This is a genomic window from Streptosporangium vulgare, from assembly GCF_042428775.1.
Taxonomy (GTDB): Bacteria; Actinomycetota; Actinomycetes; order Streptosporangiales; family Streptosporangiaceae; genus Streptosporangium; species Streptosporangium vulgare.
Genome location: NZ_JBHMBS010000020.1, coordinates 1 through 115,343, shown reverse-complemented (window position 1 = coordinate 115,343; position 115,343 = coordinate 1). Strand labels below are relative to the sequence as shown.

Below are 115,343 nucleotides of genomic sequence, written 5' to 3'. Positions count from 1 at the left end.
CACGTCCTGGAGGACGAGGGGTTCCTCTTCACCCGGTACGTCCGGCGGCCCGGGGAGTCCGTGAGTCCCTGAGTTCCCGACTCCCTGAGCTCCTGGATCCCTGGATCCCTGGATCCCTGGATCCCTGAGAGCGTGGCTTCCCGACCTCCGGTTCCCCCGGCCCCGACGTTCCCCGGCACCTGGTTTCCCGTCCCCGGGACTCCGGGTGCCCTGTGGCACCGGGAACTCTCGGCACAAAAAGAGGCGGCACAGGGCGGCACGGGGGCGGCACAGGATTCGGAAAACTCCGGTGTCCGCGAGGCTGGGACAACGTTCGTATGGACATTCTCGCAAAGAAACGATATATCTCGAATATGCCTCGAACATCCCCCTCCGGTGATGAACTACGCGCCTCGATCGAGGCCCGCCGGCACCTCGGGCCGGAATACGAAGACTCCCTCGTCGAGGGTTTCCTGGAGAAGGTGGACCAGGAGATCGACAAGCGGGTGGACGACCGGCTCGCCGCCCGCGCGGGCAAGGAGAGTCCCGCGGTCCGTCCGTCCCTGGACGCCGGGCAGCGACTGGCCCTGGCGATCATCTCCCTCGGGCTCGGCGTGCCGGGGACGGTCGCGACGTCCTTCTCCGGCCTGGACGACTCGCTCCTCGGGTTCGTCCTGGTGCTCATGTGGGTCGGGATCATCGGCGTGAACGTGTCGTTCACCCTCGGGCGGCGCCGCCAGGGCTGACCTCCACCACCCGCTCTCGCTCCCGCTCCCGCGCCTGGCAGGCGCCCCGGGAGGTTTCCCGGCACGGTCGAATCCCGTCACCCGTGCCGGGTATTTTTTGATCTTTGTCACAAAGATCGAGAGATGTCTGTGATGTTGATGCCACTCCTGGTTTACTCCTCGTTCATGGACAGGAAATCCGGAGTCGTGCCACGGGGGCGTGGCGCGCATGACATCCAGGAGGCCGGTGCACGGTGGTCGACGTCAACACCGAGGCCCTCAAGGCCGCGACCCAGAACTTGATCAGCACCCTCCGTCCCATCGCGGAGCAGGTCGACACCCTGGCCGGGGGCACCCATCTCGATCCGCTCCAGTGGGGCGTCATCGGCGCGGTCACGGTGGCCAACAACTACACGCCGGCCCGCGAGTACCAGTCCAAGCAGGCCGCCGACTTCGTCAAATGCCTCGACGGCATCAACGCGGGACTGCTCAGCGTGGTGCTCCACTACCGGGAGGCCGAGCTGGCGACCGCCACGCGCGTACAGGACGCGCAGAAGATGGCCGACCTCCCAGGCAAGATCGCCCTGGACAGGTCCGACCTCGAAACGGCGACGAAGGGCAAGGACTTGGGGCCCACGGACTAGGCGGAGGGGAGGCCCCATGGCGGGCGAAGAGGCTTTCACCGGTGCCCTCGCCGAGGGCGCCGTCATCGGCGGGATGAAGGTCCTGGGCACGTACGGCCCCGCGTGGGCCGCCAGCCTGGCGAAGATCCAGCTGGCCGGAACGCTGGCGAGACCCGCGGCGGGCGCGGCGGCCGTATGGCTGCTCGCCCAGCCGTGGGGCGACGAGGCGATCACCAAGGTCTTCAACGACTGGCGCACGATCAACCTGAAGATCATGCACCTGCGGACCAGGGAGTGGGACGACGAACTCAAGGCGGTCCAGGCCGCCTGGCCGGAGGGCGCGGACCGCAAGGCCTTCGACACGTTCATGGGCGTGGTCTACCAGGAGGTCCAGCAACTGGAGACGGCCGCGCTGCAGATGGCCAACGCGGTGCAGAGCGCCCAGTCGGACATCTCCAAGATCGTCAACAACGCCGGGGTGGTCGTCGACAGCCTCCTGGGCATCATCATCGCCTCGGAGATCGCCGAGCTGATCGGCAAGCGCCTGATGGTCTCGCCCAACCCGGCGACCATCGCGGTGGGTACCGCGATGGTGGCGGCGGCCCAGGCCACCCAGGCGTCGTCAGGGCTGCTGCTGATGGGCACCGCGGTCAACACGATCGTCGGCGCGACGGCGGCCATCATCTTCAGCATGGGCAACCTGACCGCGCTGATGAGCGCGGACAACCAGTTCCCCATGCCGCAGGCCAACCTCGACAGCGACGGCACGGACGGCAAGACGGACTTCGACGACATCACACGCAGGAGCGCGACCAAATCACCGGGTGAGGGCTGGTCCTACACCTGATCGCGCACGTGGGGCGGGGGCCGGAGCGCCCCCGCCCCACGTCCTGTACGGCCGCCTCAGCTCTCACACCTGCCGCGCATCCCCGTAGGCCGCGACAGGTCCCGTAATGGCCGCACGTCTCGTACAGCCACGTCAGACCTGTACCTGCCGCGCGGCTCGCACGGCCGCGTCAGCTCTCACAGTGGCCGCGCGGCTCGTGCGACCGCATCAGCTCTGGCCCGTCTCTCGCACGGCCGCGTCAGCTCTCGTACTTGTCGCGCAGCTCCCGCAGGCTCCGCAGCGCCTCGGAGACCTGCGGGTCAGCGGCGACGCCGGCTCCCGGGGCGAGGGTGGGCATCCGTCCCTGCAGTGCCTCGCTGAACCCCGTCATGCCGCCGAGCAGGGGCGCCAGCACCTCGTTCATCCGGGCGGCGGCCACCTTCGAGGCCTCCCCGACGGCCTCCATGATCGCCTCTCCCAGCGCCTCCGAGCCCAGCCTCATGGCCCTGGGGTTGATGTCGACGCCCAGCAGGGCCCCGCCGGGGGCGACCTCCACCTTCACCAGCCCGTCGGCCGCCTCGCCGTGGGCCCGCATCCCGGCGAGCTCCTCGTGCATCCCCTCGTACCGCGCCGAGAGTTTGTCGAACCCCTCCGCCAGCCGGTCCACCTCAGGGTCGCCCGTCCGCCCGAAGCGGCCGTCAGCCGTGGTCATCCGATCCTCCCGTGAACAACTCAAGATCAAAGAACGCCACCTGCACTCTATTACTCCATCGCACGACAACACGGGCATACAGCCCTCATCACTCCGCATGACGGCGTACGACGGCAGACCCCGCGTACCGCCTTCCCCTGATGACGGCGAGGCTCTCGCCGAGCGCCGGTCAGGCGTGCGCGGCCGACCAGCCGAGGTGGGGGGCCGCGTGGGCGAGGAGGCCCGGCAGCGCGGGGTGGAGGCCGGCCGGCAGCTCCCCCTCACCGAACCAGGTGAGGTTCCCGATGCGGTCCGGCTCCGACGGCGTGACCTCCCGCGGGTCGACCAGCACCGCGAACTGGACGGACACCCAGTGCGTCAGCAGCTCGCCCGAGGTCCGCCTCACGTTGGCCACTCCCACCTGGACCAGGTCCAGGACGGTGGCGCCGAACTCCTCCCGGACCTCGCGCCGGACGCACTCCTCGAAGTCCTCGCCGAACCCGAGCTCGCCCGCCCCGGAGTCCCACACCTCGCGGCTGTCCCGCGCCCCGGGGCCGCGCAGGTGCAGAAGGACGCGGCCCTCGCCGTCGTGGCAGACGAAGCTGCAGCTGACCCCGATGTGGGAACGGCCTGCCGGGCGGGGGTCGACGGGGGCCGGATCATCGTGGGCGCGGTCGCGGTCGTTCAAGGAGGGCCGTCCTGGGTGAGGGGAGGCGCGGGCGTCCGCCCGCCGGTCGGGATCAACCGTAGACCAGCCCGGAGCCGGACCGTCGCGACGGAAGCGGGTGGGTCCGCCCCGGAGCCGCCACGGCGGCGGGACCGGGCACTCAACGGGACGGACCGCACAATCACCTGCCGTACCCACCGGCGTCCAGGCGCTGGCGCGCCACCCGGACCGCGGCATTTTGGCCGATCCGCGACGTGCGGGACGGCCGGGCAGATGATTTCACCCCTCAACGGGAAGGTGAATCACCCTCCACATCTTTAAAGACGCCAAAACGGTCACCAAAGGATGCTTCGCCCATCAAGATTTTTCCGGGCCCGTCATCCGGGCTCACCCATCCGGGCGCGTCATCCAGGTGCCCCGCCCCGCATACCACCCGGGTCACCATCCAGGTCACCACCCGAGCGCACCATCTGGGCGTACCCTCCGGGCGTCCCGGCCGGGCGTCCCGGTGCCGGACGCCCGGGACTCGTCCCGCCGCCCGCTTCGGCGACAACATAGGCTGGTGGAATGGACAAGGTGGTAAAGAGCGACGCCGAGTGGCGCGTCCAGCTCTCTCCGGAGGAGTTCCGCGTGCTCCGCCAGGCGGGGACCGAGCGCCCCTTCACCGGAGAGTACGTCGACACCAAGACAGTGGGCGTCTACAGCTGCCGGGCCTGCGGCACCGAACTGTTCCGGTCCGACACCAAATTCGACAGCCATTGCGGCTGGCCCAGCTTCTACGAGCCGTCGAAGTCCGAGGCGGTGACGCTGATCGAGGACCGCTCGATGGGCATGACCCGCGTCGAGGTCAGGTGCGCGACCTGCGACTCCCACCTCGGCCACGTGTTCCACGGCGAGGGCTACGGGACGCCCACCGACGACCGCTACTGCATCAACTCCGTCTCGCTGAGGCTGGAGCCCGTCGAGTAAGCTACCGGCTCACATGCCGAGGCCCCGCCGGACCGTCCTCCGGCGGGGCCTTCACGCGCTCGGACAGTCACATCGCTCCGTCCGGAAGGTTAGCCTTCCGCCAGGAGGGGCAAAGCGAGATGACGCGTAGCACTCGGACATCTCCGTAGCGTGTTCCTCTAAGGAGTCCCCGTGCATCTCCGCCATAAATGGGAGATCATCGAGACCATCGGCCGGGTGGTCACCCAACGCTGCTCGGTCTGCGGCAGGACCAGGGTCCGGGTGGTCTCGGCGGTGCGCGATGCCGTCCGTCGCGCCCCCGAAGGCGACTACCGCGGGCTCGGATAGGTGAGGCGGCAGTCGGAGTCGTCGGGGCCGAGGACGTTGGCCAGGACCGGGTTGCCGTTCTCCCCGAACTCGGCCTGGACGAAGACCACGGGGCTGGGCATGCCGAGCTCTCCGACGAGATAGTCGACACCCGCCTCGCAGAGCTTGATCGCCTGCTTCGAGTTGTCCGCCGTCTCCGGCAGGTCCGTATATATCCGCAGATAGCCGCCGACCATGCGGATGTCCTTGACCCGCTTGGTCACCTTGCGGCTCTCGAAGTAGGCGACCGCCTTCTTGTCGGTGTGCTTGGAGGGTCCCGACGCCTCGGTCTCCCTGGCCTTCTGGCGCTTCCTCTCGGCCTTGGCGCGCTTCTCGGCCGTCTCCTCGCTCTTCTCGCCCTTCCCGTCCACCTCGGCGGCGACCACCGTGCCGGCCGCGGGGGCCCCGGACGGCACCAGGGCGGCCACCCCGCCGGGAACCGGCGCCCGAGCCGCCTCGCCCGCGGGGGCCGCCTCGCCGGAGAACCATCCGCTCACCGCGAGGGCCCCCACCGCGAAGGCGACGACGGCCACCGAGACCTCGAGAACGTGCGAACGGGACTTCTTCCTTCGGCGCCCCCGAGCACGCCGCCTGGACCGTGCCAGACCTTCGCCCCTTTGCACCCATGGCCTCACATAGACAGGTGATTTTCCCTGAGTATGACAAAGCAAAGGGGCGACAAAGAGACCTTCGCGGGATTATTTTTCCGCCGGGCCGTCACCGGAGTCACATTCTTCACCTCGCGAAACTCCCGGCACTCCCGGAGCCCCCGGAACCCGTGCGGCCCGCCTGGCCCACAGCCTCCGCGAGCGAGGTTCGGCACCTCACGGGCCTCACGGGCCTCACGGGGGATCGGGAAACCGCGCCTCCGCCGCCGGGCCGCACCGGACCCCGGAAGCGACCCCAGAGGCGGAAACGAAGGCGGAGGCGGAGGAACGCGCGAAGACTACGGCAGCGCCGCGATCAGCTCGCTCGGGTGCTTGCGGACCCCCGTGTAGAAGGGGGTCTCCTCACGGGTGTGCCGCCGGGCCTCGGCGCCACGCAGGACCCGCATCAGGTCGACGATGCGGTGCAGCTCGTCGGCCTCGAACGCCAGCATCCACTCGTAGTCGTTCAGCGAGAAGCAGGCGACGGTGTTGGCCCGCACGTCGGGGTAGTCGCGGGCCATCCTGCCGTGCTCGGCGAGCATCCGGCGGCGGTCGGCGTCGTCCAGCAGGTACCACTCCAGGGAGCGCACGAACGGGTAGACGCTCACGTACGCCCGCGGCTCCTCCTCGGCCAGGAAGGCGGGGATGTGCGACTTGTTGAACTCGGCGGGGCGGTGCAGCGCCATCGCCGACCAGACCGGCTCGGCCAGCTGCCCCAGGCCGGTGCGGCGGAAGCGCGAGTAGGTCTCCTGCAGGTCCTCGGCCGTCGGGGCGTGCCACCAGAACATGAAGTCGGCGTCGGCGCGGAAGCCCGCCACGTCGTACAGGCCGCGGGTGACCACGTCCTTCTGCCCCATCTGGGCCATGAGCTCCTCGACCTCGGCGGCCATGCCCTCGCGGTGTCCGGGGCAGCGCTCCTTCATCCCGAAGACCGACCACATCGTGTAGCGGATCACCTGGTTCAGGTCGCGGGCCTTGGGCCGCGGGTTTCCATCCGTCATCGTCACCCCTTTGTCAACGAATCGGTGCTGTCCTGCCATTCTCCCGTGGGATCCAGGTGGTCGAGAATCCGGGCCGCCGCGGTGCGGGCGGTGGCGACGCAGGCGGGGATGCCGAGGCCGTCGTAGGCGGCGCCGCACAGGGCCAGGCCCGGCTGCTCGGCCGTGGCGGCCCGGACGCGGGCCACCCGGTCGAGGTGGCCCACCTCGTACTGCGGCAGGGAACCTCCCCAGCGGGTCAACCGCGAGTCGCGGGGCAGCCCGCGCACGCCCATGACCTCGACCATCTCGGCCATCGCGAGCGCGACCAGCTCCGCGTCGTCACGCTGGAGCACGGCCTCCTCGCCGATCCTGCCGATCGAGCAGCGCAGCAGGACCAGGTTGGGGTCGCTCTCCGCCAGGTGCGGCCACTTGACCGAGCTGAACGTGGCGGCCTTGATCGGGCGCCCGTCGACGGCCGGGACCAGGTAGCCGCTGCCGGTCGGCGGCCTGGGGAACGCCTCGCGCGGATAGGCGAGGGTGACGATGGCCATGCTGGCGTACTCGATCCGGGCCAGCTCGGCGGCGGCCCGGGGCACCTCCTCGGCGAGCAGGCGGCTCGCCGCGGGGGCCGGGACGGCGACGATCACCGCGTCGGCCTCGACGGTCTCCGGAGCGGGGACGGGGCCGGTGACCAGCAGCCAGCCGTTCTCGGTCCTGCGCAGCTCCCTGACCGTGACACCGGTCCTGATCTCGGCTCCCGAGGCGGCGGCGACGGCCTCGGGGAGGCTGCCCATCCCCCGGCTCAGGGTGGTGAAGACGGGGCCGGCGTCCTTGGGGGCGTCGGCGGCGATCTCCCTGGCCGCGGTGAGCAGCGACCGCTCGGACCTGGCCGCGATGGCGATCCTCGGCATGGTCGCGTCCAGCGAGAGCCGATCGGCCCTGCCCGCGTAGACGCCGCCGAGCAGCGGCTCGACGAGCCGGTCGACCACCTCCTCGCCCATCCTGGCCCGGATGTACGCCGCCACCGACACGTCGTTGGTGACGCGCGTGGCCGGGAGGACGTGGTCGAGCGGCACCCGGGCCAGGCCCGCGGGGCTCAGGACGCCCGACCTGGCCAGCGCGAGGACGTCGGAGGGGACGCCCATGACGTGCCCCTCCGGCATGGGCCGCAGCACGCCCCTGCTCAGGATGGCCGCCTTGGTGGTGCCGGGCAGCCTCAGCTCCTCGCCCAGCCCTGCCAGCCTGGCCAGTTCCTTGCCCTCGGGCCGCCGGGCGAGCATCGCCTCGGCCCCCGCGTCCATCGCGACGCCCGCCACCTCGGTGGCGTGGAGCTTTCCGCCGATCCGCGGGGCGCCGTCGAGGACGGTCACCCTGAGGTGCTCGCCACGCCCCCGCAGGTGCCACGCGGCGGCCAGCCCGGCGATCCCGCCGCCGACGACCACCACATGCCTCCGCTTGCCTTCCATGACCCCAGACCGTACCGGTCCCTCCCACCGCCCCCGCATCCCGCCCGGCACCCCTGGCGCCCCCGTGACCCGACGGCGCGCAGAACGTGACGCCATCGTGACTGCCCCTCGCCGAACTCCTCCCCCGCACCCGCCGTCATGATGTTCATGAGCAGATTCCGGTACGGCCCGCGCCTGGCGGTCCCCCTGGTGGGCCTGGCGCTTTTGGTGTCCGCCTGTGGAGGCGGCGAGTTACAGAGCACGTCCGGCGGCGCGGCACCCGCCGCCGACTTCGACGCCGGCGGCTCCGGCGTGCGGGCTCCCGAGGCGGATCCGGCCGCCCGGGAAGCCGCGAACAAGGACGCCGCGCCCTCTGCGTCCCCGGTGTCCCCGGCGTCCCCGGCCGACTCCCGGAACACCGCCCAGGTGCGGGTGGTCCCGGAGGACCGGGCTATCGTCTACACCGCGGAGATGACCGTCAGGGCCAAGGACGTCACCGCCGCGGCGGACCGGGCCCGGCAGATCGTCACCACCGCGGGCGGCTACCTCGCCAGGGAGAGGTCGGACGCCCACTCCGACGGCGAGGGCTCCGCGACCCTGGTCTTCAAGATCCCCCCGGGCGGCTACCCCGGGACGCTCGACCGCCTGGGCAGGGAGCTGGGCACGCGCGAGTCTCTGCAGCAGAACACCAAGGACGTCACCGAGCAGGTGGCCGACGTGGAGAGCCGGCTGAAGTCGGCCAAGGCCGCGCTCGACTCGCTGCGCACGCTGCTGAAGCGGGCCAACACCATCGGCGAGGTGCTCGACGTGGAGCGGGAGGTCTCCAACCGCGAGAGCGAGCTGGAGTCCCTGCAGGCCAGGCAGCGGACCCTCGCCTCGCAGACGAGCATGGCGACGCTGACGCTGAACCTGGTCGGCCCGGCGACGGTGGTGCAGAAGGAGGACGACGAGCCGGCCGGCTTCTTCGGCGGCCTGGAAACGGGGTGGAGCGCCTTCGTCTCCGCCGTCAAGATCGGGCTGACGCTCCTGGGCGTACTGCTCCCCTGGCTGGTCCTGATCGGCCTGGTCTGGCTGGTGCTGGCCCTCCTGCTCCGCCTGCGCCGCGGGGGGCGGGGCGACAGGCCGCTCGCTCCCCCGCCCGCCGACCCGGATCCCGCGCCGGTCGAGGAGGAGGAAGAGGACGAGGGGCCCGTTCCCATGGGCCCGCGAAGGGGCGACACCCCCGGGTGAGCGCCCCGGGTGAACGGGCCCCGGTGGGCGGACGGTCAGCGGGCCGAGACCTCGTGGACGAAGTCGGTGAGGCGGGCCAGCTGGTCGGGGTCGGTGCCGGGCAGCACCCCGTGCCCCAGGTTGAACACGTGGCCCTCGATCTTGGCGGCGCGGGCGAGGATGTCGCCCGCGCGGCGCTCGACGACCTCCCACGGGGCGAGCAGGATCGCCGGGTCGAGGTTGCCCTGCAGCGCCTTGCCGGGCCCGACCCTCAGGGCCGCCTCGTCGAGCGGGACCCGCCAGTCGACGCCCACCACGTCGGCCCCCGCCTCGCCGAGCAGGCCGAGCAGCTCGCCGGTGCCGACGCCGAAGTGGATGCGCGGGGCGCCGAGACCGGCCAGGCCCGCGAAGATCCGGCTGGTGTAGGGGAGGACGAACTCGCGGTAGTCGTCGGGCGAGACCGCCCCCACCCAGGAGTCGAAGAGCTGGACCGCGGAGGCCCCGGCGGCGAGCTGCACGCGCAGGAAGCCCAGGGTGATCTCGGTCAGCCGGTCCATGAGGGCGTGCCACAGCTCGGGCTCGCCGTACATCATGGCCTTGGTGTGGTCGTGGTTCTTGGAGGGGCCGCCCTCGATGAGGTAGGACGCCAGCGTGAACGGCGCCCCCGCGAAACCGATCAGGGGGGTCGCGCCCAGTTCGCCCGTGAGCGCCCGGACGGCCTCGGTGACGTAGGAGACGTCGTCGGGCTCGATCGGGCGCAGCGCCTTGACCGCCTCGGCGTCCCTGATCGGCGCGGCCACCACCGGCCCGACGCCGGGCTTGATGTCGAGGTCGACGCCGATCGCCTTGAGCGGCACGACGATGTCGCTGAAGAGGATGGCCGCGTCCACGCCGTAGCGGCGGACCGGCTGCATCGTGATCTCCACGACCAGCTCGGGGGTGGCGCAGGCCGTGAGCATCGGCACCCCCTCGCGGAGCGCCCGGTACTCGGGCAGCGAGCGACCGGCCTGGCGCATGAACCACACCGGGGTGTGGGAGACGGGCCGGCGGCGGCAGGCGCGCAGGAAAGCGGAGTCGGCGGGCTCGGAAGTCACCCCACCAGGGTGCCATGTCGAGGGACCGGTCGGCCCACCAAGGCCACCGACCGGCGATACCGATACGAAATCACCGGCTATTCAATGAGATCCCGCCTCACACCACCCAGACACCGCCAAGCGATGACAATGATCGCGTCTTACCGGTTTTGAGAGCTTCGTCCATGGAAATCCGATGTTGTTACGCGGCAAGTGTGATCGCGCGGAGCGGAGCGATCATGTTTCCGGGTACAGTTCCTCCCATCGGCGATCCTGGCCCGGCCCCCGGCTGGTCCAAATGTTCGCCAAGTCACCGCGCGGCATCGATTCCCGCACCACTTTGGGGACACGCCGAGCACGCTGCGCGGAAATGTCGGCGCGACGTGCCAACGTCGGACCACGACCCGACGAAAGGCCCGTGCGATGTCCACCATGTGGAGTTCACCCGAACATCGCGGTGAGCACCGTGCCTCCTGCGCCCGCGGGCGGGTTCCCGAACCACGATCCCACCCCGGCGATCACGGCCCGGGCGGCCACCGGGAACGGCCCGGTGCCCGACGGATCCTCGCCGGGCACGGCCACGCGCTCTTTCCGGGAGTTCCCGTCGGCGGGGTCACCCCCGCCCTCCGCAGGCCGGCATCGGCTTGATCGGTTCCCATGGCTCCTACACACACCCCAGTGGTCCCCATGCGCTCAGTTTCGACCTACGCTTCCGATATGACCATCGGTGACGCGCCCGCCCCCGCCGCCTTCAGGCGCGCGGTGGCGAGCCTGCGCCCGGCGGAGGTCAGGCCGGAGATCGAGCTGGAGGACATCCCGGCCCCGCAGCGCCTGGCCCCCTACTCGGCCGCGATCGGCGCCTCGGTGTACCGCGACGACGACGAGCTCGCGGTCGGCCGCCTCATCGTGCTCTTCGACCCCGACGGCCAGCGCGGCTGGGACGGCCAGTTCCGGCTCGTCGCCTACGTGCGGGCCGACATGGAACCGGAGATCACCGAGGACCCGCTGCTCGGCCCCGTCGCGTGGAGCTGGCTCACCGAGTCGCTCGACGCGCACGACGCCGGATACGCCGCCGCCGGGGGCACCGTCACCCGGGCGGTCTCCGAGGGCTTCGGCAACAAGGCCGACGACCCGGTGACCACCGAGCTGGAGCTGCGCGCCTCCTGGTCCCCGCTGCAGGAGGACCTCTCCGGCCATGTCGCCGCCTGGTGCGACCTGATGTGCCTCGCCGCGGGCATACCACCCCTGCCACCCGACGTGGCGGCGCTGCCGCCGCGCCGTCGCGAAGATCCGGAGCCCTTCAGAACGTGACCGATGAGACGACCGTAGTCCCGCTGCTGGAACCTCGTGAGGGAATCCCACCCGTCGTCGAGGACCCGGCCGCTCTCGCGCGCGTGGTGCGCGCCTTCGCCGAGGGCACCGGCCCCGTCGCCGTCGACGCCGAGCGCGCCTCCGGCTACCGCTACAGCGGCCGCGCCTACCTGGTCCAGCTGCGCCGCGCCGGCGCGGGCAGCGCCCTGATCGACCCCATCCGCTGCCCCGACCTGTCGGGGCTCGACGCGGCGCTGGCCGACGCGGAGATCGTGCTGCACGCGGCCTCCCAGGACCTGCCCTGCCTGGCGGAGGTGGGCTTCCACCCGCGCGAGCTGTTCGACACCGAGCTGGCCGGCCGGCTGCTCGGCTACGAGCGGGTCGGGCTCGGCCTGATGGTGGAGAACGTCCTCGGGTTCAGGCTGGAGAAGGGTCACTCGGCCGCCGACTGGTCCACCCGCCCGCTGCCGGAAGACTGGCTGCGCTACGCCGCGCTCGACGTCGAGGTCCTGATCGAGCTCCGCGACATCCTGTACGAGGAGCTGGCCTCCAGCGGCAAGCTCGCCTGGGCGCGGGAGGAGTTCGCCGCCGTGCTCGCGCACAAGGCCCCCGCCCCGCGCTCCGACCCGTGGCGGCGCACCTCGGGGATCCACAAGGTCCGCTCGCTGCGCGGGCTCGCGGTGGTGCGGGAGCTGTGGACGCTCCGTGACGGGCTCGCCCGCGAGTCCGACGTCGCCCCCGGCCGGGTCCTGCCCGACTCGGCGATCGTGACGGCCGCCCTGGAGCTGCCCCGCACCACCAAGGCGCTCACCGACATCCCGCCGTTCACCGGCCGCAGCGCCCGGCGGCACCTGCGCGACTGGCTGGCCGCGATCGGCACCGCCCGCTCGCTGCCCGAATCGGAGCTGCCGCAGCCCAGCACCCCCGGCGACGGGCCGCCGCCGGCCAACCGGTGGATGGACCGCGACCCGGTGGCCGCCCGCCGCCTCGCCGCCGCCAGGGCCGTGGTGGCCGCGCTCGCCGACGAGCACCACATGCCCGCGGAGAACCTGATCCAGCCCGACGCGGTACGCCGGCTGACCTGGGAACCGCCCCCGGTCATCGACGACGAGGCCGTGGTCGCCCGGCTGCGCGAGCTGGGCGCCCGCGAGTGGCAGATCGGGCTGACCGCCCACCCGATCGCGAAGGCGCTGCTCCGCCTGGAGATCAAGGGGCAGGCGTGAGGCCCCCGCCCTTTACAAAGTAGATCATCGATCGTCCTCCGGGACCCGAGCGGGCACAGTCCGCCCGGGTCCGGCCTCCGCCCCATGGAACGTTCCAGCTCAGTTCCGGCAGGCCCCCGAGAGGGCCCGCGACGGGAGACGTCCCGCCTCGTCCTCCTCCTCCGCGGACAGCCCCGGCCGCACGTAGGGAATCGCGCACCACACCGTCCGGCCCAGCCCCTGGCCGTGCTCGCGGGTCCCCCAGCGCCCGCCGGAGAGCCTGTCGACGATGAGCAGGCCACGCCCGCGCCCGCCCCCGGGAGGCTGGTCTCTCGGGATGTGCGGGACGCGGGAGGCGGAGCCGGGATCGGAGACCTCGACGTGGACGGAGTCGGGGGTGGCGGTCAGCGTCAGGCCGATCAGGTCGTCCACCAGCCCGCGGTCGGCGTGCTCCACGGCGTTCGCCAGCAGTTCCGAGACCACCTGGACGACGTCCGTCAGCAGGACGTGGTCCGGGCCGAGGGCCTCGCGTGTCTCGCGGCGCGCCTGCCCGACCGATTCGTAGGCGCTGTCCAGAAATACCTCCGCGAGCTTTCCCGTTTCCATGCCCGAAGCCCTCCACCTGGTCTCACGAATCTCCGCCGTCACATCCACCCCCGCGGGGTCCCCCCAAAGGACGACTACCCTTCGTGTCCGGCTCGACACGCGACAGGCGCGCGCTTCCGATCGCCTTCCGCGCCCGGGCTCCCCGGGGGCCGTACGGCACGCGACGACGGCAGGGCGACGTTCCCCGACGGGCGGCGCGAGGCCGTCAAGCGCCGGGGGGCGACTCCCCCGAACCCCGCGCGAGGAGTTCCACCGGCACCGTCACGCGGCGGACCGGGCGGCCGGGGTCGGCGATGCGGGCCAGGAGCATGTCGATCGCGGTGCCGCCGATCGTCGTGGCGTCCTGGGCGACCACGGTCAGGTCGGGACGCAGGCTGGTGGCGAGCTCGGAGTCGTCGAACCCGACGATGGCGACGCGCTCCGGGCCGTCCCGGAGACAGCGCAGCACCTCGACGCCGGTGGTGGCGTTCCCCGTGACGACGGCGGTCGCCGGTGACGGTCCCGACAGGGCCGTGCGGACCGCCGCGGCGATCCGGTCCGGCTCGATCCTGCCGGGGTGGACCATCCCCTCGTCGCGGTCCAGGACCTGATCACCGGCGAGAAGCCGACCTCGGAGTTCACGGCCTACCTGGACGACCAGTGGGCGAAGGCGACGCAGTAGCGCCATGACACACACGCGACACGGGGTGCGCGGCGGGGATCCTCCCGCGGCGCACCACCCGCCCTCCCCCAGCGGCCCGAGGCTCGCGGTCGCCCCCGTCCGCGGTCGGCCGCCGCGCGGCCGGCGCCGGGTGAGCGGCAGGATCACCACCTTCGCCCTGTTCGCCCTTCCCGGCCTGCTGGCGTACCTGCTGTTCGTCCTGGTGCCGATCGGCATGACGGCGTACTACAGCCTGACCAACCGCAACCCGTTCAACCCGCCGACCAGGTGGGTGGGGCTGCGCAACTACACCGAGCTGCTGGGCGACGCCGAGTTCCTCAGGGCGCTGGCGAACACCGTCGTGGTGACCGTCATCGTGATGGTGCCGGCCAACGCGGGCGGCCTGCTGATCGCGCAGCTGCTCGACCGGCCCACCCGGCTCTACGTCGCGCTGCGTGGGGTGTTCTTCACCCCCGTGGTGCTGAGCTCGGTGGTGGTCAGCGTCATCTGGCAGGTCGTCCTCACCGACGACGGCCTGCTCAACTCCGCGCTGCGCGGCCTGGGCGTCGAGGACCCGCCCGGCTGGCTGTCCGACCCGGGCATCGCGCTCTACACGATCGCGTGGGTCATCACCTGGCAGATGCTCGGCTTCTGCGTCGTGGTCTACCTCGCCGGGCTGCAGGGCGTGCCGCGCGAGCTGCAGGAGGCGGCGGCCATCGACAGGTGCGGCCCGCTGGCCAGGTTCCGCAACGTCACCTGGCCGATGCTCGCCCCCGCGCTCACCATCAACACGGTGATGCTGCTGATCACCGGCTTCAAGGCGTACGACCAGATCCAGGTCATCACCAACGGCGGCCCCGGCACCGGGACCACGACCACCATGGCCTTCCAGGTGGTGCGGACCTCCTTCAACGGCAACCGCGTCGGCTACGGCTCGGCGATGGCCGCGGTGATGCTCGTGCTGGTCGCGTGCGTCTCGGTGCTCGTGCTCCGCGTGCTGCAACGACGTGAGGTGACCCGATGAACGACGGCCGCGCCCCCTGGCTGCGCCCGGTGATCGCCCTGTTCGGCGGCGCGGTGTTCTTCATGCCGCTCTACCTGGTGCTGGTCAACGTCTTCAAGCACGGCGCGGACATCGTGCCCGACCCGGCGGGCCCGCCCTCGCCGCCGACCACGGACAACATCGCCGCCGTCCTGTCACGCCCGGACAACCTCTTCGTGTACGGCCTGGTCAACAGCGTCGCGGTGACGGCGATCTCGATCACGATCCTCGCGGTGCTGTCGGCGATGCTCGGCCACTACATCGCCCGTTCCCGGCACCTGCTGGCCAAGGTGGTGATGGTCACGCCGCTGTGCGGCCCGCTCATCCCCTCGCCGGTCATCCTCGCCCCGATCACCATGGTGCTGCGGGCGCTGGACCTCGCTCGCCACCCGGCTGGTCGGCGCGAGCCCGGTGGGCGGCCCCACCGCCTCGGGCGCGGCGGCGACGACGGTCTTCGACCTGCCGCCCGGCCAGACCGTCCGCGTCGTGACGGCCGTCGCGGGCGGCGGCCAGAACCCGGCGGACCCGGCACCGGCCGCCCGCGCGCTGGCGGACGGCCAGAGCGGCGGCTCTCTCGACACGCTCTACGACGCGCATGTGGAGTGGTGGAAGCAGTACTGGCTCAAGTCGTACGTCGACCTCAACGACGACGTGCTGGAGAGGTTCTACTACGGGTCGCTGTACCTGATCGGCTCCTCCAGCCGCGCGGGCAAGACGGCCCCCGGCCTCTACGGCGTCTGGGCCACCACCGACTCGCCCCAGTTCAGCGGTGACATGCACCTGAACTACAACTGGATGGCCAACTTCTACGGCGTCTACTCCAGCAACAGGACCGACCTCGCCCTGCCGTACTACGACCTCGTGCAGGCCTACCTGCCCGAGGCGAGGCGGCGGGCGCAGCAGGACCTGAGGCGGGTCAAGCCGGACTACGTCGATGCCCGGTTCCCCTGCGGCGGCGTGCCCGGCGGGGTGCTCTTCCCCGTGGGCATCGCGCCCTTCGGCGCGACCGCCGACGACAACTACCACCAGCAGGTGGTCAACTCGCTGTTCACCGTCTCGCAGTACATCGCCTACTACGACTACACCAGGGACCGGACCTTCCTCACGTCGAAGGCGTACCCCTTCATGAAGGAGGTCGCCGCCTTCTTCCAGCACTACCTGGAGTACGACGCCGGAGCGCAGCGCTACAACCTCTACGGCGAGCCGCACGAGGGCACCTGGGGACGCAACTCCAGCGCCGACCTCGGGCTGCTGCGGAACCTGCTGTCGACGCTGATCGACGCGAGCGTGGAACTCAACGTCGACGCTGGCGACCGAGCCACCTGGACGACCATCCTGCAACGCCTGGCGCCGATCCCGACCACGACCCACAACGGCAGGAAGGTCTACGCCCTCGCCGACCCGGGCACGCTCAGCGACGGCCGCGCCATCCGGCCGGGCGACAACACCGTCAACCTGGAGTTCGTCCATCCCGGCGAGGCGCTCGGGATCAACTCCCCGGCGACCGGCAGACCGCGATCGACACGCTCGACAGAGCGACGGCGGCGTCATGCGGGTCTTCCCCGTGTGGCCGTCGAACAGGAACGCGAGCTTCGTCAAGCTGCGGGAGAAGGACGCCCTGGTCGTCTCCGGCGCGTTCTCCGGCGGGCGCGTGACCTACGTCGACATCACCAGCGAGGCGGGCCGCCAGGTACGCCTGCAGCACCCCTGGCCCGGCCAGACGATCGTGGTCAACCGGGTCGGCGGCGGCACGGTGGCCCACACCGTCAGCGGCAACGTGATCACCTTCCCGACCCAGGCGGGCGCGACGTACACCATCGCGGCCCCGTGACCTCCGCCTTCCCGGGTCGCAGGGCCTGAGCGGCGGCAGCGCGTGACGGGGAGGTCCCCGGTCCCGCCCCCACCCCTGAGCCGGGGCGCGGGACCTGACGCGGGATCTCCCCGTCACGCGGACGGTCACGCGGACGGTCACGCGGACGGTCACGCGGACGGCGGAACGCTCAGCAGGTCGCGAGCATGCCCTGCAGGGCGCTCTTCTCCGAGCTCTGCAGCGTCAGCTTCCAGTAGTACTTCACCTGGATCCACGCCCTGGCGTAGGTGCAGTCGAAGCTTCCCAGCGGCGGCTGCCACGTCGAGGGGTCCTGGTCGCCCTTGGCCTGGTTGACGTTGTCGGTGACCGCCCACAGCTCGGGGCCGCCCAGGTCGTTGGCGTAGGACTGGCGCTGCGCGCTGGTCCAGGCGTAGGCGCCCGAGCGCCACGCCTCGGCGAGCGGCACCATGTGGTCGATGTCGACGTCGCTCGCGGCGGTCCAGGTGGCGCCGTCGAACGGGGAGTACCAGCGGCCGGAGGTGGCCGCGCAGCTGGAGTCGACGACCACTCCCGTACCGTCCCTCTTGAGCACCGTCTCGCGGGTGTTGCAGGCGCCGCTGATGGTGATCCAGTGGTTGAACAGCGACCGGCTGTAGGAGGACTGGTTGCTCTCCGGGGCGACGGTGAGCGTCGCCAGCCTGCTGGCGGCGGTGGCCGCCGAGGGAATGTTGGGCGGGGTCGCCGAGGCACTTCCCGTTGTCAGGGAAACGGCGAGGAGAATCGCCGTGAGGGCAGCGGAAACAACGGTGACGACTCGTTTCACGAGTGGCCCCTTCTGTCGCTCCACCTCGGCCAGTCGGGGGGTCTGGGCACGGCGAGAGGACGACAGACGGAACGTCTCAACTCATGACAAATGCGGAAATGTCATGGTTTGACGACGAGTCAGGACGCGCTTGGTCGGATAGTGCCTTGGTTCGCGATCGGGCGCGTTTGATCTGCGACGACATGACGCGCGGAAACGCGCGGACCTCCCTTTTCCCCGCGAACGCGTCGTGAAGATTGAGTAAACGCCGGAACCCTCGCGAGGCTCAGCCGTCCGAAAGGACCGCCTCGAGGTCGTCGGCCCCGGCCAGCGACTCGGCCAGCCGTTCCCGCTCCGCCGCGTCCAGGGGGATGGCGCGGACGCGGGCCAGCAGCTCGCCCGCCCGCTCGCGGTCGGAGAGCGCCAGGGCCATCTCGGCGCGGTAGACGAGCGCTTCGACGAGGTCCGCGTCCGGCGCGTCCCCGGCTCGCGCCAGCGCGCCGTCGAGGATCTTGGCGGCCTGCCGGTGATCGCCGCGGGAGTCGCCCATGACGACGGCGTTGCGCACCGCCGTGGCGAGCCTGCCGGTCGGGGGTTCCTCCTGGATCGCGTCCTTGGACGAGGGGAAGATCCGAATCCAGTTCCCTCCCGGATCGACGATCGTGAACCCGGCGAGGTTGTCGGCGTTCTTCCGTTTCCTGGGCCTGGTCATCCGGGGGATCCCGGAGATCAGCAGCTTGCCGTACGCGGATCGCATGCCCTCGGCGAAGGCGCTGAAGAGAGCTCCGGTATCGGGGACGGTGATGATGCAGGTGCCGTAGGAGTCTTCCGGGTTGAAGCCCGGCATGGCGAAGAAGTGCAGATGGATGTCCTCCCGCCGTACAACGAGGTACGGGTTCGGGCGAACCTGGTGATAGGTCCTGGTGAAACCCAGTGCGGTGTAGAACTCCTCGATCTCGTCGATCGATCGGCAGGGCAGTGCCGGCACGGTCGTCTCGTTGGCCATCTCGCTCCTCCGGATATGCAGTAGTCAAATTTTACTACTCACCGAGCCGAGTGTAGCGGCGGCCAAGGGAGAGCGCCTCCCGGATTGTCGCGCCCCCGCGGACACCCGCGTTCGTCCACGCCCGCCGGGAAGCGGAGGCTCCGGCACGACCTCCCTCAGGACGTGCGCGCGTCCCGCTCCAGGCGTTCGATCAGCCCGCGGGTCCACTCGGCGCCGCTGCCGGAGAAGTGCGTCCAGAGTCGCATGATCTCGGCGGTCGGCTCCCAGTCCCGGGAGTCGGCCTCGTCGGACGACCAGTGGCGGGCGACCTCCGCCCGCCAGCCGTCGAGTGCCGCCAGCCGCTCCTTCAGCAGCGCGACCACCTCTTCCCTGGGCAGGCAGTCGAGGAAACCCACCCCGGCCGTCAGCTCGTCGATCTTCTGGTCGTGCCTGGCCAGGGCCGTGCGCAACATGCCCAGGAACTCCGCGTCGCCTTCGTCGGTGAGCTCGTACTCCACGCGCGGCGGCCCGCCCGCGGCGCTCGGCGCCAGCTCGTGGGCGCGCAGCAGGCCCTGCTTGGCCATCTGCCTGAGCGCGTGGTAGATCGAGCCGGGCTTGGCCGTGGACCACTCGTGCGCGCCCCAGCTCTCCAGGTCGCCGCGCACCTGGTAACCGTGCGCCCGGCCGCGCCCACGGACGGCTCCGAGCACCAGCAGCCGGATGGCCGACACCCTGCCCCCATCTCCGAACGAATGGTGACCGGAGTTTACCGGCCTCCGCTCCGCCGGAAGGTCTCACGCCGCCGAAGGGTCCCGTGTCACCGGAAGATCTCGCACCGCCGGGAAGCCGACCGGGAAGCCGACCGGGAAGCCGACTGGGAGAACGAACCGGGAAACCGAGAGGCGCGCTCCCCTCGGACCGGCAACCGCGAGGCTCTCACACCACCTCCGCGGCACCCTCCAGCTCATTCCCGCTTTCCCCTGGTGCTTGCAGCAGGCGGGACGGCTGCCGTACCGTGGAAAGGAAAGCGCTTTCCAATTGGAGGTCGGAGAAGAATGTCCCCCCAAAGCATCGGCGTCGTGATGAACGGTGTCACGGGCCGCATGGGCTACCGCCAGCACCTGGTCCGATCGGTCCTGGCCATCAACGAGCAGGGCGGCGTGACGCTGGCGGACGGCGGGAGGGTCCTGCTCAGGCCGGTGCTGGTGGGCCGGAGCGCGGAGAAGCTGGAGAGGCTGGCGGGCGAGCACGGGATCGCGGACTGGACCACCGACCTCGACACCGCCCTCGCGGACGACGCCAACCTGATCTACTTCGACGCCCAGGTCACCCAGGCCCGGGTGAAGGCCGTGCTCGCGGCGATCGAGGCGGGCAAGCACATCTACGCGGAGAAGCCGACCGCCGAGACGCACGGGGACGCGCTGGCGCTCGCCGAGGCCGCGGCCGCGAGAGGTGTGAAGAACGGCGTCGTGCAGGACAAGCTCTTCCTGCCGGGGCTGCTCAAGCTCAAGCGCCTGATCGACGGCGGCTTCTTCGGCCGGATCCTGTCGGTGCGCGGCGAGTTCGGCTACTGGGTGTTCGAGGGCGACTGGCAGGACGCCCAGCGCCCGTCGTGGAACTACCGCACCGAGGACGGCGGCGGCATCGTCCTCGACATGTTCCCGCACTGGGCGTACGTGCTGGAGAACCTGTTCGGCCGGGTCACCTCGGTCTACGCCCAGGCCGTCACCCACATCCCCGAGCGGGTGGACGAGCGGGGCGAGAGCTACCGGGCCACCGCCGACGACGCCGCCTACGGGGTGTTCGAGCTGGAGGGCGGGATCGTCGCGCAGATCAACTCCTCCTGGAGCGTCAGGGTGAACCGCGACGAGCTGGTGGAGTTCCAGGTGGACGGCACGCACGGCAGCGCCGTCGCGGGCCTGCGCAACTGCCGGATCCAGCACCGCGCCACCACTCCCAAGCCGGTCTGGAACCCCGACCTGCCCGCCACCGCCCGCTTCAGGGACGGCTGGCAGGAGGTGCCCGACAACGCGGAGTTCGACAACGGCTTCAAGATCCAGTGGGAGCTCTTCGTCCGCCACGTGGTCGAGGACGCTCCCTTCCCCTACGACTTCGCCTCGGGCGCGCGCGGCGTCCGTCTCGCCGAGCTGGGCCTGCGCTCCTCCGCCGAGGGCCGCCGCCTGCCGGTGGAGCCCTGATGACCGTCCTGAGGATCGCGCTGCCCGGCGGGGAGCACACCCTGCGCGAGCCGGTCGCCTGGACCAGGCCCGCGGGCCCGGCCACGAGCCGCGTCGTCTACGCCGCCGCCCACGTGGTCGCCGACCCGCTCGGCGACAACACCCCCGGCTCCCCCGCCGCCGTCGACTGGGACGCCACCCTGCGCTTCAGGAACCACCTGTGGTCGTACGGGCTGCGGGTCGCCGACGCGATGGACACCGCCCAGCGCAACATGGGTCTCGACTGGTCGGCCACCCGCGAGCTGATCCGGCGCAGCGCCACCGAGGCGAAGGCGTTCGGCGACCCGGCGGAGCTGGTGGCCTGCGGCGCGGGCACCGACCAGGCCCCGCACGCCCGGACCCTGGACGAGGTCGTGGCGGCCTACACCGAGCAGATCGAGACCGTGCGGGACGCGGGCGCCGGGGTCATCGTGATGGCGAGCCGCCAGCTCGCCGCGATCGCGCGGGGCCCGGAGGACTACCACCGGGTCTACGGCGAGCTGTTCTCCCGGATCGACCGCCCGGTGATCCTGCACTGGCTGGGCGAGATGTTCGACCCGAACCTGGCGGGCTACTGGGGCTCGCGGGACGTGCCCGAGGCCACCGCGTCGTTCCTGTCCCTGATCCGCGACCACGCGGCGAAGGTGGACGGGGTCAAGGTCTCGCTGCTGGACGCCGAGCACGAGATCGGGCTGCGCGCGGCGCTACCGGAGGGCGTGCGGCTCTACACCGGCGACGACTTCAACTACCCCTCGCTGATCAGGTCGGGCAGCCACGCCCTCCTGGGCATCTTCGACGCGATCGCCCCCGCGGCCGCGGCGGCCCTGGAGGCGCTCGACGCGGGCGACCTCGGGCGGTACGACGAGATCATGGAGCCCACGGTCCCGCTCTCACGGAAGATCTTCGAGGCCCCGACGTACAACTACAAGACGGGCATCGTCTTCCTGGCGTGGCTCAACGGCCACCAGGACGCCTTCAGCATGGTCAACGGCGCCCAGGCGGCCCGTTCCCTGCCCCACCTGGCCGAGGTGTTCCGCCTGGCCGACCGGGCCGGGCTGCTGGCCGACCCCGAGCTGGCGGTCTCCCGGATGCGCTCCCTGCTGGCGGTGAACGGCCTGTGAGCGTGCCCGCGAGCCGTTTCTCGCTGAACCAGTGGACCACGAAGCGGTGGTCGGTGGCCGAGGCCGTCGACGGGTGCGTGCGGCACGGCGTCGAGGCCATCGGCCTGTGGCGGCAGGACGTCGCCGCGCAGGGGCTGGAGCGGACCGTGAAGCTCGTCGCGGACGCCGGGCTGCGGGTGTCGTCGCTGTGCCGGGGCGGCTTCCTCACCTCCGGCGGCCCCGAGGCCCTGGACGACAACCGCAGGGCGATCGACGAGGCCGCGACGCTGGGCGCCGCCTGCCTGGTCATGGTGGTCGGCGGCCTGCCCGGCGTGGTGCCCGGCGAGCCGCTGGGCACGATCTCCCGCGACCTGCCCGCCGCGCGGGAGCGGGTCACCGAGGCGCTGGCCGTGCTGGCCCCGTACGCGGGCGAGCGCGGGGTGCGGCTCGCCCTCGAACCGCTGCACCCGATGTACTGCGCCGACCGGGCCGTGCTGTCCACCCTCGGCCAGGCGCTCGACCTGGCCGAGGCGCACCCCGCCGAGCAGGTGGGCGTCGTCGTCGACACCTTCCACGTCTGGTGGGACCCGCGGGTGCTGGAGGAGATCGCCAGGGCCTCGGGCCGGATCGCGAGCTACCAGGTGTGCGACTTCCTGTCGCCGCTCCCCGCCGACGTGCTGCTCGGCCGGGGGGTGATGGGCGACGGGGTGATCGACTTCGCGCCGCTGACCCGGGCGGTGGCCGAGGCGGGCTACACGGGGGACGTCGAAGTGGAGATCTTCAACGCGGACGTGTGGGCCGCCGACCCCGACGAGATCCTGTCCAGGGTGAAGGCCGCCTTCGGCGAGTTCGTCGGCGGTTGACCGCGGTCCCCCGCGACGGCGTTCCGGGGCGGGGGACCGTTCCAACGGGCGGGAAAACACGTCCGCCGGGCCCGGATTACCGCTTCACGTTGGAGTGACGTGGCAGGTACTCGTACGGTAGGGGTATGACGACCGCAGAAAGCGAAGCCAGCCCCGCCGTACAGCGGCCGCCGGAACATGTGATGGCCGTACTGGAAGCGATCAGGGAGTGGGAGGCGGCCAACCCCGACTCGGCCCCCTCCGGCCAGGGGGAGGCGATCCTCTGGGCCCTGGGCAAGCGGGAGCAGGCGCCGATCAGCGGCCGCCCCACCAACGGGTCACCGCCCACCCTCGCCGACGCCCGCGCCGAGATCGACGCCGCCGAGCGGGTTCCGCGCGAGGGCCGGGTCGTTCCGGCCGACGGGGTCATCAGCACCCTGAACTGGTTGATCGGCGTCAAGGACGGGCTGCCCATCCCCGGCCGCCGGTCCTCGGACGGCTGGGGACACCTGGTCGGCGGGCGCGGCGTGATCCTGCGCACCGAGGCCGAGATCGCCAGGATCGCCGAACTGGCCGGCGAGGGCCGGTCCAGCGCGTCGGGCGAGTGGGAGAAGGAATGGTGCTCGGGCACCATCGCCGTGTGCGAGTGGGTTCTCGGCACTCGCCGGAAGTCCCCGGTCCGTAACACGCCCCGCCCCATCCACGGGCCGACCGGCCTCAACCTCGGCATGGAGGAGAGTGCGGCCGAGGACGTCTCCCGGCAGCTCGGCCGGGGCCGCCAGCACTCCCCCGGCTACGGCGACGGGGTCATCAGGACGATTCGCTGGCTGCGCGGGCAGATCATCGCCCCGCCGGTCAGCGAGCAGGGAAACCCCGTTCCCGGCATGCGCTGACCCCCTTCCCGCCACTCACTCCCTCCTCGGCCCCGCCTTCCCCTACGACCCGCTACGACACGAGCGGCCCGGACACCTCACGAGGCGTCCGGGCCGCTCGTCGTGACGGGCCTCGCCCCGGCCGTCCTCCCCTGACGACGGACGCGGCGAATCATGACGACGGACGCGACGGACGACGGACCGGGCTCCCGTGACGACGGGCCGGGCCTTCGTGACGACGGACGCGACGGACGACGGACCGGGCCTTCGTGACGAAGGCGAGGCGTGTCATCCCAGGCCGCGGGTGCTCTCCCGGAGGATCACCTCTCCGGTCACGATCTCGGTCCTGGACTCCCCGGACGGGTCGAGGGCCAGCTCCAGCGCGCGGACGCCCATGTCGGCGAGCGGCAGCCGTACGGTGGACAGCGAGGGCACCAGGTCCCGCAGGGTGAAGATGTCGTCGAAGCCGGCCACGGAGACGTCCTCGGGAACCCGGATGCCCCGGTCCCTGAAGGAGGCCAGGGCGCCCACCGCCATCACGTCGTTGACGGCGAAGACGCACGTGACCCCGGAGACCTGGGTGGCCGCCGCGTAGCCGCCCTCCCGGTCGAAGGAGCCGTGCAGGACTCGCGGCGCGGGCAGCCCGAGCTCCTCCAGCGCGGCGCCGAACCCCTCCACCCGGTCCCTGGGCGCGATCAGCCAGTCGGGCCCGGCGAGGATCGCGAAGTTGCGGTGCCCCAGCCCGGCGAGGGCACGGGCCAGCTCCGCGGCGCCCAGGCGGTTGTCCGGTACCACCGTGTCGACGCCGAGCAGGTTCTGGCCCACGCAGGCGACCCGGCCCCCGGACTCCCGGTACTGGTCGAGCTCCGTCCGCAGCCGCCGGGTCATCTCCGGGTCGGTGACCCGGGAGCCGACGAGCAGCACGGCGCGGACCCGCTGGGCGTTGAGCGTCGAGACGTAGGCGATCTCCCGCTGGGGGTCGCGGTGGGTGGTACCGATCATGACCATGAGCCCCTGGCTCTCGGCGACCCGCATGGCCCCGTCGGCGATCGCGGCGAAGTAGGGGTCGGTGAGGTCGTGGACGACCAGGCCGATCACGTTGCTCGCCCCTCTGGCGAGGGTCTGGGCGGCCACGTTGGTGCGGTACCCCAGCTCGGCGGCGGCCAGTTCCACCTTGGCCCGCAGGGAGGCGCCCACCTGCCGGGTGCTGCCGTTGAGCACCCGCGACGCCGTGGCGAGCGAGACGCCCGCCTGCCGGGCGACATCCTCAAGCGTGACCACCGACAACCTCCCGGAAAGCGTTTTCCAAAATCTGCCAGAGTTACCCCCGCCCCCGCGTCCACGACACGGCCCGCGAGGTGGGGCCGTAAGCCCGCACACCCTTGGGGACAACTTACCCACCTGTCGCCCGCCCGGCCGCGCCAAGCGTTGTTACTGACGAGTAGCATGGTGGGGAAGCCATCCAGCAACGAGGAGCGAACCCCGTGCCTTCGTCTCGTGACGTCGTATTCGTCGACGGTGTGCGCACACCATTCGGCAGGTCGGGCCCCAAGGGCCTGTACGCCGAGACGCGCGCCGACGACCTGGTGATCCGCGTCATCCGCGAGCTGATCCGGCGTAACCCGAATCTGCCTCCCGAGCGCGTCGACGAGGTGGCCATCGCGGCCACCACGCAGATCGGCGACCAGGGCCTCACCCTGGGCCGCTCCGCCGCGATCCTGGCCGGACTGCCCAAGACCGTGCCCGGCTACTCGATCGACCGCATGTGCGCGGGCGCGATGACCGCGGTGACCTCGGTCGCCGGCGGCATCGCCTTCGGCGCCTACGACGTCGCCATCGCCGGCGGCGTCGAGCACATGGGCCGCCACCCCATGGGCGAGGGCGTCGACCCCAACCCCCGCTTCCTGGCCGAGCAGCTCGTGGACGGCTCCGCCCTCGTCATGGGCATGACCGCCGAGAACCTCCACGACCGCTACCCCTCGATCACGAAGGACCGCGCGGACGCCTTCGCCCTCGCCTCCCAGGAGAAGGTCGCCAAGGCGTACGCCGACGGCAGGATCCAGCCGGACCTGGTCCCGACGGCGATCAGGTCCACGGAGAAGGGCTGGGGCCTGGCCACCGCCGACGAGGCGCCCCGGCCGGGCACCACGCTGGAGGGCCTCGCCGGGCTGAAGACCCCGTTCCGCCCGCACGGCCGGGTCACCGCGGGCAACGCCTCCGGCATCAACGACGGCGCCACCGGCTGCGTCCTGGCCGCCGCCGACGTCGCGGAGGAGCTCGGCCTCACGCCGAAGATGCGCCTGGTCTCGTACGCCTTCGCGGGCGTGGACCCCGAGGTGATGGGCGTCGGGCCGATCCCGTCCACCGAGCGGGCGCTGCGCCTGGCCGGGCTCTCCATCTCCGACCTGGGGCTGTTCGAGATCAACGAGGCGTTCGCCGTGCAGGTGCTGGCGTTCCTGGAGCACTTCGGCATCGCCGACGACGACCCCAGGGTGAACCCCTACGGGGGCGCCATCGCCTTCGGCCACCCGCTGGCCTCCTCCGGGGTGCGCCTGATGACGCAGCTCGCCCGCGAGTTCGGCGAGCGTCCCGACGTCCGCTACGGCGTGACCACGATGTGCGTGGGCCTGGGCATGGGCGGAACGGTCATCTGGGAGAACCTCGGCTGGGAGGGCGAGAAGTGACGGACATCAAGACGGGCACAACGACGGGCACCACGATGAGCACCACGACTGGCGGCGCGGACATCACCGGGCTCTTCGCGGACGAGGTCGTCACCCGGGCGGCCGTCCGCGACGTGGAGCTGCCGTTCGGGGCGGGCGTCATGGCCCTGATCACGCTGGACAACGGCTTCGACCACACCAAGCCGTCGACGTTCGGTCCCGGCGGGCTGACCTCGCTGGGCGAGGCCCTGGACGCGGTCGCCGGGCGCGGCGACCTGGCGGCGGTGGGCGTCGTCGGCAAGCCGTTCGTCTTCGCCGTCGGCGCCGACCTCAAGGGCGCCGCGCTGGTCTCCGAGCGGGAGCAGGCGCTGCGGATCGGCAAGCTGGGGCACGACGTGTTCCGCCGCCTCGGCGAGCTGGACGTGCCGTCGTTCGCGTTCGTCAACGGCGCGGCGATGGGCGGCGGCCTGGAGGTCGCGCTGCACTGCACGTACCGGACCATCTCCTCCGGCGTGCCCGCCGTGGCGCTGCCCGAGTGCTTCCTCGGTCTGGTCCCCGGCTGGGGCGGCACCCAGCTGCTGCCCCGCCTGATCGGCCCGGCCGCGGCCGTCAAGCTGATCGTCGAGAACCCTCTCTCGCAGAACCGCATGATCAAGGGCAGGGAGGCGTTCGCGCTCGGTGTCGCCGACGCGATGTTCGAGCCCGCCGACTTCCTGGAGGAGTCACTGCGCTGGGCCGCCCAGGTGCTGCGCGGTGAGGTGACGGTCTCCCGTGCCGACCACACCGGGGACGACTGGGCCAAGACGGTCGCCGACGCGCGCTTCCTGCTCGACATGAGGCTGCACGGCGCCTCCCCGGCCCCCTACCGGGCGCTGGAGCTGGTCGAGCTGGCCCGCACCGCCTCGCGCGACGAGGGCTTCGACGCCGAGGACCAGGCCCTGGCCGACCTCCTCATGGGCGACGAGCTCCGCGCCGGCCTGTACTCCTTCGACCTGGTACAGCGGCGGGCCAAGAAGCCCGCGGGCGCCCCCGACAAGGCGCTGGCCCGCAAGGTCACCAAGGTCGGCGTCGTCGGCGCGGGCCTGATGGCCTCGCAGATGGCGCTGCTGTTCGCCCGCCGCCTGGAGGTCCCGGTCGTGCTGACCGACCTGGACCAGGACCGGCTGGACAAGGGTGTCGGCTACGTCCACGCCGAGGTGGACAAGCTGCTCGGCAAGGGGCGCGTCTCCGCCGACCAGGCCAACCGGCTCAAGGCCCTGGTGACCGGCTCGCTGACCAAGGACGCGTTCGCCGACGCCGACTTCGTCATCGAGGCCGTGTTCGAGGACATGAAGGTCAAGCGGAAGGTGTTCGCCGAGGTGGAGGAGGTCGTCTCCGCCGAGTGCGTGCTGGCCACGAACACCTCCTCGCTGTCGCTGACCGAGATGGCCTCGGGGCTGCGCCACCCGGAGCGCGTGGTGGGCTTCCACTTCTTCAATCCGGTCGCGGTGATGCCGCTGCTGGAGATCGTCCGGGGGGCGCGGACCGACGACGCGACGCTCGCCACGGCCTTCTCCGTCGGGCGGTCGCTGAAGAAGTCGTCGGTGCTGGTCAAGGACGCGCCCGCGTTCGTGGTCAACCGCCTGCTGACGCGCTTCATGGGCGAGGTCATCGGCGCCGTCGACGAGGGCACCCCGCTGGAGGTCGCCGACCACGCGCTGGACGGGCTCGGCCTGCCGATGACCCCGTTCGCGCTGCTGCAGCTGGTCGGCCCCGCCGTGGCGCTGCACGTCGCCGAGACGATGCACGAGGCCTTCCCGGCCCGCTACGGGGTGTCGGAGAACCTCGCCCGGCTGGTCGCGGCGGGCAAGCCCGGCGTCTACGCGCCGGACTTCTCGCTGGACCCCGAGGCGGTGGCCCTCTTCACCGGCGGCACCTCCCCGTCGACGGCGGAGGAGGTGCGGCTGCGGGCGCTGCGGGCGCTGGCGGAGGAGATCCGCCTCATGCTCCAGGAGGGCGTGGTCTCCGCTCCCCAGGACATCGACCTGTGCATGATCCTCGGCGCGGGCTGGCCGTTCCACCTGGGCGGCGTCACGCCGTACCTCGACCGGGCGGGCATCGCCGAGCCGCGGTTCCTGCCGCCGGGCGTGGCCTCGGTCCCCGCCTGACGATCCGTCCCCCGCACGGCTCCCCCCTGTCCCCGTACGGCTCCCGCCACCCTCGTGCGGCTCCCCCGCCCTCCCACGGCGGGGGAGCCGCACGGCTCACCGGGAGTGCTCCGACAGCCTGCTGTGCCGGTAGCCGTACCCGAAGTAGATGAGGATCCCCAGCAGCATCCACGTCACGAACCTGAGCCAGGTCTCCACCGGGAGGTTGAGCATCAGGTAGAGGCAGGCGAGCACCGACAGGATCGGCACCAGCGGCACCAGCGGGGTGTGGAAGGAACGCGGCAGGTCGGGGCGGGTGCGGCGGAGGATGACCACCGCGATCGAGACCACCACGAACGCGAAGAGCGTGCCGATGTTGACCAGCTCGGCGATGGTGGACAGCGGCACCAGCCCGGCCAGGGCCGCGACGACGACACCCATCATGATGGTGATGAGGTACGGGGTCCGGTACTTGGGATGCACCTTGGCCAGCCCGCGCGGCAGCAGGTTGTCGCGGCACATGGCGAACATCACCCGCGACATGCCCATCATGAGGATCATCACGACCGTCGTCAGGCCCGCCAGGGCTCCGACGCTGATCAGCGACGCGGCCCAGGTCTGGCCGACCGCCTTGAACGCGTCGGCCAGCGGCGCCGCCTCGCTGAGCCGACCGTAGTGCTGCATGCCCACGACGACGAGGGAGACCGCGACGTAGAGCACGGTGCAGATGCCGAGCGAGGCCAGGATGCCGATGGGCAGGTCCCGCTGCGGGTTGCGCGTCTCCTCGGCCGCGGTGGCGACCACGTCGAAGCCGATGTAGGCGAAGAACACGATGGCCGCGGCGCTGAAGATGCCCAGCACCCCGAACGCGACCGGGGTGATCCCGAACAGCACCTGGATCAGCGGCGCGGACAGCCCCTCCACCGCGGGGGTCGGCTTCGACGGCGGGACGAACGGGGAGTAGTTGGCGGCCCTGACGAAGAACAGCCCGGCCACGACGACCAGCAGGACGACCGCGAGCTTGATCGTGACGATGACCAGGTTGAACCGGGACGACAGCTTGATCCCGATGACCAGGACCGCGGTGAGGACGAGCACGATCAGCGCGGCGGGCAGGTTGAACGCCGCCCCCTCCCCGGCGATCGCGCCGGGCAGTGTTATCCCCAGGGACGCCAGCAGCGAGGTCAGGTATCCCGACCAGCCGACCGCGACGACCGCGGCGCCGAGCATCATCTCCAGCATCAGGTCCCAGCCGATGATCCAGGCGGGGAACTCGCCGAGGGTGGCGAAGGCGAAGGTGTAGGCCGACCCCGCCGCCGGGACGGTGGAGGCGAACTCGGCGTAGCAGAGCGCCGCCAGCGCGCAGACGACGCCCGCGACCACGAAGGACAGGGCGACCGCGGGCCCGGCCATCTCCCTGGCGACCCGGCCGGTGAGCACGAAGATGCCGGTGCCGATGACGACGCCGATGCCGAAGACGGTGAGGTCCAGCGCGCTGAGATCCTTGCGCAGCCGGTGTTCCGGCGCCTCGGTATCCGAGATCGACTGTTCCACCGACTTGACGCGCAGGACACTCATGGCCTCTCCTCGACCGCCGGCACTGTGTCTCAGGTCACATGCCCAGCGGACAGGCCGCCGAACGGCGAACTCGGGGTTGTTTGGGGGGAGGTCCCCGATGCCGCCCGGCGCTCACGGCCGCGATCCTGGGGTCATGCTCCTGGACATGCTGCAGTCGTCATCTCCGTACCTGGTCGGCTCGATACTCCTCGCGGTGCTGACGTTCGCCGGATCACTGGTCCCCGGTGTCGCGGCGGTCCTCGTGGCGGGGGCGGCGCCGGCGGATCCCCGGGGCGTCGCGGTGGTGGCGCTCGCCGGGTGCGCGGGGTGCGTCCTGTACGCGACCGGCGGCTGGCTCGTCGGCCGCCGGTACGGATCGCGGCTGCGGCGCGGCGGGGCCGGGCGCCGGATCGGCGAGCGGCGCTGGTCGCGGGCCGAGCGGCTGGCCACGGCGACGGGGGCGGGGAGCGGCACGGCCCTGGCGGCGGCCTTCTTCCTGCCCGTGGTCGGCTCGCTCACCCCGATCGTCGCCGGGGCCCGAAGGGTGCCGTACACACGTTTCATCCGCTGGGCCCTGGCGGGCGGCGCGGCCTGGGTGAGCGTCTACCTGTCACTGGGTGCCCTCGCGGGCGACGCCCTGCGCCAGAACCGGCACCTGCTGGTACCGATCCTCGTGTGCGTGGCCGTCGTGGTCGCGGCCCTCCTCGTGATCCACCACCGCGCCCGCCCGTCCCGGGAGGGGACGGGCGCAACGGGCGACATGAACGACACGAGCGACACGAGCGACACGAGCGGCATGAGCGCCCCGGCGGGTTCCGGCGACGCGAGCGGAAAGATCCTCGGGTAACCGGGCCAGGGACCGCTCCCAGGCGGCCGGGGGCGCCGTCAGCGGGTCGGGTCGTTCTCCAGGACCGGGGAGCGCTTGGCGATCGCCTCGGTGATCTGGCGGGCGATGTCCTGCGAGGTCAGGCCGATCTCGCCAAGGATCTTCGGGCGCTTGGCGTGGTCGAGGAAGCGCTGCGGGATGCCGTAGGTGCGGACCGGGACGTCCACGTCGGCGTCGCGCAGCATGCGGGCCACCGCGTCGCCGACCGCGCCCACCCGGCCGTTGTCCTCGACCACCACGACCAGCTTGTGGGCGCGGGCGGCCGGAACCAGGGCCTCGTCCAGGGGCTTGACCCAGCGCGGGTCCACCACCGTGGCGGAGATGCCCTGGGCGTCGAGCAGGCCTGCGGCCTCCAGGCACAGCTCGGCCATCGGCCCGACGGCCACGAGCAGCACGTCGGGGTCGCCCGCGCGCAGCACGTCCATCTCGCCGAGGCGCCCGACCGCCTCGATCTCGGTGGCCACCGCTCCCTTGGGGTAGCGCACGACGGTCGGGCCGTCGTCGATCTCCACGGCCTCGGCGAGCAGCTCGCGCAGGCGGGGCTCGTCGCGGGGGACGGCGACCGACAGGCCGGGGACGACCTGCAGGATCGACAGGTCCCACATGCCGTTGTGGCTGGCGCCGTCGTCGCCGGTGACGCCCGCCCGGTCGAGCACGACCGTGACGGGGAGCCGGTGCAGGGCGACGTCCATCAGGAGCTGGTCGAAGGCCCGGTTGAGGAAGGTGGCGTAGACGGCCACCACCGGGTGCAGGCCGCCGAGCGCCAGACCGGCGGCGCTGGTCAGGGCGTGCTGCTCGGCGATGCCGACGTCGTAGAGGCGGTCGGGGTAGGCCTCGGAGAACGGGATCAGGCCGGTGGGGCCGAGCATCGCGGCGGTGATCGCCACGATGTCGCGCCGCTCGGCGCCCAGGCGCACCATCTCCTGGCCGAAGACGTTGGTCCAGCCGTGCGGCTTCGGCTTCTCCTCACCGGTCAGCGGGTCGAAGACGCCCGGCGAGTGGAAGCAGTCCTCGTCGTGGTTCTCCGCCGGGGAGTAGCCGAAGCCCTTCTTGGTGAGGACGTGCACGATGACCGGGCGGCGGAAGTCGCGGGCCCTGCGCAGCGCGGCCTCCACGGCCTGCTCGTCGTGGCCGTCGACCAGCCCGATGTACTTCAGGCCGAGGTCTTCGAACATGACCTGCGGGGCGAGGACGTCCTTGAGCCCCTTCTTCACCCCGTGCAGGGCGTCGTAGACGGGGGCGCCGACCACCGGGACCCTGGTCAGGTTGCCCTTGACGAAGTCGAGCACGTCCTCGTAGCGCTGGTTCGTGCGCAGGGAGGCCAGGTGGGAGGCGAGCCCGCCGATGGTCGGCGAGTAGGAGCGGCCGTTGTCGTTGACCACGATGATCAGCGGCAGGTCCTTGCGCGCCGCGATGTTGTTGAGCGCCTCCCAGGCCATGCCGCCGGTGAGCGCCCCGTCCCCGATCACCGCGACGACCGTGCGGTCGGCCTCGCCCTTCAGCCGGTACGCCTTGGCCAGGCCGTCGGCGTACGACAGCGCGGTCGAGGCGTGGGAGTTCTCGATGATGTCGTGCTCGGACTCGGTCTGGCTCGGGTAGCCCGACAGGCCACCCTCCTGGCGGAGCGTGTCGAACTGCCCGGCCCGGCCGGTGAGCATCTTGTGGACGTAGGCCTGGTGACCGGTGTCCCACAGGATGCGGTCGTACGGCGAGTCGAAGACCCGGTGCATCGCGATCGTCAACTCGACGACTCCGAGGTTGGGGCCGAGGTGGCCGCCGCTGCGTGCGGTGGAGGCGATCAGGAGGTCCCTGATCTCGGTGGCGAGGACCGGTAGCTCGTCCACCGCCAAGCGCTTGAGGTCCTCTGGCCCCTTGACCGACTCCAGAAGATTTCCAGGCTGCCCGGTCCGCTCGCTCACGGAATCATCCTCTCTGTCCAGTCAACGTCACGACGAGTCTAGTTGCGATGGGAGACGCAACCTCCGAGAGCGGGGATTCTGCACGTTTTATCCACACTTGCAATAACCTTTGCCCCACCATGAAAACTCTCCCCTTTAGGCAACTGTCGTCTCTTGTTGCCGCCTCGTTGACGTTTGCCCTGGTGACGGGCCTGGGCCCGGCCAGCGCGTCCGCCTCACGGACCAACGCGCCCTCCGCCTCGCAGCAGGTCGCGCCGGTCACCGGGACGGCGTCGGACACGACCGCCTCCACCGCCTCCGCCTCCGCCAAGGAGCAGGCGCCCCCGCGCGGCCGGGCCGCCGCGACGGCCAGCCCCCTCTACCGCACCGGCACCCTGCCCACCATGCGCTGCCAGGCCGGACAGATCCGCGCGGGGAGCGCGGCCTCCTACCGTGTCTTCGTCACCAAGCTCATCCGCTGCCTGAACCTGGCCTGGAAGACCCAGTTCAGGAAGACCAACCTGGGGTTCTCCCATCCCAAGCTGCGTTTCTCCACCACCAAGGTGAACACCCCCTGCGGCCGGTGGCCCAGCAGCGCCGGGGGGCTGTACTGCTCCAGCAACCGCACCATCTACATCGCCGTCACGCGCGAGGTCCTGAAGAACGCCCAGCCGGCCAACCACGCCCAGTTCATCGCCCACGAGTACGGCCACCACGTGCAGCGCCTCGCGGGCATCATGGACTACTACGGCCGCAGCATCTGGCGGGCCTCCTCGTCCACCAAGCTGGCCTTCTCCCGCCGCCTCGAACTGCAGGCCGACTGCCTGGCCTCCGCCTTCCTGCGCCAGGCCGCCGACGACCTGCCGGTCGAGCAGGCGCAGTGGGAGGCGATGGTCAGCTGGGTGAGCGCCAACGGGCACAAGAACTGGCCCAAGAACGACCACGGCAAGGGCCGCAGCCAGGCCTACTGGATGGAGCGCGGTTTCAACGCGGGCTCCCCCTCCGGCTGCAACACCTGGACTGCCCCCACCGGTCGCGTCGCCTGAGTCTCCCGAGCCGTCCGAGTCGCCTGACCTGTCATCCGATCTCCGGCACGCCTCGCGACGCCTGACTCCCGGTGCGAAACCGCGACATGCGGCCCTCCTTTCCAAGGGGGGCCGCATATCCGCTTTATTCCCCCTTTAACCTCCCCTAGGGTTGAGAATCATGCGCATCCCCCTTATCGCACTGCTCTCCGGCGTGCTCGTAAGCACGCTGCTCGCCGGTACGGCGGGCGCCGCGGTCACCACCGGCCCCCTCGCGCCGGTGCCCACGGGCAAAGCCGCCCTGACCGCCAACCCGATCTACAAGACGGGCAAGCTCGAACCGGATGCCTGTCCTGAGCAGCCGGTCTACAACGACGACCTGGAGAGCGCCGAGGCCTATCTCAGCTTCGCGCTGGACTGCCTGAACGAGGGCTGGAAGTACCAGTTCTCCAAGGCGAAACTGCCGTTCTCCAAGCCCACGTTCGTGGTCACCTCGCGCCTCGGCGTCCCGACCGGCTGCGGCAAGTTCCCCAAGGGCGCCCAGGCGGTCTACTGCTCGCTGAACAAGAAGATCACCTTCTACCTCAGCAAGGGGATCCTCTCCCAGGCGACCGAGCTGTTCCTGCTGCAGACCCTGGCCCACGAGTACGGCCACCACGTCCAGCAGCTCTCCGGGATCCTGCCCACGGTGTTCAAGCGGAAGTACAAGAACGACAGGGCGTACCTGGCCGACCTGCGCAGGGTCGAGCTCCAGGCCGAGTGCCTGAGCGGCGCCTTCATCGGCAGCATCTGGCGCTCCCTCGGCCGCCGCGAGTCGGACTTCAGGTACGTCCTGAGCGCCGCCTACAGCACGGCGACCCACGGCACGGCCAAGAACATCGCCTACTGGGTGACCCGCGGCTTCAAGCAGGAGACCCCCGGCTCCTGCGACACCTTCTCCGCCCCCAAGTCCAGGGTCGCCTGACCCCCTGATCCTTCGACCTTTCGCCCCCCCTGATCTCCTGATCTCCTGATCTATGCGACCACCCGCCGCCGTCCCCCGGACGCGCGACGGGTGGTCGTTCTTTTCCACCCGGTACAAGCCCTGTCCTCCGGAGGGTGCGATTCTCACCCCCCTCGCCCGCCCGGCCCGACGATCTCCCCAGGAAACGTGACCACGAGTGGCGACGAGTCCGTGACACCCAGTAACCTGGCCGCACCGCCTGAAACCCTCCCCGTGAGCGCCCTCCTCGCCACGGCGCCAGGTTCGGTCCCCCCGCTGGTCGACGGCAAGGAGAGAAGAAAGACATGAACACCACGGACACTCGCCTGCGCGTCCTGGAAACGGACGTCGCCAAGCTCCACCTGGAGAACGAGGGGAGCAGGGTGATCAACGCCGGGATCTTCGAGGTCCTCACCGGCCTGCGAACGGAGATGTCCGCGTTCCGAACGGAGATGTCCGCGTTCCGGACGGACATGGACAAGTTCCGGACGGACATGGACGACCTCCGGACGGACATGGGCAAGCTCCGGACCGGACAGGACGAGCTGCGCGCCGAGATGCGAACCGGGCACGCCGAGCTCCGCGAGGAGCTCTCCGTGGTCAAGCGCTCCGTCGGCAACCTGGAGCTCTCCATGAAGCGCGTCGAAGGTGACGTCGCCGAACTCAAGGCCGGCCACATCGAGCTGCGCAACCTGGTCGCCGGTCTCGTGAAGTAACCCCGCACCACCGTCGGCACCCACGGGCCCTGGGTGCCGACAGCGCGACATCACGCAGACCGGCACAGTGCCATTTCCGTTTCGCCCTCGCCTCGGAACCAGGCACCACTCACCCTAACTCAATGGGCAACAGAACACATGAATTTACGGTCTCAGAATTTCACCTTTTCGACTTCCGTTGAATCCACACCCCATGCACCCAGGAAGAAAAACTCCAAGGGGATTTCCGTGTTCGGCCAGGGACCGAACTCTTCGGTAATCGAAAGCAGCTTGTGAATCACCGTCGCGAAACACCTAGGGCCTACTCGCAAAAAATTATCAGAATTTTCGATCAGAATCGCGTAAGGACCTCGCCCTTCATTGGGAATGTTCATGTAGTAATCCTGGAATCCCCACCAGTTGCCGCCGGTCGGATGTGGCCATCCGAGCCGAGCGCCTATGTCATCCAGCAACTCGGCCACGGAAGCGTCTTCCGTCAATCGAACGGTCGAGACCTCGAACCCCAAACCACTCAGGAGCTCGCCCAATCGAGACTGGTTCGACTGTTCAACCAGGTAGGGACGCCCTCCGCCCACCCAAGAAGCCTCCGCCAAAACCCTTAGGTAACTCATGTTCCCGGCCTCTAATCAGCACTCGGGGTATCCGCCCCTGATCTGGACGAACTTTCCCCCGTTGTCATCGTAATGCTTGGAGAAGTATGCCTCTCCGCCCGCACCGAACACCAGGCGACCGTCGTAGTCATCCCTAGACTTTCCGGCCTCCACCGGCCACACATCGGATTCCACATAATAGAACGGATTCCCTGGCTTTTCGGGAAGCCCGCCGCCGGAGTAGATTCCGCCGATTCCCTTCTTCTTCAACTTCCTGTTCCCGCCTTGCTGGACACCGGGAGGCGGCTCTCCAAATTCATCCATGTGAGCCATCACATTCCCGACTTGATCCCGCCAACTCTTGTCACGAAATGGCAGATCATCGCCCGGGCCGTCGTTATGAACGAGAATCGCCTGATCGCCTGCGACCACATGGTAGGTGTGCAGGTCGTCGACCGTCAGGTTGTGGACGCGTTGGACGGCGGTCCACTTCTTGATCGCGGTGATCTGGACGTGGGTGCCGGCTGAGGTGCGCAGCCACATGCCCGGCTTGAGGTCGCCGGCGTTCACCCATTCGCGCAGCGACGGGATCCAGAACGGGTGCTCGTCCGTGGCGGTGATCACGTCGATGGCGTCACCGCGGGAGCCGTCGAGGTCGACGGTGACGCGGACCAGGTTCTTGACGCCGTCTCCGGTGATCAGGGTGGTGACGGGCCTGGCCTCGGTGACGCCCGAGTCGACGTCGGTGGCCGCGACGTGGTCGCCGACTCTGACGTCCTCGATGGCCCTGGTGGAGCCGTCGGCCATCAGGACCTGGGTGCCGGGCACGAAGCTGTTGGGCTTGCGCCCGCGGTCACACGAGCCTCCCACTCCGGGAAGGTCCACGGGCAGGTCGGGGGCGACCTCGTCGATGAGGTCGTCGACGAGGTCGTCGACGGTGTTCTCGACGAGATCCTCGACGGCGTCCTTCACACAGGCCCTGAAGCTGCCGCAGAACTCGATGCCCAGGTCGACCGGCTCGGCGGTGCCGACGTCACCGGCGTCACCACCTATCTCGGTGGCGATCTCGTTCTTCTGCTGCTGCCTCGCCTTGGTCGACTTGCCCTTGGACTTAGCCTTCTTGGCGGTCTTCTTGACGGTCTTGGCGACCTTCTTGGCGGCCTTCTTGACCGTTTTCTTGGTGGACTTCGCGGTCTTCTTGGCGACCTTCTTCGCCGCCTTCTTGACGGCCTGCTTGGTCACCCGCTTGCCGACCTGTTTGCGGGCCTGCTTGATGCCCTTCTTGACGGCCTGCTTGACGCCCTTCTTGATCCCCTGCTTGGCCGCCTTCTTGGCTCCCTGTTTCGCGGCCTTCTTGGCGCCCTGCTTGGTCGCTTTCTTCGCGGCCTGCTTGGCGGCCTTCTTCGCGGCCTGTTTCGCGGCCTGCTTGGCGAATCTCTTCGCCGCCTCGGCGGCGAGCCGCTTGGCGGCCTCCGCCGCGAGCCGTTTGGCGGCCTCGGCGGCGATCCGCTGTGCGATCTGCCGGGCGATGATCTGCGCCGCGATCCGCGCGGCGTGGAACAGCAGTGGGATGCAGAACGGGCAGTTCCCGGTCGGGTCGTCGAGCGACATCGGGTCGCCCATGGCGTAGGTGTAGCGGTTGAGGTTGATCGACGGGTACGGGCTCAGCGCCACGTCGTCACGCGAGGCGAACCCTCCGGTGCCGGGCACGTACCAGCGGGCGTGCATGTTCACCTTGCCGGTGGCCGGGTCGGTGTACTCCCCCTGGTAGCCCAGCCTGGAGGCCGTCCCGGTCCTGGCCGTCACCTCGCCGTACGGGTCGTAGGCGGTGGAGTCGACCAGCGCGGTGCCGGAGAAGGTGCCCACCAGGTCACCGTGCTGGTCGGTCATCACCCCGACGGCGGCGGCGGTCCCCTCCTTGAGTCCGAGCAGGTCACCGGACGGGTCCCTGCCATACCTGGCCTGGACGGCGCCCGCCCCGTCGGTCACCGCGACGACGTCGTTCTCCAGCCCCGAGTAGGCGAAGTTCTCCGTCGAGCCCCCCTGGGTACGGGAGGCCAGGCGGCCGAGGCCGTCGTAGGCGTAGGTGGCGTCCCCGTCGGCGACCAGCCGGTCGAAGGCGTCGAACGTCAGGTTCCTGGTGACCCCGCCGGTGGTCTCGGTGGCCAGCGTGCCGCGCGGCGTGTAGGTGTAGTCCGTCCCGCCGCCTGAGGTCACCCGGTTGCGCTGGTCGTAGACGAAGGTCTCGCTCCCGGCTCGGGTACGGTTGCCCGAGGCGTCCCACTCGTAGGTGGTGACGTTCCCGTTCGGCGCCTTCCACGAGGTCATCCGCCCGGCGTGGTCGTAGCCGTAGGTGTTGGCACCGGCGCCGGCGGTGCCGGTCGTCGTCTTGGAGACGAGGCTGTCGTCCTTGTTCCAGCCGTAGGTGATCTTCGCGATCTCGGTGTCGGCGGCGTTCTTGAGCGAGTGGCTGGTGATGCGGTCCATGGCGTCGTAGCCGAACGCCTGCGTCGTCCTCGGTGTCGCCGAGGTCAGCGAGGTCAGCCGGTCGGCGTCGTCGTAGCCGTAGGTGAAGGAGCGCCCCGTCACGGGTTCGCCCGCCGTTTTCAGCCGGTCGTCGGTGTCCCAGCCGAAGGTCGCCGTCCCGGACGGGTCCACCCGCTGGGTCACGTTGCCCATGTCGTCGTAGGCGAAGGCGGCCACCTGGGCGGTTCCCTTGGAGACCTTGGTCAGCAGTCCCCTGTCGTCGTACTCCAGGTTGTAGTCGCCGATGGCGGTGTCCCGCCCGGCCAGGTCGTAGCCGTAGGCACGCACCGGGGTGGCGGCCTGCGCGCCCGTGCCGGTTTCCTTGGTGAGCCGCCCGAGGTGGTCGTACTCCCTGTCGACGCGGACTCCGCCGGGCTGCACGACGGCGGTGGTGTTGCCGGCCGCGTCGTAGGCGGTGGTCCACGTCCGGTCGGCCGCCGCCGGGTGCGCCTGCGTGACGGGCTCGATCACCGACTCCGGCAGGCCGAGGCTGTTGTAGGCCGTCCAGACGGTGTTGCCCCGCCCGTCGGTGCTCCGGGTCATCTCGCCGTTCGCGTCGTACCCGAAGGTGGTCGTGATCGAGTCGGTGGCCGTGACCGGTTCCACCAGCTCGACCATCGCGCCGGTCGGGTCGTACGAGCGCCGCACGACCCGGCCTTCGCCCGAGGTCTCGGTGACCGGGTTGCCCGCCACGTCGTACTCCGTGCCGAACGTGCGCTGCACCGCTCCGGAGTCGTTGAGGTCCTTGACCGCGGTCTCCCTGCCGGCCAGGTCGTACTCGGTGACGGAGGCGTTGCCGAGGGGGTCGGTGACCTTGACGGTACGGCCGGCCAGGTCGTACTCGTACCTGGTCACGTCGTCCAGGGGGTCGGTCTCGGCGGTGACCTCTCCGGCGGGGTTGACCTCGTACCTGACGACTCGCCCGCCGGGTGAGGTCTCCTTGACCTTGTTGCCGGACTCGTCGTACTCCATCCGGGTGATCAACGTCTTCAGCGTCGGCTTGCGCTCCACGATCGTCGCGGTGACCTGGCGGCCAAGGCCGTCGTAGGTCGCCTGCGTCCGCGCGCCCAGGGGGTTGACGCTCGCCAGCAGCTCACCCGCGGTGTCGTATTCGTAGGTCCACTGGCCGCCCGGCTGGCCGTTCGGCCCCGGTTCGGTCACGCGCACCCGGTTGTCCAGCGCGTCGTACTCGGTGCTCCACACCGATCCGCGGGCGTCGGTGTACTTGGTGACCCTGCCCGCGGCGTCGTAGGCGTAGCTCGTCTTCGGGGTCAGCGTGCTGCCGCCGGGCGGGGTGTAGGTCGCGCCCGTCACCGAGGTGGTGCGGCCCAGCCGATCGAAGGCCTTCGTGGTGGTCCGGCCCTCGGCGTCGACCGAGTGCGTCCTGCGGCCCGCGCCGTCGTAGCCGTACCTGAGGGTCGGGCGGGCGTCGGTCACCGTCCCGGCCTTCTCCACCTTGACCTGCGGCGCCTTGACCTCGATCAGCTGCTCGGCCGTGTCGTAGCGGTAGGCGGTGGTGAAGTCGGCGGCGTTCGCGCCCGGCACGTTGCCCCGCGGCTCGGTCATCGCGACGACCAGGCCGCGGTCGTCGACCGTCCAGGTGGTGACGATGTCCTGGGCGCCGTTCTCCACCGTCCTGCGCGTCAGCAGGTCGTCGGCGTTGTAGGCGGACTCGATCACTTCCGAGCGGGTCGTCCCGGCGGCGGTCGAGGTCTCCTTGACCACGTTGTCGTTGGCGTCGTAGACGTAGGCCGTTTTGCGGGCCAGGCCGTGGGGGTCGAACGTCTCGGAGGTGAGGCGGTCGGCGGCGTCGTAGACGTAGACGGTCTCCTCGGCCCCGTCCCCGGTGCGCTGCCTGGTGAGGTTCCCGGCCTCGTCGTAGGTGTTGTCCTCCAGGATCACGTCCCTGGTCACGGTCTCGTCGTTCAGCCTGACGTCGTCGGCGACGATCTGGGCCGGGGAGTCGTCGGGGAAGTAGGTGCGCGACAGCTTGCGGCCCATCACGTCGGTCCTGGTGGCCAGGCGGCCCTCGGGGTCGTAGGTGAAGGACTCCAGGACCAGGTCCCTGGGTGTCTGCGGGTTGACCGGGCTGCCCCGCCAGTTCTTCAGGGTGCGCGAGGCCAGCTCGCCCCGTACGGTGTAGGCGTAGCTCAGGACGTTGCCCAGTTCGTCGGTCGTGCCGGTACGCGCGCCGGTGTGGTCCCAGGCGTGCCGGATCACCCCGCCCTCGGCGCCGGTGATCGTTTCCACCCGGCCGTACGTGTCGTAGGTGTAGGCGACCTTGCGCTCGGGGTCGCCCCCGGTGAGGTCGACGACGGTCTCGCTCAGCTTGAGGCCGTCGGCGTCGTACGCCGAGCGTGTCTCGGTGGTGTGCGTGACACCGGTGACCTCGTTCTTGACCCCTGCCCCGGTGTGGGTCACGAGGCGGCCCGCGCCGTCGTAGGCGAACCTGGTCGTGATGCCGTCGGGGTGGGCCTGCGACACCTCCTTCCTCGACGTGACCCGGCCGAGCTCGTCGTGGCCGTACGTCGTCACCAGGTTCGACGGGTCCTTCTCCTCGGCCAGGTCGCCGGAGACGGTGTAGCGGTAGGTGGTCTCGTTGCCCTTGGCGTCCTTCTCCGACTCCAGCAGCCCAGCGGGGGTCAGGCCGCCGCCCACGGCGGCTTCGGTGCCGTCGGTGTAGGCGTACGTCGAGGACCGGCCGTTGGGGAAGTCAGGGGTCGGCGGGGTCGTCTCCTTGAGCAGGTCGCCGAAGGCGTCGAACTCCCAGCGGGTCGCGTAGGTGTCGTCGGTCTCCGACGCCGACCTTCCGTCGCGCGAGACGACGAGCTGGTCGTTGCGGGCGTCGAACTCGTTGGAAGCGTTCAGGTAGTAGGAGTTGTACTCCGTCGTGCACGGGAAGGGGCCGCTCCAGTCGCTGCCGCACTGCGCCTCGAAGATCCGGTTGCCCCGTTTGTCGTGCGCGAAGTAGGAGAGCTCTCCGTTGCGGTTGGTCTCCATGTACGGGAAGCCGCCCTCGTCGTACTCGGTGACGCTCTTCTTGCCGAGTTGGTCGGTCTCGGAGACCAGGCGGTAGCCGCGCAGCGCGTCGTGCTCGTAGAGGAGTTTGCCGTCGTGCGGGTCGGTGACCGTGACCACCGACATGCCGGTCTCCGGGTTGAAGACCGGCACACCGACCTTCCAGGTGCCTCCGTGCTGGTCGGTGTGCGTCTTGATCCGCTCCGTCGCGGCGTCGTAGACGTTCTCGGCCCACACCCGGCCCGACGGCAGAGTGATCTTGGCGAGCTTGTACGGCACCGCGGTGCGGGCGGCGGTGTAGTGCGCGGCGACCTGCGCGGCGGAGAGCGGCGTGTCGTAGAGGGCGAACTCGTCGATCTGGCCGTTGAAGGGGAGCCTGACGAAGTCGTCAGGCTGCGAGGACGTCGCCGGCCAGTTGTCCAGGATGAACCCGTTACCCACGACGGCCTGCGGCAGCCAGCTGTTGTCCGCCTTGCGGGCGAGGGTCCCGACCTGCTGGCCGTCGAGGTAGAGCGTCTGGGTCTGACCGGTCGCCGACAGGACCACGTGGTGCCACTGGTTGTTGTTGACCGGGGCGGCGGAGGTGATGGGCGAGATGACCCCGGCGGCGCCGCGGCCGGTGCGGAACTGGCCCCGGAGCTTGCCGTCGATACCCACGTAGATCGCGGGCACGCTCTCGCCGAACCAGTCGCCCATGGTGTCGTTGAGGGACAGGACGATGCCATGGGAGGTGGTCTTGAACCATGCCTCGACCGCCAGGTCGGAGCCCAGCCTGGGGACGACGTGCTCGGGAAGCCTCACCTCGCTGACGTTCTCCTCCGCCGAGGAGAAGGTGGCCGTGCCGTTGCCCGACCCGGTGAGCGCCCCGATCTGGCCGAGGGTCACCCCCTGGTAGTCGGCACCGCCGGCGGCCCATCCCAGGCCGGCCGCCGTGGTGGTCGGCGTTCCCTCGCACTCTTCGGGGTAGAACTCGCAGAAGGGATCGGGCGGGCCCGTCGGCTCGGGTCTCGGAACGGTCGGGGGTTCACCGAACCGCCAGTACCCGGCGGGGTCGGCGTCCTGGATCACGCTCTGGTACTGCGAGCCGGAACCGTAGGTGTACGAGGTGCAGTTGGGCGCCGCTACCGGCGAGCACGCCTTGACGAGCTTGCCCGCCTCGTACTGGTAGGTCCAGGTGAGCGAGACACCACCGACGGGGTCGGTGGAGACGGAGGTGACCTGGGCGCCGGTCCAGGTGAACGTGAGCGACCTGCCGCCGTCCGCGACGACCCTGGCGAGCCTGCCGTCGCCGCCGTAGGTGAGGTTCTGAGCCCGGCCCCTGCTGTCGCTGACCCTGGTCAACCGGCCTGTCGCGTCGAACGCGTAGGAGGTGGAGGACTTGTCCATCAGCCGCCAGCCTCCGCCGGGGACCTCCGCGAGCGTGGCGTGCATGCCGGGAGGCGGCTGGAAGGTCCCGTCACCGCTGGGGGCGAACCGGAGCCTGCGCCCGTCCGGGTAGGTGACCAGCAGGGCGGTGCCCGCCTCGAACGCCTCGGTTCTGATCCCCATGTCGAACCGGGTCGACCATCCGGCGCCGAACATGCCGGTGGTGCGGGGGTCCTGGCTGTTGTAGGAGCGCGTCACGTTGAGCTGGGGGCCGGCGGTCTTGACCGACGCGTCCACGAAGGCCGTCGTGTAGTTCCCGGCCAGCTGGTGGAACTCCTGGCCGTTCGCTCCCCGCGCGGTGAGCTGGGAGGTGATGCCGTGCTGACGGACCCCGGTGGTGAAGGTCAGCTGCTGCGAACTCTTCTGCGTGTCATTGGAGGTGTCGGTGGCGCTGAACGACCAGACATAGTTCTTCCCCCACGCGAGCCGGCCCGCGGGCACCCGGATGGTGTTGACCCCGGCGGGCTGGAGCCCCGACGACCAGCACCAGTCCTCCTCCTCGACCGGAGGAATCGGGAAGGGGAACTCCCCCGGCTCCTCCTCGAAGGTCCGGCAGACGTCGAAGGTGTAGCGCAGCGGGGTGTCCCCTCCGTCGGAGGAGATGGCGTGGGCCACGAGCAGCGGGGTCAGCGAGGAGACGGAAGCCCCGTCGTCGGGGAACATGTCCACGATCTCGGGGGAGATCGTCCCCGCACTGGTGTCGCAGACTCCCATGTCCATCCACCGGGAGTCGTCCGGTGCCGTACCCCGCAACGGCTGGACGGCGAACCAGTCGTGACCGTTGTAGGAGACGGTGTCGCCCGTGGCGTAGGTCAGGAAACTCGACCAGGCGGAGTACAGGCAGTCTGCGGCCAGCAGGGACGCGACGGCCTTCCGCGAGGCCTCCGCCGGTTTCCTCGACATGCCCGTCTGCTTCTCCGGTCCGCGCTCCGCCGTCCGCCGGTGGAGGGGGCGCGAGTCCGGGCGCAGGGCCCTCTTGGGCCATTTGGGCTTCACGACGGGACCGGCCGGCCTGTCCGCCTTCGCCATGGTCGCGCTCGCGTCCGTGAGGGTGGGGCGACCCTGGGCCGACCCCGTCATCTGCACCGGGGTGACCGGCTGCACCGGGGGTGCCGGTTCCGCCCTGGCGGGTTCCGCCGTCAACTGGACCAGTCCGGGGACGGCGAGGAACAGTGTCGCCATCACCGCCCAGCGCAGCAGGCGAACGTTTCCGAGCAGCCAAGCAGAACGGCCCATGTGCCGTCATCCTCCGACCCGTCGACAATCAGGGAGCCCTGTTCGGGCGCGCGAGACCGCCAGGCGAGGATGCCTTACAGGAAGTTCCCAGCCCGCTCACAAATGATCGTCAGGAATGTAACCCGCTCCCCCCATAAGCCACAAGTGCTGCTTGAGCTGCCAAAAACCCCTAATAGGCATAATCCACCACAAGTCACCAAATTTCATGATTAAAAGCACATGGCCGAATGTGGTCAGGAGCAGATACCTGCGAGGAGTTTGGGATCGGATACCGGGAACCGCGCGGGATCAGGAGCCCGCGCGGGCGAGGACTTCGAGAGGGTCGGCGAGGACCTGGGAGAAGGCCAGTTCGGCGGCGCCGACGAGGGTGGCGTCATCGCCGAGGGCCGAGGTGCGCAGGCGCAGGTGCTCGCGGCACGGGGGCAGGGCGTCGAGGGCGAGGCGGCTGCGGACCTGCGCGGCGGAGCCGAGATAGATCTCCCTGAGCGTGCCCCCGAAGACGACCATCTCGGGGTTGAACAGGTTGACGAGGTTGGAGACACCCAGGCCGAGCCAGTCGCCGACGCGGCTCAGGGCCGCCTGCGCGACGACGTCTCCCCGGTCGGCGGCGTCGACCGCGGCGCGGACGGCGTCCCTGCCGACCCGGGAGCCGAAGCGGCCCGCGGCCTCCAGGAAGGCGCGCTCCCCGACCTCCGCCTCCAGGCAGCCGTGCGAGCCGCACCCGCAGAGCCGCCCCTTGTCGGGGTTGACGATCATGTGCCCGACCTCGCCGCCGAAGCCCAGGTGGCCGCCGAGCAACTGGCCGTTGACGATCACTCCCCCGCCGATGCCGACGTCGCCGTGGAGGTAGACGAGGTCGCGGCAGCCGACGCCGACACCCCGGGTCTGCTCGGCGAGGGCGGCGAGGTTGGCGTCGTTGCCGACGGTGATCGGCAGCCCGAAGGCCAGCCGCCGGCCCATCTCGTCGGCGAACGGCACGTCGTCCACGGTGACCATGTTGGGGCCGAACCTGACGACGCCGTCGCCGCGCCCCACCCCTCCGGAGAAGGCCGCCGCCACTCCGACGCACACCGTGTCGGGGCGGGTCCTGCGGTGCATCTGCCGGACGAAGGCGGCGAGCGGGCCGACGATCTCCTCCAGGGAGAAGTCCCCGCGCCGCCGTACCGTCTCGCGGCGGTCGAGGATGGTGCCGCCCAGGCCGACGCGGGCGGCGACCAGCCGGTCGACGCCCACGTCGAGGGCGAACACGTAGACCCGCGCCGACTCCGGGCGGACGACCAGGGACGGACGCCCCGCCCTGCCCGTCTCCCTGGGGAGTTCCTCCCTGACCAGCCCCGCGGCGGTCAGGTCGGCGGTGAGGGCCATGATGGTGCTGCGGTTGAGGCCCATCCGGTTGGTGAGTTCCGCACGCGAGGTGGGGCCGCTCAGGTGGACGTGCCGAAGCAGGGCCCCGAGGTTGTGACGCCTGATCTCCTCCTGGGAGGGGCCTGCCCGCATGACGTGATGTTCCTTCGGTGAATCGGAGTCGCTGATCACCTTAGACCAGTGGCGGCCGCCCGCTTGCGGGACAGCGCGTCCACCATGGCGGCCAGCAACAGGACCGATCCGGTCACCATGAACTTCACCCCGGAGCTGTAGCCCATCAGGCCCATGCCGTTCTCGATGACCGCGACCACGGCACCGCCGAGGATGGCGTCCAGCACCCGGCCCTTGCCGCCGAACAGGCTGGTGCCGCCGATGACGGCGGCGCCGACCGCGTACAGCAGCACGTTGCTGCCGCCGGTGTTGGGGTCGACCGAGCTGGCCCGCGAGGCGGCGATGATGCCGCCGACGGCCGCCATGGAGGAACAGATCACGAAGGCGCTGATCTTCATCCGGTCGACGTTGATGCCCGCCCGGCGCGCGGCCTCGGCGTTGCCGCCGACCGCGTACAGGTGGCGTCCGTACGCCGTACGGCGGAGCACGAACGTCAGGATCAGCAGCAGCACCACGATGATGGGCACCACGAGCGGCACGCCCGCCAGGGAGACGACCGCGACGTTGCGGCTGCGCTCGATGTTGAGGAAGTAGACGGCGAGGCCGCCGAGCAGCGCGAGCGCGCCGACCCTGACCGCGATCAGCGAGATCGGGTCGGAGGTGAGGCCCCGGGAGGCGCGCTTGCGGGAACGCGTCAGCTGGAGCCCGGCGTAGGCGGCGACGCCCACGGCCAGCAGGATCCAGCCCAGCGTGGGCGGGAGGTTCTTGTTGGCGATCGACAGGATGGTCTCGTCGCGGATGGCGATGATGGTGCCGCCCTTGACGAGCAGCAGGACCAGGCCCTGGAAGGCGAGGAAGGCCGCGAGCGTCACCACGAACGACGGGATCCCGAGTTTCGCGACGATGGAGCCGATCGCGGTGCCGATCACCACGCCGGTGAGGATCGCCGCGCCCACCGCCACGTACCAGGGCAGCCCCTGGCTGCTGAGCATGATCGCGAGCACCGCGGCGCAGACACCGCTGGCGAAGCCCGCCGACAGGTCGATCTCGCCGAGGAGCAGCACGAAGACCAGGCCCATGGCGATCACGGTGACCGCGGCGCCCTGGGTGAACAGGTTGGCGAAGTTGCCCGAGGTGAGGAAGGAGGGCCGCAGGATGGCGAAGATCGTGCAGAGCACCACGAGCCCGAACACCGCGGGCAGCGCGCCCATGTCGCCGCCGCGTACCCTCTCGGCGTAGCCGCGGACGTTGGTCCTGATCGAGGGTGCCTCGTGTACGGTCTTCGGCGAAATCGTGGCGGTCATACGGTGACTCCGTTGGTGAGGCCGAGGTCCCCGCTGCGGCCAGAGGTGATCAGTTCGACGACCTGCGCGTGGGTGACGTCCGAGGTCTTGACCTGGGCCGCCATCCGGCCGAGGTAGAGGGTGGCGATCCGGTCGGACACCGCGAAGACGTCGTTCATGTTGTGCGAGATCAGGACGACGGCCAGGCCCTGGTCGGCGAGGCGCCGGACCAGTTCCAGCACCTGCGCCGTCTGGGCGACGCCGAGGGCGGCGGTCGGCTCGTCGAGGATGACGACCTTGCTGTTCCACAGCACGGCCTTGGCGATGGCCACCGTCTGGCGCTGGCCGCCGGAGAGGCTGGCGACGAGCTGGCGGATGGACTTGACGGTCCTGACCGACAGGCTCTCCAGGGTCCTGGCCGCCATCTCCTCCATCGTGTCCTCGTCGAGGACGATGCCGCGCTTGTGCTCGCGGCCGAGGAACATGTTCTGGACGATGTCGAGGTTGTCGCAGAGCGCGAGGTCCTGGTAGACGATCTCGATGCCCAGGTCGGCCGCGTCGCGCGGGCTGCCGATCTGGACGGGCTTGCCGTCGAAGAAGTACTCGCCGGAGTCGATCGAGTGGATGCCTCCGACGCACTTGACGAGGGTGGACTTGCCTGCGCCGTTGTCGCCGACCAGCGCGGTCACCTCTCCGGCGTACGCGGAGAGGGAGACGTCGTGCAGGACCTGTACGGGACCGAAACTCTTGTCGATCCCGCGGAGTTCCAGTGCGGGGGTCATGGGGTTGTGCTCCCTGTGTTCATTTCGCGCGGCGAAGCTCGCGCGGCTGGGGCGCCTGCGGGCGGCGTCCCGCCCCGCGCGCCGGGAGACGTCCACCTGCCGCGTCTCCCGGCGCACAGGATGAGGTGTGCCGCGATCGAGCGCGAGGCGCGGCCGGTGCCGGGGGACGACCGGCCGCGCCTCCACGCCCTACTGGATTCCGGCCTCGGTGCACTTGGCGGCGAACTCGCCGGTGCACAGCTCGTCCTTGGTCACGAAGCCGTCGGCGACGACGTCCTTGACGCTGTCGAAGAAGATCGGCTGCGGGTCGAGCAGGACGGCGGGCACGTCGGCGCCGCTCTCGGTGTCCTTGACGCTCCCGGTCGCCGCGGGCTTCTCGCCCTTGGCCAGGCCGATGGCGAGCTCGGCGGCCGCGTCGGCCTCCTTCTTGATCGCCTTGTAGACCGTCATGCACTGGTCGCCAGCGAGGATGTTCTGCAGGCCCTGCACGGTGGCGTCCTGGCCGGTGACCGGGACCTTGCCGTTCAGGTTGTTCTTCTTCAGGACCGAGATGGCGGCGTTGCCGAGACCGTCGTTGGCGGCCAGGACGCCGGCGATCTTCGGCTGCTCGGTGAGCATCTGCTCGAAGATCGTGCCCGCCTGGGCGTTGTCCCAGTCGGGGACGGACTGGTCCGGGCCCTTGACGTAGTCGCCGGAGTCGTACTTGGCCTTGAGCACGCCGTCGTAGCCGTTCTTGAACAGCGTGGCGTTGTTGTCGGTCGGCGAGCCGTTGAGCTCGGCGACGATCGGCTTCTCGGCCTTCTTGTCGGTCAGGCACTTCACCAGGCCCTCACCCTGCAGGGTGCCGACCTTGGTGTTGTCGAAGCTGACGTAGTACTGGGCGCCGCCGTTGAGGGTGAGGCGGTCGTAGTCGATGGTGGCGACGCCCTGCCCCTTGGCCTTGTCGAGCACGGCCTTGCCGGTGCCGCTGTCAAGGTTGACGATCATCAGGACCGTGGCGCCGTTGGTGATCATCTGGTCGGCGATGGTCTGGAACTGGGTCTTGTCGCCCTGGGCGTTCTGGATGTCGTAGGCGACACCCGCGGCCTTGAACGCCTCCTCCAGGTACTTGCGGTCCGCGGTCTCCCAGCGGGCGGAGGACTTGCTGTCGGGAAGGATGACGCCGACCTTGCCCGCGGCGGCCGCCGTGCTCTCAGCGGGGGAGGCACCGCTCTGGGCGCTGGTGTCGGGGCTGTCGCTCCCGCAAGCGGTGAGGCCGAGGGTCATCGCCGCGGCGGCGGCGGTAAGGCTGAGGATCCCCTTGCGCATGGTGCACGGGTCCTTTCTTCGAAAATGGGGGGTACGGACGTGCGGCATGCCGAATTCGCGGGTACGGCTGTGCCGGGTCTCGGCTCACCGTTCCGTTGAATGTTGTTTGCGGCAACGTATTCCGCCGTTGGCCTGGAGCGCCAGACCCTCCAGAGGTAAAGTTTGTTGTGGCCGGTAACAATCCAGAAACGCGCCCTTAACCGCTCCGGGTCCCGGTGGCCCTTTCCCCTCCCGATTCCCCTGCCGTTACCGGGATCGCGGCTCTGAGCTGCCCTTTTCCAGAAACGGCACGGCCCTCTCCCCTTCCGCCGCGGCCCCCGCCCGGCGGCGCCCCCGGAAATCCCCGGGGCCTTCGGATGTCGAGGACGCGCGAAAGCCCCCGGAAAGCACGGAACCGCCCGGCGGGATGGTGTCCCGCCGGGCGGTTCTCGTCCGGGGTGTGCCCCCGTGCGGGCGGGGCTTACGTGCGGCCCCGCCCCCCTGCTCAGCTCTTGGCGAGCAGGGAGCGCAGGACGTACTGCATGATGCCCCCGTGCCGGTAGTAGTCGGCCTCTCCGGGGGTGTCGATGCGCACGACCGCCTGGAACTCCTTGCCGTCGGCCCTGACCGTCACGGTCTGCGGGACGCCGCCCTCGTTGAGGGCCACGACGCCGACGACGTCGAAGGTCTCCTCGCCGGTCAGGCCCAGCGACTGCGCCGTCTCGCCCTCGGGGAACTGCAGCGGCAGCACGCCCATGCCGATGAGGTTGGAGCGGTGGATGCGCTCGTAGGACTCGGCGATGACGGCGCGGACGCCGAGCAGCGCGGTGCCCTTGGCCGCCCAGTCGCGCGAGGAGCCCGAGCCGTACTCCTTGCCGGCCAGGACCACGAGCGGGACGCCCGCGGCCTGGTAGTTGGCCGAGGCGTCGTAGATGAAGGACTGCGGCCCGCCGTCGAGGGTGAAGTCGCGGGTGTAGCCGCCCTCCACGCCGTCGAGCAGCAGGTTCCTCAGCCGGATGTTGGCGAAGGTGCCGCGGATCATGACCTCGTGGTTGCCCCGGCGCGAGCCGTAGGAGTTGAAGTCCTTGACCCCGACGCCGTTCTCCTTGAGGTAGTCGGCGGCGGGGGTGCCGACCTTGATCGCGCCTGCCGGGGAGATGTGGTCGGTGGTGACCGAGTCGCCCAGCTTCGCGAGCACGCGGGCCCCGGAGATGTCGGTCACCGGCTCCGGCTCGGGCGGCATGCCCTCGAAGTAGGGGGCCTTGCGGACGTAGGTCGAGTCCGGGTCCCACTCGAAGGTGTTGCCGGTCGGGATCGGCAGCGAGCGCCAGGTCTCGTCGCCCTTGAACACGTCGGCGTAGTCGTGCAGGAACATCTCCTGGTCGATCGAGGAGGCGACGACCGCCGCGATCTCCTCGGGCGCCGGCCAGATGTCGGCGAGGAACACCGGCTCGCCGTCCGAGCCCGTCCCCAGCGGCTCGTTGTTCAGGTCGAGGTCCATGGTGCCCGCGAGGGCGTAGGCGACGACCAGCGGCGGCGAGGCCAGGTAGTTCATCTTGACGTCGGGGTTGATCCGGCCCTCGAAGTTGCGGTTGCCCGACAGCACGGCGGTGACCGCGAGGTCGTTCTCCTGGATGGCGGCGGAGATCTCCTCCTGCAGCGGGCCCGAGTTGCCGATGCAGGTGGTGCAGCCGTAGCCGACCAGGTTGAAGCCGATCTTGTCGAGGTACGGCTGCAGGCCGGAGCGCTCGAAGTAGCCGGTGACGACCTGCGAGCCGGGGGCGAGGGAGGTCTTCACCCACGGCTTGCGGGTCAGGCCCTTCTCGACCGCGTTCCTGGCGAGCAGCGCGGCGCCCATCATGACGTACGGGTTGGAGGTGTTGGTGCAGCTGGTGATCGCGGCGATGGTGACCACGCCGTGGTCGATCTCGAAGTCGGTGCCGTCGGCCAGCGTGACCCGCACGCGCCTGTGCGGGCGCTCGCCGTCGAGGTCGGCCGGGTGCGGCTTGTCGCCGTTGTCGTCGTGGGAGACCGCCGGGGAGTCGGAGGCCGGGAACGACTCGCCGGACGCCTCGTCGAGCGGGCCCTGCTCGCTCGACACGTAGTCCTTGACCGCCGCGCGCCAGGCGCTCTTGGCGTCCGACAGCGCGATGCGGTCCTGGGGACGCTTGGGGCCGGCGATCGACGGGACGACCGTCGACAGGTCCAGCTCGATGTACTCGGAGAAGACCGGCTCCTCGGCCTCGGGGTCGAGCCACATGCCCTGGGCCTTGGCGTAGGCCTCGACCAGGGCGACCTGCTCGGCGGAGCGGCCGGTCAGCGTGAGGTAGTCGATCGTCTGGCCGTCGATCGGGAAGATCGCGCAGGTGGAGCCGAACTCGGGGCTCATGTTGCCGATCGTGGCCCGGTTGGCCAGCGGCACGCTGGAGACGCCGTCGCCGTAGAACTCCACGAACTTGCCGACGACGCCGTGCTTGCGGAGCATCTCGGTGATCGTGAGCACCAGGTCGGTGGCGGTGGCCCCGGCGGGGAGCTTGCCGGTCAGCTTGAAGCCGACCACGCGCGGGATGAGCATGGAGATCGGCTGGCCGAGCATCGCGGCCTCGGCCTCGATGCCGCCGACGCCCCAGCCCAGGACGCCGATGCCGTTCTCCATCGTGGTGTGGGAGTCGGTGCCGACGCAGGTGTCCGGATACGCCTTGCCGTCGCGGACCATCACGACGCGGGCCAGGTGCTCGATGTTGACCTGGTGCACGATGCCGGTGCCCGGCGGGACGACCTTGAACTCGTCGAAGGCGGTCTGGCCCCAGCGCAGGAACTGGTAGCGCTCGCGGTTGCGCTCGTACTCCCGGTCGACGTTGCGCTGGAAGGAGTCGGCGCCGCCGAAGAAGTCGACGATGACCGAGTGGTCGATGACCATCTCGGCCGGGGCGAGCGGGTTGATCCTGGCCGGGTCGCCGCCGAGGTCGCGGACGGCCTCGCGCATGGTCGCCAGGTCGACGACGCACGGGACGCCGGTGAAGTCCTGCATGATCACGCGGGCCGGCGTGAACTGGATCTCCACGTTCGGGGCCGCCTTCGGGTCCCACTGGCCGATCGCGCGGATGTGGTCGGCGGTGATGTTCGCGCCGTCCTCCGTGCGGAGCAGGTTCTCCAGAAGGATCTTCAGGCTGTACGGGAGACGCCCCGACCCCTCCACGGCGTCCAGCCGGTAGATCTCGTACCCCGCGTCACCGACGCGGAGCGTGTCACGACTGCCGAAGCTGTTCGCGGACACGGTTCGCCTCCCTCATCACCTGATGTCTGGCGCGCCGGCACATAGGGCGCGTTTGAATCCTGCCGCACCGCCCGAGCGCCCCCGACCGTTAGGTATGCCTAACTAGCAGGTCACTCACAGGTTGCAGCGGATGTCTCGATATCAAGATATCCCTCCGGGTATCTCGACATCAAATTACTCCCCAGTATGATCACTGCGGAGCGAGGCGGAGGTACAGCAGCCCGAGAACGACGACGGAAAGTACCGGGGCGAGAAACTTCTGCTCGAAGGCGCGGCCCGTCTTGATGCCGATCTTCCACGGCAGCAGCCACTTCTGCCGCATCGGCCAGAGCACCGGGCAGCCCTTCTCGGTGCAGCAGTCACCCACGACGTGGGTGAGGCACCCGATCGCGACCGCGAGCCCCAGCCAGGCGTATCCCACGTTGTCGCTGCGGAACACCACGAACAGCCCGGCCGTCATGCCGATGTTGAGCATCGCCGAGGCGAACTTCTTGCCCGGGATGCCGATGCCGATCGCCCGCAGCGCCAGGCCGATGAGCAGGATCACCAGGATGTCGCGGCCGATCGGGTAGGTGTTGGCCAGGTAGTGCGCGCCGAAGCCCGTCGCGATCGCGAACACCAGCGAGTGGGTGGCGTTGCGGTGGCCTCCGGCGAGCCAGGAGACCGCCTTGCTCAGCCCCCAGGTGACCGGCCCGAACGTCTGCGCGATCGTCGCGCTCGGATGGTCGAGGTCCGGCAGCATCGCGGCACCGGCGCAGATGATGGCCCCGGCGACGAACTCGGCCGGGTTGAGCGCGTTGACCATGACACCGGTCTCGATGAACCTGGACGTCTCGGTCAGCAGGGGCAGCGCGGCCAGCGCGGGCGCCACCCCCAGCCACGCGATCGCCCCCGTCAGCGCATGCGTATGCCCCATCATCGGTCAAAAACCCCCATCAAGATCACCTCGGGAGACTGTACGTCAAAGCCTCCTCCAGATGGAGGACCGTGCCATTTCACGCCGTCGGCGTGTCGCGCGGGCGAGCCGCCTCCCGCGCCTGCGTGCTGATCGTTTCCGGCCGAATCCAGGGTCGCCCGAGGGCGACGACGGTCCGCTTCGATCTCCCCGTCCCTTCACGAGAGGTGACTGCCATCCGAATCTTCCTACGAATGGGGAACGGATGGAACGGGTGAATGGTGCCGGGAACGGCGGCCTGGAGGCGTCTTGACGCGGTGATCGCCCTCACGGGGCGGGACCGGAGCGGGGCTGGGGCGAGACGTCCTCCGGGGGTCTTCACCGGAGGGCCGCACGCGAGCCCGGGAGGGTCGCGATCAAGAAGGGACGTGCGGAAACGACAGACGGGACCGTTCCGCGCCGAAAGCACCCCCCAGCCCTTCCGGCGCGGAACGAATCCCGTCTACGTCCTTTGTAACGTGCAGGTCTCAGTACTTGTTCCAGAATCCGGCAAGAATTACGTGATCTGCCTCACTTCTACGTGGAGCGACGGCTGATTACTCTCGGTGAGAGTAGTCGAAAAGGGTGTAAAGGGCGGCAAAACCAAGCCTCTGCGACCCCTGCCAGGCCAGTCCGCCCCCGGAGACTCCGGCACGGACCCCGCGGCCCCCGCAGACCCCGCCGCCCCCGCAGACCCCGGCCCGGAGGATCGGCGGTACGCGAGCCAGATGGGCGGGGCGATCGGACCGGTCGACGAGGCGGCCGGACCGGGCTAGCCGGCCGGGCGAGGGTACCTCGGCGCCGCCAACGGTCATATGCCTCAGATCGCACAGAACCACTATTTCGTGACATGAGGTTGCCGACAGAATGTTCTCGATATATCTTTGAAGCATCGAGAGCGATCAAAAGACGATCGCAGCATGGAGGTACGACATGACACCGTCCAACGCGATGGGAGCCCCCTGGTCCGGATTCGGATCCCCCGAGGTGAGGCGCGAGATGAAGCGCGCGGCCAGGGAGGCATGGCGGCAGATGGCCGCAGGATGGCATGAGGGCGGCCCCGAGCACGGCCCCCGCGCGCCACACCACACGCACCACGAGCACCACGAGGGCGGGCCTCGCGAGCACCGGCACCGCGGCCACCGCGGCCCCTTCCCCTTCGGCGGGTTCCCCTGGGACATGGGCCGGGGCGGCAGGGGGGGCAGAGGCCCGTTCGGCGGGGGCCCCTTCGGCGGCCCGCCGTTCGGGAAGGGGCGCAAGGCGAAGCGCGGCGACGTCCGCGCGGCGATCCTCGCCCTGCTCACCGAGTCCTCACACAACGGCTACCAGATCATCCAGGAGATCGAGCGGCGCAGCGAGGGCGGCTGGAAGCCCAGCCCGGGAGCGGTCTACCCGGCCCTGCAGCAGCTCACCGACGAGGGCCTGGTCCTGGCCGAGGAGAACGAGGGCCGCAAGACCTTCGGCCTCACCGACGCCGGGCGCGCCTACGTGGCCGAGCACTCCGACGAGGTTCGCGCCCCGTGGGAGGAGATGACGCCCGACGTCGACGACAACACCTGGGAGCTGATGGACATCGCCCGCCAGTCGGGCTTCGCCATGCTCCAGATCCTGCAGACCGGCAGCGACACGCAGATCCGGCAGGCCAAGCAGACCCTGGTCGAGACGCGCCGCAAGCTCTACCAGATCTTGGCCGACGGCGACACCGGCGAGGAGTGACCCGACCATGACCCCCCGAGACGACCTCCGTATCGGAGACGCCGAGCGTGACGTGGCGATGGAGTCCCTGCGCGAGCACTACGTGCAGGGCCGCCTGACCCGCGAGGAGCTCGACGAGCGCCTCGAACTGATCCTGTCCGCGCGGACCGGCGGCGAACTGGCCCGGGTGAGCGCGGACCTGCCCGGCCCGAGCGCTCCCCGGCCGGAGGAGTCCGAGGACACCTGGGGTCCCTGGGGCGCGGGGGCTCCCTGGGGCGCGGGGAGAGGACCGTGGGGGCCGGGCGGAGGGCCCTGGGGGCCGGGCCACCGGCACCACGCGCACGCCCACCCCTGGGGCCCCCACCGTCCCAAGGGCCACCGGGGCTGGAAGCACCACCACATGGGGCACCGCGGCGGGCCGCCGTTCTTCCCCCTGATCATCCCGGTGATGGTGGCCGGGGTGCTGATCGGCGGGTTCGGGGTGCTCAAGTTCGTCTTCCTCGCCTGGCTGGTGATGGCGGTGCTGAGCACGCTGCGCCGAGGACGGGGGCACTCCAGGACGCGCTCCCGCCGGGTCGGCCCCCCGGCCGCGCCCTGACCCGCCTCTGATCCGCTCCTGACCGGTGCCCCGCTCTGGTGACCCACTTCTGACCGGCTTCGGGCGAACGGGGGCATGCTCCCGCCCGAAGCCGGTCGGAAACCGGAAGCCGGCGGCCCGTCACCGCCCGGAAGGGCGATCGGCCGCGCCGGCCGGTCGGGCGAGAGACTCCCGGAGCCTCCGCATCTCCCCCGCGATCCCGTCCAGCGTCCAGTGCGCGTTCAGGCCGCTCGGATTGGGCAGCACCCACACCGCCGCGCCGCCGATCTCGCTCTCCTGCGGCCCGATCACGGCCTTGGGCACGCCGAACGCCTGCCGGTAGGCGGTCACCCCCGCCACCGCCAGCACCCTCGGCCGGACCTCGGCGACCAGCGCCGCCAGGCGCTCCCCGCCCGCGCGGAACTCCTCGGCGGACAGTTCCGCCGCCTGCGCGGTGGGCCGCGGCACCACGTTGGTGATGCCCAGCCCGTACGAGGGAAGCAGGTCCTGCTCGGCGGGCGAGAGCAGCCGGGGGGTGAAGCCCGAGCGGTGCAGCGCGGGCCAGAAGCGGTTGCCGGGGCGGGCGAAGTGGTGGCCGGTGGCCGCGGAGTACAGGCCGGGGTTGATCCCGCAGAACAGCACGTCCAGCGAGGGGCCGAGCACGTCCTCGATCGTCCCCTCCCCCGCCGCCTCGAACTCGGCGCGGCTCGGCCGCGGCGGGACCCGCGCTCCGGAGGTCACGCGCCTCGCGGGCGGGGCGCTTTCCTGTCCCCTGGGCGGCGCAGATCTCTGGGGCGGCGCAGGTCTCTTGGGCGGCACGAGGCGAACCTAGCCCATCTCCTCCAGCTTTCTCCCCTTGGTCTCCCGCACCTTGAACATCACGAAGACGAAGGAGAGCGCGGCGAAGGCGGCGTACCCCACGTACGCGCCGGCCAGGTTCCACTCGCTCAGCGACGGGAACGAGACGGTGATCAGCCAGTTGGCCACCCACTGGGCGGCGGCGGCCACCGAGAGCGCGGCGGCCCTGACGCGGTTGGGGAACATCTCGCCCAGCAGCACCCAGACGATCACACCCCACGAGAGCGCGAAGAACAGCACGAAGACGTGCGCGGCGATCAGGGCGACCGTGCCCTGGGCCTCGGGCAGCTTGACGGCCTCGCCGCTCGGGACACCCGCGCTGAAGGCCCACGCGGCCACGGCGAGCGCGGCGGTCATGCCCGCGGAGCCGGTGAGCAGCAGCGGCCTGCGGCCGATCCTGTCGATCAGCGCGATGGCGACGAACGTGCCGACGATGTTGATGATCGAGGTGGAGAAGCTGATGAGCAGCGAGTCCGACTGGTTGATGCCGACCGACTGCCACAGCGACGCCGAGTAGTAGAAGATCACGTTGATGCCGACGAACTGCTGGAAGACGGAGAGCAGGATGCCGATCCAGACGATCGGCATCAGCCCGAACCGGGAACCGCGCAGGTCGCGCAGGCGGGGCCGGCGCTCGCTGCGCAGCGAGGTCTCGATCTCCGCCACCCGGGCGTCCAGGTCGGTTCCCTCCCCCTCGACCTCCGACAGCACCCTGCGTGCCGCGTCCGTTCTCCCGACCGCGATGAGGAAGCGCGGCGACTCGGGGATGACCGTCGCGAAGACCAGATAGAGCAGGGCGGGGATCAGGCAGGCGCCGAGCATCCACTGCCAGGCCTGCAGCCCGAGCAGCTCGTTGTTGACGTCGCCCCCGGCCCGCTCCGCGATCGCGTAGTTGACCAGCTGGGAGACCGCGATGCCCAGCACGATCGCGAGCTGCTGGAAGGACCCCAGGCGCCCCCGGTAGGCGGGCGGCGCGACCTCCGCGATGTAGGCGGGGCCGATCACCGAGGCCATGCCGATGCCCACGCCGGCGAGCACCCGCCAGAAGGCCAGGTCCCAGAGCGCGAAGGGCAGCGCCTGACCGATGGAACTGACCGCGAACAGGATCGCGGCCACCTGCATCGCCCTGGTGCGCCCCCAGCGGTCGGCCAGTCCTCCGGCGATCCAGGCGCCCAGCGCCGAGCCCAGCAGCGCGATCGCCACGACGAAGCCGGTCTGGACCGGGCCGACGTCGAAGTTCTTCTCGATCCCGGTGACGGCGCCGTTGATGACGGCGCTGTCGTACCCGAAGAGGAAGCCGCCTATCGCCGCCGCGGCGGTGATGAAGACGACGTGCCCGATGTTCTCACCCGAAGTGCCCGTGGGAGCGATTCTGGCCATGAAGGTTCTTTCCCGTGGGGGAAGGTTTGAGACATGGCTCCCGGACTTTCGGGGACAGCCGCATACCGGCCGTCCCCACCTGGGCCGTTCCCACCTGAGTCGTTCCCGTCGGCACTGTTTCCGTCGGGGCTGTTTCCATCGGCGACCTGCCCGTGAGAGGCACGGCCGGAGACCAGGGGCGGGAACTACAACCGGGGATCGACCGGCTCGGACTCCAGCGCCAGGACGGCGAAGACCGCCTCGTGCACCCTCCACAGCGGTGCCCCCTCGGCCAGCCGGGAGAGCGCCTCAAGACCCAGCGCGTGCTCGCGCAGGGCGAGCGAGCGCTTGCGGCCCAGGAACCGGCGGCGCAGCACGTCCAGGCTCTCGGTGTAGTCGGGGCCGTAGATGATCCGCAGGTACTCCCGCCCGCGTACCTTGACCCCGGGCTGCACCCGGCTCCGCCCGTCCGGCGGGTCCAGCGGCTTGACGACCATGCCCTCACCGCCCTCCGCGGTCAGCGCCGACCACCAGGCCGTGGCCGCCTCCGTCGACTCCGGTGAGGCCGGATCGGCGAACACGTGCCGGGTGGGCGCGATCAGCGGGTCGTCGAGCCGGGACAGCAGGTCCAGGTGCCAGGAGTGCGGCTCCTGGACCGCCGTCGCCCGGCCCTCGCAGGCGAGGATCTGGAACGGTGCCACGCGAAGGCCGTCAAGTCCGGATACAGGCCAGCAGTAACGTGCATATGCCTCCCTGAACCGGGCAGCGTTGGTGGAGCGGCGTCGGGTGCGGTCCAACAGATCGCCCACATCCAAACCGCGCCCGGCCGCCGCTTCCAGCACGGTGACCGCCTCGGGCAGCACCGTGCGCGCCGCGGCGCCCACCGACGCGTACTGGCCCCGGATCAGTCCCTCGGCCTTGGCCGACCAGGGCAGCAGCTCGCAGTCGAGGACGATCCAGTCCGACCCCAGCTCCTCCATCAGCGGCGCGCACACCCGCCTGAGCCTGTCGACCAGCTCGGTGGTGTCGGCGAAGAACGGCCTTCCGGTGCGGGTGTAGACCGCCCCGGCGCTGCCGTCGGTGATCCCGAACCGCGCCGCCGCCACCTCCGGGCCGGCGGCCAGCACGGCCACCGCCCGCGAGCCCATGTGCTTCTCCTCGCACACCACCCGGGTCACCCCGGCCGCCGCGAACTCGGCGAACGCCTCGGCCGGGTGCTCCAGGTAGCCGTCGAGAGGGGAGGTCTCCGGCGGGGCCATCGTCGGCGGGAGGTAGACCAGCCAGCGCGGGTCGACCGCGAACCGGCTCATGATCTCCAGGGCCGCGGCCGAGTTCTCCTCGCGGATCTTGATGTGGCCGCCGCCGTGGCGCACCTCGATGTGGCGGGTACCCCGCACGTCGTCGACGGAGAGCAGGCCGGGGTCGCGGTGACCGGGGGCGGTCAGCGGCCTGACCGACTCGTACCAGACGCGCTCGGCGGGCACCGAGACGATCTCCCGCTCCGGGTAGCGCAGCGCGGTGAGCCGCCCGCCGAAGACCACCCCGGTGTCCAGGCAGATCGTGTTGTTGATCCACTCGGTCTCGGGGACCGGGGTGTGGCCGTAGACGACCATGGCCCGGCCCCGGTACTCGTGCGCCCAGGGGTAGCGCACCGGCAGGCCGTACTCGTCGGTCTCGCCGGTGGTGTCGCCGTACAGCGCGAAGGAGCGGACCCTGCCGGAGGCGCGGCCGTGGTAGTCCTCCTTGAGCCCGGCGTGGGCGACGACGAGCCTGCCCCCGTCGAGCTGGTAGTGGCTGATCAGCCCGTCCATGAAGGCCAGCGACTCGCGCCTGAACTCCTCCGGCTCGGCGGCCAGCTGGTCCAGGGACTCCTGGAGGCCGTGGGCCACCCTGACCTTGCGGCCGTTGAGCGCGCGGGCCAGCTTCTGCTCGTGGTTGCCCGACACGCACAACGCGGTCCCGGCCGCGACCATGCCCATGACCAGCCGGAGCACGCCCGGCGAGTCGGGCCCCCGGTCCACCAGGTCGCCGACGAACACCGCCGTCCTGCCCTCGGGGTGGACCGCCCCCGCGCCACCGGGATCGACCTCCCAGCCGAGGTCGCGCAGCAGCGTCTCCAGCTCGGCGCGGCAGCCGTGCACGTCGCCCACGATGTCGAACGGGCCGGTCAGCTCGCGCCTGTCGGTCCACGCCTTCTCGGTGACGACCGTGGCGGCCTCGATCTCCTCGGCCCCGCGCAGCACGTGGACCCGGCGGAAGCCGTCGCGGGAGATCCGGCCCATGGAACGGCGCAGCTCCTTGCGCTGCCTGATGACCACGCGCGCCCCGAAGTCCCGGTCGGGCCTGGACTCGTTGCGCGCGACCGCCAGCTCCTCCGGGACGTCCAGGACGATCGCGTCGACCAGCACGTCGTGCGACTTCGCGAGCGCGATCAGCTGCTTGCGCGCCTCCCACTGCACGTTCGTGGCGTCCACGACCGTGAGCAGCCCGCGCCGCAGGCGGGTGCCGACGATGTAGTGGAGCACGTCGAAGGCGTCGGGGGTGGCGGCCTGGTCGTTCTCGTCGTCGGCGACCAGACCCCGGCAGAAGTCGGAGGAGATCACCTGGGTCGGCGCGAAGTGCCTGGCGGCGAAGGTCGACTTGCCGCTGCCGGACACTCCGACGAGCACGACCAGCGACATCTCCGGTACGGCGATCTCAGTCATCTCCACCTCCCGCGTTTCCCGCGTTCCCTACGTTTCCCGCGCCTTCCGCGCCTCCCGCGCCCGCGGGCACTTCCGTACTTCCGGGACCGTCTTCGGTGCTCCCGGGACCGTCCTCCGTGCTTCCGGGATCGCCTGGCGCGGCCGGGAGGTCTTGCGCGCCCGGAAGGTCCTGCGTGCTCGCGAGGTCTTCGGCGACCGGGAGGTCTCTCGCGTCCGCGAGGCCGAACAGGGCCATCTGGGTGGGCGCGCCGACCTCGGGGTCGTCGTCGCCGACCGGCAGGAACTCGACGCGGTAGCCGTACTCGCCGCACACCTTCGCCGCCCACGCGCGGAACTCGGCGCGGGTCCACTCGAAGCGGTGGTCGGGGTGACGCATACCGCTCAGGAACTCGTAGCGGACGTTGTGCTCGGCGTTGGGGGTCGTGACGATCACGTGTCCCGGCCGGGCGGTCCCGAAGACCACCCGCTCCAGCGCGTCCAGGCGCGGCGGGTCGACGTGCTCGACGACCTCCATCAGCACCGCGGCGTCGTACCCCGCGAACCTGACGTCGGTGTAGGTCAGCGCGCCCTGGAACAGCTCCAGCCGCTCCCGCCTGCGCTCCGGCATCCGGTCGAGCTTCAGGCGCCTGGCCGCGAGCGCGAGCGCCTGGGAGGACACGTCCACCCCCGCCACCCTGCTGAAGCGCGGCCGTTCGAGCAGCGCTCCGACCAGACGGCCGGAACCGCACCCGAGGTCGATGACGGTGCTCACCCCGAGCCTCTCCAGCGTGGCGAGCACGGCCTCCAGGCGAAGGGTGTTCAGCGGCCGCCTGGCGGCACCCGCCGCCCCGGCCCGCGCCTCCCCCTCGGGAGGAACCGCACCGGCCGGGAGGACCTCGTCCGGCGCGCCGGTCCCGTCGGCCTCGCCCGGCGGAGCGAGGGCGGCGGGCGCTCCCGGGGAGGGACCGGTTCCCGGCACGGCGGAGCGTCCCGCCGCGAGACTCTCCGCGACGGGCCCCTCCGTGACAGCACTCCGCCCGGCGGAACCCTCCGCGACAGGGCCTCCCTCGGCGGAAGCCCCTGCACTCCCCGCACTCCCCGCACTTCCCGCACTTCCCGCGACGGGGCTCGGTCCGGTCGGATCCTCCCCAGCGGTTGGGTCCTCCCCGGTGGAGCCGTCCCCGGCGGGATCGGCCGAGAGGTCCTCCTCGACGGGGGGTTCGAGGTCCTCCTCCACGTCGTCGCCGATCTCGGCGAGGCGGGCGAAGGCGGTACGGGTGAGGGCCCAGCGACGACCGAGGTAGCGGCGGGTGATCAGCCCCCGGTCGGGGTGGGCGGCCAGCCACGACTCGCCCGCCCTGATCAGCTTGTCCACCTCGTCGGGGGCCACCCAGTAGTGCTTGGCGTCGTCGAGCACCGGAAGCAGCACGTAGAGCTGGTTGAGCGCGTCGGCCAGGCGGACCTCCCCGCGCAGCACCAGCCGCACGTAACGGGAGTCTCCCCACTCGGGGAACTCCTCGTCCAGCGGCAGGGCGGTCGCCTCGACCCGCCAGCCCAGCGGTTCGAACAGCCGGTGCGCGAGCTCGGGACCGCCCTTGCACGGCAGCACGGGCAGGGTGATCTCCAGCGGCATCGGCCCCGCGGCCAGCTCGGGACGGCTGTCACAGCGCCCGGTGCGCGCCGTGCGGAACACGTCGGCCAGTGCCACGGCCAGCAGCGACGACGCGGCGTAGGGCCGGTCGTTGACGTACTGGCCCAGCGTGTAGTCGGGTGTGGACCGGTCGCGTGAACGCACCAGGCGGACCGGGTCGACGTCGAGCATCAGCGCGGCCGTGCAGCGCTCCTCACTCGCCTCGGGGTAGAGGACACGTGCCACGCCGTACGACTGCCCGAACTCCTGGACCCGGTCGGGATGCTTGTGCAGCAGGAATCCGAGGTCCGTGGCGGGGCGTACGGTGGTGGAGATCGTCAGCAACACCCGGTTCAGTGTGCCGCACCCATGCCGGGACGGCCATCGGTTAACGCCCCGTACCCCCATGACACGGCCATCGACCGACGGTTCCGGATCCACCTGACATGGCTCCCGTTGGACGACATGCCCCGATCCGCGGGCGCCCGCGTCAGGACCGCGAGCCGCCCGCCCGGGCGGCTCGCGGCCAAGGAGCCGAGGACCCGGGGACCCGAGGACCCGAGGAGCCTCAGACCGAAAAGCCGCGGAGCCAGGGGCTGGAAGCCGGGTGCCTGGAGGCCGAGCCGCCGAAAGCGAGAACCGGGGGCGAGCCGATCCGTGACCGGCTCGCCCGTGAACGGCGCGCGCCCGCCCGAACCGGTTCACCGGCTCGGGCGGCGACATGGTCACACGACCACGCGACCACGCGGCGACGGGAAGGCCCGCCCGCCCGTGCGCGGTGACGCGCGGGCCCGCGACCTACACGTGGGACAGGATCTCGTCCGAGATGAGTTCCAGGTGCTCGAGGTCGTCCAGGTCCAGCACCTGCAGGTAGACCCGCTCGACGCCCAGCTCGGCGAACCGGCCGATCTTCTCGGCCACCTCGGCGGGGGTACCGGCCAGGCCCGTCGCACGCAGCGCGGCGAGGTCCTGCCCGGTCGCCTCGGCCCGCCGCGCGATCTCCGCGTCGTCGGAACCGACGCAGACGGTCTGCGCGACGGAGAAAACGACCTGCTCCCTGCCCTCCGCCTCGCACGCCTTCCTGACCCGGTCGAAGGCCTCCGAGGTGTCCTGCAGGGTACGGAACGGCACGTTGTACTCGTCGGCGAACCGGGCGACCAGGCGCGGGGTGCGTGTGGCGCCGGTGCCGCCGATGATGATCGGCGGCTTCGGGCTCTGCACGGGCTTCGGCAGCGCGGGCGATTCGGCCAGCCGGTAGTGGGCCCCTTCGAACGAGAACGTCTCACCCTTGGGCGTGGTCCAGAGCCCGACCAGTATCTCCAGCTGCTCCTCGAACCGGCCGAACCGCTCACCGATCGGCGGGAACGGGATGCCGTACGCGGTGTGCTCGGCGTCGTACCAGCCGGTGCCCAGACCCAGTTCCACCCGGCCGCCGCTCATCTGGTCGACCTGGGCCACGCTGATCGCCAGCGGGCCCGGCAGCCGGAAGGTGACCGGCGTGACCATGGTGCCGAGACGGATCGTGGAGGTGTCCCTGGCCAGGCCCGCCAGGGTCGTCCAGGCGTCGGTGGAGCCGGGGCCCGGGTCGCCGGTTCCGAGCCGCATGTAGTGGTCGGAACGGAAGAAGGCGTCGAACCCCAGCCGCTCCGCGGCCAGCGCGACCGTCAGCAACTCGTCGTATGTGGCACCCTGCTGCGGTTCAGTGAAGATCCTCAACTTCATGAGAACCATTATCCGGGCACTCCGGACGGCATCCGCAGAAAGCCCGCGCCGTGGCGGGAACGCTTGCTAACGTTCTGGCCTCTGACGCAACGGGTAGCGGATCGACCACTCAAAGCGATCACCCTTTGGTCATCGAGGAGGGGATCACATGCCTGTGGTGACCGATCGCCCCGACACCCGCCGGGTCCGGGAGCCCGGCACGCCGCCCCGGCCTCTCGTGGTGCTCGCCTCGATCGTGCTCGCCGCGGGCACCGGGGCCGCGATCTGGCTGCTGCCCTCCAGGGCGCAGGGCGAGTGGGCCGCCCTCGGCGAACGGGCCGGGTCCGGGGCGACGCCCTCGGAAACGCCCTCGGTGCCGGCGGCCGAGCCCTCGCCCCCACCGGCCGTCGTCCGCCCCTCGGGTTTCGTGGCGTTCGTGGACGCGGTCCGCGAGCCGCGCTTCAACCTTTCCAGGGAGGCGAGGAGGAGCCACGTGCGCTGGTTCACGCTGGGCCACCTCACCGCCGGGCAGAAGGGCTGCGTCCCCAAGTGGGGCGGGCTCCAGGAGCAGGGGGGCAACCCGGTCGCCAACCGGCTCGCCCCCCTGCGCGCCGCGGGCGGGGACGCGGGCCTCGCCTTCGGCGGACCGGCGGGGCGCGAGCTCGCCGCGGTCTGCCCCGACCTCGCCAGGCTCACCGCCGCCTACCGCCGGGCGATCGGCGCCTTCACCGCCACGTACATCGACTTCGAGGTCCACGACCCGGCGGGCGGCGCCACCGTGCTGCGGCGGGCCAGGGCGATCGCGGCCCTGCAGCGCGAGGCCGCCGACGAGGGCCGTTCCCTCACGGTGAGCTTCACCCTCCCGGTCACCGGGGCCGGCCTGTCCCGCGCCGACCAGGAGATGCTCCGGGCCACCCGGGCGGCGGGCGCCGAGATCGCCGCCGTCAACCTCCTGGCGCCCGTCGACACCGCCTTGGGCACCGGGAGCCGCCTGCGCCCGATCGCCTCGGCCGTCCGCGCCGCGCACCCGCAGATAGCCCGTTCCCTGGGCGAGAGCGCCGCCTGGCACCGGATCGCCCTCACGCCCGTGCTGGCCGGACCCGGCGACCTCACGCGGCTGGAGGCCCGCAGGCTCGTCGCCTTCACCAGCCGCAACCACCTGGCGTGGCTCTCCACCAGAGGGGCGCCCCTCTCTCCCGGCATCACCCGGTTCCTCACCGGCGCGACGCGCTAGGCAGTCCTCGGCACGCCCGGGAAAGCGGACCGAGGAAGCGGAGTCGGGAAGCGGTCCCGGGAAAGCGGCGCAGGGAAGGCGCAGGAAAGCGGCCCGGGAAATCCGGACGCGCGCCGGACAGGCACTGGACAAGCGCCTCCCTTGGGGTTATGAATGGGTTATAACCCTCTTGTAACCCCACAGGGGAGACTCAATGCCGAAGATCAACGTTTATCTGCCCGACGAGCTGGCCGAGGCGGTGAAGAAGGCGGGCGTGCCGGTCTCCGCCGTGTGCCAGCGAGCCCTGGAACAGGCCGTCCGGCGGGTGACCGCCATCCGCGAGACGGCGCTCGGGACTTCCGACCTCGACGACCTGACCACGCGCCTCACCCACTTCACCCCTCGGGCCCGGGAGGTGATCAAGCTGTCGGTGGAACAGGCGCGCGCCCTGGGGGCGGCCGAGGTCGGCACCGAGCACCTGCTGGGTGGCATGCTCAGCGAGGGAGGCAACCTAGCGCTCCAGGTTCTCGGCGCCCTGGAGATCGACCCCGAGGAGGTGCGGCGGCGCCTGGACCGGCTCAGCCTCGACGCCCCGGCCTCGACCGGCACCGACGAGGCGGAGCTCGCCTTCGGGGCGCCCGCGGCGACGGTCCTGGAGATGACCGTCACCGAGGCCACCTCGCTCGGCCACAACTACGTCGGCTGCGAGCACCTGCTCCTCGGGCTGGTCGCCGAACCGGACGGCGCGGCCGGGCGCATCCTGCGGGAGCTGGGCGCCGAGCACCGGCTGACCCGCCACGCGGTCTCGGCCGCGCTCGCCGGATACGTCCATCTGCGCGCGCAGACCCGGGCCGCCGCCCCGCCCCCGGCCTCAGCCCCGGCGGCCCTGCCCGCCGACGCGGCGAGCGCCCTGTCGGCGGCCGTACGCGAGGAACTGCGCCCCGTCCTGCTCAGGCTCGAACGGCTGGAGGAGCGCCTCGGCACGGTGGACGAGGCGTAGTCGTGGGCGTGACCACACGCCTGGCCACCCACCTGACCGCCCGTCTTGCCGCCCGTCTGGCCGTGCACCCGGCCGCGCGGCTGGTCGCGGGCGTGTTCGTGCGGCTGGTCACCGGGATCGCCGTCGGCGTGCTCGTGGGGATGGGCTCGGGAGTGCTCGCCGGGGTGCTGGCGGGCATGGGCGCGGGTATGAGCGTGCACGCCCTCACCAGGCGCCTCCTGTCCGAGGCGGGCACGAGCCCGGACCGTGAGCCGGGGATCGCCGCCCGGCGCGTGGCGCCCCCGGTCCGGTAGCCGGGAGGCCGGGGAAAACCAGTAGGACACCGCCGGGGCACCGGTTAGCATTGCGCTCCGACGCGGTCCTCCACTCTTCCCCGGGGAGCATGTTGTGGCAGGACGCCTCGCCCCCTTAACGACGCGGGAAGGCGACTCCGGGAGCCGGGCGGCCGGGCTCGCCCCCAGGCTGGCGCTCCTCGTCGTCACGGTGGTGTTCGCCGGCTTCGTCGTGAACGCCTTCCAGTACGTGCTGGCCACGCGCGCGACACTCGGCCACGTCGCACCGGCCGTGTTCTGCCTGGTCGTGATGATGGTCCTGCAGCTGGGCCTGTTCAGCAATCCGCGTGCGGACGTACGCGGCCGGTGGGGTCACGTGGCGTTGCTCGCGCAGGCCGCCGTGGCGCTGGTGCCCCTCGCGTTCTACGGCCGGGGCTGGACCGGCATGCAGGGCTTCCTCGCCGGTGACGCGCTGCTCGTCCTGCGCCCACTCGCGGGCTGGACGGTGTTCGGCGTGATCGCGCTGGTCACCGGGCTCGTCCAGTACGAGATCAGTGGCGTGCCGCCGGAGGCCGTCTACATCACGAACCTGACCGTGGTGATCGGTCTCGTCGTCTACGGCCTGTCCCGGCTGCGGTCGCTGGTGCGGGAGCTGGACGACGCCCGCTCCGAGCTCGCGGACCTCGCCGTGGCCCGCGAACGCCTGCGCTTCGCCCGCGACCTGCACGACCTGCTCGGCTTCTCGCTGTCCGCCATCACGCTGAAGGCCGACCTGGCCCGGCGCCTGCTCCCCCGCGATCCCTCGCGGGCCCGCCGGGAGCTGGCCGAGATCCTCGGCGTCTCCCGTCAGGCACTGTCCGACGTCCGTGCCGTGGCCTCCTCCTACCGCGACCTGTCACTCGACGACGAGATGGCCTCGGCCCGCTCCGTCCTCGCCGCGGCCGAGGTCGTCGTCACCGTGAAGTACGAACGGGGCGACCTGCCGCCGCGGATCCGCACCGTGCTCGCCACCGTGCTGCGTGAGGGCGTCACCAACCTGCTGCGGCACAGCGAGGCCGGAAACTGCGGCGTCACCGTCGCCCGCGACGAGCACGCCGTGTCGATCGAGATCGTCAACGACGGCGTCCGTGACATCGGCGATTCCGGCGACCACGGTGACGGCATCGGCAATCTCAGGTCCCGTGTCGAGGCGCTGGGCGGCACCCTGACCGCGGCCGCGGGCCCGGAGGAGACCTATCGCCTGCACGCCGTCATCCCGTTGCGCGACGGGGGCGACGGGGGCGACGTCCACGCCACCGGCTCGCGGCGCGAGCGGCGCGGGCGAAGCGGGCAGAGCAGGAGGAGTGGGAGGAGCGGGCGCCCCGAGCACGGTCCCGCCATGGCGCCTCGGCTGGGCCTGGCCGTCGCCACCGCGGTGTTCACCGGCTACGCGGTCAACGCCACGGTCTTCGTCGCGGCCGCGCGGATGAGCCTCGGCGGCACGTTCGTCGCCGAGTCCTGCGTGCTCGTCTCCCTGGGCCTGGTGCTCGGCTTCTTCAGCCGCCCGGCCTCCCGCGTACGGTCACCGCTGGGCTACGCGCTGCTGACCGTGCAGGCCGTGGTCACCTACCTGCCCATCGCGTTGTTCGAGAACCCCTACCTCGGCCTGCCCGGCCTGCTGGCGGGCAGCCTGCTGCTCACCCTGCCCACCCGGTTCGGCCTGCCCCTCTTCCTCGCCGTCATGGTGAGCATGGGCGGCGCCCACTTCCTGCTGGGCGGCGACTCGATCAGCGTCACCTACGGCTTCCTGGTGACCGTCAACCACGGCCTGGTGGTCTTCGCCCTGTCCCGCCTCCGCTCGATGGTGCGGGACCTGCACGACGCCCGCTCCGAGCTGGCCGACCTCGCCGTCACCCGCGAACGCCTGCGCTTCGCCCGCGACCTGCACGACCTGCTCGGCTTCTCGCTGTCGGCCGTCACCCTGAAGTCGGAGCTGACCCACCGGCTGGTGACCCGCGATCCCTCGCGGGCCCGGCGGGAACTGACCGAGATCCTCGGCGTCTCCCGTCAGGCACTGTCCGACGTCCGTGCCGTGGCCTCCTCCTACCGCGAGCGGTCGCTCGACGACGAGATCGCGTCCGCGCGGGGCCTGCTCACCTCGATGGACATCGAGGTGACCCTGCGGCTGGAGCCCTGCGCGCTGACGCCGGACGTGCGGACCACGCTCGCCACGGTGCTGCGCGAAGGGGTGGCCAACCTGTTGCGGCACAGCGGGGCACAGAACTGCGAGGTCACGCTGACCTGCCGGGACGACCGGCTGACGCTGCGGATCGTGAACGACGGGGTCGTGCCCGCCGACGGCGCGGCCGGTGACCGGCCGGTGGCCTCGGTGGGCGGGAGCGGCGGGTCGGGGATCCGCGACCTGACCGTCCGCGTGTCCGAGCTGGGAGGAACGTTACGGGCCGGGACGACGGCGGACGACACGTACAGGCTGCAGGCGGAGATCCCGCTGACGCGCGCCTGATCTCCCTCACCGACGAAGCCGACGAGGCTGACGAGGCTGACGAGGCTGACGAGGCTGACGAGGCTGACAAGATAAAAAGCCGACGAAGGCGGTCGTTGTCCTGCGGGGCCGGCACGAGGCCATGCCGAGAGCTCCTGGCAGAAACCCGGGCGGGGAGGCCCGTCCCCACGTCGGCGCCGTGGAACGCCGGGCGCTAAGCGGGATGCGGTCCATCCTGTCGGACGTGCCAAGGACTCTCGCCGGCGCGCGAGCTCCGGGCATGGGATTTCCCCGCCTCGCGGAAGTTCTCCGCGAGACGCCTCAGGCCAGGTTCGATCCTCTCCAGGGGGATCGAACCGTAACCGAGCACCAGGCCCGCCCGCGCGGGAGCCTCGCCGTAGTAGGCGGCGAGGTCCTGAAGCTCGATGCCCGCCTCCCGCGCGTACGCCGTCACGCGGGCCGTGTCGACCCCGGCGTCCGGCGTCAGGTAGGCGCAGAGGTGCAGGCCGGCGGCGGAGGGAACCGGCTCCAGCCAGGCACGGAAGTCACGCCGGAGGATGGTGAGGATCCGCTCGTGGCGGGCGGCGTACTCGCGCGTCGCCTTGCGGACATGCCGCCCGAGGAGGCCGTCGTCGATGAAACCGGCCAGCGCCGCCTGGGTGGGAAGCTCGCCGCTCCAGTCGGTGAGCCGCTTGGCGGCGCGAAGGGCGGGCTGGAGCGAGGCCGGGGCGATCAGGAAGCCCAGTCGCAGCATCGGCAGCATCGTCTTGGAGAAGGAGCCGACGTAGATGACGTGACCGCTGCGGTCGAGGCTCTGGAGCGGTTCGAGCGGGCGGTCCTCGAAGCGGAACTCGCTGTCGTAGTCGTCCTCGATCACCACGGCGCCGCGCCGCCCGGCCCATTCGAGCAGCGCGGTGCGGCGGCCGAGCGACATCGGCGTACCCAGCGGGAACTGGTGTGACGGCGTGACGTAGACGAGGCGGGCGGAGTCGGGGAGGGCGGCCACGTCCAGGCCCTCGCCGTCGACGGGGACGCCGACGACCCGCGCGCCCAGGGACTGGAACAGCAGCCTCGCCCGAGGGTAGCCCGGCTCCTCGACGGCCACCCGGGAGCCCGGCTCGATCATGACGCGGCCGATCAGGTCGAGCGCCTGCTGTGCTCCCTGCGTGACGAGCACGTCATCGGCGCTCGCCCGCACCGAGCGGGAGACACCGACGTGGCGGGCGATGGCCGCCCGCAGGCCCGCGTGCCCCGAGGGGACGCCGTAGCCTGCGGAGCGCACCAGCGCCGGGCGCAGCTCGCGGGCGACGAGCCTGCGCCACGTCTCGAGCGGGAACAGCTCCGCGTCGGGGAGCCCCACCCTGAAGTCGTAGACCGGCTCCCCCTCCGATTCGTCCGGCGAGACGGCCGGGGAGCGCCAGAGGCGGCGGGGACGCACGCCGCCGCCCGCGGGCGCGTTCCTGGCACGGGTGCGGGTGAGAGGCTCGGCGCACACGAAGGTGCCCGCCCCGACCCGGCCGACGAGGACACCCTCGGCGGTGAGCCGCTCGTAGGCGACGGCCACGGTGTTGCGTGACACGTCGAGCCGCCGCGCCAGCTCGCGGGTGGGGGCGAGGCGCTCCCCCGGGCGCAGGCGGCCGTCGAGGACGGCGTCCAGGAGCTGCCGGTAGATACGGGCGGACAGGTCACCACGACCGGTGAGGCTCACGTGGAAGTCCATCGCGCCTCCTCGCATTGGCCCAGTGGATTCTCGTCATATTGGATCTTACATGGGACCAATGGCCTCTCTAGAGTTGCCCTTCGTGCGGCTCGCGGCGAGCCCTTCCCGGCCGGGACGCCACCCGGTCGCGTCGCGAGTGCCCGACCGGAGACGGACCGGCCCCGGGTACGGCCGCAACTCGGCCCGAACCGGCCCGAACCGGTCCGATGCCGTGGGTGCCGTGCCGCGCGGTGCCATGCCGTACGGCACCAAAACCGTGCCGAAACGACACCGGACCGGCCCCCGGACCGACGCCGGAGCCATTCCGGACCGACGCCGAAGCCGTGCCGGACCGGCACCGGGAGGCCGCCGGAGCGGTGCCGAGGTGGCGCCGGGCCGGTGCCGACCGAACCGCCGACGAAGGAGCACAATGTTCAGCCGGATCATGCCCTCGTCCGGGCCGCCCCGGGTCCTCGCCCTCGCGCAACTGGCCAACTCCATCGGGGACGGCGCGTACTACGTGTGCTCGGCGCTCTACTTCACCCGGATCGTGGGGCTCTCGCCGACCCAGGTCGGCTTCGCGCTGACGCTCGGCTGGGCCGTCGGCTTCGTGGCGGGCGTCCCGCTCGGCCACCTCGCCGACCGCCGGGGGCCTCGCGGCACGGCGGCCCTGCTCGCCGTCGCCACCGCCACCGCGGTCGGCTCGTTCCTGTTCGTCCGCTCCTTCCCCGTGTTCGTGGTGGTCGCCTGCCTGTACGCGACCTCGCAGTGCGGTCTCGCCGCGGCCAGGCAGGCGCTGCTCGCCGGCCTGGTGGACAGGGCGCGGCGGACCCGGATCCGGGCCTACCTGCAGGCGACGGTCAACGCCGGGCTGGCGGTCGGCGCCGCGCTCGGCGGGGCGGCGCTGCACCTCGACACGCGGGCGGCCTATCTGACGGTCCTCGCGATGGACGCGCTGAGCTTCCTGCTCTCCGCGCTGATCCTGCTCCGCCTTCCGCCGGTGCCGCCCACCGCGGCCGCGCCGGCGGGCGAACCGGCGCTGGCGGTGCTCAGGGACAGGCCGTACGCGCTGGTCTCCCTGCTCAACATGGTCGCGCTGCTGAACATGCCGCTGCTCAGCCTGGTCATCCCGCTGTGGATCGTCCAGCGGACCGAGGCCCCGAGCTGGACGGTCTCCGCCCTGCTGGTCCTCAACACCCTGGGCGTCACGCTGTTCCAGGTGCGGGTGGCCCGGCGGGTCACGGACCTGCGCAGCGCCGCCAGGTCCGTACGGCGGGCGGGGGCGGTGCTGCTCGCCGCGTGCGCGGTCTTCGCCCTGTCGTCGGCCTGGTCCTCGGCGTGGGCCGCCGCGCTCGTCCTGCTTGTCGCGGCCTGCCTGCAGGTGTTCGGCGAGATGGCGCACGCCTCCGGCTCCTGGGAGATCGGGTTCGGTCTCGCCCCGGCCGGCAGGCAGGGGCAGTACCAGGGCTTCTTCGGATCCGGTGCGGCGGTCGCCAGGATGCTCGGCCCGTTGCTGCTCACGACGCTGATCCTCACCTGGGGGACCCCGGGCTGGCTGGTGCTCGGCGGACTGTTCCTGCTGTCCGGCCTCGCCACCGGACCGGCCGTGCGCTGGGCCCTGCGAACCCGGAGGGCGGAGCCGGCCGCCGAGGAGGTGCCCGGATAGCGAGCGACGAGGCCGGGTGACCCGCCACGCCATCGCGCGGGCCGGCTCGTGGACGTGCGGCGGGTCATCCTCGGCCCCGGCGGGTGACCGCGTCACCGGCCGCGCCCACCGCGAGACCGAGGACGACCATGATGACGTAGCTGTAGATCTCGTAGCCGCCGGGGACGAGGAAGCGGACGAAGCCCATGAAGTGGATCCAGCCGAACCACTCGTGCAGGAGGCCGCTCGCGCCGCCGACGACGAGGACGAAACAGACAAGGCTGGCCAGGGCGGCCAGAGGGGACTTCGGGGTGCCGGAGGTCATGACCCGAAGGTAGGCGCGCGGTACCGGGCACCGGATCGGGCTCAAGAAGGTCAGGCGGTGACCAAGGTCGGTCTCCGGCGGGCCGGGGGTCGTACTTAAGTATCCGGCCGCGGCCTGGAGGCCCGGTCCCCGGTGGGGGCCGCGTAGATTCCCGAAGTATGCGCCGCGTCCACCGCACCCGCCGCGACTGGGTCGCCGACCTGGCACTGTTCCTCTTCGCCGCCTGCTTCGCCGCGGTCAGCTCGCAGTCCGTACCGATCCCCGAGGACCTCGATCCCCTGTGGCGGGACGTCGACCAGGTGGTCGGCGGGCTGGGGTGCGCGGCGGTGCTCCTGCGGCGGCGCCGGCCGGTGTCGCTCGCGGTGGCGCTGCTGCTGGCGGGCACCCAGGCGCACTACCTGACCGGCCCGGCGATGGTGGCGGTCTTCACGGTGGCCGCGACCCGGCCGTGGCGGGTCACGGCGTGGGTGGCCGCGCTGGCCTTCGCACCGCTGCCCGTCTTCCTTTGGCAGATGGCGGAACTTCCCGAGGAGCGGGCGGGCTCGGCGCTGACGTACTTCGCGCTGATCGCCGGGGCCATCGGCTGGGGACTGTTCCGGCGCTCCCGGCGGCAGCTCATCGCCTCGCTGCGCGAGCGCGCCGAACTCGCCGAGGCGGACGCGGAGTTGCGGGCCGAGTGGGTCCGCCGGGAGACGCGGGAGGAGATCGCCCGCGAGATGCACGACGTGCTCGGTCATCGGCTGTCGCTGCTGAGCGTCCACGCGGGAGCGCTGGAGTTCAACCCGGGCGCGCCCAGGGAGGAGGTGGCGCGGGCCGCCGGGGTGATCCGGGAGAGCGCCCACCTGGCCCTGCGCGACCTGCGCGAGGTGATCGGGGTGCTGCGGGCCGGGCCGGAGGAGGGTGAGCGTCCGCAGCCGGAACTGGCGGACCTGGCCAGGCTGGTGGCGGAGGCTCGGGCGACTGGCGGCCGGATCGAGCTGACCGGGCCACCGCGGGGACCGGCGCCACCGCCCCTGGTGGGGCGCACGGCGTACCGGATCGTCCAGGAGGCGCTGACCAACGCGCGCAAGCACGCGCCCGGCGCGGCGGTCGCGGTGGAGGTGACCGGGAGCCCGGCGGGTGGGCTCGCGGTGGAGGTCCGCAACGCGCCACCGCCCAGATCCGCCCCGGCCTCCGGCGCCGACGAAAGCGAAAGCGAAAGCGCCGGCACGTACGGGAGCGAAAGCGGCGGTACGAAGGGGAGCGAAAGCGTCAGGACGAGCGGGGGCGAAAGCGTCGGCGCGGACGGCGGCGAAAACGTCCGGGCGGACCGGGACGAAGGCATCAGGGCGGGCAGGGGCGAAGGCCGCGGGCAGGGGCTGGCCGGGCTGGCCGAACGGGCCCGCCTGGCGGGGGGCGAGCTGACGTCCGGCCCCGCCGACGGTGGTTTCCTGGTCCACGCCTGGCTACCCTGGCCCGCGACGGACATCGCGTCCGTCGCGGAGCGTAGGTCCGGTGGCGCGGAATCCGTCGCGAGCCGGAGGTCCGGCGACGCGGGAGGGGGATGAGGTGATCCGCGTCCTGCTGGTCGACGACGACGCGATCGTGCGGGCCGGGCTGCGCCTGATGCTGGGCGGCGCCCCGGACATCGAGATCGTCGCGGAGGCCGCCGACGGGGCCGAGGTCCCCGCTCTGGTCACCGCGTACGGGCCCGACCTGGTGTTGATGGACATCCGGATGCCGGGCGTCGACGGGCTGGCCGCCACCGAGAGGCTCCGGGCCCTTCCCGGCGCCCCGGAGGTGCTGGTCCTGACCACCTTCCACACCGACGCGCACGTGCTGCGGGCGTTGCGCGCCGGCGCGGCCGGGTTCCTCCTCAAGGACACCCCGCCACAGGACATCGTCACGGCCGTACGGACGGTGGCCGCCGGAGATCCGGCGCTCTCCCCCGCCGTCACCCGCCGCCTCATCGAACAGGTGACGGACGGCTCCGAACAGGGCGACCGGGCAGCCGCCGCACGGGCCCGGCTGGCGCTGCTGGCCGAGCGGGAGCGGGAGGTGGCCCTCGCGGTCGGGCGCGGCCGCTCCAACGCGGAGATCGCGCGGGAGCTGCATCTGGCGCTGCCGACGGTGAAGACGCACGTGTCACGGATCCTGACCCGGTTGGATCTCAACAACCGGGTCCAGATCGCCCTGCTGGTCCACGACGCGAACACGCCGGGAAACCGGTGAGACCACCGGAGGAGACCGGCTCGGTCGCTCGTGCTCGTATGCCGGCGTGACTGCCGCTCCGCGACGCAACGGAGCGCTGACGGTCTCGGTGACCACCAGGCTCGACGAAGCTTCTTTCCTGCTCGTTCTTTCTTTCCCGAATGGCTCGAAAAAGCGGGTGCAGGAGCATCACAGCGATGGCGCAGTTCCCCGAAGCGTATTGCTCGGCAGAAGGGGCGTGAACGGAGACGTTCCGAGAAACTGGGGTGATCATACGAGGGGCCGGTCGGGAGGACGGCGACGCCCCGTCCTCCCGGAGGAGTGCGAGGCGTACAGGCCGGTGCGGGGCCCTGCACGCCTGGAGAGCGGAGACCTCCCGGCGCGGAAGCCACGTCGCCGGCCGGGAGAAGTGCCCGGAGTAACTACGAGCGCAAGGAGGAAGCATGGTGTCACCAGCGGACGACTCGTTCCTGGACGGAGATCTGGCGTCGCCCATCGAGGAACTCGGCCTCACGGTGCGTGCGTACGCCTGCATCAAGCGTGCGGGCATCGACACTTACGGCGAACTGGTCGCTCACAGCGAGCAGGACCTGCTGGCGATCGAGCGCAACAGCCCGATGTACGTCGAGGAGGTCAAGCAGAGGCTCGCCGCCATCGGCCTGTCCCTCGCGTGCGAGTGAGGTCTTCACAGAACCTCGGTGGGACGCGAAACAGCCCCCGCCTCCACTGCGGAAGGCGGGGCGTCGTCGTGTCTTTTCTCCTGGCAGGGCGGCGGAGCGTCCCCCGGACGCGGCCTTGGGCGTCCAGGGGACGGCGGTCACCCTGCCCGTCGCGAACGGGCCGACATCACCAGTTGCAGTAGCCGTCAGCCACATGCGCCACGTACTGGCTGTCGGCGGTCACCCAGCCGGCGGCCGCGTAGGGGTAGACGATTTGCGCGCTGTACCGGCCGTTGGATACGCCGAAGCTCTTGAACACGTAGCCGTTGTACAGGGTGTACGGGGGGCTGGTCGCGGTCCCGGTGGAGGAGGCGAACCACCGCACGTCCTGTGCGGTGACGACCCGGCAGTTCCAGTTGGCGGCACTGGCCGGCGGGACGGCGGCTAACAGCCCTCCCACCAGTGTTGTTCCCAGCAGTACGAGTCCGGCCTTCCGGCCGATGGGCATGGACGTCCTCATGACGAATCCTCTCTTCCCGCGTCGATTCCTGATCCTCACCGTCGCCGGCCGGGCACCGGCCCCGCGCGGGCGGCCTAGAAGGCTTGCCCAGTGGAGACCGGACGTCACGGATGTGTCCAGATATGGACACTCATTCACCGCGTATAACGCTTTTTTATGTCTTGACCTGTGGCTTCTTGTCCTGCCCGCGTGTCAAAGCGGGTCGGACCTGGGCGTATCGAGATCGAGCGGATCCGGTTGAACGGGCGGCCCGCTCATCTGTACGGCCGAGGCCGTCGTGGGCTTGACGCGCACCCGTATGACGACTACCACCAGTGCCGCAACGGCAGCTCTCAAGAGGCCGATCCGCTCGCCGGTAGCCGCCGTTCAGGCGCGCGGCACGTTCGTGTCACCACGCGGCAGGTGGCCCGCCGGACAGCACTCGGTATGACCACGCCCCGCGACCGGATCGGCCGCGGGGCATTTCCATGATCGTGCGCACTCGTGCGCAGTCCACGGGGGGAAGCCCGAGGCTCGACGAAACAGCACCTGTCGCATTTTCCCAGGTAGAAGCCTAGATCGTCTCGCTGACCAGGTGCGCCACGCACTCCACGTGGTGGGTCATCGGAAAAGCGTCGAAAGCTCGCAGATCGGCGAGGCGGTAGCCCCGCTCGGCGAACCAGGCCAGGTCGCGGGCGAGGGTGGCCGGGTCGCAGGAGACGTACACGATCCGGGTCGCCTGGAGGGTGGTCAGGCTGTCGACGACGTCGCGGCCCAGGCCCGCCCTGGGCGGGTCGACGACGACCAGGTCCGCGCGCTCGATGCCGAAGCGGTCGAGGGCGTTCTCCACCCGCCCCCTGGCGAAGCGGGCCTGGGGCAGGTCGCGGAGGTTGCGCTCGGCGTCGCGGACCGCCACGGACTCGGACTCGACGCCGAACACGGCCCCCTCGGGACCGACCGCCTCGGCCAGCCCCGCGGCGAACAGCCCGACGCCGCAGTAGAGGTCGAGGGCCCACTCGCCAGGCCGCGGGGCGGCGAACTCCATGACGGCGTCGAGCAGGGTGGCGGCGGCACCGGGGTGCACCTGCCAGAAGCCGCTGCCGGTGACCTGGAAGTCGCGGCCCGCGACCCGTTCGACGAGATGGTTGCGGCCGTGGACGACGCGGCTGCGGCCCTTGCCCTCGTCGACGAAGACGGCCACGCTCGTGTCGAGGTCGGGCACGGCCACCGTGCGCCGGGGCCTGGGCGCGACCACGACCGCCTGGTCGCCGGTGCTGGAGGCGATGACCTCGACCGAGGAGGCGTTGCGCCAGTTCATGACCTCGGCGCCGACGTTCTCCACCTCGGGGTGGGCGATCAGGCAGGCGTCCACCGGCTCGATGTCGTGGGAGCGGTGGCGGCGCAGGCCCAGGCCGCCCTCGCGGTCGACGGCGAACTGGACGCGGGTGCGCCAGCCGAGCCCGTCGGGGGCTCCGGGGACCTCCTCCACGGTGCCCTTCCAGTCGATCGAGGCCAGCCGCTTGAGCTGCTCGGCCACCACGTCGGCCTTCAGGCGGCGCTGGGCGTCGAGGGAGGCGTGCTGCCAGTCGCAGCCGCCGCAGCGGCCGGGACCCGCGAACGGGCACGGCGGGGTCACCCGGTCGGCGGAGGGTTCCAGGATCTCGACCGCGTCGGCCCGCAGGAACCGGGTGGTCTCCTCGGTGATCTCGGCGACGACGCGCTCGCCGGGCAGCGCGTGCCGTACGAAGACGACCCGGCCGTCGTGGCGGGCGACGCACCAGCCACCGTGCGCAACCGGTCCTACCGTCAGTTCGATGGCCATGGTCGTTGCCCCCAAGGGAAAATCCGTCGTCGGTCGAGCCTCCTCGCGTCAGGAGCGCATACGAAAGGTTATGCCTTGACGTCCTCGTCCCGTGCCGCCTCCGGGCGCGGACGGCGTACGGCGCCGGGCGCGAAGGGCTCGGGGCGGCCCTTGAGCCGGTCGGAGGAGTGCAGCTGCCAGGGCACGCTGATGACCATCACGCCGGGCTGGAACAGCAGGCGGCCCTTCAGCCGCAGCGCGCTCTGGTTGTGCAGGAGGTGCTCCCACCAGTGGCCGACGACGTACTCGGGGATGTAGACGCTCACCACGTCGCGGGGCGAGCGGCGGCGCAGCGACTTGACGTACTCCAGGATCGGCCGGGTGATCTCGCGGTAGGGCGAGTCGAGCATCTTCAGCGGCACCGGGATGCCGCGCCGTTCCCACTCCTCCTGCAGCGCCCTGGCCTCGGGGCCCTCCACCCCCACGGTGATCGCCTCCAGCTTGGAGGGGCGGGTGGCGCGGGCGTAGGCGAGGGCGCGCAGGGTCGGCTTATGGATCTTGGAGACCAGGACGATGGCGTGGTTGCGCGCGGGCAGCATCGACTCGTCCACCTGGGAGTCCTCGGCGACGGCGAGCTCGGCGGCCACGTTCTCGTAGTGGCGGTGGATGCCCTTCATCATCACGAACAGCACCGGCATGGCCACACAGACGATCCACGCCCCATGGGTGAACTTGGTGAGCAGCACCACCACCAGCACCACGCCGGTCATGACGCCGCCGAAGAAGTTGATGGTCCGCGAGCGGTGCATCTGGTGCCGGACCTTCAGGTCGCCCTCGGTCCTCAGGTGCCGGGTCCAGTGCCTGACCATGCCGATCTGGCTCAGCGTGAACGACACGAAGACGCCCACGATGTAGAGGTTGAGCAGGCGGCTGACGTCGGCGTCGAAGCCCCACAGCAGCAGGCAGGCCCCGGCGGCGAGGATCACGATGCCGTTGGAGAAGGCGAGCCGGTCTCCCCGGGTGTGCAGCTGGCGGGGCAGGTAGCGGTCCTGGGCCAGGATCGAGCCGAGCACCGGGAAGCCGTTGAAGGCGGTGTTGGCGGCCAGGAACAGGATCAGCGCGGTGACGGCGGCGATGACGAAGAACGGGAGCGAGCCGTTGCCGAAGACCGCGTCGGCCACCTGGGCGATGATCGGCTGCTGGTAGTAGCCGGGCCCGGCGGGCCTGCCGTCGATGAGGACGTCGCGGTAGGCGACGGCGGGGTCGGCGACCTTGACGCCCGAGGCCAGCCCCAGGGTGATGATGCCGACGAACATGGTCACCGAGACCAGGCCCATCATCAGCAGGGTGTTCGCGGCGTTCTTGCTCTTGGGCTTGCGGAAGGCGGGCACGCCGTTGCTGATCGCCTCGACACCGGTGAGGGCCGCGCAGCCGGAGGAGAACGCGCGCAGGATCAGGAAGGCCGCCGCGAAGGAGGTCAGGTTGGACTGCTCGGCGACGATCTCGTACCCCGAGGTGGGCGCGTGCAGCTCGTCGCCGAGGACGAGCACCCGGAAACCGCCCCACGCGACCAGGCCGAGGACGGCGAACATGAAGGCGTAGGTGGGGATCGCGAAGGCCGCGCCCGACTCCCGGATCCCGCGCAGGTTGACGATCGTCAGCAGCACGACGATGACGATCGCGACCAGCGGCTTGTGCTGGGCGACGTACGGGATGGTGGCGCCCACGTAGTCGACGCCGTTGGCGACCGAGACCGCGACGGTCAGCACGTAGTCGACCATCAGGGCGCTGGCGACGGTCAGACCCGCGTTCGGGCCGAGGTTGACGGTGGCGACCTCGTAGTCGCCGCCCCCGCTGGGGTAGGCGTGCACGTTCTGCCGGTACGACGCCACGACGGTGAGCATCACCACGACGACGGCGACGGCGACCCAGGGGCTGAAGTGGTAGAAGGAGACCCCCGCGAGGGAGAGGATGACGAGGATCTCCTGCGGGGCGTAGGCCACGGACGAGAGGGCGTCACTCGCGAAGACGGGCAGCGCGATGCGCTTGGGGAGCAGCTGCTCGTGCAGCTGCGTGCTGCGCAGCGCCCGCCCGATGAAAAGGCGTTTGACAAGGTCCGTCACCTTCGACACGTCAGCAGATGCTAGCCGTTATTACTCGGCCCCACTCACGCGGCACTCCCGGGGCGGTCCATACTGGCTGAATACATCGGGATCAAGATCCGCCTCACAGCGACCGGCGGGGGAGCATGCATATCGTGATCATGGGGTGTGGCCGGGTCGGTTCGACCCTGGCGCACATCCTTGAGGACAGCGGCCACTCGGTCGCGATCATCGACCGTGACCCGCAGGCGTTCCGCCGCCTGCGGGCGGGGTTCCGGGGTCGCAGGGTGACCGGGATCGGCTTCGACCGGGACGTCCTGGAAGAGGCGGGCATCGAGGCCGCGGGCGCCTACGTGGCGGTGAGCAGCGGCGACAACTCGAACATCATCTCCGCGAGGGTCGCCCGCGAGACGTTCGGCGTGGACAACGTCGTGGCGAGGATCTACGACTCCCGGCGCGCCGAGGTCTACCAGCGGCTGGGCATTCCCACCGTGGCCACGGTCCGCTGGACCGCCGACCAGATCCTGCGCCGTGTCCTGCCCGAGGGCGCCGAGCCGCTCTGGCGCGACCCCAGCGGGCGCGTGGTGCTGGCGGAGGTGGCCTACCACCCCGGCTGGATCGGCACCCCGACGAGGGATCTGGAGGCGGCGGCGGGCACCCGCCTGGCGTTCATCAACCGGATCGGCGACACCCTGCTGCCCAAGAACGACTCGGTGGTGCAGGAGGGCGACGTGCTGCACGTCATGGCGGTCGAGGCCGACATGGACCGCATCAACAAGGTGCTGTCCGGGGCACCGGAGGGGGAGCACTGATGCGCGTCACCATCGCCGGTGCGGGAGCGGTCGGCCGGTCGATCGCCGCCGAACTCCTGGAGAACGGCCACGAGGTCCTGCTCGTCGACATCGACCCCAAGGCCATCAAGATCGATACCGTGCCGCGGGCGGAGTGGCTGCTCGCCGACGCCTGCGAGATCTCCTCGCTGGACGAGGCGGGCCTGGCCGAGTGCCACGTGGTCGTCGCCGCCAGCGGCGACGACAAGGTGAACCTCGTGGTCTCGCTGCTCGCCAAGACGGAGTACGGCGTGCCGCGCGTGGTCGCCAGGATCAACCACCCCAAGAACGAGTGGCTGTTCAACGAGTCGTGGGGCGTCGACGTGGCCGTCTCGACCCCGCGCCTGCTGAGCGCGCTCGTCGAGGAGGCGGTCAGCGTCGGCGACCTGGTGCGGCTGATGACCTTCCGCCAGGGCCAGGCCAACCTGGTCGAGCTCACCCTGCCCGAGGACGCCCCGGTCGTCGGCCAGCGCGCCGGCTCGGTGCCGTGGCCCAACGACACCGCCCTGGTGGCGATCCTGCGCGAGGGCCGGGTTCTGGTGCCCACCGCCGACGACCCGCTGGAGGCCGGTGACGAGCTGATGTTCGTGGCCAGCCAGGAGGTCGAGGAGGAGCTGGCCGAGCTGCTGTCCCCGCACCGCACGCCCCACTGAGCCGGGATCCTCCGCCCCGCCCTCCTCCCCCATGCCTCCCCTGCTGACTCCGGGAGGAGGGGTGGGGGGCCGCACCGGCGGTGAACGCGGAGGGCGGCGGTCCCGAGGCCGGCCCCGTGACCGGGATCGAGCCCGGGACCAAGGCCGGCTCCGGGGCCGGGAGCGAGACCAAGGCCGCAGCCCCAGGGGCGAGACCGGCTCCGAGACCAAGACCGGCCCCGGAGCCGAAATCGAGCCCGGGACCAAGGCCGAGACCAGGAGCAGAACCTGCACCGGGCCCCGGACCGGGTTTCGGAGCCCAGGTCAGCTCCCGCAGGTCAGGAGACCGCGGGCCGTACCGGGGTCCTGCCCTTGGCCAGCAGCCACACCATGGCGGCGAGGGCCGCGACCTGGAGCGGCCAGCCCATCGCGATCTTGAGGATGCCCAGCTCGGCGACCGCGTCGTTCCCGCCGATCAGGAAGACGGGGAGCTGCGCCGCCACCCGGACCACGCACGGGATCATCAGCAGCCAGGTGAGCTTGGTGCACAGCTTCACCACGGCCGGATCCGCGCGCCACGCGGTCGGGTCGCCGGTGACGGATCCGATGAGAAAGCCCACCACCGGCCATCGGGTGACGATCGACAGCAGCATCACCACGGAGTATCCGGCGTTGTAGAGGATGCCCGGCAGGAAGACGTCCTTCGCCTCACCGGTGCGGGAGGCGAAGAACGCGCCGATGCCGATGCCGATCAGGCTGTTGACCACGAACTGCGGCGTCGAGCGCTGCAGCAGCCGCACGAGGAGCAGCAGCACCGCGGCCGAGATGCTGACGATCAGGGACATCTTCAGGTCTGAGGCGGTGATCCACATGCCGGTGAAGGCGATGGTGGGCACGGCCGCCTCGACGACGCCCCGCACTCCGCCGAAGGCCTTGGCAAGCTGGCTGCGGATCGCGGCCTCGACCGTTTCGTGCGCGGCGGTCTCACCGGTCGTGGTCATCTTCTCGCTCACCGTCTCGTGATCGTCAATCACTCACGCACCGCCCGCTGGGCGCAGCTCGTATCTCGGATTGAACATGACTTTGCGGCCATCCTGCACGCTGACGAGCCCTTCCGCCAGCACCAGACGTCCCGGCTCGATGCCCGCGATCTTCCTGCGGCCCAGCCATATCAGGTCGATCACATCGGAACCATCGTAAAGCTCTGCCTCCAGCGCCGGGGCGCCCCCGCGGGGGCGCAGCGTCACCGTCCGCAGCGTGCCCGTCACGCAGAAGCGGCGGCGCATGCCGCACGAGACGATGGGCGTGGCACCGTGGCGGTCGAGGTCCTGCTGGAGCTCGTCGGCCTCCAATTCGGCCTGACCGGCGGTCAACCGGCGGAAGAATCCCCGCAAACCGCTCTGTTTATGCGGCTCCTGAGAACCCACGGACCTCTCCTTCACACACGAGTCGAACCAGCGTACGCGATCCGCCCGGTCAGCGGATCTCGGCGATCTCCGGCCCGCGGTCGAACGGGTTGAGGTCGGGCACGTCACCCCCGGCGTCCTGCTGCTCCGCGGCCTGCCTGGCCTCGGGCGGGAGCCGGAGCTCGATCGCCTCCTTGGGAGCCATCGGCTCGTCGCCGCGTACCACGACTATGTCCCGGACGACACCCTCCAGCGTCGCGGCGACCCCGGCGTCCTCCGCGGCCTTCCCGCTGATCACCGCGCGCAGGAACCAGCGCGGCCCGTCGACCCCGATGTAGCGGACCGGCTGCTCGCCGCCCTCGGCGGGGATCCTCGCGGCCAGCTCGGCGCCGAACGGCCCCTCCCGCTCCTCGGCGGTGCCTCCGGCGCCCTTCACCCCCTCGGCCAGCTCGGCCCTGACCTCGTCCCAGATCCCGCTCCGCTTGGGCGCCGCGAAGGCGTGCACCTGCAGGGCGCTCCCCTCGAACAGGACCACCGCGCCGACGATCTGGTCACCGGCCAGGTTGAGCTGCACCTCGAACCCGGCGTCGACCGGCAGGCGCATGCCTCCGAGGTCGACCCGCTCCCGCTCGGGGTGGGGCTCGTCGGCGTCCCACGGCCCCGACTCCCGCGACGGGACCCGCTCGACCTCCTCCACCACGGCCTTGGCTGCCGGGGACTTCTCACGACGGTTACGTCCGAACACTTTCCTCACGCTCCTTGAAGATTCACTGGTCACTCGTCCCCCGCCGGGCGCCGCGGCGGGCGGCCCCGCGGGCCGGAGGCGGGCTCCGGTCCCCGATCGACCACCGGCCACCGCGCCCACCTCACCGGGCTCCGCTCCCTGTCAGCGGCCGGTGGACCCGAACCCGCCGGCGCCTCGCGCCGATCCCGGCAACCGGTCCACCTCGTGGAACGCCGCCTTCTCCACCTTCTGGATCACCAGCTGCGCGATGCGGTCCCCCCTGCGCAGCCGTACGGCGTCCTTGGCGTCGGTGTTGATCAGCGTCACCCTGATCTCGCCCCGATATCCCGCGTCGACGGTGCCGGGCGCGTTGACGAGCGTCACGCCGTGCCTGGAGGCCAGGCCCGAGCGCGGGTGGACGAACGCGGCGTACCCCTCGGGCAGGGCGATGGCGAGCCCGGTGCCGACCACGGCCCGCTCTCCCGGGAGGAGCTCGACGTCCTCGGCGGCGTGGAGATCCGCGCCCGCGTCGCCCGGGTGGGCGTACGAGGGCGGCGGCAGGTCGGCGTCGAGCCGGTGGATCAACACCTCGACGGTGTGGGTCACGGGTTCACCTCGTACTCGTGGTGCTCGTCGGCGATCGTCTGGATGTCACCGTGCTTGGCGAAATGCTCCATGGCCACCTCGATGAAGAGCGCCGCGGCCCGCACGGCCACCGGGCCGTCCGGGGAACCGATCCGGCCCTCAGCCTCAAGGTACGCCTTCCTGCCGGACATGCCGTTGCACCAGGCGCGCATGTGCAGGACGGTTCCGACCGGAACCGGCGCGAGATAGTCGGTCTCCAGCCGGCCGGTGACGTAGGGGCGCTGGAAGAGCCACACGGACATGCCGATGACCTCGTCCATCGCCGCGGCGAGCACGCCGCCGTGCGCCAGGCCCGGCGCGCCCTGGTGGGTCTCCTCCACGGTGAACTCGGCGACCACCGAGATCCCGTCAGGGGTGAGGGCGGTCAGGTGCAGGCCGTTCGGGTGTCCGTCGCCGCAGCCGAAGCAGCGGCTGTAGTGGGGGCCGAGCGGGGCGCCGGGAGCGGGCGCGCCGGGAAGCGGCCTCGGGCGGGTAGCGTCCGGCGGGGGGGTGGTCAGGGCGGAACGGGTCACGGGGCAGAACGTTACCCCCTGGGCTGCGGTGATTCCTCATTCAACGGCTTTCCCGCCGCACCCGCCGGTGCCCGGCCGCCGGGTGGAGGGCCCGGATCGCCGGGACCACCTGGGGCGCCGGGACCACCTGGACTCCCGGGATCGGGATGGGGCGGGGCCGGTGGCAGCGCCAGACGGGAGCCGCCCGTGAGCTCGGGCAGCGCGCGGTAGATCACGGCGGCCACCGGCACCGCCACGGCGGCCCCGGCGATGCCCGCCAGGATGCCGCCCACCGCCAGCACCAGGATGATCGCCAACGGGTGGAAGTGGAGCACCCTGCCGACGATCAGCGGCTGGAGCACGTGGTTCTCCAGCTGCTGCTCCACGAGCAGGATGCCGAGGAAGATCAGCGCGTAGATCGGGCCCTTGGCGCCGAGGGTGACCAGGGTCGCCACGGAACCGGCGAAGAAGATGCCGACGATGGGGATGAAGCTGGCCAGGAAGATCAGCACCGCGAGCGGCGCCCAGAGCGGCACGCCCATCCCCGCGAGCACGATGCCCATGATCACGCCGTGCACGGCGGCGACCGCGACCGTGCCCTGCACGTAGTGCGAGAGCGTCACCCAGGCGACCCGCCCGGCCTTGTCGACGCGGGGCGCGACGTCGCCGAAGCCCTTCAGGAACCACGACCAGATCCGGTCGCCGTCCTTGAGCAGGAAGAACGTGACGAACAGCAGCAGCACGATGGAGGCCAGCACCTCCAGCGCCACCGTGGCGCCGGTGAGGACCGTCTGGGTGATCTGGTTGCGCTGGGTGGTGATCTGCTTGCCGATCTCGTCGACCCAGCTGGTGATCTGGGTCGGCTTCAGGTGCAGCGGGCCGGTGTAGAGCCAGTTCTCCACGGTCTTGGCCGTCTGGCGCACCTGGTCGACGAGGCCGGGGAACTCGTCGTTGGCGCGCACCCCGATGATCCAGCCGGTGCCGCCGAGCACGGTGAGCGCGATGATCATCGTGAGCCAGGTCGCGTAGATGGGCCGCATGCCCATCGCGCCGAACCGCCGGGTGAGCGGGAACAGCAGCGCGGTCAGCAGGAGCGCGACGGCCACCGGCAGCACCACGATGCGCAACGTCGCGATGAACTGCGCGAAGTAGAAGACCGCCCAGCCGATGGTGATCAGGCAGAGGCTCCACATCGCGATGCGCAGCAACGTGCGAGGCACCAGGCTGGTCAGGCGTTCCCGGTCGGAGATCACGTGGTCCAGACTGTCACGCCGGGAGGGGAAATGCGCGAGGGTTATCGCCGGGACACGAAAAGCGACGGCCTGCCCGCGGGACCCGCCAGGGCCGCTCCCACCGGCGAAGGCGACGCCGCCGGAGGCCCGCCGGCCGGTCCGGGCGCCGGGTCCTGGAGACCGGCGCCCGGACGACCGGGATCGGCGCCCGCCCGGTCAGGGGCAGGCGCTCACCCGGCTGAGGTCAGCGCTCGTCCGGCGGGCGGGAGATCACCCTGTCTTCGAGGTAGCAGCTGCAGTTGCCACATCCTGGCGGCATGCCTGTCCTCCTCTCACCTGTCCTGCCTCGACCGTACGGCAGGATCCCCCGACGGCGAGGACAGATTCGCGTGCGCCCGGAGTCAGGTGAGGGCGACCTCCACCAGCAGGTCCCCCTCGCCCTCCTGGAGCACGAACTCGTCGATGACGCCCGCGCCGCACAGGTCGTCCTGCGCCAGGCGCACGAGGCCGACGCCCGCGCCGGTGACGGTCAGCCGGGAGACCTCCGCGCGCATGGAGAGGCGCGCGTCGGACTTGGCCTTGCGGACCCGGCCGAGGACGGCGGCCACCACGGGCAGCAGCTCGGGATCGCCTCCCCGCCCGCCCGCCTCGGGCCAGGCGGCCCGGTGCACCGAGCCCTCACGCCACCAGGACCAGACCTCCTCGGTGACGAAGGGCAGGAACGGGGCGAACAGCCGGAGCATGACGTCGAGCGCCTCGCGCAGCGCCGCGTGCGCCGAACGCGCGGCAGCGTTCCCGCCGTTCCCGTCGTTCCCGTCATCCGCGTTCGCGTCGTCGTAGGCCCTGGCCTTGACCAGCTCCAGGTAGTCGTCGCAGAACTCCCAGAAGAACCGCTCGGTCCGCTCCAGGGCGCGGGTGTAGTCGTAGCCCTCGAAGGCCTCGGTGGCCTCGTGGACCACCTCCGACAGCCGGGCCAGCATCGACAGGTCGATCGGCTCGGTGACCTCCCCGCCCCCCTCGCCCAGGCCCAGGACGAACCTGGAGGCGTTCAGGATCTTGATGGCCAGCCGTCGGCCGACCTTGATCTGGCCGGTGTCGAACGCGGTGTCGGTGCCCGGACGGCCGCCGGCCGCCCAGTAGCGGACCGCGTCGGAGCCGTACTGCTCCAGCAGGCCGAGCGGGGTGACCACGTTGCCCCGGGACTTGGACATCTTCTTGCGGTCGGGGTCGAGGATCCACCCGGAGATCGCGACGTCGCTCCAGGGCAGGGTGCCCTGCTCCAGATGGGCGCGGACCACGGTGGAGAACAGCCAGGTCCGGATGATCTCGTGGGCCTGCGGGCGCAGGTCCATCGGGAAGACCCGCTCGAACAGGTCCCGGTCGCGCTCCCAGCCCCCGGCGATCTGCGGCGTCAGCGAGGAGGTGGCCCAGGTGTCCATGACGTCCGGGTCTCCGATGAAGCCGCCCGCCTTGCCGCGCTGGTCCTCGGTGTAGCCGGGCGGGACGTCGGAGGACGGGTCGATCGGCAGCGCGGACTCGGGCGGCGCGATCGGCGCGGAGCGGTCGGGCTCGCCCTCGTCGTCCAGGGGGTACCAGACCGGGATGGGCACGCCGAAGAACCGCTGCCGGGAGATCAGCCAGTCGCCCGCCAGGCCCTGCACCCAGCTGTCGTAGCGGACCCGCATGTGCGGCGGGTGCCAGGACAGCTCCGCGCCGCGCGTCAGGAGCGCGTCGCGCAGGGCGAGGTCGCGCCCGCCGTTGCGGATGTACCACTGGCGGGTGGTGACGATCTCCAGGGGCCGGTCGCCCTTCTCGTAGAACTTCACCGCGCGCCGCACGGGACGCGGCTCGCCCTCCATGTCGCCGGACGCGCGCAGCAGCTCCACGATCCGCTCGCGGGCGCCGTGCGCGGTCCGGCCCGCCAGCTCCGCGTACGGCTCCGGGGGCACGCCCTCGGGCGCGTCCGGCAGCAGCCTGCCGTCCCAGCCGATGACGGCGCGGGTGGGCAGGTCGAGCTCGCGCCACCAGACGACGTCGGTGACGTCGCCGAAGGTGCAGATCATCGCGATGCCCGAGCCCTTGTCGGGCTCGGCCAGGTGGTGGGCGAGCACCGGCACCTCGACGCCGAACAGCGGCGTTCTGACCGTGGTGCCGAACAGGGGCCGGTAGCGTTCGTCGTCGGGGTGGGCGACGAGCGCGACGCAGGCGGGCAGCAGCTCGGGGCGGGTCGTCTCGATCCAGACCCGGTCACCGAACCCCCTGGCCCGCTGCTCCTCCGACAGGCCGAAGCCCAGCCGGTGGAAGGCGCCGGGCCACTCGCGGTCCTCCAGCTCGGCCTGGGCGACGGCGGTGCGGAAGGTGACGTCCCACAGCGTGGGCGCCTGCGCCACGTACGCCTCCCCCCTGGCCAGGTTGCGCAGGAAGGCGCGCTGGGACGCGGCCCGCGCGGCGTCGCCGATGGTGGCGTACGTCAGCGACCAGTCGACCGACAGGCCCAGGCGGCGCCAGAGCTCCTCGAAGACCTTCTCGTCCTCGACGGTGAGCCGCTCGCACAGCTCGATGAAGTTTCCGCGCGAGATCGGGATCTGCCGCTTGGGGTCGGGCCTGGCCGGGGGCTCGAACGAGGGGTCGTAGGCGATGGAGGGGTCGCAGCGCACGCCGAAGTGGTTCTGCACCCGGCGCTCGGTGGGCAGGCCGTTGTCGTCCCAGCCCATGGGGTAGAAGACCTCGCGCCCGCGCATGCGCTGGAAGCGGGCGACGGTGTCGGTGTGGGTGTAGGAGAAGACGTGGCCGACGTGGAGGGAACCGGAGACGGTCGGCGGCGGGGTGTCGATCGAGTAGATCTCCCCGCGCGTGCGTGACCTGTCGAAACGGTAGGTCCCCTCGGTCTCCCAGCGGCCCGCCCATACGGCTTCCAGGCCATCGAGAGTCGGTTTCTCGGGCATGGGCGCAGGGCGCGGTCGCTGTTGTGTCATGCCTCCCTATGGTATGGCTTCACGCGATACGACGCTCGGGGAGACTAGTGTTCTTGGGGCGAACCGCGAACGGGAGGACCTACATGGCCGACAAGACCGAGAAGCAGGACATGGCGTGGAGGGCCATCGGCGGCCTCCTGGGCCTCGCCACCGCGTGGGGGGCGAAGAAGGTCATCGGATTCGCCTGGGAGAAGGCCACCGGCAAGAAGCCGCCCGTCGACAACGAGTCCCTGGAGATCAGCCTCGGCGAGGCGATCGGCTACGCCGTGGTGATGGGGGTCGGCATGCAGGTGACCCAGATCGTGGTCGCCCGCACCGCCAGGAAGCGCTACGACGCGTGGAAGGCCGTGAAGGACGCGGCCAAGGAGGTCACCACCTGACGGCGGGGACCGTGCTCCGCCGCCGTCCCGCCGCGGTCCCGCCGCCGGTGGACGCGCGGCGGGCACCCCGGCCGGGGCCCGGCTAGGCGTAGTCCCTGATCACCATCATGGACCCGCCGCGCCGCTCGCCCCACGCGAGGGCGGTGAGGTCGACGGCCGACGCCAGCCCGCCCTCGGCGGCGACCCGCGCCCGGATCTCGTCCGGTGTGTGCGCCGACTCCATCATCCGCAGCCCGTCGGCGAAGTCCTCGCCGGTCCACGGCTCGCCGCGCCCGACCCGCCGGGTCCCCGCGATCATCTCGGTGAGCTCGTTCTCGCCGATCCCCTGCCCGACGCCGAGCAGCCCGTGCAGCCGCCCGCCGGTCACCATCCCGGCGACGTAGGATCGCGAGCGCCCGCCCGGATGCCGTGGCGCGCCCCCGGCCCGCAGCCGGGCCGCCTCCCGCGCGACCTGCCACGCCCAGGTCGGCTCGATCTCCATGTACTGCCGCATGTCCCACCGGTTGCCCGCGGCGGTCACGACCAGCCCGAGCTCGGGGTAGGTCCACGAGACCGACCACCAGCCGAACGGGTACGCCGCGTTGTGGCCCACCGCGAACTCCCGCTTGCCCACGTCGCGGAGCTGGATCCCGGCCCCCAGGTGCATCCCGACGGGACGGCCCATGAACGTGTACTCCACCTGCGGCGTCGTCAGCCACCGCAGGGTCTCCGGGCGCAGGAGCGCGCCCTCTCCTCCCAGGAGGTGCGTCATCAGGCGGTTCTGGTCCCCGACCGTCGTCACGACGCCCGTGCTGGAGGCGCACCGCGAGCCGATGACCGGCGTCGGCACCGCGTGGTCGCCGAACCCCATGTATCCCGTCATGCGCTCACCGCGGCCCCAGCCGGGACCACCGGGCCACGACGTGGCGACGAGCCGGGCCGGAGCGGCGATCTCGTCGGCGACGAACGTCGCGAACGGCACACCGGCCAGCTGCTCGATCACGGCGGCGACGAGCGCCAGGCCGAGGCTGGAGTACGCGAACGCCTCGCCGGCCGGAGCGACCCACCGCTGCCGCACCTGCCCGTACTCCGGGCCGTACAGCTCCTCGACGAGCGCCATCGCCTCGTCCTGCGAGGTGCCGATGACGGCGTCGTAGGTGTCCAGCGCCAGCCCGGCGCGGTGGGTCAGCAGGTGCGCGACGGTCAGCGGATCACCCCCGAGGGGGTTCGCCACCTCGATGTACTTCGTCAGCGGCGCGTTGACGTCGAGCGTCCCGCGCTCCACCAGGAGCGCGACCGCGAGAGAGATGTAGATCTTGCTCAGGCTCCCGCCGGGAAACGCGAGGCCCGCGGTCATCGGTTCCCGCCGCGCGAGGTCGCCCCACCCGCACGCCACCTCGGCCGTCTCGGAACCGTCCGATATCTCGATCACCCCGCCGGGCGTCCCGGTCGCCCGGCGTATGTCCTCCGCGTACCCGTGTAACTCGGCTCCGATCTCCGCGATGTCCATTCGCGTCACCCTTCCGGTGAGCCCCGCCGGGGTACCCCGACCGGCTCTAGATCGACGGTAATCCGCTGGCCCGCGCTCGGCCATGTGAATCATCGTCGCCGCCGGAACCCCCGCGCGTCACGTCCGGACTGCGATCCCCGTCGCACGGGTGGGGCGAGAAACGATGTTCCCGGTGCCGCCCGTCGCGGGCGGCACCGGGAACGCCGACGTCAGGAGGCCCCTGAGGACTCCGGGGACTCCGGTGAGTCCGGGGACTCCAGGGAGCCCTGGGATTCCGGGGAACCCTGGGCCCCCGAGGACCCAGAGGACTCCAGCGAGGTGAGGAACTCCTTCGCCCAGCGGTCCACGTCGTAGGTGGACACCCTGCGGCGCAGCGACCGCATCCGGCGTGACAGGTCGTGCGGGGTGGCCCGCATCGCGGTCAGCATCGCCCGTTTGAGGCCGTCGACGTCGTAGGGATTGACCATGAACGCCTGGCGCAGCTCGTCGGCCGCCCCGGCGAACTCGCTGAGCACCAGCGCGCCGCGCAGGTCGTTGCGGCAGGCGATGTACTCCTTGGCGACCAGGTTCATCCCGTCGCGCAGCGGCGTCACCACCATCACGTCCGCCGCGAGATAGAGCGCGGCGAGCTCGTCCCGGCCGTACGACTGGTGCATGTACTGCACGGGCTGCTGCCCCAGCTCCCCCTGCTCGCCGTTGATCCGGCCGACCTGGAGCTCGATCGAGTCGCGCAGCCGCATGTACTCCTCGACGCGCTCCCTGCTGGGCGTGGCGATCTGCACGAACGCCGCCTCGCCCGGCTTGACCGCCCCCTCGGAGAGCAGCTCGCCGAACGCCTTCAGGCGCTGGCCGATGCCCTTGGTGTAGTCGAGCCGGTCGACGCCGAGCAGCAGGCACTCGGGGTCGCCCAGCTCCGCGCGGATCTCCCTGGCCCTGGAGATGATGTGCGGCTCCCTGACCAGGGAGTCGAGCTCGCCGAAGTCGACGGAGATGGGGAAGGCCCCGGCGCGCACCACCCGGTCCTCCACGTGGATCTCGTGCTTGTGGTGCTGGAGGCCGAGCAGGCGGCGACAGAGCCGGATGAAGTTGGACGCGCCGCCGGGGCGCTGGAACCCCACCATGTCCGCGCCGAGCAGGCCCTCGACGATCTCGCGCCGCCACGGCAGCTGGGAGAACAGCTCGACCGGCGGGAAGGGGATGTGCAGGAAGAAGCCGATGCGCAGGTCGGGGCGGAGCTTGCGCAGCATGGCCGGGACCAGCTGGAGCTGGTAGTCCTGGATCCACACGACGGCGTTCTCCGCGGCCTCCTCGGCCGCGGCCTCGGCGAAGCGCTCGTTGACGGTGCGATAGGCCTCCCAGGTGACCCGTGAGTAGGCGGGGGTGGCGACCACGTCGTGGTAGAGCGGCCAGAGCGTGGCGTTGGAGAAGCCCTCGTAGTAGAGCTCGACCTCGGATTCGGAGAGCGGGACGGGGACGAGCTGCATGCCGTCGTGTTCGAAGGGTTCGAGGATCTCGTCGGGTGCGCCATGCCAGCCGACCCAGGCCCCCTCCCTGCGCTGCAGGACGGGGGCGATCGCGGTGACGAGGCCGCCGGGGCTACGCCGCCACATGTCCTCACCGACTCGGTCGACGGGGAGACGGTTGGCGACGATCACAAATGCGCTGCGGCCCAGCACAGATTCCTCCAGGTAGTCGGGGGCTTACTGAATTAACTACCCGTTTGAGAGGTTTCTATGACTTGCCAGGTGGGAGGGCACGGTGAACCCTCAGATCGGCCCGTACGACCTCGCCGAGCTTCTTCGTGGCGGCGCGGTTGAGGAACCCTCCGGCCACGGCGCCCGTGAGGAACGGGCCGAAGGTGGTGAGGTGCCGCCCGAGGGTGCGCATCAGCCTGTTGCGCAGGGCGGTCTTGGCCGCGGTTCCCAGGGCGACGGTCATCGTCCCGGGGGCCATGGGGTCGACACCGCGCTGCTTGGACCAGGCCATCGCGAAGGCCATCGCCCGCTGGGAGCCGGTGCCCGGCACCTGGATCCCGTACACCTCGTGGAGCTCGGCGATGAGCTTCACCTCGATCGCGGCGACGACGAGGGTCTCGGCCACGAGCTGGGCGGGGGCGGAGAGCAGGAGGGGTGGGGCGGCGAACTCGGCGGCGGCGACGGCCCCGCCGATGGCCCCGACCGCCATGGTCGCCTTGGTCGCGGTGCGCACCAGATCGTCGGCGAGCGCCTCGGAGGTGAGCCCGCGATAATGCTCGGAAAGGGTCTGCAGGTCGCGGATGGGGATGCGGGGCGCCACGGCCATGAAAACGTCGGTCAGCCAGCGGCCCCGGCCCTCACCGGACGCCTTGGCCCTCCGCGCCCCCCGGGCCAGTGATTTCGTGAGACGGCCGAGCAGCTTCCGCCGCTCGGCCCCGTCCATGTCGCCCGGCTCGGCGAGCCTGCCGACGAGTTCGGCCACTTCCCGCTCGGCCCGCGCGTCCTCGGCCGCCTCGTGATCGGGACCGCCGTCCACGGGCACTTTCCGATCGGACCCGCCGCCCGTGGCCGCTTCGTGATCAGACCCGCCGCCCGCGGCCACCTTGTGATCGGGATCACCGTCCGCGGCCACTTTGTGATCAGGCGCGCCGTCCGACTCCCCGGCCGTGGAGTCGTCCGGCGCGGCACCGGTCTGCCTGTTCTCTGACGTCATGTCTCGGAACCTCCTCAAGGCTGTCCTGAGGCCCTACCCATACCTGGAAGGGCACACCTCGGACAGGCCATCGGAATCATCTCAAGCCGCGCATTCCCGGCAGATCTGCTGGCCGTTCTTCTCAACGGCGAGTTGACTGCGGTGGTGCACCAGGAAGCAGCGCGCACAGGTGAACTCGTCGGCCTGACGAGGAATCACCCGGAGCGAGAGCTCCTCATTTGACAGGTCCGCGCCCGGCAGTTCGAGCGATTCGGCGAGATCCGTCTCGTCGATGTCGATGCTGCCCGAGGACTTGTCGGTACGGCGGGCCTGCAGTTCCTGAAGACTGTCCTCGCTGAGGTCGTCGTCGGTCTTGCGTGGGCTGTCGTAATCGGTAGCCATCGGTGTGCTCCATCCCCCTCATCTATCTGTCTGCGCTCACTCGCGCGTGTGTAACGTTCGAGAGGCACGACTTGTGCCCGATCCGCCAGAGAGATTCCTGCTTCGGTACCCCGCCGGAATGGTCACTGAACCTCCCTACACGTGAGGGACGTACTGCCAATGGCCACGGTTAGCCAAATATGGCGTAAACCACAGCATCGGCGGCATGCACCACCGTGTTCGACGGCACATCCAACCACATGTACGGCGTGAACGAGACGCCCCCCGCCGGATCAACGTGACCGAAGTCGCACCGTGACCACCAGACCGCCTCCGTCCCTGGGTACGGCGGTCACGTTGCCCCCGTGGGCGCGCACGACCGCGCGGACGATGGACAGCCCGAGCCCCGCGCCCTTGTCCGAGTCGACCCGGTCGGCGTTGAGCCGCCGGAACGGCTCGAAAAGGCTGTTCACCTCGTACGCGGGCACATGCGGCCCCGTGTTGGCCACCTGAACAACCAAGGCACCCTCCACCATTCCCGCCCTCACCCACAGACGGCCGGAATCGGAGAGATTGTGCTTTATAGCGTTCTCCACCAGATTGGCCACGCAGCGCTCCAGCAGCACCGGATCGCCGACGGTCTCGGCGCTTCGCAGCTCGGTGACCACGGTGACACCGGCCTCCTCGGCCCGCGCGGCGAGCTGGTCGACGACCGTCTCGGCCACGTCCTTCATGTCCACCGGCTTGCGCACGCTCAGCTCGCGCTCGCTGCGGGCCAGCAGCAGCAGGCCCTCGATCAGGCGCTCGTTGCGGGCGTTGACCTCCAGGAGGGTGCGGCCCAGCGCCTTCAGGTCGCCCGACGCCTCCGGATCGCCCAGGGCGATCTCCAGGACCGTCCGGTTGATCGTCAGGGGGGTGCGCAACTCGTGCGAGGCGTTGGCCACGAATCTTCGTTGTGTGTCGAACGCCACATTGAGCCTGGTGAGCATCGCGTCGAAGGTGTCGGCCAGCTCCTTCAGCTCGTCGTCGGGCCCCTTGAGGTCGATCCGCTCGTGGGCGAGCGTGGAGCCCGACAGCTTGCGGGCCGTGGCGGTCATCTGCTGGATCGGCTTGAGCGCCCGGTCGGCGACGATGTAGCCGATGATGACGGCCAGGATGCCGACCCCCAGCAGGGCGAGCAGCGAGCGGGCCAGCAGCTCCTTCTGCGCCCCGGAGATCGCGGCGTGCTGCTGCCAGTACCACTCCTGCTTGACGTTGGCCGCCACATCCGGCCCGAACAGCTCCTTCATCTCGTTGTACGGGAAGTCCGGCCACGCCGAGTAAAGGGCCCAGCCCACCATCAGGTAGATCACGGCCATCAGCAGGGCACCGGCGATGAAGAACAGCGCGGCGTAGGTGAGGGTGAGCCGCCACCTGATGCTGAGCCGGTCCAGGATCGCCCGCAGCCGGTCCAGCGGGCTCCGCGGGGCCGGGGCGGCGCCCGCCGGGGGCGGCCCGTCCCACGCGGGCGGCCCGGTCGGCGGCGGGGGCCGCTCGGCCGGTCTCCCCTCCCTCTCGGCGGGCCCGGACTCCAGCCGCTCGCTCTTCCACGCGCCCCGCTCGGAGTGAGGGCTGATCATCGGGTGGGTCGGCACCGACTCGCGGTCCTCGCCCACCGGGACGAACGTCGGGCGTTCCTCTCCCCCGCCTGCCGGAGCGCTCACAACTTGTACCCGACCCCGGGCACCGTCTCGATCACCTGAGGCTCGCCCAGCTTCTTTCTCAGCGTCATCATGGTGACGCGCACCACGTTGGTGAACGGGTCGATGTTCTCGTCCCACGCCTTGTCCAGCAGGTCCTCCTGGCTGACGACCGCGCCCTCGGCGCGCATCAGCTCCTCCAGGACCGCGAACTCCTTCTTGGTGAGCGCGATCTCAGCGCCGTCCCTGGTCACCAGCCGCTTGCCCGGATCCAGGCGGACCCCCGACCGCTCCAGCACCGGCGGCAGCGCCGGGGCCGACCGGCGGCCCAGCGCCCGCACCCGCGCGACGAGCTCGACGAACACGAAGGGCTTGGCCAGGTAGTCGTCGGCCCCGAGCCCCAGCCCCTCCACCTTGTCGTCGACGTCGCCGGAGGCGGTCAGCATGAGGATCCTGGACGCGGTGCGGGAGGCCACCAGGCGGCGGCAGACCTCGTCGCCGTGGACCTTGGGCAGGTCCCTGTCCAGGACGATGACGTCGTAGTCGATGTATCCCGTCCGCTCCAGCGCCCCCGCGCCGTCGTAGGCCACGTCCACGGCCATCGCCTCGCGCCGGAGCCCGGTCGCGATCGCGTCGGCGAGCACCCGCTCATCCTCAACCACAAGCACTCGCACGGCTTATGGCACCTCCCGTCAACATTCCCCGAGCAACCGCTGGGACGGCTCCCCATTCTCGCCTCACCACCTGTAAGCACACGGTAAGGCCACTTCACGAGAGCGGGCACTCCGTGTGATGTCGGGAACACACAGGTTTAGCTCGCGGTTCACCCTGGGTACAGCCGGTTCCAGTCTCTATCGCGCTACCTTCCGTCCCCATGAGCCCGTGAGAAAGAAGGTGAGATGGGCGAGTTCACCACCACAATCGAACACCGCCTCGACCAGGCATACAGGAATCTGCAGGAGGCCAGGACCTCCGGCGACGACTACCTCGCCGACACCTTCACCGCCGAGATCGAGGATCTCCACCGTCTAGCCACAGACAACGGTGTCCCCATCCAGCGCTGATGGGAAGGAGCCCCCCGGCCACCCGCCGGGGGGCTTTTTCACGCCCTCGCCCCGTCACCCCCTCGGCCGGGGGCCGGGGCTGTCTCCGTGCCCTCGCCCGCTCCGCCGGGAGCCGGAGCCCCCGCGCCCGGAGTGAGGCACCCCGGGCCCCCGGGCCCCCGGGCCCCCGGGCCCCCGGACCCCTGGAGACCGGGGAGGGGAGGGGAGCAGGGACCGCCCGACGATCCTCCCGGGGTCAGGCGTCGCGTTCCGGGTCGAGCGGGAGCAGCAGGTCGTGCAGCTCCTCGAACAGGCCGGGTGCCGCGCACAGGGTGAGGCCGGGATTGGCCGGCCTGCCCTCCAGCCCGCCGACCCTGGCCCCGGCCTCGGCGGCGATGAGGCCGCCGGCCCCGTAGTCCCAGTACTGGGGGCCGCGCTCGTAGTAGCCGTCCACCCGCCCCGCCGCCACCGAGCACAGGTCGGAGGCGGCCGAGCCGCCCCTGCGGATGTCACGCACCCGAGGCAGCACGTGGCGGAGCACCTCCGCCTGCACCTCGCGCCGCCCGCTCTCGTAGCCGAACCCGGTGGCGATCAGCGCCCGTTCCAGCGGCACGCCGGTGTTGCAGCTCAGCCGCTCCCCCGCCAGCCACGCGCCCCCGCCCCTGACGGCGGTGAACACCTCACCGCGCGGCACGACGTTGACCACTCCGGCGATCACCTCGCCGTCCATCTCGACCGCGATGCTGACCGCCCACTCGGGCACCCCGTACAGGAAGTTGACCGTCCCGTCGATCGGGTCGACGACCCAGCGGACCCTGCCCTCACCGGTGGGACCGCCCTCCTCACCGAGGATCGCGTCGTCGGGCCTGACCGCCTTGATCCGGTCGCGGATGAGCTCCTCCGAGGCCCGGTCGAGGGCGGTCACCACGTCGGTGGGGCTGGACTTGGTGGCCAGCACCTCGGGGCGGGCCGGCCGCTTGGCCAGCAGCATCTCGCCGGCCTCCCTGGCGATCTCCTCCGCAAGCCGGCCGAAGGTCACGGCGCTGTCCACGATCCACTCCTCGCTCGTTCCAACGGGTCCGCAGCGGCACCCGCCGACCCCCCATGCCCAGCCGGACGGTACGGTATTCCCCTCCCGTCCCGCCGACCCGGGTCCTCCGTCACCGCCCCCGCCGCGCGGCGCCCCCGTCCGCCGCGCCGGGATCACGACAGCGACTCCGGGCGCTTCCACTCGCGCCCGAGGACGTGCTGGTCGAGGAAGGCCAGAACGGTCTCGTACCAGACGACCGCGTTGCCCGGCTTGAGCACCCAGTGGTTCTCGTCGGGGAAGTACAGGAACTTCGACTCCACCTCCGAGCGCTGCAGGTCCCACCACAGGCGCAGCGCCTCCCCGATGGGCACCCGGTAGTCCTTGTCGCCGTGGACGACCAGCATCGGGGTGGAGATGTTCTCCAGCGACAGGTGCGGGGAGAGCTTCGCGTACAGGCCGGTCCCCGGGGAGCCGAACTCGCGCTGCCAGTACATGGACGCGTCGGTGGTGCCGGCGAACTGGTCGAGGTTCCAGAGCGAGGCGTGGGTGACGATCGCCCGGAACCTGCCGGTGTGCCCGGCGACCCAGTTGGCCATGTAGCCGCCGAACGAGCCGCCCATCGCGGCGGTCCTGGCCGGGTCGACCTGGGGCAGCTCCAGGGCGGCGTCGGTGATCGCCATCAGGTCGGCGTGGGTGCGCGGGCCCCAGTCGGCCCAGCCGCGCCGGATCATGTCCGGCCCGTAACCGGTGGACAGGCACGGATCCGGCAGCAGCACGGCGTAACCGCGCTGGGCCATGATCCACGGGTTCCAGCGCCAGGACCAGTCGTTCCAGCTGGACAGCGGGCCGCCGTGGATCCACAGCAGGAGCGGGGCGGGGTTCTCCGCCGAGGCGCCCTCCGGCAGCGCCAGCCAGGCCCTGATCTCCGTGCCGTCGTCGGCGGTCACGGTGACCTCGGTGAGCGTGCCGGGCAGCTCCAGCTCGGGCGCGGGGGAGGCCAGCCTCCCGACCGTGCCGTCCGGGGCCACCCTGACCGGGGCCGCGGGCGCGTCCACGGCGCTGCGCAGCGCGTAGACGGCACCGTCGGGCGCGATGTTGAGCGAGGAGTAGGCGGCGGCGTCGGAGGTGAGCCGCTCCGGCGCTGACCCGTCGGCCGGGACCTTGAAGATCGGGCGGCGGCCGTGGTCGTCGGCGGCCACGAACAGCGAGCGGGAGTCGGGCGCCCAGACGATGTCGGACGGCCAGAGCGCGCCGCCCGCCGGATGACCCTCTCCGGTGGCCAGGTCGACGATCCACAGGGTGCTCTCGGGGATCCGGTCGATGTCGGCGTGGTTGTTCCTGACGCACGCGACCAGGCGCCCGTCGGGGGAGATCCTGACCGGCCCGTCGAAGTCGTGGTCGTCGGCGGCGGCCAGGACCCGCCGGGCGCCGCCGTCGGCCGTGTCGATGGCGGCCAGCTCGAAGCGGAGCTCGCCCCGCGGCATCGACACGGCCCAGGTCGTCACGACCGTGGAGCCGTCGGGTGTCACGTCGCACGCGCTGTGGCTGGACAGCGCCTTGCCCGGCTGCGGGGTGAGGTCCCTGACCTCGGTGAGCCGCTCGCCGTCGCCCAGGGTGCCCGCGAACAGCCGGGGCTCCCCGGGACCGAGGTCGTGATCCCAGTAACGCACCGGGTAGCTCTCGTGCAGGATCGCGCTGATCCCCGCGTCCTTGCGTGTCTTGCGCCGCTCGGCCTCGTCCGCCTCGTCGCCGGGGAGCACGTCGGAGCAGAAGACCACGGTCTCCCCGCCGATCACGAACCCGGCGATGCCCCCCGGCCTGGAGGCGATCTGCCGGGCCTCGCCTCCCGCCGCGGGCAGCAGCCAGAGCGCGGGAACCTCCTCGTCCGCCTCCTTGACGGTCGGGTCGGGACGGCGCGAGCCGAAGAGCAGGTCGCCGTCTCGCGTGAACTCGGCCCCGGCCTCGCCCTTGACGGATCTGGTCAGCCGGTACGGCCTGCGGCCGTCGAGAGGGATCTCCCAAAGGGAGGTCCCGTAGGATCTTCCGTCGGGATTAAGCGCCTGCACCACGCTGACCAGGCGCGCTCCATCGGGGGATAGCCGCAGGGATGCCACCCGCGGCACGCCGACATAATCGCGGATGTCGTTAAATGGGGTCACGGTTTCGAACTTACCCCGGCGATCGTCTCCGAACATGCATCCGAACATGCATCCACAAACCTTGTTGATAACGAAGCGCTGAACGTGAGGATGCGAGAGGAGACCCCGGCATGCGGTTTGATGAATGACATGGGGAATTACGACGCGCTTCTCGTCGTCTCGTTCGGCGGGCCGGAGAAGCCCGACGACGTGATGCCGTTCCTGGAGAACGTGATCCGGGGCAGGGGCATCCCGCGCGAGCGGCTGCTGGAGGTCGAGGCTCACTACCAGCGCTTCGGCGGGGCCAGCCCGATCAACCAGCAGTGCCGTGACCTGATCGCCGCCGTGGAGCCGACCATCGACCTCCCGGTCTACTGGGGCAACCGCAACTGGCACCCCTACCTGGAGGACACGCTCCGCCGGATGGCGTCGGACGGCGTGCGCAGGGCCGCGGCCTTCGTCACCTCCGCCTACAGCTCGTACTCGGCCTGCCGCCAGTACCTCGACGACATCGCGCTCGCCAGGGCCGCGGTCGAGGGTGCCCCGGAGGTCGTCAAGCTCCGGCACTACTTCGACCACCCCGGGTTCGTCGCGGCGATGGCCGACCACACCCGCGAGGCCCTGGACCGGCTGCCCGCCGGGCTCAGGGACTCCGCGCGGCTGGTCTTCACCGCGCACAGCATCCCGACCTCGATGGCCGCGACGGCCGGGCCCGGCGGCGGGGCGTACGAGGCGCAGCTGCGCCGGGCGGCGGCGCTGGTCACCGCCGAGGTGCGCGGTGACGGCGAGGGCGAGGGGGCGTGGGACCTGGTCTGGCAGAGCCGGAGCGGCGCCCCGCACATCCCGTGGCTGGAGCCCGACGTCTGCGACCACCTGCTGGAGGTCGACGCCCCGGCGGTGGTGCTGGTGCCGATCGGCTTCGTCTCCGACCACATGGAGGTCGTCTACGACCTCGACGTGGAGGCCGCGGAGACGGCGAAGAAGATCGGTCTGCCGCTGGTCAGGGCGACCACGGCCGGCACCCACCCGCGGTTCGTCTCGATGGTCGGTGAGCTGCTCGCCGAGCCCGAGCCCACCGGGTGCGCGGCCACCTGCTGCCCGGCCCCGCCGCGCCGCCGGGGGTGACCGCGAGACCGCCTACGGTCACGGGCCATCGGCGATCACGGGGCCTCAGGCGGTCATGAGCGCGGCGGTCGTCGGCGGCCATGAGCGCGGCCGGCCGCGGGGCTCGGAAGCCGCCACGGAGTTTTCGGGCGGGCACGGGTGCCCCAGGAGCCGACGCGGGTGTCCCGGGCGGGCGCGGGTGCCTCAGGGGTAGGCGGCGGCGTAGCCGCGGGAGATGCCCATGACCTTGGCGACGTACGACCAGGAGTGGTTGTAGAACCAGATGGCCTTCTCCAGCTTCTTGCCGCCCCGGCCCGCGCCGTTGGCGCACAGGTAGTTGGCCGCGCCGGGAACCGCGTCGTAGGGGTTCCAGATGTCGGCGACGCCGTCGCCGTCGCCGTCCACGCCGTAGGCCTTCCAGGTGGCGGGCATGAACTGCATCGGTCCCTGCGCGCCCGCCGAGGAGGGGCCGTTGTTGCGCCCGTGCGAGCTCTCCACCTGGCCGATCGCGGCCAGGACCGTCCAGGAGAGCCCCGGGCAGACTCCGGCCGCCTTGCGGTAGAGCTCCAGGTAGCTGGCGGGCCTGCCGACCGTGGCCTGCCGCACCCGGCCGATGCCCGTCTTCCCGGCCGTCCCGCCCGTGGTGGGCCTCAGGGTGGGTTTCGCCGTACGGGAACCGCCGACGGCGACCACCTGGGACCCCGGGCCCAGCAGCCTGCCCACCCGTGTCCTGAGGACGCCGGCGGCCTTCTCCGAGCTGTGCACGAGCAGCGTCACGCCCGGCAGCAAACCCAGCCTGCGGCCGGTCTCCTCCCCCACGATGCCGTCCACGCCGGGCAGGCCGAACCCGGCCGAGGCCGCGGCCCGCAGCCGGGGGCCGCCGTCCACCTGGTACTCCGAGCCGAGGACCAGTCCGAGACGCCGCGCCGCCGCGCTGTCGGCGACGAACTCGCCCCTGGTGAGGGCGTTCCAGATCCCCTGCTGTTCGGCGACGGCCCTGGGGGCCCACGCGCGGAAGCGGGCCGGATCGACCGCGATGAGGTTGAGCCCGACCCCGGACACCTTGACCGCGCCGCCGTCGAACGAGTCGATCTTCTGGACGTACTTGAGCCGGGAGATGTCCTGCTTGGTCTGCTCGGTCAGCGTCGAAGGGGAGATGACCAGCAGCCGGGGCGGGGTGGGGGTGAGCCCGGAGGCGCCCGTCGCCCCCGGCTCGGGGACGGGGCTCTCCCCGGTTCCCGGCCCGAGGGTCGGCCCCTGGGAGGCGGAATCCCCCGGGCCCGGATTCCGCGGGGCCGAGCTCTGCGGGTCCGGGTTCCGCGCGGCGGGGTCGTCTCCGGGTCGAGCCTCCGAGCTCGGGTCCGGGCCCGGGTTCGAGGCCGGGTCCGGGTCCGGGTCCGGGTTCGCCGTGCCCACCGGGACCGCGGGAGGGCTCGCCACCGGCGCGATCGCCGCCAGGTCCCGGACGCGGGACTCCACGACGGCGCTCTCGCCGGAGGCCGCGGAGGCCACGGGAACGGCGGGGCGACCGGCGTTGATCATCGCGAGCGCGACGCCGCCGAGGGCGAGGAGGGCGGTGATGACCACTGCGACTGGGACGAACAACCGCAACCCGGAAAGACGTGACACCGCGCTCACGTTAGCTCCAACGGACCGTGTCGTGAGCCGTTGCCCGGAAAATCACTTGCCGATCTGTGGTTCTGTGCGAAATCGTCGGCCTGTTCCACGCGCGCGGAGCAGCAGGGAGATGATCGGTGGTCGGCCCGTACCGGGGGCTCTTCAGCACGCCCGGCGTCAAGGGTTTCGTCGTCGCGGGATTCCTGGGGCGGATGCCCATGTCGATGCTCGGCATCGGCATCATTCTGCTCATCGAGGCGCTCACCGGCTCCTACGCGACGGCGGGCGCGGTCGCGGCCACCGTCAGCGTCTCCTTGGCCGTCGCGGCCCCGCTGTCCGGGCGCCTGGTCGACAGGTTCGGCCAGGCCAGAGTAGTCGTCCCCCTCACGTTGACGCACGGCGCCACGCTGACCGGCCTGATGCTCTGCGCCCGCCACGGCGCCCCCCTCTGGACGCTCTTCGCCACCGGCGTCGCGGTCGGAGCGACCGCGCTCTCGCTCGGCTCGCTCGTGCGCGCCCGCTGGTCGCACCTGCTGGCCGGGTCGGGGAGGCTGCACACGGCGTTCTCCTTCGAGTCGGTCGCCGACGAGGTCATCTTCGTCGCGGGCCCGGCGCTGGTCACCGCCCTGGCCACCATGATCAACCCGTACGCGGGCCTGATCGTCGCTCTGACCTGCACGGTCGTGGGCACCGTCGCCTTCGCGCTGCAGCGCGGCACCGAGCCGCCCGTCCGCCCCAGGCAGGCGGGGGCGGGCACCCCGATCACCATTCCCGGCGTCGCGCTGATGTCGTGCGCGTTCCTCGCGATGGGGGCGGTGTTCGGCTCGGTCGACCTGATCACGGTCGCGTTCGCCGACGAGCGGGGCGCCAAGCCCATGGCCGGGCTGCTGCTCGCCTCGTTCGCCGGCGGGAGCCTGGTCTCCGGCCTCTGGTACGGCTCGCGGCGGTGGAGCATCCCGCTGAGCAGCAGGTTCGTCCGCTCGCTCGCGGCGTTCGCGGCGGGCCTGACCCCGATCACGCTCATCGGCGACCTCAGGCTCATGGCGGGCGCGCTCTTCCTGGCCGGGCTGGCCATCTCCCCGACCATCATCACCGGCTACAGCCTGACCGAGCGGCTGGTCCCGGCGGGCCTGCTCACCGAGGGCATGGCGTGGATCTCGACCTCGGTCGGGTTCGGCGTGGCGATCGGCGCGTGGGCGGGGGGCAGGCTCACCGACATGTTCGGCGCCTCCAACGCCTACGGGTTCTCCTTCGCCTGCGCCCTGCTGGCCGTGGCGATCGGCGTCGGCGGCTCCGCCTGGCTGCGAACCCCTGTCGCCCGGCAGCAATCGTGAGTATCGTTCACATTCACTGGCGAAACACGCGAGCGTGAACCGGCGGTGGCCCACCTGACCGTGGGCGGGACTCCCCCGTGGCGGGCGTCGGCGCCCCCGCACGGCCGGGCGCCGCCCGCGGGGCAGGAGTGACCATGGGCGAGATCTTCCGCAACTGGGCCGGCAACCAGTCCGCCTCCCCCGCGGAGGTCCGCGCGCCCTCCTCCGCCGAGGAGGTCTCGCGGGCCGTACGGGACGCCGCCGCGGCGGGCCGCCGGGTGCGTATGACCGGCACCGGCCACTCGTTCACCCCGGTGGCGCTCACCGACGGCCTCCTGCTGCGGCCCGGCGCGCTGACCGGGATCCGCGAGGCCGGGGACGGCTGGGTGACGGCCGAGGCCGGGACGACCGTCGGCGCGCTCAACCGGGAGCTGCACCGCAGGGGCCTCGCCCTCGCCAACATGGGCGACATCGACGCCCAGACCGTGGCCGGGGCCATCCAGACCGGCACCCACGGCACCGGCAGGGACGTCGGCGGGATGGCCGACCAGGTGCTGGCGCTGGAGATGGTCCTCGCCGACGGCGAGATCGTCACGGTCCGCGGCGACGGCGACGGGAAGATCCGCGGGGTGGCCGAGCGGGACCTGTTCGACGCCGCCAGGGTGAGCCTGGGCGCGCTCGGCGTGGTGACCGCGGTGACCTTCCGGGTGGAGCCCGCCTTCCTGCTGCGCAGCGCGCGGGAGCCGATGACGCTGACCGCGATCCTCGACTCCCTCGACACGCTCGTCACCGGCAACGAGCACCTCGACTTCTTCTGGCTGCCGCACACCGACACCTGCCTGACCAAGCGCAACAACCGCGACCCCGGACCGGCCAGGCCGCCGAGCGCGTTCAAACACTGGCTCGACAACCACTTCATGGAGAACACCCTGTTCGGCGCGCTGTGCGGCGTCGGCGGCCGCTACCCGGCCGCCATCCCCCGGCTCAACGCGCTCTCGGCCGCGGCCCTGTCGGCCTCGGCCCACACCGACGCCTCGCACAAGGTCTTCACGAGCGTGCGGGAGGTGCGCTTCCTGGAGATGGAGTACGCCGTCGCGCGCGAGCACCTCGGCCAGGCCCTCCGCGAGGTCCGCGACCTGCTGGACCGGCGGGACTGGAAGATCAGCTTCCCGGTCGAGGTGCGGGTCACCCCGGCCTCGGACGCCTGGCTGTCCACCGCCTACGGCAGGGACTCGGCCTACATCGCCTGCCACGTCTACCGGCCGACCCCGAACCCGGCCTACTTCGAGGGCGTCGAGGAGATCATGACGAGGCTCGGCGGCCGTCCGCACTGGGGCAAGCTGCACACCCGCGACGCGGCCTACCTCGCGACGGTCTACCCCCGTTTCGCTGACTTCCTTGCGGTACGGGATGCTCTCGACCCGGGACGTGTCTTCGCCAACGACCACCTCGACACCGTCCTGGGCTGACCGTCCTGGGCCGAGGGACGGCACCCCCTGCCTCCTCGGCCGCGCCCCTCGGGCCGTGCCCCGTTCCCCCGAATCGGCCGCTTCTCGCCAGCTTTCGGTAAAGGATGGCGCAAAGGCTCGCTCGAAGAGTGACGCGTCCGCGTGTCCCGTCGTTCCCCGGGCGCGTACGGGGGCAGATTCGCAGACGCCCGCGCCGCTCGACCCCGAGGGAGTCCGCTGGAGATGACCTTCTCCCGCCGTCCATGTCAGCCGCCGCCGCGTCCCGTCGTCACGGAACGCGACGACCGGCCTCCGCACAACGCCGCGATCGCGGCATACCCTCCCCGGGCCGGCGGACCGGCCTCACCGCCATCTCCCGGTTCTTGGTGGAAGTCCGCAGCGGTTCCCGGAGTTATCCGTGAGAATCCCTTGAGGACCCCGAAGTTGCTGCTCCAGCCCGGTGCCCTGTAATTAGATGAATGGAGCAAATGTGACCGGCGTCACATCGCTGCGAGCCCCATCCAGGAAGGCGATGTTCGGACATGCCGGGTACGGTGCTGGCAGGCAACCGGCACACGCGAGAGACTCAAGGGTCCGGGGGAAGATTGAGCACGACGACGAAGGGACTCGCATGCAGGAGCTCCGACTCGTCGCGGTGAGTGAGGACGGGACCTATCTCGTGCTGGCGACAGCCGGCCGGGGTACCCGGTTCACGCTGCCCGTCGACGACCGGCTCCGTGCTGCCGTCCGCGGCAACTTCTCCCGTCTCGGCCAGTACGAGATCGAAGTGGAGAGTCCGTTGCGCCCCAAGGAGATCCAGGCCCGGATCCGTGCCGGCGAGACCGCGGAGGAGATCGCCAACACGGCGGGCATCCCGGTCGAGCGCGTGCGATGGTTCGAGGGCCCCGTGCTCCAGGAACGTGAGTACATGGCACAGCAGGCGCAGCGCTGCGCCGTACGCCTGCCCGGCGACTCCGCTCCCGGTCCCACCCTCGGCGACCTGGTCGCCGAACGGCTGACCCGCCGCGGCGTCCCCGCCGACGAGATCGAGTGGGACTCCGCCAAGCGGGACGACAACATGTGGCGCATCAAGCTCGGGTTCGTGTGGAACGGTCACACGCGCAACGCCGAGTGGCTCTTCGACCCGCGCCGGCGCCACATCACGCCCCACGACGACGAGGCCCTGCGGCTGTCCAGCGGCGAGGACGTCGAGCCGTTCGAGGACACCACGGTCACGCCGTTCGTGCCGCGCGTGGCCAAGCTCGCGCCGGTGCCGCCGCTGGCGCCCGAGCCGCTGAACCAGCCGCCGGTGGCCTTCCCCTCGGTCCTGCGGCACGAGACCCCGGCCCAGCCCCGGCCCGCCTACGCGCAGGCCGAGACCGCCACGACCCCGGCGCCCCCCGCGCCCTCGGTGTCCCCGGCGGCCCCGGCCGCCTACCAGCAGCCGCCCATGCCACCGCTCCCCGCCGGATACGAGGCGCCGCGGGTGTCGGTGCCGCCGCTACGCGCTCCCGACCCGGCCGGGCACCAGCAGGAAAGGGGCCCGGAGCCCGCCGCCCCCGCGGCCCAGGGTTCCGATCCCGCCGCGCGGGTCAGCCCTCCCGAGCCCGTGCTGCCCGAGCCCCTCGCCCCGTACCCGCCCCCGTACGAGCCGGTCACTCCGGCCGCGCACGAGCCCGTCACGTACGAGCCGGCCGCGTACGAACCGGTCACGGCGGCCACGTACGAGCCGCTCACCGCACCGGAGCCGGAGCCCCGGGCATCCGTCACGCCGCAGCCCGTCTCCGCTCCGCGGCCCGCCGCGACGGCGGCCGAGCCGCCCGCGGTGAGCGCGCCCGAACCGGCGCCCGCCGCGCAGGAATCCGCCACCGCGCCGGAGCAGGACCTCTCCCGGGAGCCGTCCCCCGAGCACGGGCCGGCCGTTCCCTCCGGGGCGGTCACCGGGCCGGAGACCGCGGACGAGCCCGCGGCGGCGAAGGCGCCGGAGGTCGTGAAGGCTCAGGAGGTCGCCGAGGTCGCGAAGCCCTCGCCGTCCCCCGCCCCGGCCGCCCCGGAGGCGGCCGGGGCCGCTCCGGCCACCGTCCCGTCCGAGCCCGCCGACCGGCGGTCCCCCGCCGCCGGGAAGGCCGTCGAGCAGGCTTCCGCGGAAGCGGAGAAGACCGTCGCGGTGAAGGAGACCCCCGCCTCCGAAACCGCGCCGGAGACCGGATCGGCCCAGGAGGGTTCGATAGCTGTACCGGCGGCGCGCGTCAGCGTGGACGAGCGGGCCAAGGCCGAGCCGGGCAGGCAAGAGACACAGGGGGACACGGGGGCCATGCAGGAGACCAAGGTCGACAAGCCCGCGGCGGAGAAGCCCGCGGAGCCGCCGAAGCCGGCACCGGCTCCGGCGCGGCCTGCCAAGAAGTCCCGGGGACGGCGCGCGTCCGTGCCCACCTGGGACGAGATCATGTTCGGCGCTCGCCGCCAGGACTGACCGCACCGCGCCAGGCGGGGGTGACCGGGACACCGGTCACCCCCGCCTCGCCGTATGTCAGCCGTTTCCGGGGGCGTCCGGAGCGGCGGGGGCGTCCTCCGGAGGGGGGGAGTCGTTCGGAGCGGGAACGGTGCCCGGGGCGCCGGGGGTGTCCGTGATGAGGAACGGGGCGAGCCAGGCGGGGGTGACCTCGGCGGCGAAGGCGGGGCCCTCGACCTCGCCGACGTCGAGGGCCGCGTAGCCGCCGGTGCCCGCCCCCACGCCCGCCGTCACGGTCAGCAGACCGGCGCGGCGCTGGAACCAGGTCTGGCTCAGGGTCCAGCCGACCACGGCCCGCCGCTCCACCACCGCCTGGGAGCGCCGCAGCGACCCCGACCTGACCGACAGGCGGCTCCCGTCGTACGTGTGGCCGAGGGACCGGTACCGGTCGAGGCCGAGCGGCACGCCCAGCAGCGCGAGGAGCAGGGCGGGCACCGCGAGCACCCACCAGAGCCCGGACCACAGCAGGGCCGCCGCCACCGTGAGGGCGGCGATCACCAGCCAGGGGAAGATCGCCCGGAACAGCCTGCGCCTGCGCGCCGCCGGCGGGTGCGGCCGCAGCCCGGTGGCGATCGGGCCGATCGCCTCGCCCACCACGCCGAGCACGACGTCCCTCGGCGCGACGGGCATCAGCTGACCCCGGGTCTCCGAGTCGCCGAGACCGGTCACGATCGCCCACGCGCGGCCGAGCCCCGCCCGGCGCTCGGCCGGTCCCTCGACGAACTCGAACCCCCGCACCCTGCGCCGCTCCAGCGAGACGCTCCTGCGCGTGATCAGACCGCGCCCGGCGATCAGGTATCCCTCGCTGGCGCGGAGGGTGAAGTCCCAGTTGAACACCGCGTACATGATCACAGCGATCACCGGCATGGCGAGGACCAGCAGCACCAGTGCCGCGACGAGCAGGGGCGGGTGTTGCCAGATCCACTCCCCCGCGCCCACCACGACCTGCCTGTCGATCCTGAACTCGCTGCCCCACTGGAACGCCAGGCCCACGGCACCGGCCACCAGCGCGAACGGGGTCAGCAGGTAGGCGCCGGAGAGGGGGCCGTACGCGAGCCACTTCCTCGGCATCACGAAGAACACCCGCGCGGGGGTCGTGTCGCCCACCTCGTGGCGGACGGAGGATCCGTCGGGCACGTCGGGCGTGCCGGAGCCGGGTTCGCCGGACGGGGGACCGGAGACGGAGGTGGCCGCCGGAGCCGCCCCGCGCGCCTGGACACGTCTCGCCGTCCGGGCGCGGGCGTGCCAGAGCAGCACGGCCTTGAGCCGCTCCCCCTCCGCGACGGTGACCCCGTCGAGCTCGCCCTCCTGCTTCTCGTCTCCGCCCGCGCCGGTGTCGATCCGCAGGACGGCGATGCCGAGCAGGCGGTGCAGCGGCGGGGCGCTGACGTCGACGCCGCGGATCCGCTCCAGCGGGATCGTCCGCACCGACCTGCTGATCAGCGACCGGGTGAGCTCCATCCGGTCGCCGACGATCTGGTAGGTGAAGGTGACCCAGCGCACGGCCGCGAACACGACGGAGCCGACGACGGCCATCGCCGCCCACCCGAACGATCCGATGGAGAAACCACCGAGGAACAGGACCCCGGCCAGCGGCAGGAGGAGCGAGGGCAGCATCCGGATCGGGTCGGTCAGCAGCACCTTCGGGCTGAGCCGCAGGGGCCTCTCCGTCGGCGTCCTCTCCGCCGGCACGCCTCCCGTCCCCTCCACGGCGGGCGGCCCCCCTCCCGGTACGGCTCCCCCCGTGCCGGCCGCGTGCCCCTCGGGCGTACGCGGGAATCCAGGCCCGTCACCACCGGCAGCCGTGGGCGGGAACCCCGGCCCGTCACCGCCGGGCGGGTGCGGGGACCCGGGCCCACTGCCCTGGACGGGCGGGTGGTCCGGCACGCCGCCGGGGGAACCCTGCGCGCCGCCGTCGGTGGCGGCCTGTGCGCCCGCCGCGGGGCCGTCCGGCCCGGCCTGCGGGTCGGCCCGAGGATCTGCCCGTGGGTCGGTCCGAGGGTCGGATCCGGCCGGCGGGTGCCCGTCAGGCGCGTGCCCGGCGGATGGACGGCCGACAGGTGGGCGGCCGGGATCGGGGGAGGATTCGGTCACGTCGCGTCGTCCCTGAGCTCTTCCGCGCGGCGGGCGAGGCCCTCGGCCAGCTTGGCGGCGACCTCGTACTCAAGACCCTTGATGGTGGACGAGCCCGCGTGGGAGGCGGTGCGGATCTCGACCGTGGCCAGGCCCAGCATTCGCTCGAACCAGCCCTGCGCCTTGTCGACCGTCTGGATCCTGCTGACGGGGACGAACACCCATTCCCTGCTGAGCCACCCGGAACGGGCGTAGACGACGTCCCCGCTGAACTCCCACCGGTGCACGGCGTACCGCCAGAACGGCTCGACGAGCGTGCCGGGGATCAGGAGCAGCACCATCAGCCACGGCAGCCACCAGATGTTGTCGAGCGCCCACCCGGGCAGCCAGGACCACCGGTCCCCGTCGATCCACCTGGCCAGGAAGAAGGAGCCCCCGGCCAGGAGAAGGGACCAGAACAGCCCCTCCAGCAGCCACAACGCGATGGCCTTACGGGAGACCGGGTTGGCGGGGGCGCGCAGGGAGACGCCGGCGCGGCGCCCACCCGGCAGACCGGCCACCCTGGCCTCCCCGGGGGCGGCGCTGTGCTCAGCGGCGCGGTGCTCATCGGCTCGGTCGCTCACGCTGTCAGCCTAAACGCTCTTGTCCGGGTGGGCGTTCCGGCCTCGTCACGTAAAAACACCACCGGTAACCGGGAAAGCGGCACACCAGGGGACCGGGCACCGGCGAAGCGGCGCGCCCGGGGGCGGCGCGGCGGGGGGAAGGCCGCGCGGCGGAGAAGTGGCGCACCGGGGCTGGCACGGCGGGCCCGGAGGGCGCTGCGGGCCCGGAGGGGTGGCGCGGCGGGCCCGGGAGGGTGGCGCGGCGGGCCTGGAGGCGGGTGCCCCGGTACGCCGGACGGCCCCCGGCCGTGCGCCGTCGATCGGCCGGTGTTCCCTCGCCTCCGCCCCAGCTGAGGCGCGAAAAATGTCGGCGCCACAGTGCATGCTGGAGATCCGATGATTATCGAGAGGCGCGAATGATGACCTATGCGATCCAGGCCGAGGGTCTGGTGAAACGTTACGGGGAGACCCGTGCGCTGGACGGGGTGGATCTCGTCGTTCCGCAGGGGCGGCTGCTGGGCGTGCTGGGCCCCAACGGGGCGGGAAAGACCACCGCGGTGCGGATCCTGGCGACCCTGCTGCGTCCCGACGCGGGCACCGCCAGCGTCGGCGGCTACGACGTGACGCGCCAGGCACACCAGGTGCGCTCGCTGATCGGCCTGACGGGCCAGTACGCCGCCGTCGACGAGATGCTCACCGGCGTCGAGAACCTGATGATGATCGGCCGCCTGCTGGGCATGACACGTGCCGACTCCCGGGCACGCGCGAGCGAGTTGCTGAGGCGTTTCGACCTTTCCGACGCCGGTGGGCGTGCCACCAAGACCTACTCCGGCGGCATGCGCCGCCGTCTCGACCTGGCCGCCAGCCTGGTCGGCCGTCCCCAGGTGCTCTTCCTCGACGAGCCCACCACCGGGCTCGACCCGCGCAGCCGCACCGAGCTGTGGAGCGTGGTGCGCGGCCTGATGGCCGAAGGCGTCACGGTGCTGCTCACCACCCAGTATCTGGAGGAGGCCGACCAGCTCGCCGACGACATCGTCGTCTTCGACCACGGGAAGGTCATCGCCTCCGGCACCTCCGACCAGCTCAAGGCGACCACCGGTGCCCAGGTCCTGGAGGTGCGCCCCCTGGAGGCCGAGCACCTCGACCTGGTCGGCAAGATCATGGCCGACGTGCTGGGCGAGACGCCCGACCTCAACGGGGGCAGGGCGACCGCCTCCGTCCACGACCCCGCCGTCGTCCCCGCGATCGTGCGCCTCCTCGACGACCAGGGCGTCGTCGCCTCGGAGCTCGCGCTGCGCAAGTCCAGCCTGGACGAGGTGTTCCTGTCCCTCACCGGCCGGCTGCCCGACGTCGAGGACGCCCCCGGCGACGAGGGCACCCCCCGGAAAGAAGAGGCCTTCGCATGACCACGCTGACGACGACCATCCCGCAGGTGGCCGCCAAGCGCGTCACCCCCCTGGCCACCCTGCAGCAGACCATGACCCTGGCCTGGCGCAGTCTGGTCCAGATCAAGCACAACCCGTGGGAGCTGCTGGATCTGAGCATCCAGCCCATCATGTTCCTGCTGCTGTTCACCTACGTCTTCGGCGGCGCCATCTCCGGGTCCACCGGCGACTACCTGCAGTTCGCCCTGCCCGGCCTGCTCGTGCAGAACGCCCTGTTCTACACGCTGTCCACCGCCATCGGCCTCAACACCGACATCACCAAGGGCGTCTTCGACCGGCTGCGCAGCCTGCCCATCGCCCGCACCGCGCCCCTGTCGGGGCGCATCATCGCCGACACCGCCAAGCAGGTGTGGGCGTTCGCCCTGCTGATCGGTTTCGGCATGGTGCTGGGCTTCCGGGTGACGACCAGCGTCTTCGGCCTGCTGGGCGCGCTGGCCCTGCTGGTCGTGGTCGCCCTGGCCATGTCCTGGATGTCGGTGCTGATCGGCCTGAAGGCCTCCAGCCCCGAGAAGGTGCAGATGATCACCTTCTCCACGATGATGCCGCTCACCTTCACCAGCAGCGCGCTGGTGCCCTCGGCCACCTTCCCGTCCTGGCTGAAGACCTGGTCGGACATCAACCCGGTCACGCATCTGGCGGACGCCATCCGGGGCCTTCTCATCGGCGGCGAGGTCGGCCAGGCCACCTTCTTCTCGCTGCTCTGGGCCGCGGGATTCGCGGTGGTCTTCGCCCCGCTGGCGATCCGCGCATTCCGCAGCCACGTCTAGTCTGTCGGCAGGCCGGGCTCGGGGGTGACGCCCGCCGGATGACGGAGAGCTAGGAGTGGTCACGTGCTCGTGGTCCATGGCGTGTGGGTTGACGGGCTCGTGGGGGTCTGGGCGGAGGACACCGCGCAGACCCCCACCACTGTTTCCCGCGCAGCCCTGCGCCCGCACCCCTTCGCGGCGTCCACGACCGCGCTGGCCGCCGCCCTCGGTGGCGTTTTGGGGGATTTATCAAAAGAAGCCCCAAATGGGCCGCTAAGCGAAGTTTTAGGCGGACCCCTCCCTCGGGGTGCGGGCGGGGGCCGCAGGTCCGTGGCGACCCCTCAGGGGGCCGCCACGGGCATCCCTGCCGCCACGGGCACCCCCTCCGCCGCGCGAACCCCAGGCGTCACGAGCGCCGGAACCGTCGCGCCCCTGCCTAACACCACGGCCGTCGGGGGCGAGCTGGTCGTCCTGCTCCCCGGTTCGGCCTCGGGCCCGCTGCCCTCTCCCGAGTCCGGCCTGGCGAGCCGGGCCCGGAATCCGAGGATCTCCGCCTGGCGGGTCCCCGCCCTGCTGCTCCAGCCGGCCGGCGCGCTCCGCCTGCTCGGCTCGCCGGCGGACCTCGGCCCCGTCCCCGCCGGTCTCACCACCGGGAGCGCGAGCGGCACCGAGAACCCCAAGGGCACGGAAGACGCCAAGGACACAGAAGACGCCGACGACGCCGAGGACCTCGCGTGGGAGCCCGCCCTCTCGCTGCGTTACCTCGCCGTGGTCGCCGAGCACGCTCGCGGCCTGGTCCGGCGTGGCCGCATCCTGCCCCAGCTCGTCCTGGAGGGCGGCGTCCACGCGGCCCGCTGGCGCCCGGTGCTGACCGGCGCCGACCTCGCCGCGCTGCCCGGCCTCGCCGCCGCGATGCCGCCGGTGTGCCGGGCGGTGGCCCGCGAGAGACCGGCGGCAGAGGTGCTGGGAGAGGCCCTGGACGGCCTGGTCGACGGCGCGGCGCGGCTGTCGCTGCCCGGCCGCCTGATCCTCGGCAACCGCCCCGGCCCCAAGACCGCCCTGCCCGACCGCTGGCTGTACGCCCTGACCGGCGAGGACGCCTCGCTCCCCGGCGCGAGACAGGACGAGGCCATGGCACTCGGCGAGGCCCTGACCGGCTGGTTCGACTCGGCACACGAGCTGGGCGGGCCGGTCAGGGTCTGCTTCCGGCTGATCGAACCCGCCGGCGACGGCGACTCCTGGAGGGTCGAGTTCGGCCTCGCCCCGGCGGACGACCTCGACACCGTCCCCGCGGGGGGACACGACAGCGGCGAAGAGCACGCGAAAGACCTGAGACGCGAAGGCGGCGGAGGCCACCCCGGAGACCGGGAACGGGCGGGCAGCGGGAAGCGCCCGGAAGACCGGGACCGCGAAAGCGGCGGAGAACTCCCAAGAGACCAGGAACACGAAGGCGGCGGGAACGGCGAGGGGGGCGGGACCGGCCGGGGGCGTGAGGACCGCGAGCCCGTCCGGTATCTGTCGGCCGAGCGGATCCGGGCCGGCGAGCGGGCGCCGTGGCTGCCCGAGCGGCCCGGAGAGCTGATCCGCGCCGACCTCGGCCGGGCCGTACGCCTCCATCCCGACCTCTACGTCGCGCTGCGCGCCCCCGAGCCGGTCGCGCTGACGGTCGAGACGGCGTGGGCGTTCTCGTTCCTCCGCAACGGCGCGCCCATGCTCAGGGCGGCGGGGTACGGCGTACGGCTGCCGGCCTGGGCCGGACGTCAGGGGCTGGGCCTGAAGCTGACCACCCGCACCCTCACCGGCGACGACGGCAACGACGAGGGGGTCGGCCTCGGCGGGCGGGTGAGCGTCCGGCTGGACGTCGCCGTCGGCGACCACACGATCGGCGCGGAGGAGCTGGCCGAGCTGGCCGGGCTCCGCATCCCCCTGGTACGGGTCAAGGGCCGGTGGGTCGAGCTGGACGACCAGCAGGTCAAGGCCGCCCTGAAGATGATCGAGCAGCGCGGCGTCGGCGAGAGGACCGTCGGCGAGGTGATCCGCGAGGTCGTGGAGGGCGGTGACGAGAGGCTGCCGCTGATCGCGGTCGACGCGGACGGCCTGCTGGGCGACCTGCTGTCCGGCGAGGCCGACCGCCGTCTCACCCCGGTCGCCACACCCCGGGCGCTGCGCGGATCCCTCCGCCCCTACCAGGAGCGCGGCCTGTCATGGCTGAGTTTCCTGTCCGGGCTCGGCCTGGGGGGCATCCTCGCCGACGACATGGGCCTCGGGAAGACCGTCTCGACCCTCTCGCTCCTGCTGTCCGAGCGCGAGACCGGCACGCCCGCCCCGACGCTGCTGGTCTGCCCGATGTCGCTCATCGGCAACTGGCAGAAGGAGGCGTCCAGATTCGCCCCGTCGCTCCGCGTCCACGTCCACCACGGCGGCACGCGCAGGCGCGACGAGGAGCTGGCCGCCGCCGTGCGGGAGGCCGACCTGGTCGTCACCACGTACGGCACCGCGCTGCGTGACCTGGGGGCGCTCGCGGGGCTCGGGTGGGAGCGGGTGGTCTGCGACGAGGCGCAGGCGATCAAGAACAGCTCGGCGCAGCAGTCCAGGGCGGTGCGGTCCATTCCCGCCCGCACCCGGCTGGCGCTGACGGGCACGCCGGTGGAGAACCACCTGGCGGAGCTCTGGTCGATCATGGAGTTCTGCAACCCCGGCCTGCTCGGCCCGGCCAGACGCTTCAGGACCCGCTACCAGGAGCCGATCGAGACGCGGCGCGACCCCGACGCCACCGCGGCGTTGAAGCGGGCCACCGGCCCATTTGTGCTGCGGCGGCTCAAGACCGACCGTTCGATCATCTCCGACCTGCCGGAGAAGCAGGAGATGAAGGTCTGGTGCACGCTCACCCCGGAGCAGGCGGAGCTGTACAGGGCCGTGACCGGCGAGATGCTGGGAAAGATCGACGCCTCCACGGGCATCGAGCGGCGTGGCAACGTGCTGGCGACCATGACGAAGCTGAAGCAGGTCTGCAACCATCCGGCCCAGTTGCTGAGGGACGGCTCGCGGCTGGCGGG

Annotated in this window: 94 protein-coding genes (1 of these 94 running past the window's edge); 42 read left to right on the top strand and 52 right to left on the bottom strand. The window is 71.3% G+C overall.

The features are described 5' to 3' along the window. The 4 genes from ACFFRH_RS31990 to ACFFRH_RS31975 form a co-directional block, all read left to right on the top strand. Positions 1-72: the final stretch of a pyrimidine reductase family protein gene (locus ACFFRH_RS31990; protein ID WP_344746672.1), read on the top strand. 666 nt of this gene lie to the left of the window's left edge; 72 of the gene's 738 nt are visible here — the last part of the coding sequence; the start codon falls outside the window, past its left edge; it ends in the stop codon at positions 70-72. 281 nt (positions 73-353) lie between these two features. After that, positions 354-725: a hypothetical protein gene (locus ACFFRH_RS31985; RefSeq protein WP_344746673.1), complete on the top strand. Its 372-nt coding sequence runs from the start codon at positions 354-356 to the stop codon at positions 723-725. 233 nt (positions 726-958) lie between these two features. Next, positions 959-1,348, top strand: coding sequence for a hypothetical protein (locus tag ACFFRH_RS31980; RefSeq protein ID WP_344746674.1), 390 nt, complete (start codon positions 959-961; stop codon positions 1,346-1,348). Between the two features lie 16 nt (positions 1,349-1,364). Further along, positions 1,365-2,174 carry a hypothetical protein gene (locus ACFFRH_RS31975; protein WP_344746675.1) on the top strand — a complete coding sequence of 270 codons (810 nt, stop codon included), beginning with the start codon at positions 1,365-1,367 and terminating at the stop codon, positions 2,172-2,174. A 238-nt stretch (positions 2,175-2,412) separates the two neighbouring features. Here ACFFRH_RS31975 and ACFFRH_RS31970 read toward each other — a convergent pair whose 3' ends face one another. Both ACFFRH_RS31970 and ACFFRH_RS31965 read right to left on the bottom strand, forming a co-directional pair. Next, complete coding sequence (locus ACFFRH_RS31970; RefSeq protein WP_344746676.1) at positions 2,413-2,865, bottom strand: YbaB/EbfC family nucleoid-associated protein; 453 nt, start codon at positions 2,863-2,865, stop codon at positions 2,413-2,415. Between the two features lie 169 nt (positions 2,866-3,034). Beyond that, positions 3,035-3,532 (bottom strand): NUDIX hydrolase, encoded by a 498-nt coding sequence (locus ACFFRH_RS31965; RefSeq protein WP_344746677.1) that lies wholly within the window; start codon positions 3,530-3,532, stop codon positions 3,035-3,037. A gap of 546 nt (positions 3,533-4,078) precedes the next feature. Here ACFFRH_RS31965 and msrB point away from each other — a divergent pair. Both msrB and ACFFRH_RS31955 read left to right on the top strand, forming a co-directional pair. Next, the gene (gene msrB, locus ACFFRH_RS31960; RefSeq protein ID WP_344746678.1) at positions 4,079-4,480 is read left to right on the top strand and encodes a peptide-methionine (R)-S-oxide reductase MsrB; all 402 of its coding nucleotides are present in this window, start codon (positions 4,079-4,081) and stop codon (positions 4,478-4,480) included. A 171-nt stretch (positions 4,481-4,651) separates the two neighbouring features. Then, positions 4,652-4,807, top strand: a complete 156-nt coding sequence (locus ACFFRH_RS31955; RefSeq protein ID WP_344746679.1) for a hypothetical protein — start codon at positions 4,652-4,654, stop codon at positions 4,805-4,807. On the opposite strand, the gene ACFFRH_RS31950 is transcribed toward ACFFRH_RS31955, so the two are convergent. The 3 genes from ACFFRH_RS31950 to hemG all read right to left on the bottom strand — a co-directional run bounded on the left by ACFFRH_RS31950 (position 4,789) and on the right by hemG (position 7,918). Continuing rightward, entirely contained in the window at positions 4,789-5,358 is a 570-nt protein-coding gene (locus ACFFRH_RS31950) for a hypothetical protein (RefSeq protein ID WP_344746680.1), read from the bottom strand. The genes ACFFRH_RS31955 and ACFFRH_RS31950 overlap by 19 nt on opposite strands. A gap of 413 nt (positions 5,359-5,771) precedes the next feature. Continuing rightward, positions 5,772-6,473 carry a hydrogen peroxide-dependent heme synthase gene (hemQ, locus tag ACFFRH_RS31945; protein WP_344746681.1) on the bottom strand — a complete coding sequence of 234 codons (702 nt, stop codon included), beginning with the start codon at positions 6,471-6,473 and terminating at the stop codon, positions 5,772-5,774. Between the two features lie 2 nt (positions 6,474-6,475). After that, positions 6,476-7,918 carry a protoporphyrinogen oxidase gene (gene hemG, locus ACFFRH_RS31940; RefSeq protein WP_344746682.1) on the bottom strand — a complete coding sequence of 481 codons (1,443 nt, stop codon included), beginning with the start codon at positions 7,916-7,918 and terminating at the stop codon, positions 6,476-6,478. A 147-nt stretch (positions 7,919-8,065) separates the two neighbouring features. On the opposite strand from hemG, the gene ACFFRH_RS31935 reads away from it, so the two are divergent. Then, a complete protein-coding gene (locus ACFFRH_RS31935; protein WP_344746683.1) occupies positions 8,066-9,127 on the top strand; it encodes a DUF4349 domain-containing protein in 1,062 nt (353 codons plus the stop codon). Between the two features lie 35 nt (positions 9,128-9,162). On the opposite strand, the gene hemE is transcribed toward ACFFRH_RS31935, so the two are convergent. Then, positions 9,163-10,200: a uroporphyrinogen decarboxylase gene (hemE, locus tag ACFFRH_RS31930; RefSeq protein WP_344746684.1), complete on the bottom strand. Its 1,038-nt coding sequence runs from the start codon at positions 10,198-10,200 to the stop codon at positions 9,163-9,165. A gap of 420 nt (positions 10,201-10,620) precedes the next feature. Next, positions 10,621-10,755: a hypothetical protein gene (locus ACFFRH_RS31925; RefSeq protein WP_344746685.1), complete on the bottom strand. Its 135-nt coding sequence runs from the start codon at positions 10,753-10,755 to the stop codon at positions 10,621-10,623. Positions 10,756-10,896: 141 nt separating this feature from the next. On the opposite strand from ACFFRH_RS31925, the gene ACFFRH_RS31920 reads away from it, so the two are divergent. Together ACFFRH_RS31920 and ACFFRH_RS31915 are read left to right on the top strand one after the other, a co-directional pair. Continuing rightward, on the top strand, positions 10,897-11,490 hold the full coding sequence (locus tag ACFFRH_RS31920) for a DUF3000 domain-containing protein (RefSeq protein WP_344746686.1): 594 nt from the start codon (positions 10,897-10,899) through the stop codon (positions 11,488-11,490). Beyond that, positions 11,487-12,713 (top strand): HRDC domain-containing protein, encoded by a 1,227-nt coding sequence (locus ACFFRH_RS31915; protein WP_344746687.1) that lies wholly within the window; start codon positions 11,487-11,489, stop codon positions 12,711-12,713. Before ACFFRH_RS31920 ends, ACFFRH_RS31915 begins: the two co-directional genes overlap by 4 nt. Before the next feature lie 99 nt (positions 12,714-12,812). Here the strand turns inward: ACFFRH_RS31915 and ACFFRH_RS31910 are convergent, their stop codons facing one another. Beyond that, entirely contained in the window at positions 12,813-13,298 is a 486-nt protein-coding gene (locus ACFFRH_RS31910) for an ATP-binding protein (RefSeq protein WP_344746688.1), read from the bottom strand. Positions 13,299-13,503: 205 nt separating this feature from the next. Next, positions 13,504-13,863 carry a substrate-binding domain-containing protein gene (locus ACFFRH_RS31905; RefSeq protein ID WP_344746689.1) on the bottom strand — a complete coding sequence of 120 codons (360 nt, stop codon included), beginning with the start codon at positions 13,861-13,863 and terminating at the stop codon, positions 13,504-13,506. Between the two features lie 100 nt (positions 13,864-13,963). On the opposite strand from ACFFRH_RS31905, the gene ACFFRH_RS31900 reads away from it, so the two are divergent. Next, a complete protein-coding gene (locus tag ACFFRH_RS31900; protein WP_344746690.1) occupies positions 13,964-14,962 on the top strand; it encodes a carbohydrate ABC transporter permease in 999 nt (332 codons plus the stop codon). A 70-nt stretch (positions 14,963-15,032) separates the two neighbouring features. Here the strand turns inward: ACFFRH_RS31900 and ACFFRH_RS31895 are convergent, their stop codons facing one another. Beyond that, positions 15,033-15,203 (bottom strand): hypothetical protein, encoded by a 171-nt coding sequence (locus ACFFRH_RS31895; RefSeq protein WP_386161184.1) that lies wholly within the window; start codon positions 15,201-15,203, stop codon positions 15,033-15,035. A 188-nt stretch (positions 15,204-15,391) separates the two neighbouring features. On the opposite strand from ACFFRH_RS31895, the gene ACFFRH_RS31890 reads away from it, so the two are divergent. Next, positions 15,392-16,840 carry a glycosyl hydrolase family 95 catalytic domain-containing protein gene (locus tag ACFFRH_RS31890; RefSeq protein WP_512701137.1) on the top strand — a complete coding sequence of 483 codons (1,449 nt, stop codon included), beginning with the start codon at positions 15,392-15,394 and terminating at the stop codon, positions 16,838-16,840. Between the two features lie 140 nt (positions 16,841-16,980). On the opposite strand, the gene ACFFRH_RS31880 is transcribed toward ACFFRH_RS31890, so the two are convergent. The 3 genes from ACFFRH_RS31880 to ACFFRH_RS31870 all read right to left on the bottom strand — a co-directional run bounded on the left by ACFFRH_RS31880 (position 16,981) and on the right by ACFFRH_RS31870 (position 19,308). After that, positions 16,981-17,613, bottom strand: a complete 633-nt coding sequence (locus tag ACFFRH_RS31880) for an HNH endonuclease family protein (protein WP_344746692.1) — start codon at positions 17,611-17,613, stop codon at positions 16,981-16,983. Positions 17,614-17,878: 265 nt separating this feature from the next. Next, complete coding sequence (locus tag ACFFRH_RS31875) at positions 17,879-18,598, bottom strand: DUF8817 family protein (RefSeq protein ID WP_344746693.1); 720 nt, start codon at positions 18,596-18,598, stop codon at positions 17,879-17,881. 155 nt (positions 18,599-18,753) lie between these two features. Beyond that, a complete protein-coding gene (locus ACFFRH_RS31870) occupies positions 18,754-19,308 on the bottom strand; it encodes a PadR family transcriptional regulator (protein ID WP_344746694.1) in 555 nt (184 codons plus the stop codon). 324 nt (positions 19,309-19,632) lie between these two features. Between ACFFRH_RS31870 and ACFFRH_RS31865 the strand changes: the two genes are divergently transcribed. The 4 genes from ACFFRH_RS31865 to ACFFRH_RS31850 all read left to right on the top strand — a co-directional run bounded on the left by ACFFRH_RS31865 (position 19,633) and on the right by ACFFRH_RS31850 (position 23,628). Further along, positions 19,633-20,775, top strand: coding sequence for a Gfo/Idh/MocA family protein (locus tag ACFFRH_RS31865; protein ID WP_344746695.1), 1,143 nt, complete (start codon positions 19,633-19,635; stop codon positions 20,773-20,775). Beyond that, entirely contained in the window at positions 20,775-21,914 is a 1,140-nt protein-coding gene (locus ACFFRH_RS31860) for a dihydrodipicolinate synthase family protein (protein WP_386161183.1), read from the top strand. The genes ACFFRH_RS31865 and ACFFRH_RS31860 overlap by 1 nt, the downstream gene beginning before the upstream one ends. Further along, complete coding sequence (locus ACFFRH_RS31855) at positions 21,911-22,756, top strand: sugar phosphate isomerase/epimerase family protein (protein ID WP_386161182.1); 846 nt, start codon at positions 21,911-21,913, stop codon at positions 22,754-22,756. The genes ACFFRH_RS31860 and ACFFRH_RS31855 overlap by 4 nt, the downstream gene beginning before the upstream one ends. A gap of 125 nt (positions 22,757-22,881) precedes the next feature. Next, the gene (locus ACFFRH_RS31850) at positions 22,882-23,628 is read left to right on the top strand and encodes a hypothetical protein (protein ID WP_386161181.1); all 747 of its coding nucleotides are present in this window, start codon (positions 22,882-22,884) and stop codon (positions 23,626-23,628) included. A gap of 267 nt (positions 23,629-23,895) precedes the next feature. On the opposite strand, the gene ACFFRH_RS31845 is transcribed toward ACFFRH_RS31850, so the two are convergent. After that, positions 23,896-24,888, bottom strand: coding sequence for a LacI family DNA-binding transcriptional regulator (locus ACFFRH_RS31845; RefSeq protein WP_344748036.1), 993 nt, complete (start codon positions 24,886-24,888; stop codon positions 23,896-23,898). Positions 24,889-25,091: 203 nt separating this feature from the next. On the opposite strand from ACFFRH_RS31845, the gene ACFFRH_RS31840 reads away from it, so the two are divergent. Together ACFFRH_RS31840 and ACFFRH_RS31835 are read left to right on the top strand one after the other, a co-directional pair. Further along, positions 25,092-26,291: a thiolase family protein gene (locus tag ACFFRH_RS31840; protein ID WP_344748035.1), complete on the top strand. Its 1,200-nt coding sequence runs from the start codon at positions 25,092-25,094 to the stop codon at positions 26,289-26,291. A 35-nt stretch (positions 26,292-26,326) separates the two neighbouring features. Further along, positions 26,327-28,417, top strand: coding sequence for a 3-hydroxyacyl-CoA dehydrogenase NAD-binding domain-containing protein (locus ACFFRH_RS31835; RefSeq protein ID WP_344748034.1), 2,091 nt, complete (start codon positions 26,327-26,329; stop codon positions 28,415-28,417). Positions 28,418-28,513: 96 nt separating this feature from the next. Here the strand turns inward: ACFFRH_RS31835 and ACFFRH_RS31830 are convergent, their stop codons facing one another. Continuing rightward, the gene (locus ACFFRH_RS31830; protein ID WP_344748033.1) at positions 28,514-29,974 is read right to left on the bottom strand and encodes an amino acid permease; all 1,461 of its coding nucleotides are present in this window, start codon (positions 29,972-29,974) and stop codon (positions 28,514-28,516) included. Between the two features lie 133 nt (positions 29,975-30,107). Here ACFFRH_RS31830 and ACFFRH_RS31825 point away from each other — a divergent pair, with 133 nt between their 5' ends. Then, positions 30,108-30,800 carry a DedA family protein gene (locus tag ACFFRH_RS31825; protein ID WP_386161180.1) on the top strand — a complete coding sequence of 231 codons (693 nt, stop codon included), beginning with the start codon at positions 30,108-30,110 and terminating at the stop codon, positions 30,798-30,800. Between the two features lie 38 nt (positions 30,801-30,838). Here ACFFRH_RS31825 and dxs read toward each other — a convergent pair whose 3' ends face one another. Then, positions 30,839-32,758, bottom strand: a complete 1,920-nt coding sequence (gene dxs, locus ACFFRH_RS31820; protein WP_386161179.1) for a 1-deoxy-D-xylulose-5-phosphate synthase — start codon at positions 32,756-32,758, stop codon at positions 30,839-30,841. A gap of 167 nt (positions 32,759-32,925) precedes the next feature. Here dxs and ACFFRH_RS31815 point away from each other — a divergent pair, with 167 nt between their 5' ends. From ACFFRH_RS31815 to ACFFRH_RS31805, 3 genes are all read left to right on the top strand, one after another. After that, positions 32,926-33,783 carry a neutral zinc metallopeptidase gene (locus ACFFRH_RS31815; RefSeq protein WP_386161178.1) on the top strand — a complete coding sequence of 286 codons (858 nt, stop codon included), beginning with the start codon at positions 32,926-32,928 and terminating at the stop codon, positions 33,781-33,783. 160 nt (positions 33,784-33,943) lie between these two features. Continuing rightward, positions 33,944-34,726 (top strand): neutral zinc metallopeptidase, encoded by a 783-nt coding sequence (locus tag ACFFRH_RS31810; RefSeq protein ID WP_344748030.1) that lies wholly within the window; start codon positions 33,944-33,946, stop codon positions 34,724-34,726. Positions 34,727-35,049: 323 nt separating this feature from the next. After that, positions 35,050-35,460 carry a hypothetical protein gene (locus ACFFRH_RS31805; protein ID WP_344748029.1) on the top strand — a complete coding sequence of 137 codons (411 nt, stop codon included), beginning with the start codon at positions 35,050-35,052 and terminating at the stop codon, positions 35,458-35,460. Between the two features lie 152 nt (positions 35,461-35,612). On the opposite strand, the gene ACFFRH_RS31800 is transcribed toward ACFFRH_RS31805, so the two are convergent. From ACFFRH_RS31800 to ACFFRH_RS31765, 8 genes are all read right to left on the bottom strand, one after another. Continuing rightward, positions 35,613-35,921, bottom strand: a complete 309-nt coding sequence (locus ACFFRH_RS31800) for a hypothetical protein (protein WP_344748028.1) — start codon at positions 35,919-35,921, stop codon at positions 35,613-35,615. Positions 35,922-36,086: 165 nt separating this feature from the next. Next, complete coding sequence (locus ACFFRH_RS31795; protein ID WP_344748027.1) at positions 36,087-44,255, bottom strand: polymorphic toxin-type HINT domain-containing protein; 8,169 nt, start codon at positions 44,253-44,255, stop codon at positions 36,087-36,089. Between the two features lie 288 nt (positions 44,256-44,543). Beyond that, the gene (locus ACFFRH_RS31790) at positions 44,544-45,752 is read right to left on the bottom strand and encodes an ROK family transcriptional regulator (RefSeq protein ID WP_344748026.1); all 1,209 of its coding nucleotides are present in this window, start codon (positions 45,750-45,752) and stop codon (positions 44,544-44,546) included. A 35-nt stretch (positions 45,753-45,787) separates the two neighbouring features. Further along, positions 45,788-47,035 (bottom strand): sugar ABC transporter permease, encoded by a 1,248-nt coding sequence (locus tag ACFFRH_RS31785; protein WP_344748024.1) that lies wholly within the window; start codon positions 47,033-47,035, stop codon positions 45,788-45,790. After that, on the bottom strand, positions 47,032-47,796 hold the full coding sequence (locus tag ACFFRH_RS31780) for an ATP-binding cassette domain-containing protein (protein ID WP_344748023.1): 765 nt from the start codon (positions 47,794-47,796) through the stop codon (positions 47,032-47,034). The genes ACFFRH_RS31785 and ACFFRH_RS31780 overlap by 4 nt, the downstream gene beginning before the upstream one ends. Positions 47,797-47,985: 189 nt before the next feature. Then, complete coding sequence (locus tag ACFFRH_RS31775; protein ID WP_344748022.1) at positions 47,986-49,104, bottom strand: sugar ABC transporter substrate-binding protein; 1,119 nt, start codon at positions 49,102-49,104, stop codon at positions 47,986-47,988. A 484-nt stretch (positions 49,105-49,588) separates the two neighbouring features. Further along, the gene (gene acnA, locus ACFFRH_RS31770) at positions 49,589-52,360 is read right to left on the bottom strand and encodes an aconitate hydratase AcnA (protein ID WP_344748021.1); all 2,772 of its coding nucleotides are present in this window, start codon (positions 52,358-52,360) and stop codon (positions 49,589-49,591) included. Between the two features lie 190 nt (positions 52,361-52,550). After that, the gene (locus tag ACFFRH_RS31765) at positions 52,551-53,276 is read right to left on the bottom strand and encodes a metal-dependent hydrolase (RefSeq protein WP_344748020.1); all 726 of its coding nucleotides are present in this window, start codon (positions 53,274-53,276) and stop codon (positions 52,551-52,553) included. A gap of 951 nt (positions 53,277-54,227) precedes the next feature. On the opposite strand from ACFFRH_RS31765, the gene ACFFRH_RS31760 reads away from it, so the two are divergent. Both ACFFRH_RS31760 and ACFFRH_RS31755 read left to right on the top strand, forming a co-directional pair. After that, a complete protein-coding gene (locus ACFFRH_RS31760; protein ID WP_344748019.1) occupies positions 54,228-55,010 on the top strand; it encodes a PadR family transcriptional regulator in 783 nt (260 codons plus the stop codon). Positions 55,011-55,017: 7 nt separating this feature from the next. After that, positions 55,018-55,587, top strand: a complete 570-nt coding sequence (locus ACFFRH_RS31755; RefSeq protein ID WP_344748018.1) for a DUF1707 SHOCT-like domain-containing protein — start codon at positions 55,018-55,020, stop codon at positions 55,585-55,587. A 120-nt stretch (positions 55,588-55,707) separates the two neighbouring features. Here the strand turns inward: ACFFRH_RS31755 and mug are convergent, their stop codons facing one another. From mug to ACFFRH_RS31730, 5 genes are all read right to left on the bottom strand, one after another. After that, positions 55,708-56,307 (bottom strand): G/U mismatch-specific DNA glycosylase, encoded by a 600-nt coding sequence (gene mug / locus ACFFRH_RS31750; RefSeq protein WP_344748017.1) that lies wholly within the window; start codon positions 56,305-56,307, stop codon positions 55,708-55,710. 87 nt (positions 56,308-56,394) lie between these two features. Then, positions 56,395-57,804 carry a sugar porter family MFS transporter gene (locus ACFFRH_RS31745; protein ID WP_344748016.1) on the bottom strand — a complete coding sequence of 470 codons (1,410 nt, stop codon included), beginning with the start codon at positions 57,802-57,804 and terminating at the stop codon, positions 56,395-56,397. A gap of 185 nt (positions 57,805-57,989) precedes the next feature. Further along, complete coding sequence (locus ACFFRH_RS31740) at positions 57,990-60,488, bottom strand: polynucleotide kinase-phosphatase (RefSeq protein ID WP_344748015.1); 2,499 nt, start codon at positions 60,486-60,488, stop codon at positions 57,990-57,992. Next, positions 60,481-62,445 carry a 3' terminal RNA ribose 2'-O-methyltransferase Hen1 gene (locus tag ACFFRH_RS31735; RefSeq protein ID WP_386161177.1) on the bottom strand — a complete coding sequence of 655 codons (1,965 nt, stop codon included), beginning with the start codon at positions 62,443-62,445 and terminating at the stop codon, positions 60,481-60,483. Before ACFFRH_RS31735 ends, ACFFRH_RS31740 begins: the two co-directional genes overlap by 8 nt. A gap of 450 nt (positions 62,446-62,895) precedes the next feature. Then, a complete protein-coding gene (locus tag ACFFRH_RS31730; RefSeq protein ID WP_386161176.1) occupies positions 62,896-63,819 on the bottom strand; it encodes an LLM class F420-dependent oxidoreductase in 924 nt (307 codons plus the stop codon). Between the two features lie 148 nt (positions 63,820-63,967). Between ACFFRH_RS31730 and ACFFRH_RS31725 the strand changes: the two genes are divergently transcribed. The 4 genes from ACFFRH_RS31725 to ACFFRH_RS31710 all read left to right on the top strand — a co-directional run bounded on the left by ACFFRH_RS31725 (position 63,968) and on the right by ACFFRH_RS31710 (position 68,786). Then, on the top strand, positions 63,968-65,032 hold the full coding sequence (locus ACFFRH_RS31725) for a glycoside hydrolase family 18 protein (protein ID WP_386161175.1): 1,065 nt from the start codon (positions 63,968-63,970) through the stop codon (positions 65,030-65,032). A gap of 193 nt (positions 65,033-65,225) precedes the next feature. Continuing rightward, a complete protein-coding gene (locus ACFFRH_RS31720) occupies positions 65,226-66,011 on the top strand; it encodes a Clp protease N-terminal domain-containing protein (RefSeq protein ID WP_386161174.1) in 786 nt (261 codons plus the stop codon). 8 nt (positions 66,012-66,019) lie between these two features. Continuing rightward, positions 66,020-66,304 (top strand): hypothetical protein, encoded by a 285-nt coding sequence (locus ACFFRH_RS31715; protein ID WP_386161173.1) that lies wholly within the window; start codon positions 66,020-66,022, stop codon positions 66,302-66,304. Between the two features lie 94 nt (positions 66,305-66,398). After that, positions 66,399-68,786 carry a sensor histidine kinase gene (locus ACFFRH_RS31710; protein WP_386161172.1) on the top strand — a complete coding sequence of 796 codons (2,388 nt, stop codon included), beginning with the start codon at positions 66,399-66,401 and terminating at the stop codon, positions 68,784-68,786. A gap of 193 nt (positions 68,787-68,979) precedes the next feature. On the opposite strand, the gene pdxR is transcribed toward ACFFRH_RS31710, so the two are convergent. After that, positions 68,980-70,485: a MocR-like pyridoxine biosynthesis transcription factor PdxR gene (gene pdxR / locus ACFFRH_RS31705; protein ID WP_386161171.1), complete on the bottom strand. Its 1,506-nt coding sequence runs from the start codon at positions 70,483-70,485 to the stop codon at positions 68,980-68,982. Positions 70,486-70,894: 409 nt separating this feature from the next. Between pdxR and ACFFRH_RS31700 the strand changes: the two genes are divergently transcribed. Further along, entirely contained in the window at positions 70,895-72,130 is a 1,236-nt protein-coding gene (locus ACFFRH_RS31700; protein WP_386161170.1) for an MFS transporter, read from the top strand. 64 nt (positions 72,131-72,194) lie between these two features. On the opposite strand, the gene ACFFRH_RS31695 is transcribed toward ACFFRH_RS31700, so the two are convergent. Then, positions 72,195-72,434 carry a hypothetical protein gene (locus ACFFRH_RS31695; protein WP_344744608.1) on the bottom strand — a complete coding sequence of 80 codons (240 nt, stop codon included), beginning with the start codon at positions 72,432-72,434 and terminating at the stop codon, positions 72,195-72,197. A gap of 158 nt (positions 72,435-72,592) precedes the next feature. Between ACFFRH_RS31695 and ACFFRH_RS31690 the strand changes: the two genes are divergently transcribed. The 3 genes from ACFFRH_RS31690 (at position 72,593) to ACFFRH_RS31680 (ending at position 75,304) form a co-directional block, all read left to right on the top strand. Further along, positions 72,593-73,981: a sensor histidine kinase gene (locus tag ACFFRH_RS31690; RefSeq protein ID WP_386161169.1), complete on the top strand. Its 1,389-nt coding sequence runs from the start codon at positions 72,593-72,595 to the stop codon at positions 73,979-73,981. Between the two features lies 1 nt (position 73,982). Next, on the top strand, positions 73,983-74,645 hold the full coding sequence (locus tag ACFFRH_RS31685; protein WP_344744605.1) for a response regulator transcription factor: 663 nt from the start codon (positions 73,983-73,985) through the stop codon (positions 74,643-74,645). Positions 74,646-75,067: 422 nt separating this feature from the next. Further along, positions 75,068-75,304: a DNA-directed RNA polymerase subunit alpha C-terminal domain-containing protein gene (locus ACFFRH_RS31680; protein ID WP_344744604.1), complete on the top strand. Its 237-nt coding sequence runs from the start codon at positions 75,068-75,070 to the stop codon at positions 75,302-75,304. A gap of 166 nt (positions 75,305-75,470) precedes the next feature. On the opposite strand, the gene ACFFRH_RS31675 is transcribed toward ACFFRH_RS31680, so the two are convergent. From ACFFRH_RS31675 to ACFFRH_RS31665, 3 genes are all read right to left on the bottom strand, one after another. Further along, positions 75,471-75,803 carry a hypothetical protein gene (locus tag ACFFRH_RS31675; RefSeq protein WP_344744603.1) on the bottom strand — a complete coding sequence of 111 codons (333 nt, stop codon included), beginning with the start codon at positions 75,801-75,803 and terminating at the stop codon, positions 75,471-75,473. A 553-nt stretch (positions 75,804-76,356) separates the two neighbouring features. After that, positions 76,357-77,604: a class I SAM-dependent RNA methyltransferase gene (locus ACFFRH_RS31670; RefSeq protein ID WP_386161168.1), complete on the bottom strand. Its 1,248-nt coding sequence runs from the start codon at positions 77,602-77,604 to the stop codon at positions 76,357-76,359. 68 nt (positions 77,605-77,672) lie between these two features. Further along, complete coding sequence (locus tag ACFFRH_RS31665) at positions 77,673-79,715, bottom strand: APC family permease (protein ID WP_386161167.1); 2,043 nt, start codon at positions 79,713-79,715, stop codon at positions 77,673-77,675. Between the two features lie 116 nt (positions 79,716-79,831). Here ACFFRH_RS31665 and ACFFRH_RS31660 point away from each other — a divergent pair, with 116 nt between their 5' ends. Further along, a complete protein-coding gene (locus ACFFRH_RS31660) occupies positions 79,832-80,497 on the top strand; it encodes a potassium channel family protein (protein WP_344744601.1) in 666 nt (221 codons plus the stop codon). Next, positions 80,497-81,168, top strand: coding sequence for a potassium channel family protein (locus ACFFRH_RS31655; protein ID WP_344744600.1), 672 nt, complete (start codon positions 80,497-80,499; stop codon positions 81,166-81,168). The genes ACFFRH_RS31660 and ACFFRH_RS31655 overlap by 1 nt, the downstream gene beginning before the upstream one ends. 317 nt (positions 81,169-81,485) lie before the next feature. Here the strand turns inward: ACFFRH_RS31655 and ACFFRH_RS31650 are convergent, their stop codons facing one another. The 7 genes from ACFFRH_RS31650 to valS all read right to left on the bottom strand — a co-directional run bounded on the left by ACFFRH_RS31650 (position 81,486) and on the right by valS (position 88,590). Then, positions 81,486-82,148 carry a DUF3159 domain-containing protein gene (locus ACFFRH_RS31650; protein ID WP_386161192.1) on the bottom strand — a complete coding sequence of 221 codons (663 nt, stop codon included), beginning with the start codon at positions 82,146-82,148 and terminating at the stop codon, positions 81,486-81,488. 33 nt (positions 82,149-82,181) lie between these two features. Next, complete coding sequence (locus tag ACFFRH_RS31645) at positions 82,182-82,574, bottom strand: OB-fold nucleic acid binding domain-containing protein (RefSeq protein ID WP_344744598.1); 393 nt, start codon at positions 82,572-82,574, stop codon at positions 82,182-82,184. 49 nt (positions 82,575-82,623) lie between these two features. Beyond that, positions 82,624-83,298, bottom strand: a complete 675-nt coding sequence (locus tag ACFFRH_RS31640; protein ID WP_344744596.1) for a DUF3710 domain-containing protein — start codon at positions 83,296-83,298, stop codon at positions 82,624-82,626. Positions 83,299-83,439: 141 nt separating this feature from the next. Then, entirely contained in the window at positions 83,440-83,883 is a 444-nt protein-coding gene (gene dut / locus ACFFRH_RS31635) for a dUTP diphosphatase (protein WP_344744595.1), read from the bottom strand. After that, positions 83,880-84,434: a PaaI family thioesterase gene (locus ACFFRH_RS31630; protein ID WP_344744594.1), complete on the bottom strand. Its 555-nt coding sequence runs from the start codon at positions 84,432-84,434 to the stop codon at positions 83,880-83,882. Before ACFFRH_RS31630 ends, dut begins: the two co-directional genes overlap by 4 nt. An 11-nt stretch (positions 84,435-84,445) precedes the next feature. Next, on the bottom strand, positions 84,446-85,666 hold the full coding sequence (locus tag ACFFRH_RS31625; protein ID WP_344744593.1) for an AI-2E family transporter: 1,221 nt from the start codon (positions 85,664-85,666) through the stop codon (positions 84,446-84,448). A 380-nt stretch (positions 85,667-86,046) separates the two neighbouring features. Then, positions 86,047-88,590 (bottom strand): valine--tRNA ligase, encoded by a 2,544-nt coding sequence (gene valS, locus ACFFRH_RS31620; protein WP_344744592.1) that lies wholly within the window; start codon positions 88,588-88,590, stop codon positions 86,047-86,049. 113 nt (positions 88,591-88,703) lie between these two features. Here valS and ACFFRH_RS31615 point away from each other — a divergent pair, with 113 nt between their 5' ends. Then, a complete protein-coding gene (locus tag ACFFRH_RS31615) occupies positions 88,704-89,000 on the top strand; it encodes a DUF4235 domain-containing protein (RefSeq protein ID WP_344744591.1) in 297 nt (98 codons plus the stop codon). 82 nt (positions 89,001-89,082) lie between these two features. Here ACFFRH_RS31615 and ACFFRH_RS31610 read toward each other — a convergent pair whose 3' ends face one another. The 6 genes from ACFFRH_RS31610 to ACFFRH_RS31585 all read right to left on the bottom strand — a co-directional run bounded on the left by ACFFRH_RS31610 (position 89,083) and on the right by ACFFRH_RS31585 (position 95,890). Continuing rightward, positions 89,083-90,489, bottom strand: coding sequence for a serine hydrolase domain-containing protein (locus ACFFRH_RS31610; RefSeq protein ID WP_344744589.1), 1,407 nt, complete (start codon positions 90,487-90,489; stop codon positions 89,083-89,085). Between the two features lie 209 nt (positions 90,490-90,698). Then, on the bottom strand, positions 90,699-92,165 hold the full coding sequence (locus ACFFRH_RS31605) for an alpha,alpha-trehalose-phosphate synthase (UDP-forming) (protein WP_344744588.1): 1,467 nt from the start codon (positions 92,163-92,165) through the stop codon (positions 90,699-90,701). 55 nt (positions 92,166-92,220) lie between these two features. Further along, positions 92,221-93,177, bottom strand: a complete 957-nt coding sequence (locus ACFFRH_RS31600) for a hypothetical protein (RefSeq protein ID WP_344744587.1) — start codon at positions 93,175-93,177, stop codon at positions 92,221-92,223. 81 nt (positions 93,178-93,258) lie between these two features. Then, positions 93,259-93,558, bottom strand: coding sequence for a DUF4193 domain-containing protein (locus tag ACFFRH_RS31595; RefSeq protein WP_030914836.1), 300 nt, complete (start codon positions 93,556-93,558; stop codon positions 93,259-93,261). Positions 93,559-93,830: 272 nt separating this feature from the next. Beyond that, complete coding sequence (locus ACFFRH_RS31590; protein ID WP_386161191.1) at positions 93,831-95,156, bottom strand: sensor histidine kinase; 1,326 nt, start codon at positions 95,154-95,156, stop codon at positions 93,831-93,833. An 80-nt stretch (positions 95,157-95,236) separates the two neighbouring features. Next, positions 95,237-95,890, bottom strand: a complete 654-nt coding sequence (locus ACFFRH_RS31585; RefSeq protein WP_344744584.1) for a response regulator transcription factor — start codon at positions 95,888-95,890, stop codon at positions 95,237-95,239. 225 nt (positions 95,891-96,115) lie between these two features. On the opposite strand from ACFFRH_RS31585, the gene ACFFRH_RS31580 reads away from it, so the two are divergent. After that, a complete protein-coding gene (locus tag ACFFRH_RS31580; protein ID WP_344744582.1) occupies positions 96,116-96,280 on the top strand; it encodes a hypothetical protein in 165 nt (54 codons plus the stop codon). A gap of 235 nt (positions 96,281-96,515) precedes the next feature. On the opposite strand, the gene ACFFRH_RS31575 is transcribed toward ACFFRH_RS31580, so the two are convergent. After that, positions 96,516-97,310: an inositol monophosphatase family protein gene (locus ACFFRH_RS31575; RefSeq protein ID WP_344744581.1), complete on the bottom strand. Its 795-nt coding sequence runs from the start codon at positions 97,308-97,310 to the stop codon at positions 96,516-96,518. A gap of 152 nt (positions 97,311-97,462) precedes the next feature. Next, positions 97,463-99,484, bottom strand: a complete 2,022-nt coding sequence (locus ACFFRH_RS31570) for a S9 family peptidase (RefSeq protein ID WP_344744617.1) — start codon at positions 99,482-99,484, stop codon at positions 97,463-97,465. 93 nt (positions 99,485-99,577) lie between these two features. On the opposite strand from ACFFRH_RS31570, the gene ACFFRH_RS31565 reads away from it, so the two are divergent. Further along, a complete protein-coding gene (locus ACFFRH_RS31565; RefSeq protein ID WP_386161166.1) occupies positions 99,578-100,552 on the top strand; it encodes a ferrochelatase in 975 nt (324 codons plus the stop codon). A gap of 183 nt (positions 100,553-100,735) precedes the next feature. Here ACFFRH_RS31565 and ACFFRH_RS31560 read toward each other — a convergent pair whose 3' ends face one another. Next, positions 100,736-102,160 (bottom strand): lytic transglycosylase domain-containing protein, encoded by a 1,425-nt coding sequence (locus ACFFRH_RS31560; RefSeq protein WP_386161165.1) that lies wholly within the window; start codon positions 102,158-102,160, stop codon positions 100,736-100,738. Positions 102,161-102,285: 125 nt separating this feature from the next. Between ACFFRH_RS31560 and ACFFRH_RS31555 the strand changes: the two genes are divergently transcribed. The 3 genes from ACFFRH_RS31555 to sepH all read left to right on the top strand — a co-directional run bounded on the left by ACFFRH_RS31555 (position 102,286) and on the right by sepH (position 107,382). Continuing rightward, complete coding sequence (locus ACFFRH_RS31555) at positions 102,286-103,482, top strand: MFS transporter (protein ID WP_386161164.1); 1,197 nt, start codon at positions 102,286-102,288, stop codon at positions 103,480-103,482. A 134-nt stretch (positions 103,483-103,616) separates the two neighbouring features. Next, entirely contained in the window at positions 103,617-104,930 is a 1,314-nt protein-coding gene (locus ACFFRH_RS31550) for a D-arabinono-1,4-lactone oxidase (RefSeq protein WP_344744576.1), read from the top strand. Positions 104,931-105,540: 610 nt separating this feature from the next. Further along, on the top strand, positions 105,541-107,382 hold the full coding sequence (gene sepH / locus ACFFRH_RS31545; protein ID WP_344744575.1) for a septation protein SepH: 1,842 nt from the start codon (positions 105,541-105,543) through the stop codon (positions 107,380-107,382). Positions 107,383-107,439: 57 nt separating this feature from the next. Here the strand turns inward: sepH and ACFFRH_RS31540 are convergent, their stop codons facing one another. Both ACFFRH_RS31540 and ACFFRH_RS31535 read right to left on the bottom strand, forming a co-directional pair. Continuing rightward, positions 107,440-109,113, bottom strand: coding sequence for a PH domain-containing protein (locus ACFFRH_RS31540; protein ID WP_344744574.1), 1,674 nt, complete (start codon positions 109,111-109,113; stop codon positions 107,440-107,442). A gap of 398 nt (positions 109,114-109,511) precedes the next feature. Continuing rightward, positions 109,512-110,117, bottom strand: coding sequence for a PH domain-containing protein (locus ACFFRH_RS31535; protein ID WP_344744573.1), 606 nt, complete (start codon positions 110,115-110,117; stop codon positions 109,512-109,514). A 398-nt stretch (positions 110,118-110,515) separates the two neighbouring features. Here ACFFRH_RS31535 and ACFFRH_RS31530 point away from each other — a divergent pair, with 398 nt between their 5' ends. The 3 genes from ACFFRH_RS31530 to ACFFRH_RS31520 form a co-directional block, all read left to right on the top strand. Continuing rightward, entirely contained in the window at positions 110,516-111,502 is a 987-nt protein-coding gene (locus ACFFRH_RS31530; protein ID WP_344744572.1) for an ATP-binding cassette domain-containing protein, read from the top strand. Further along, entirely contained in the window at positions 111,499-112,308 is an 810-nt protein-coding gene (locus tag ACFFRH_RS31525; protein WP_344744571.1) for an ABC transporter permease, read from the top strand. Before ACFFRH_RS31530 ends, ACFFRH_RS31525 begins: the two co-directional genes overlap by 4 nt. Before the next feature lie 309 nt (positions 112,309-112,617). Then, positions 112,618-115,343 (top strand): DEAD/DEAH box helicase (locus ACFFRH_RS31520; protein WP_386161163.1); only part of this gene is annotated, 2,726 nt, incomplete at its 3' end.

Excerpts from the sequence above, each read along its gene's own strand:
- ACFFRH_RS31530 (WP_344744572.1), top strand. The coding sequence starts at position 110,516 with ATGACCTATGCGATCCAGGCCGAGGGTCTGGTGAAACGTTACGGGGAG.
- ACFFRH_RS31935 (WP_344746683.1), top strand. The coding sequence starts at position 8,066 with ATGAGCAGATTCCGGTACGGCCCGCGCCTGGCGGTCCCCCTGGTGGGC.
- ACFFRH_RS31600 (WP_344744587.1), bottom strand. The coding sequence starts at position 93,177 with ATGACGTCAGAGAACAGGCAGACCGGTGCCGCGCCGGACGACTCCACG.
- ACFFRH_RS31590 (WP_386161191.1), bottom strand. The coding sequence starts at position 95,156 with ATGATCAGCCCTCACTCCGAGCGGGGCGCGTGGAAGAGCGAGCGGCTG.
- ACFFRH_RS31700 (WP_386161170.1), top strand. The coding sequence starts at position 70,895 with ATGTTCAGCCGGATCATGCCCTCGTCCGGGCCGCCCCGGGTCCTCGCC.
- ACFFRH_RS31610 (WP_344744589.1), bottom strand. The coding sequence starts at position 90,489 with ATGGACATCGCGGAGATCGGAGCCGAGTTACACGGGTACGCGGAGGAC.
- ACFFRH_RS31875 (WP_344746693.1), bottom strand. The coding sequence starts at position 18,598 with ATGGCCAACGAGACGACCGTGCCGGCACTGCCCTGCCGATCGATCGAC.
- ACFFRH_RS31790 (WP_344748026.1), bottom strand. The coding sequence starts at position 45,752 with ATGCGGGCAGGCCCCTCCCAGGAGGAGATCAGGCGTCACAACCTCGGG.
- ACFFRH_RS31660 (WP_344744601.1), top strand. The coding sequence starts at position 79,832 with ATGCATATCGTGATCATGGGGTGTGGCCGGGTCGGTTCGACCCTGGCG.
- ACFFRH_RS31985 (WP_344746673.1), top strand. The coding sequence starts at position 354 with ATGCCTCGAACATCCCCCTCCGGTGATGAACTACGCGCCTCGATCGAG.
- ACFFRH_RS31725 (WP_386161175.1), top strand. The coding sequence starts at position 63,968 with ATGCCTGTGGTGACCGATCGCCCCGACACCCGCCGGGTCCGGGAGCCC.
- ACFFRH_RS31920 (WP_344746686.1), top strand. The coding sequence starts at position 10,897 with ATGACCATCGGTGACGCGCCCGCCCCCGCCGCCTTCAGGCGCGCGGTG.
- ACFFRH_RS31650 (WP_386161192.1), bottom strand. The coding sequence starts at position 82,148 with ATGACCACGACCGGTGAGACCGCCGCGCACGAAACGGTCGAGGCCGCG.
- ACFFRH_RS31690 (WP_386161169.1), top strand. The coding sequence starts at position 72,593 with ATGCGCCGCGTCCACCGCACCCGCCGCGACTGGGTCGCCGACCTGGCA.
- ACFFRH_RS31900 (WP_344746690.1), top strand. The coding sequence starts at position 13,964 with ATGACACACACGCGACACGGGGTGCGCGGCGGGGATCCTCCCGCGGCG.
- ACFFRH_RS31835 (WP_344748034.1), top strand. The coding sequence starts at position 26,327 with ATGAGCACCACGACTGGCGGCGCGGACATCACCGGGCTCTTCGCGGAC.
- ACFFRH_RS31905 (WP_344746689.1), bottom strand. The coding sequence starts at position 13,863 with ATGGTCCACCCCGGCAGGATCGAGCCGGACCGGATCGCCGCGGCGGTC.
- ACFFRH_RS31655 (WP_344744600.1), top strand. The coding sequence starts at position 80,497 with ATGCGCGTCACCATCGCCGGTGCGGGAGCGGTCGGCCGGTCGATCGCC.
- ACFFRH_RS31550 (WP_344744576.1), top strand. The coding sequence starts at position 103,617 with ATGGGCGAGATCTTCCGCAACTGGGCCGGCAACCAGTCCGCCTCCCCC.
- ACFFRH_RS31805 (WP_344748029.1), top strand. The coding sequence starts at position 35,050 with ATGAACACCACGGACACTCGCCTGCGCGTCCTGGAAACGGACGTCGCC.
- ACFFRH_RS31775 (WP_344748022.1), bottom strand. The coding sequence starts at position 49,104 with ATGCGCAAGGGGATCCTCAGCCTTACCGCCGCCGCCGCGGCGATGACC.
- ACFFRH_RS31745 (WP_344748016.1), bottom strand. The coding sequence starts at position 57,804 with ATGGCCAGAATCGCTCCCACGGGCACTTCGGGTGAGAACATCGGGCAC.
- sepH (WP_344744575.1), top strand. The coding sequence starts at position 105,541 with ATGCAGGAGCTCCGACTCGTCGCGGTGAGTGAGGACGGGACCTATCTC.
- ACFFRH_RS31760 (WP_344748019.1), top strand. The coding sequence starts at position 54,228 with ATGACACCGTCCAACGCGATGGGAGCCCCCTGGTCCGGATTCGGATCC.
- ACFFRH_RS31785 (WP_344748024.1), bottom strand. The coding sequence starts at position 47,035 with ATGACCGCCACGATTTCGCCGAAGACCGTACACGAGGCACCCTCGATC.
- pdxR (WP_386161171.1), bottom strand. The coding sequence starts at position 70,485 with ATGGACTTCCACGTGAGCCTCACCGGTCGTGGTGACCTGTCCGCCCGT.
- ACFFRH_RS31565 (WP_386161166.1), top strand. The coding sequence starts at position 99,578 with ATGGGGAATTACGACGCGCTTCTCGTCGTCTCGTTCGGCGGGCCGGAG.
- ACFFRH_RS31810 (WP_344748030.1), top strand. The coding sequence starts at position 33,944 with ATGCGCATCCCCCTTATCGCACTGCTCTCCGGCGTGCTCGTAAGCACG.
- ACFFRH_RS31615 (WP_344744591.1), top strand. The coding sequence starts at position 88,704 with ATGGCCGACAAGACCGAGAAGCAGGACATGGCGTGGAGGGCCATCGGC.
- valS (WP_344744592.1), bottom strand. The coding sequence starts at position 88,590 with ATGCCCGAGAAACCGACTCTCGATGGCCTGGAAGCCGTATGGGCGGGC.
- ACFFRH_RS31780 (WP_344748023.1), bottom strand. The coding sequence starts at position 47,796 with ATGACCCCCGCACTGGAACTCCGCGGGATCGACAAGAGTTTCGGTCCC.
- ACFFRH_RS31580 (WP_344744582.1), top strand. The coding sequence starts at position 96,116 with ATGGGCGAGTTCACCACCACAATCGAACACCGCCTCGACCAGGCATAC.
- ACFFRH_RS31765 (WP_344748020.1), bottom strand. The coding sequence starts at position 53,276 with ATGGGGCATACGCATGCGCTGACGGGGGCGATCGCGTGGCTGGGGGTG.
- ACFFRH_RS31730 (WP_386161176.1), bottom strand. The coding sequence starts at position 63,819 with ATGAAGTTGAGGATCTTCACTGAACCGCAGCAGGGTGCCACATACGAC.
- ACFFRH_RS31755 (WP_344748018.1), top strand. The coding sequence starts at position 55,018 with ATGACCCCCCGAGACGACCTCCGTATCGGAGACGCCGAGCGTGACGTG.
- ACFFRH_RS31865 (WP_344746695.1), top strand. The coding sequence starts at position 19,633 with ATGTCCCCCCAAAGCATCGGCGTCGTGATGAACGGTGTCACGGGCCGC.
- ACFFRH_RS31525 (WP_344744571.1), top strand. The coding sequence starts at position 111,499 with ATGACCACGCTGACGACGACCATCCCGCAGGTGGCCGCCAAGCGCGTC.
- ACFFRH_RS31695 (WP_344744608.1), bottom strand. The coding sequence starts at position 72,434 with ATGACCTCCGGCACCCCGAAGTCCCCTCTGGCCGCCCTGGCCAGCCTT.
- ACFFRH_RS31850 (WP_386161181.1), top strand. The coding sequence starts at position 22,882 with ATGACGACCGCAGAAAGCGAAGCCAGCCCCGCCGTACAGCGGCCGCCG.
- ACFFRH_RS31830 (WP_344748033.1), bottom strand. The coding sequence starts at position 29,974 with ATGAGTGTCCTGCGCGTCAAGTCGGTGGAACAGTCGATCTCGGATACC.
- ACFFRH_RS31825 (WP_386161180.1), top strand. The coding sequence starts at position 30,108 with ATGCTCCTGGACATGCTGCAGTCGTCATCTCCGTACCTGGTCGGCTCG.
- ACFFRH_RS31860 (WP_386161183.1), top strand. The coding sequence starts at position 20,775 with ATGACCGTCCTGAGGATCGCGCTGCCCGGCGGGGAGCACACCCTGCGC.
- hemG (WP_344746682.1), bottom strand. The coding sequence starts at position 7,918 with ATGGAAGGCAAGCGGAGGCATGTGGTGGTCGTCGGCGGCGGGATCGCC.
- ACFFRH_RS31675 (WP_344744603.1), bottom strand. The coding sequence starts at position 75,803 with ATGAGGACGTCCATGCCCATCGGCCGGAAGGCCGGACTCGTACTGCTG.
- ACFFRH_RS31670 (WP_386161168.1), bottom strand. The coding sequence starts at position 77,604 with ATGGCCATCGAACTGACGGTAGGACCGGTTGCGCACGGTGGCTGGTGC.
- hemQ (WP_344746681.1), bottom strand. The coding sequence starts at position 6,473 with ATGACGGATGGAAACCCGCGGCCCAAGGCCCGCGACCTGAACCAGGTG.
- ACFFRH_RS31595 (WP_030914836.1), bottom strand. The coding sequence starts at position 93,558 with ATGGCTACCGATTACGACAGCCCACGCAAGACCGACGACGACCTCAGC.
- ACFFRH_RS31975 (WP_344746675.1), top strand. The coding sequence starts at position 1,365 with ATGGCGGGCGAAGAGGCTTTCACCGGTGCCCTCGCCGAGGGCGCCGTC.
- ACFFRH_RS31740 (WP_344748015.1), bottom strand. The coding sequence starts at position 60,488 with ATGACTGAGATCGCCGTACCGGAGATGTCGCTGGTCGTGCTCGTCGGA.
- msrB (WP_344746678.1), top strand. The coding sequence starts at position 4,079 with ATGGACAAGGTGGTAAAGAGCGACGCCGAGTGGCGCGTCCAGCTCTCT.
- ACFFRH_RS31720 (WP_386161174.1), top strand. The coding sequence starts at position 65,226 with ATGCCGAAGATCAACGTTTATCTGCCCGACGAGCTGGCCGAGGCGGTG.
- ACFFRH_RS31970 (WP_344746676.1), bottom strand. The coding sequence starts at position 2,865 with ATGACCACGGCTGACGGCCGCTTCGGGCGGACGGGCGACCCTGAGGTG.
- ACFFRH_RS31795 (WP_344748027.1), bottom strand. The coding sequence starts at position 44,255 with ATGGGCCGTTCTGCTTGGCTGCTCGGAAACGTTCGCCTGCTGCGCTGG.
- ACFFRH_RS31910 (WP_344746688.1), bottom strand. The coding sequence starts at position 13,298 with ATGGAAACGGGAAAGCTCGCGGAGGTATTTCTGGACAGCGCCTACGAA.
- ACFFRH_RS31570 (WP_344744617.1), bottom strand. The coding sequence starts at position 99,484 with ATGTTCGGAGACGATCGCCGGGGTAAGTTCGAAACCGTGACCCCATTT.
- ACFFRH_RS31680 (WP_344744604.1), top strand. The coding sequence starts at position 75,068 with ATGGTGTCACCAGCGGACGACTCGTTCCTGGACGGAGATCTGGCGTCG.